The sequence below is a fragment of the Actinomycetospora succinea genome (assembly GCF_004363095.1).
GTDB classification, from domain to species: Bacteria; Actinomycetota; Actinomycetes; order Mycobacteriales; family Pseudonocardiaceae; genus Actinomycetospora; species Actinomycetospora succinea.
Genome location: NZ_SNYO01000011.1, coordinates 1 through 115343 on the forward strand (window position 1 = coordinate 1; position 115343 = coordinate 115343).

At 72.7% G+C, this 115343-nt stretch carries 103 protein-coding genes (1 of these 103 running past the window's edge); 56 read left to right on the forward strand and 47 right to left on the reverse strand.

Annotation, left to right across the window (positions count from 1 at the left end):
• Positions 1 to 106 precede the first annotated feature (106 nt).
• The gene (locus EV188_RS26380; RefSeq protein ID WP_133829320.1) at positions 107 to 355 is read right to left on the reverse strand and encodes a hypothetical protein; all 249 of its coding nucleotides are present in this window, start codon (positions 353 to 355) and stop codon (positions 107 to 109) included.
• A gap of 291 nt (positions 356 to 646) precedes the next feature.
• Here EV188_RS26380 and EV188_RS26385 point away from each other — a divergent pair, with 291 nt between their 5' ends.
• From EV188_RS26385 to EV188_RS26395, 3 genes are all read left to right on the forward strand, one after another.
• Positions 647 to 3409 carry a helix-turn-helix transcriptional regulator gene (locus EV188_RS26385; RefSeq protein WP_133829321.1) on the forward strand — a complete coding sequence of 921 codons (2763 nt, stop codon included), beginning with the start codon at positions 647 to 649 and terminating at the stop codon, positions 3407 to 3409.
• Between the two features lie 70 nt (positions 3410 to 3479).
• The gene (locus EV188_RS26390; RefSeq protein ID WP_133829322.1) at positions 3480 to 3884 is read left to right on the forward strand and encodes a VOC family protein; all 405 of its coding nucleotides are present in this window, start codon (positions 3480 to 3482) and stop codon (positions 3882 to 3884) included.
• A gap of 90 nt (positions 3885 to 3974) precedes the next feature.
• Complete coding sequence (locus tag EV188_RS26395) at positions 3975 to 4535, forward strand: hypothetical protein (RefSeq protein WP_133829323.1); 561 nt, start codon at positions 3975 to 3977, stop codon at positions 4533 to 4535.
• On the opposite strand, the gene EV188_RS26400 is transcribed toward EV188_RS26395, so the two are convergent.
• On the reverse strand, positions 4508 to 5524 hold the full coding sequence (locus EV188_RS26400; protein WP_133829324.1) for a hypothetical protein: 1017 nt from the start codon (positions 5522 to 5524) through the stop codon (positions 4508 to 4510). The genes EV188_RS26395 and EV188_RS26400 overlap by 28 nt on opposite strands.
• 179 nt (positions 5525 to 5703) lie before the next feature.
• Positions 5704 to 5841 (reverse strand): hypothetical protein, encoded by a 138-nt coding sequence (locus EV188_RS31975; RefSeq protein WP_166660091.1) that lies wholly within the window; start codon positions 5839 to 5841, stop codon positions 5704 to 5706.
• A 536-nt stretch (positions 5842 to 6377) separates the two neighbouring features.
• On the opposite strand from EV188_RS31975, the gene EV188_RS26405 reads away from it, so the two are divergent.
• The 3 genes from EV188_RS26405 to EV188_RS26415 all read left to right on the forward strand — a co-directional run bounded on the left by EV188_RS26405 (position 6378) and on the right by EV188_RS26415 (position 9191).
• A complete protein-coding gene (locus EV188_RS26405) occupies positions 6378 to 7442 on the forward strand; it encodes a sugar transferase (RefSeq protein WP_133829325.1) in 1065 nt (354 codons plus the stop codon).
• A gap of 106 nt (positions 7443 to 7548) precedes the next feature.
• Positions 7549 to 8376 (forward strand): chitosanase, encoded by an 828-nt coding sequence (locus tag EV188_RS26410; RefSeq protein WP_166660092.1) that lies wholly within the window; start codon positions 7549 to 7551, stop codon positions 8374 to 8376.
• Between the two features lie 140 nt (positions 8377 to 8516).
• Entirely contained in the window at positions 8517 to 9191 is a 675-nt protein-coding gene (locus tag EV188_RS26415; RefSeq protein WP_133829327.1) for a DUF6308 family protein, read from the forward strand.
• A gap of 31 nt (positions 9192 to 9222) precedes the next feature.
• Here EV188_RS26415 and EV188_RS26420 read toward each other — a convergent pair whose 3' ends face one another.
• Together EV188_RS26420 and EV188_RS26425 are read right to left on the reverse strand one after the other, a co-directional pair.
• Entirely contained in the window at positions 9223 to 11445 is a 2223-nt protein-coding gene (locus EV188_RS26420) for a bifunctional polysaccharide deacetylase/glycosyltransferase family 2 protein (protein WP_341770796.1), read from the reverse strand.
• Positions 11442 to 12053: a hypothetical protein gene (locus EV188_RS26425; protein WP_133829328.1), complete on the reverse strand. Its 612-nt coding sequence runs from the start codon at positions 12051 to 12053 to the stop codon at positions 11442 to 11444. Before EV188_RS26425 ends, EV188_RS26420 begins: the two co-directional genes overlap by 4 nt.
• 262 nt (positions 12054 to 12315) lie before the next feature.
• Between EV188_RS26425 and EV188_RS26430 the strand changes: the two genes are divergently transcribed.
• The 3 genes from EV188_RS26430 to EV188_RS26440 are packed head-to-tail and all read left to right on the forward strand — an operon-like array spanning position 12316 to position 14059.
• Complete coding sequence (locus EV188_RS26430; RefSeq protein ID WP_133829329.1) at positions 12316 to 12696, forward strand: hypothetical protein; 381 nt, start codon at positions 12316 to 12318, stop codon at positions 12694 to 12696.
• A gap of 60 nt (positions 12697 to 12756) precedes the next feature.
• The gene (locus EV188_RS26435) at positions 12757 to 13080 is read left to right on the forward strand and encodes a hypothetical protein (RefSeq protein WP_133829330.1); all 324 of its coding nucleotides are present in this window, start codon (positions 12757 to 12759) and stop codon (positions 13078 to 13080) included.
• Positions 13070 to 14059, forward strand: coding sequence for a hypothetical protein (locus tag EV188_RS26440; RefSeq protein ID WP_133829331.1), 990 nt, complete (start codon positions 13070 to 13072; stop codon positions 14057 to 14059). Before EV188_RS26435 ends, EV188_RS26440 begins: the two co-directional genes overlap by 11 nt.
• A 3-nt stretch (positions 14060 to 14062) precedes the next feature.
• Here the strand turns inward: EV188_RS26440 and EV188_RS26445 are convergent, their stop codons facing one another.
• Positions 14063 to 14653 carry a DUF3558 family protein gene (locus tag EV188_RS26445; RefSeq protein ID WP_166660093.1) on the reverse strand — a complete coding sequence of 197 codons (591 nt, stop codon included), beginning with the start codon at positions 14651 to 14653 and terminating at the stop codon, positions 14063 to 14065.
• A 416-nt stretch (positions 14654 to 15069) separates the two neighbouring features.
• On the opposite strand from EV188_RS26445, the gene EV188_RS26450 reads away from it, so the two are divergent.
• A complete protein-coding gene (locus tag EV188_RS26450) occupies positions 15070 to 15972 on the forward strand; it encodes a WecB/TagA/CpsF family glycosyltransferase (protein WP_166660094.1) in 903 nt (300 codons plus the stop codon).
• Between the two features lie 868 nt (positions 15973 to 16840).
• Here the strand turns inward: EV188_RS26450 and EV188_RS26455 are convergent.
• The 7 genes from EV188_RS26455 to EV188_RS26485 form a co-directional block, all read right to left on the reverse strand.
• A complete protein-coding gene (locus EV188_RS26455; protein ID WP_133829334.1) occupies positions 16841 to 17965 on the reverse strand; it encodes a glycosyltransferase in 1125 nt (374 codons plus the stop codon).
• On the reverse strand, positions 17962 to 19209 hold the full coding sequence (locus tag EV188_RS26460) for an O-antigen ligase family protein (protein ID WP_133829335.1): 1248 nt from the start codon (positions 19207 to 19209) through the stop codon (positions 17962 to 17964). Before EV188_RS26460 ends, EV188_RS26455 begins: the two co-directional genes overlap by 4 nt.
• Positions 19206 to 20459, reverse strand: coding sequence for an MATE family efflux transporter (locus tag EV188_RS26465; protein WP_133829336.1), 1254 nt, complete (start codon positions 20457 to 20459; stop codon positions 19206 to 19208). Before EV188_RS26465 ends, EV188_RS26460 begins: the two co-directional genes overlap by 4 nt.
• On the reverse strand, positions 20456 to 21415 hold the full coding sequence (locus EV188_RS26470; RefSeq protein WP_133829337.1) for a glycosyltransferase family 2 protein: 960 nt from the start codon (positions 21413 to 21415) through the stop codon (positions 20456 to 20458). Before EV188_RS26470 ends, EV188_RS26465 begins: the two co-directional genes overlap by 4 nt.
• Complete coding sequence (locus tag EV188_RS26475) at positions 21403 to 22905, reverse strand: tyrosine-protein kinase domain-containing protein (RefSeq protein WP_133829338.1); 1503 nt, start codon at positions 22903 to 22905, stop codon at positions 21403 to 21405. Before EV188_RS26475 ends, EV188_RS26470 begins: the two co-directional genes overlap by 13 nt.
• Before the next feature lie 98 nt (positions 22906 to 23003).
• Positions 23004 to 24416, reverse strand: coding sequence for a sugar transferase (locus EV188_RS26480; protein ID WP_243742019.1), 1413 nt, complete (start codon positions 24414 to 24416; stop codon positions 23004 to 23006).
• Between the two features lie 907 nt (positions 24417 to 25323).
• Positions 25324 to 28620, reverse strand: coding sequence for an ATP-binding protein (locus tag EV188_RS26485; RefSeq protein ID WP_133829340.1), 3297 nt, complete (start codon positions 28618 to 28620; stop codon positions 25324 to 25326).
• A gap of 133 nt (positions 28621 to 28753) precedes the next feature.
• Here EV188_RS26485 and EV188_RS26490 point away from each other — a divergent pair, with 133 nt between their 5' ends.
• The 21 genes from EV188_RS26490 to EV188_RS26590 all read left to right on the forward strand — a co-directional run bounded on the left by EV188_RS26490 (position 28754) and on the right by EV188_RS26590 (position 55110).
• Positions 28754 to 29605: a hypothetical protein gene (locus tag EV188_RS26490; RefSeq protein WP_133829341.1), complete on the forward strand. Its 852-nt coding sequence runs from the start codon at positions 28754 to 28756 to the stop codon at positions 29603 to 29605.
• 512 nt (positions 29606 to 30117) lie between these two features.
• Positions 30118 to 30981, forward strand: coding sequence for a sugar phosphate nucleotidyltransferase (locus EV188_RS26495; RefSeq protein ID WP_208114382.1), 864 nt, complete (start codon positions 30118 to 30120; stop codon positions 30979 to 30981).
• 329 nt (positions 30982 to 31310) lie between these two features.
• On the forward strand, positions 31311 to 33269 hold the full coding sequence (locus tag EV188_RS26500) for a glycosyltransferase (protein WP_166660095.1): 1959 nt from the start codon (positions 31311 to 31313) through the stop codon (positions 33267 to 33269).
• Between the two features lie 281 nt (positions 33270 to 33550).
• The gene (locus EV188_RS26505) at positions 33551 to 34282 is read left to right on the forward strand and encodes a DUF2334 domain-containing protein (RefSeq protein ID WP_166660096.1); all 732 of its coding nucleotides are present in this window, start codon (positions 33551 to 33553) and stop codon (positions 34280 to 34282) included.
• A 14-nt stretch (positions 34283 to 34296) separates the two neighbouring features.
• A complete protein-coding gene (locus tag EV188_RS26510; protein ID WP_279536774.1) occupies positions 34297 to 35454 on the forward strand; it encodes a glycosyltransferase family 4 protein in 1158 nt (385 codons plus the stop codon).
• A complete protein-coding gene (locus tag EV188_RS26515) occupies positions 35451 to 36428 on the forward strand; it encodes an NAD-dependent epimerase/dehydratase family protein (protein WP_133829345.1) in 978 nt (325 codons plus the stop codon). The genes EV188_RS26510 and EV188_RS26515 overlap by 4 nt, the downstream gene beginning before the upstream one ends.
• Before the next feature lies 1 nt (position 36429).
• Positions 36430 to 37581 (forward strand): DegT/DnrJ/EryC1/StrS family aminotransferase, encoded by a 1152-nt coding sequence (locus tag EV188_RS26520; protein ID WP_133829346.1) that lies wholly within the window; start codon positions 36430 to 36432, stop codon positions 37579 to 37581.
• Complete coding sequence (locus EV188_RS26525; RefSeq protein WP_166660098.1) at positions 37482 to 38714, forward strand: DegT/DnrJ/EryC1/StrS family aminotransferase; 1233 nt, start codon at positions 37482 to 37484, stop codon at positions 38712 to 38714. Before EV188_RS26520 ends, EV188_RS26525 begins: the two co-directional genes overlap by 100 nt.
• A gap of 122 nt (positions 38715 to 38836) precedes the next feature.
• Entirely contained in the window at positions 38837 to 39631 is a 795-nt protein-coding gene (locus tag EV188_RS26530; protein ID WP_166660099.1) for a class I SAM-dependent methyltransferase, read from the forward strand.
• 44 nt (positions 39632 to 39675) lie between these two features.
• A complete protein-coding gene (locus EV188_RS26535; RefSeq protein ID WP_133829349.1) occupies positions 39676 to 40815 on the forward strand; it encodes a glycosyltransferase family 4 protein in 1140 nt (379 codons plus the stop codon).
• Entirely contained in the window at positions 40758 to 42269 is a 1512-nt protein-coding gene (locus EV188_RS26540; RefSeq protein WP_133829350.1) for an oligosaccharide flippase family protein, read from the forward strand. The genes EV188_RS26535 and EV188_RS26540 overlap by 58 nt, the downstream gene beginning before the upstream one ends.
• A gap of 1 nt (position 42270) precedes the next feature.
• Positions 42271 to 43572 (forward strand): glycosyltransferase family 4 protein, encoded by a 1302-nt coding sequence (locus EV188_RS26545; RefSeq protein ID WP_133829351.1) that lies wholly within the window; start codon positions 42271 to 42273, stop codon positions 43570 to 43572.
• A gap of 6 nt (positions 43573 to 43578) precedes the next feature.
• A complete protein-coding gene (locus EV188_RS26550) occupies positions 43579 to 45381 on the forward strand; it encodes an asparagine synthetase B family protein (protein WP_133829352.1) in 1803 nt (600 codons plus the stop codon).
• The gene (locus EV188_RS26555) at positions 45374 to 46816 is read left to right on the forward strand and encodes an O-antigen ligase family protein (protein WP_133829353.1); all 1443 of its coding nucleotides are present in this window, start codon (positions 45374 to 45376) and stop codon (positions 46814 to 46816) included. Before EV188_RS26550 ends, EV188_RS26555 begins: the two co-directional genes overlap by 8 nt.
• Before the next feature lie 14 nt (positions 46817 to 46830).
• Entirely contained in the window at positions 46831 to 47853 is a 1023-nt protein-coding gene (locus EV188_RS26560) for a glycosyl hydrolase (protein WP_133829354.1), read from the forward strand.
• Positions 47850 to 49409 carry a tyrosine-protein kinase domain-containing protein gene (locus tag EV188_RS26565; RefSeq protein ID WP_166660101.1) on the forward strand — a complete coding sequence of 520 codons (1560 nt, stop codon included), beginning with the start codon at positions 47850 to 47852 and terminating at the stop codon, positions 49407 to 49409. Before EV188_RS26560 ends, EV188_RS26565 begins: the two co-directional genes overlap by 4 nt.
• Before the next feature lie 116 nt (positions 49410 to 49525).
• Positions 49526 to 50236 carry an FkbM family methyltransferase gene (locus EV188_RS26570; protein ID WP_166660102.1) on the forward strand — a complete coding sequence of 237 codons (711 nt, stop codon included), beginning with the start codon at positions 49526 to 49528 and terminating at the stop codon, positions 50234 to 50236.
• Positions 50237 to 50353: 117 nt separating this feature from the next.
• Positions 50354 to 51673 carry an exopolysaccharide biosynthesis polyprenyl glycosylphosphotransferase gene (locus EV188_RS26575; protein ID WP_133829357.1) on the forward strand — a complete coding sequence of 440 codons (1320 nt, stop codon included), beginning with the start codon at positions 50354 to 50356 and terminating at the stop codon, positions 51671 to 51673.
• Between the two features lie 20 nt (positions 51674 to 51693).
• The gene (locus EV188_RS26580) at positions 51694 to 52818 is read left to right on the forward strand and encodes a glycosyltransferase (RefSeq protein ID WP_133829358.1); all 1125 of its coding nucleotides are present in this window, start codon (positions 51694 to 51696) and stop codon (positions 52816 to 52818) included.
• The gene (locus tag EV188_RS26585) at positions 52815 to 53918 is read left to right on the forward strand and encodes a DegT/DnrJ/EryC1/StrS family aminotransferase (RefSeq protein WP_133829359.1); all 1104 of its coding nucleotides are present in this window, start codon (positions 52815 to 52817) and stop codon (positions 53916 to 53918) included. The genes EV188_RS26580 and EV188_RS26585 overlap by 4 nt, the downstream gene beginning before the upstream one ends.
• A 22-nt stretch (positions 53919 to 53940) precedes the next feature.
• Positions 53941 to 55110 carry a DUF2235 domain-containing protein gene (locus EV188_RS26590; protein WP_133829360.1) on the forward strand — a complete coding sequence of 390 codons (1170 nt, stop codon included), beginning with the start codon at positions 53941 to 53943 and terminating at the stop codon, positions 55108 to 55110.
• Here the strand turns inward: EV188_RS26590 and EV188_RS26595 are convergent.
• Positions 55079 to 56467, reverse strand: a complete 1389-nt coding sequence (locus tag EV188_RS26595) for a sugar transferase (protein WP_243742020.1) — start codon at positions 56465 to 56467, stop codon at positions 55079 to 55081. The two genes, EV188_RS26590 and EV188_RS26595, sit on opposite strands and share 32 nt — an antisense overlap.
• A gap of 278 nt (positions 56468 to 56745) precedes the next feature.
• The gene (locus EV188_RS26600; RefSeq protein WP_133829361.1) at positions 56746 to 57816 is read right to left on the reverse strand and encodes a glycosyltransferase family 2 protein; all 1071 of its coding nucleotides are present in this window, start codon (positions 57814 to 57816) and stop codon (positions 56746 to 56748) included.
• Positions 57817 to 57866: 50 nt separating this feature from the next.
• On the opposite strand from EV188_RS26600, the gene EV188_RS26605 reads away from it, so the two are divergent.
• From EV188_RS26605 to EV188_RS26625, 5 genes are read left to right on the forward strand one after another with little or no spacing between them, the layout of a single operon-like run.
• A complete protein-coding gene (locus tag EV188_RS26605) occupies positions 57867 to 59087 on the forward strand; it encodes a glycosyltransferase (RefSeq protein ID WP_133829362.1) in 1221 nt (406 codons plus the stop codon).
• Positions 59084 to 60061, forward strand: coding sequence for a GDP-L-fucose synthase family protein (locus EV188_RS26610; protein ID WP_133829363.1), 978 nt, complete (start codon positions 59084 to 59086; stop codon positions 60059 to 60061). The genes EV188_RS26605 and EV188_RS26610 overlap by 4 nt, the downstream gene beginning before the upstream one ends.
• Positions 60058 to 61035 (forward strand): GDP-mannose 4,6-dehydratase, encoded by a 978-nt coding sequence (gene gmd, locus EV188_RS26615; protein WP_133829364.1) that lies wholly within the window; start codon positions 60058 to 60060, stop codon positions 61033 to 61035. The genes EV188_RS26610 and gmd overlap by 4 nt, the downstream gene beginning before the upstream one ends.
• A complete protein-coding gene (locus tag EV188_RS26620) occupies positions 61032 to 62264 on the forward strand; it encodes a lipopolysaccharide biosynthesis protein (protein WP_166660103.1) in 1233 nt (410 codons plus the stop codon). The genes gmd and EV188_RS26620 overlap by 4 nt, the downstream gene beginning before the upstream one ends.
• A gap of 43 nt (positions 62265 to 62307) precedes the next feature.
• Positions 62308 to 63186 (forward strand): alpha/beta fold hydrolase, encoded by an 879-nt coding sequence (locus EV188_RS26625; RefSeq protein ID WP_133829366.1) that lies wholly within the window; start codon positions 62308 to 62310, stop codon positions 63184 to 63186.
• Here EV188_RS26625 and EV188_RS26630 read toward each other — a convergent pair.
• The 4 genes from EV188_RS26630 to EV188_RS26645 form a co-directional block, all read right to left on the reverse strand.
• A complete protein-coding gene (locus tag EV188_RS26630) occupies positions 63143 to 64057 on the reverse strand; it encodes a TIGR03619 family F420-dependent LLM class oxidoreductase (protein WP_133829367.1) in 915 nt (304 codons plus the stop codon). The two genes, EV188_RS26625 and EV188_RS26630, sit on opposite strands and share 44 nt — an antisense overlap.
• 62 nt (positions 64058 to 64119) lie before the next feature.
• Positions 64120 to 65856, reverse strand: coding sequence for a tyrosine-protein kinase domain-containing protein (locus tag EV188_RS26635; protein WP_133829368.1), 1737 nt, complete (start codon positions 65854 to 65856; stop codon positions 64120 to 64122).
• A complete protein-coding gene (locus EV188_RS26640; RefSeq protein ID WP_133829369.1) occupies positions 65853 to 67250 on the reverse strand; it encodes a hypothetical protein in 1398 nt (465 codons plus the stop codon). Before EV188_RS26640 ends, EV188_RS26635 begins: the two co-directional genes overlap by 4 nt.
• Positions 67251 to 67352: 102 nt before the next feature.
• Positions 67353 to 68426, reverse strand: a complete 1074-nt coding sequence (locus tag EV188_RS26645; RefSeq protein WP_133829370.1) for a glycosyltransferase — start codon at positions 68424 to 68426, stop codon at positions 67353 to 67355.
• A gap of 98 nt (positions 68427 to 68524) precedes the next feature.
• On the opposite strand from EV188_RS26645, the gene EV188_RS26650 reads away from it, so the two are divergent.
• Positions 68525 to 69646 (forward strand): glycosyltransferase, encoded by a 1122-nt coding sequence (locus tag EV188_RS26650; RefSeq protein ID WP_133829371.1) that lies wholly within the window; start codon positions 68525 to 68527, stop codon positions 69644 to 69646.
• Between the two features lie 32 nt (positions 69647 to 69678).
• Here the strand turns inward: EV188_RS26650 and EV188_RS26655 are convergent, their stop codons facing one another.
• Positions 69679 to 70989 carry a right-handed parallel beta-helix repeat-containing protein gene (locus tag EV188_RS26655; protein ID WP_166660104.1) on the reverse strand — a complete coding sequence of 437 codons (1311 nt, stop codon included), beginning with the start codon at positions 70987 to 70989 and terminating at the stop codon, positions 69679 to 69681.
• A gap of 133 nt (positions 70990 to 71122) precedes the next feature.
• Here EV188_RS26655 and EV188_RS26660 point away from each other — a divergent pair, with 133 nt between their 5' ends.
• From EV188_RS26660 to EV188_RS31980, 3 genes are all read left to right on the forward strand, one after another.
• A complete protein-coding gene (locus EV188_RS26660) occupies positions 71123 to 72220 on the forward strand; it encodes a GNAT family N-acetyltransferase (RefSeq protein ID WP_133829373.1) in 1098 nt (365 codons plus the stop codon).
• Between the two features lie 91 nt (positions 72221 to 72311).
• Positions 72312 to 72437 (forward strand): hypothetical protein, encoded by a 126-nt coding sequence (locus EV188_RS33055; RefSeq protein ID WP_279536772.1) that lies wholly within the window; start codon positions 72312 to 72314, stop codon positions 72435 to 72437.
• Positions 72438 to 72939: 502 nt separating this feature from the next.
• Positions 72940 to 73092, forward strand: coding sequence for a hypothetical protein (locus EV188_RS31980; protein WP_166660105.1), 153 nt, complete (start codon positions 72940 to 72942; stop codon positions 73090 to 73092).
• A 57-nt stretch (positions 73093 to 73149) separates the two neighbouring features.
• On the opposite strand, the gene EV188_RS26665 is transcribed toward EV188_RS31980, so the two are convergent.
• The 4 genes from EV188_RS26665 to EV188_RS26680 form a co-directional block, all read right to left on the reverse strand.
• A complete protein-coding gene (locus EV188_RS26665; protein ID WP_166660106.1) occupies positions 73150 to 73746 on the reverse strand; it encodes a histidine phosphatase family protein in 597 nt (198 codons plus the stop codon).
• Positions 73695 to 74678, reverse strand: a complete 984-nt coding sequence (locus EV188_RS26670; protein ID WP_208114383.1) for a lysylphosphatidylglycerol synthase transmembrane domain-containing protein — start codon at positions 74676 to 74678, stop codon at positions 73695 to 73697. The genes EV188_RS26665 and EV188_RS26670 overlap by 52 nt, the downstream gene beginning before the upstream one ends.
• A gap of 228 nt (positions 74679 to 74906) precedes the next feature.
• A complete protein-coding gene (locus tag EV188_RS26675; RefSeq protein WP_133829375.1) occupies positions 74907 to 75740 on the reverse strand; it encodes a class I SAM-dependent methyltransferase in 834 nt (277 codons plus the stop codon).
• Positions 75737 to 76732 (reverse strand): glycosyltransferase family 4 protein, encoded by a 996-nt coding sequence (locus EV188_RS26680; RefSeq protein WP_133829376.1) that lies wholly within the window; start codon positions 76730 to 76732, stop codon positions 75737 to 75739. Before EV188_RS26680 ends, EV188_RS26675 begins: the two co-directional genes overlap by 4 nt.
• A gap of 23 nt (positions 76733 to 76755) precedes the next feature.
• Between EV188_RS26680 and EV188_RS26685 the strand changes: the two genes are divergently transcribed.
• From EV188_RS26685 to EV188_RS26695, 3 genes are all read left to right on the forward strand, one after another.
• Entirely contained in the window at positions 76756 to 77511 is a 756-nt protein-coding gene (locus tag EV188_RS26685) for a GntR family transcriptional regulator (RefSeq protein ID WP_133829377.1), read from the forward strand.
• The gene (locus EV188_RS26690; protein WP_133829378.1) at positions 77508 to 78014 is read left to right on the forward strand and encodes a DinB family protein; all 507 of its coding nucleotides are present in this window, start codon (positions 77508 to 77510) and stop codon (positions 78012 to 78014) included. The genes EV188_RS26685 and EV188_RS26690 overlap by 4 nt, the downstream gene beginning before the upstream one ends.
• A gap of 85 nt (positions 78015 to 78099) precedes the next feature.
• Complete coding sequence (locus EV188_RS26695) at positions 78100 to 79239, forward strand: aminotransferase class V-fold PLP-dependent enzyme (RefSeq protein ID WP_133829379.1); 1140 nt, start codon at positions 78100 to 78102, stop codon at positions 79237 to 79239.
• Between the two features lie 32 nt (positions 79240 to 79271).
• Here EV188_RS26695 and EV188_RS26700 read toward each other — a convergent pair whose 3' ends face one another.
• Positions 79272 to 81524 carry a transglycosylase domain-containing protein gene (locus tag EV188_RS26700; protein WP_133829380.1) on the reverse strand — a complete coding sequence of 751 codons (2253 nt, stop codon included), beginning with the start codon at positions 81522 to 81524 and terminating at the stop codon, positions 79272 to 79274.
• A gap of 113 nt (positions 81525 to 81637) precedes the next feature.
• Positions 81638 to 82699 carry a YeiH family protein gene (locus EV188_RS26705; protein ID WP_133829381.1) on the reverse strand — a complete coding sequence of 354 codons (1062 nt, stop codon included), beginning with the start codon at positions 82697 to 82699 and terminating at the stop codon, positions 81638 to 81640.
• Between the two features lie 174 nt (positions 82700 to 82873).
• On the opposite strand from EV188_RS26705, the gene EV188_RS26710 reads away from it, so the two are divergent.
• Positions 82874 to 83392, forward strand: coding sequence for a L,D-transpeptidase (locus EV188_RS26710; RefSeq protein ID WP_133829382.1), 519 nt, complete (start codon positions 82874 to 82876; stop codon positions 83390 to 83392).
• Between the two features lie 46 nt (positions 83393 to 83438).
• Here the strand turns inward: EV188_RS26710 and EV188_RS26715 are convergent, their stop codons facing one another.
• The 5 genes from EV188_RS26715 to EV188_RS26730 all read right to left on the reverse strand — a co-directional run bounded on the left by EV188_RS26715 (position 83439) and on the right by EV188_RS26730 (position 87496).
• Positions 83439 to 83840 carry a 6-pyruvoyl trahydropterin synthase family protein gene (locus EV188_RS26715; protein WP_133829383.1) on the reverse strand — a complete coding sequence of 134 codons (402 nt, stop codon included), beginning with the start codon at positions 83838 to 83840 and terminating at the stop codon, positions 83439 to 83441.
• 22 nt (positions 83841 to 83862) lie between these two features.
• Positions 83863 to 85071, reverse strand: a complete 1209-nt coding sequence (locus EV188_RS26720; protein WP_133829384.1) for an FAD-dependent monooxygenase — start codon at positions 85069 to 85071, stop codon at positions 83863 to 83865.
• The gene (locus tag EV188_RS26725) at positions 85068 to 86339 is read right to left on the reverse strand and encodes a GNAT family N-acetyltransferase (RefSeq protein WP_133829385.1); all 1272 of its coding nucleotides are present in this window, start codon (positions 86337 to 86339) and stop codon (positions 85068 to 85070) included. The genes EV188_RS26720 and EV188_RS26725 overlap by 4 nt, the downstream gene beginning before the upstream one ends.
• A 218-nt stretch (positions 86340 to 86557) precedes the next feature.
• Positions 86558 to 86695: a hypothetical protein gene (locus EV188_RS31985; protein WP_166660107.1), complete on the reverse strand. Its 138-nt coding sequence runs from the start codon at positions 86693 to 86695 to the stop codon at positions 86558 to 86560.
• Between the two features lie 243 nt (positions 86696 to 86938).
• Positions 86939 to 87496: a TetR/AcrR family transcriptional regulator gene (locus tag EV188_RS26730; protein WP_133829386.1), complete on the reverse strand. Its 558-nt coding sequence runs from the start codon at positions 87494 to 87496 to the stop codon at positions 86939 to 86941.
• Positions 87497 to 87591: 95 nt separating this feature from the next.
• Between EV188_RS26730 and EV188_RS26735 the strand changes: the two genes are divergently transcribed.
• The gene (locus tag EV188_RS26735) at positions 87592 to 88476 is read left to right on the forward strand and encodes an aldo/keto reductase (RefSeq protein WP_133829387.1); all 885 of its coding nucleotides are present in this window, start codon (positions 87592 to 87594) and stop codon (positions 88474 to 88476) included.
• Here EV188_RS26735 and EV188_RS26740 read toward each other — a convergent pair.
• Complete coding sequence (locus tag EV188_RS26740) at positions 88473 to 88700, reverse strand: FmdB family zinc ribbon protein (RefSeq protein ID WP_133829388.1); 228 nt, start codon at positions 88698 to 88700, stop codon at positions 88473 to 88475. The two genes, EV188_RS26735 and EV188_RS26740, sit on opposite strands and share 4 nt — an antisense overlap.
• 62 nt (positions 88701 to 88762) lie before the next feature.
• Positions 88763 to 89737, reverse strand: coding sequence for a zinc-dependent alcohol dehydrogenase (locus tag EV188_RS26745; protein ID WP_133829389.1), 975 nt, complete (start codon positions 89735 to 89737; stop codon positions 88763 to 88765).
• Between the two features lie 52 nt (positions 89738 to 89789).
• On the opposite strand from EV188_RS26745, the gene EV188_RS26750 reads away from it, so the two are divergent.
• Positions 89790 to 92117 carry a CDP-alcohol phosphatidyltransferase family protein gene (locus EV188_RS26750; protein ID WP_243742021.1) on the forward strand — a complete coding sequence of 776 codons (2328 nt, stop codon included), beginning with the start codon at positions 89790 to 89792 and terminating at the stop codon, positions 92115 to 92117.
• Here EV188_RS26750 and EV188_RS26755 read toward each other — a convergent pair.
• From EV188_RS26755 to EV188_RS26765, 3 genes are all read right to left on the reverse strand, one after another.
• A complete protein-coding gene (locus EV188_RS26755; RefSeq protein ID WP_133829391.1) occupies positions 92114 to 92386 on the reverse strand; it encodes a hypothetical protein in 273 nt (90 codons plus the stop codon). The two genes, EV188_RS26750 and EV188_RS26755, sit on opposite strands and share 4 nt — an antisense overlap.
• A 32-nt stretch (positions 92387 to 92418) precedes the next feature.
• Entirely contained in the window at positions 92419 to 93087 is a 669-nt protein-coding gene (locus EV188_RS26760; RefSeq protein ID WP_133829392.1) for a Clp protease N-terminal domain-containing protein, read from the reverse strand.
• 252 nt (positions 93088 to 93339) lie between these two features.
• Positions 93340 to 93945, reverse strand: a complete 606-nt coding sequence (locus EV188_RS26765) for a hypothetical protein (RefSeq protein WP_208114384.1) — start codon at positions 93943 to 93945, stop codon at positions 93340 to 93342.
• Positions 93946 to 94212: 267 nt separating this feature from the next.
• Here EV188_RS26765 and EV188_RS26770 point away from each other — a divergent pair, with 267 nt between their 5' ends.
• On the forward strand, positions 94213 to 94524 hold the full coding sequence (locus EV188_RS26770; RefSeq protein WP_133829393.1) for a hypothetical protein: 312 nt from the start codon (positions 94213 to 94215) through the stop codon (positions 94522 to 94524).
• A 7-nt stretch (positions 94525 to 94531) separates the two neighbouring features.
• On the opposite strand, the gene EV188_RS26775 is transcribed toward EV188_RS26770, so the two are convergent.
• A complete protein-coding gene (locus EV188_RS26775; RefSeq protein ID WP_133829394.1) occupies positions 94532 to 94756 on the reverse strand; it encodes a hypothetical protein in 225 nt (74 codons plus the stop codon).
• Between the two features lie 129 nt (positions 94757 to 94885).
• Between EV188_RS26775 and EV188_RS31990 the strand changes: the two genes are divergently transcribed.
• The 4 genes from EV188_RS31990 to EV188_RS26795 all read left to right on the forward strand — a co-directional run bounded on the left by EV188_RS31990 (position 94886) and on the right by EV188_RS26795 (position 99484).
• Positions 94886 to 96049: a hypothetical protein gene (locus EV188_RS31990; protein ID WP_166660108.1), complete on the forward strand. Its 1164-nt coding sequence runs from the start codon at positions 94886 to 94888 to the stop codon at positions 96047 to 96049.
• Positions 96050 to 96109: 60 nt separating this feature from the next.
• A complete protein-coding gene (locus EV188_RS26785; RefSeq protein ID WP_133829396.1) occupies positions 96110 to 97579 on the forward strand; it encodes a class F sortase in 1470 nt (489 codons plus the stop codon).
• A gap of 20 nt (positions 97580 to 97599) precedes the next feature.
• Positions 97600 to 98112: a mycothiol transferase gene (locus EV188_RS26790; RefSeq protein WP_133829397.1), complete on the forward strand. Its 513-nt coding sequence runs from the start codon at positions 97600 to 97602 to the stop codon at positions 98110 to 98112.
• A 94-nt stretch (positions 98113 to 98206) separates the two neighbouring features.
• Complete coding sequence (locus EV188_RS26795) at positions 98207 to 99484, forward strand: GH39 family glycosyl hydrolase (protein WP_133829398.1); 1278 nt, start codon at positions 98207 to 98209, stop codon at positions 99482 to 99484.
• An 18-nt stretch (positions 99485 to 99502) separates the two neighbouring features.
• Here EV188_RS26795 and EV188_RS31995 read toward each other — a convergent pair whose 3' ends face one another.
• From EV188_RS31995 to EV188_RS26830, 7 genes are all read right to left on the reverse strand, one after another.
• On the reverse strand, positions 99503 to 103264 hold the full coding sequence (locus EV188_RS31995) for a polysaccharide biosynthesis protein (protein ID WP_166660109.1): 3762 nt from the start codon (positions 103262 to 103264) through the stop codon (positions 99503 to 99505).
• Positions 103261 to 104067 (reverse strand): polysaccharide deacetylase family protein, encoded by an 807-nt coding sequence (locus EV188_RS26805; protein WP_208114385.1) that lies wholly within the window; start codon positions 104065 to 104067, stop codon positions 103261 to 103263. Before EV188_RS26805 ends, EV188_RS31995 begins: the two co-directional genes overlap by 4 nt.
• The gene (locus tag EV188_RS26810) at positions 104064 to 104993 is read right to left on the reverse strand and encodes a glycosyltransferase family 2 protein (protein WP_133829399.1); all 930 of its coding nucleotides are present in this window, start codon (positions 104991 to 104993) and stop codon (positions 104064 to 104066) included. Before EV188_RS26810 ends, EV188_RS26805 begins: the two co-directional genes overlap by 4 nt.
• Positions 104990 to 106093 (reverse strand): GNAT family N-acetyltransferase, encoded by a 1104-nt coding sequence (locus EV188_RS26815; RefSeq protein ID WP_133829400.1) that lies wholly within the window; start codon positions 106091 to 106093, stop codon positions 104990 to 104992. Before EV188_RS26815 ends, EV188_RS26810 begins: the two co-directional genes overlap by 4 nt.
• Positions 106090 to 106497 (reverse strand): hypothetical protein, encoded by a 408-nt coding sequence (locus EV188_RS26820; RefSeq protein ID WP_133829401.1) that lies wholly within the window; start codon positions 106495 to 106497, stop codon positions 106090 to 106092. Before EV188_RS26820 ends, EV188_RS26815 begins: the two co-directional genes overlap by 4 nt.
• A gap of 1 nt (position 106498) precedes the next feature.
• Entirely contained in the window at positions 106499 to 107302 is an 804-nt protein-coding gene (locus tag EV188_RS26825; RefSeq protein ID WP_243742022.1) for a glycosyltransferase family 2 protein, read from the reverse strand.
• Positions 107303 to 107615: 313 nt separating this feature from the next.
• Positions 107616 to 108341: a response regulator transcription factor gene (locus EV188_RS26830; protein WP_133829403.1), complete on the reverse strand. Its 726-nt coding sequence runs from the start codon at positions 108339 to 108341 to the stop codon at positions 107616 to 107618.
• Positions 108342 to 108581: 240 nt separating this feature from the next.
• Here EV188_RS26830 and EV188_RS26835 point away from each other — a divergent pair, with 240 nt between their 5' ends.
• Both EV188_RS26835 and EV188_RS26840 read left to right on the forward strand, forming a co-directional pair.
• On the forward strand, positions 108582 to 109292 hold the full coding sequence (locus tag EV188_RS26835; RefSeq protein WP_133829404.1) for a response regulator transcription factor: 711 nt from the start codon (positions 108582 to 108584) through the stop codon (positions 109290 to 109292).
• 2 nt (positions 109293 to 109294) lie between these two features.
• On the forward strand, positions 109295 to 110551 hold the full coding sequence (locus tag EV188_RS26840) for a cytochrome P450 (RefSeq protein ID WP_243742023.1): 1257 nt from the start codon (positions 109295 to 109297) through the stop codon (positions 110549 to 110551).
• Positions 110552 to 110570: 19 nt separating this feature from the next.
• Here the strand turns inward: EV188_RS26840 and EV188_RS26845 are convergent, their stop codons facing one another.
• Complete coding sequence (locus EV188_RS26845; RefSeq protein ID WP_208114386.1) at positions 110571 to 111656, reverse strand: GNAT family N-acetyltransferase; 1086 nt, start codon at positions 111654 to 111656, stop codon at positions 110571 to 110573.
• 109 nt (positions 111657 to 111765) lie between these two features.
• Positions 111766 to 112119 (reverse strand): VOC family protein, encoded by a 354-nt coding sequence (locus tag EV188_RS26850; protein ID WP_243742024.1) that lies wholly within the window; start codon positions 112117 to 112119, stop codon positions 111766 to 111768.
• A 204-nt stretch (positions 112120 to 112323) separates the two neighbouring features.
• Here EV188_RS26850 and EV188_RS26855 point away from each other — a divergent pair, with 204 nt between their 5' ends.
• The 3 genes from EV188_RS26855 to EV188_RS26865 all read left to right on the forward strand — a co-directional run bounded on the left by EV188_RS26855 (position 112324) and on the right by EV188_RS26865 (position 114328).
• Positions 112324 to 112953 carry a hypothetical protein gene (locus EV188_RS26855; RefSeq protein WP_133829406.1) on the forward strand — a complete coding sequence of 210 codons (630 nt, stop codon included), beginning with the start codon at positions 112324 to 112326 and terminating at the stop codon, positions 112951 to 112953.
• 71 nt (positions 112954 to 113024) lie between these two features.
• The gene (locus EV188_RS26860) at positions 113025 to 113363 is read left to right on the forward strand and encodes a PadR family transcriptional regulator (protein WP_133829407.1); all 339 of its coding nucleotides are present in this window, start codon (positions 113025 to 113027) and stop codon (positions 113361 to 113363) included.
• Positions 113360 to 114328, forward strand: coding sequence for a hypothetical protein (locus tag EV188_RS26865; protein ID WP_133829408.1), 969 nt, complete (start codon positions 113360 to 113362; stop codon positions 114326 to 114328). Before EV188_RS26860 ends, EV188_RS26865 begins: the two co-directional genes overlap by 4 nt.
• Here the strand turns inward: EV188_RS26865 and EV188_RS26870 are convergent.
• Positions 114312 to 115343: the 3' portion of a C39 family peptidase gene (locus tag EV188_RS26870; protein ID WP_166660110.1), read on the reverse strand. 24 nt of this gene lie beyond the right edge of the window; only the last 1032 of its 1056 coding nucleotides appear in the window; its start codon lies beyond the right edge, outside the window; its stop codon occupies positions 114312 to 114314. The genes EV188_RS26865 and EV188_RS26870 overlap by 17 nt on opposite strands.

Here is a 115343-nt window from a genome sequence, read left to right on the forward strand (position 1 = left end):
CGGGCGGCGTCAGACACCCCCACCTCGCCCGAAGGGCCTTCCTCGTTCAATCAGCCACGCCGACCGTCACCAACGTCCTGGCCGAGTACAGCTAGTCGCGACGGAGCTAATCGAGACGGCGTTCCGACGGCGCCTCGGCACGGTCGTGCGCGCCGTCGCGCGGCGACGGGAGGTCGGTGGCGCACCGCGGGTCGTCCGGCGCCGTCTCCGGCTCGTCGACGATCCCGCGGGCGCGCAGGACGTCGAGCGTGTCCGGGCGGTTCCTGCGCACGAGATGGGCGAGCACCAGCGCGCCCACGACCGCCACGACCAGCCACGCCCCCAGGCCGATCAGCACCCACTGCAGCAACGACACGGCGCCCCCACGCCCGAACCGGGCGGCCCTTTCGGCCGCCCGCCCCCTCGTGACCACCAGCAGTGATCAACCTGTCCAGCGTAGGGCGAGGCCGCGCCCGCGCGGAGCAGCGACCGTCACGATCGGGCCACAGTCGGCGCTCCTCTCCGCGGTCGCTCGATCACGCTCGGCGAGCAGGAGCCGGCTCTTGGTCCAATCGGACCAACACGGGCCCCGACACTCCGCCGTTCGGACCCTCACGATGATCTGTCCCGGCCGGAGAATGGGTGCACCGGAGGAGGTGCCCGTCGCGTGTCCGATCGCCCACCCACCACGCCGCAGGTGATCGGCCGTGCCCGCGAGCGGGAGCAGCTCGCCGCGGCGGTGGACCCGGCGCGTCGCGACGGCACGGTCACCGTCCTGCGCGGCGAGCCGGGCGCCGGCAAGACGACGCTGCTCGACGAGGTCGCCGCGGCATCGCTGCGCCTGGTGCTGCGCACGGCCGGCGTGGAGGGCGAGGCGGTCCTGCCGTTCGCGGCGGTCGCGGACCTGCTGCTGCCGATCCTCAAGCACGCCGAGGAGCTGCCCGACGTCCAGCGCGAGGCGCTCGAGATCGCCCTCGCCCTGCGCGCCGGCGACGTCGGGAGCCCGCTCGCCGTCTCCGCGGCCACCCTCGGGGTGCTCGCGGCCGCCGCCGACGTGCGTCCCCTGCTCCTGATCGTCGACGACTTCCCCTGGATCGATCCCCCCTCCCAGCAGGTGCTGATGTTCGTCGCCCGGCGTCTCGCGTCGGAACGGATCGCGCTGCTCCTCGGGGTGCGCGACGAGGTGCCGGTCGACCCCGCGGTCTGGCGCCTGCCGACGATCGCGCTCGGCCCGCTCTCCGCCGACGAGAGCCGCGAGCTCGTCCGCACGCTGCCGGTCCGCACGTCGCCCGCGGTGCTCGAGACGATCGTCGAGCGCTGCGGCGGCAATCCCCTCGCCGTCGTCGAGACGGCCCGGGTCGCCGGCCCCGACCTCCTCGACGCCGCCGCGACCCTGCCGCCGGGCTCGACGCTCGAGCGCGCCTGGTCCGCGGCCATCGACGGGCTCCCGACGACCACCCGCTCGGCGCTGGCGGTGCTCGCGCTGAGCCACTCGACCCGCCGCGACGAGCTCGAGCCCGTCCTCGCCGACCTCGGCCTCGGCGCCGACGACCTGCTCCCCGCCGAGCGCCGCCGGCTCGTCGCGCGCGACGACGAGCACATGAGCCTGCGCCACGACCTCCTGCGCCCCCTCGTCACCGCGCGCACGGCCCGTGACCTGCGTCGACGGGTCCTCCAGGGACTCGCACACCACGCCCCGCGCGACGTCGCCGTCTGGTATCTCGCCGAGTCCACCGAGGCGCCCGACGACGAGGTCGCCGAGCGTCTCGTCGAGGCCGCCGTCACCGCCCGGCGACGCTCCGCCCTCCAGGCCGCCGCGCGCGCCTGGGCCCGCGCCGCCGACTTCACCGCCGACCCGGCCACCCGCGCCGACCGCCTCCTCACCGCCGCCACCGACGCCGCCATCGCCGGCAGCTCTACCCTCGCCGCGACCTGGTGCGAGGAGGCGCTGGCCCTGCGCCACGACCCGACCTTCGCCGCCGACGTCGAGCTCGTCCGGACCCGCGCGCTCACCTGGCTCGACCCGGCGCGCGCCATCGACGGTGCCGTGCGCGCCGCCGACGCGGTGCTCCCCCTGGACCCCGCGCGCGCCGGTCGGCTCTACGTCGAGGCCGCGGCGCCGCTGACGATGACCGGGCGGCTGCGCGAGACCCAGGACGTCGCCGACCGCGCCCGCGACGCCGACGGGCGGACCCTCCCGGCGCTCGCCGGGCTCGGCCACGCCTACGCGCTGACCGGGCGCGTGGACGAGGCGCAGCCGCTGCTCGACGAGCTCGTCGCCCGCGCCGGCGACGCGAACCCGCTGTGGGATGCCCCGCCGCTGGTCATCGGAGGCCAGGCCGCCTGCTTCCTCGAGCGGTTCGACGACGCCCGCCGTCTCCTCGCCCCGGTGACGGCGAGCGCGCGGCAGGTCGGCGTGCCGCTCGTGCTCGCGTTCGCGCTGGGCGCCCACGCGGAGGTCGACTGGTGGGCCGGGCGGTGGCACGCCGCCTACGCCGACGCGAGCGAGGGCGTCGCGTGGGCCGACGAGCTGGGCCAGGCCGGCAGCCGCGCGTTCGGGGAGACGCTGCTCGCCCGGCTCGAAGGGGTGCGCGGCGACGCGGCGTCGTGCCGGGCCCGCGCGGAGGCGGCGCTGGCGGCGGCCGGGCCGCTGGGCATCGAGAGCATCCGGGTCTACGCGGCCGCGGCGCTCGGCGCGGGCGCGCTCGCCGCCGGCGAGCCGGTGACCGCCGCCGCCCACCTCGAGCGCGCCCGCGCGGCGTCCGAGCAGATGGGCACCGCGTGCATGGGCTCGGTGCCGTTCGCCGGCGACCTCGTCGACGCGACGGTCCGGGCCGGCGACCGGACCGCGGCCGTGTCGGCGGTGGCGTGGGTGGGCCGGCTCGCCGAGCGCACGGGGTCGGCGTACGCGGAGGCGATGGCCGCGCGCGGGAAGGGTCTGCTCGCCGACGACCACGACGACGCCGAGCACTGGTTCGCCGTCGCCCACGCCGCGCACGCGCGATTGGCCGCGCCGTACGAGCGCGCGCGGACCGTCCTCGCCCACGCCGAGGTCCGCCGGCGGTGGCGGCGCCCCGGCACTGCACGGGCGTTGCTGCTCGACGCCGAGGCGACGTTCTCCGGGGTGGGCGCGCGCCCGTGGGTCGAGCGCGCCCGCCACGAGCTCGCCGCGACCGGGCACCGGGCGTCCGGCGAGCCTGCCGACGAGGACCCGGTCTCGCTCGAGGTGCTGACGCCGCAGGAGTTCCAGATCGCCCGGGGCATCGCCGACGGCCAGAGCAACGTCGAGGTCGCGGCCGCGCTGTTCGTCTCACGCAAGACGGTGGAGGCGCACCTGACCCGCATCTACCGCAAGCTCGGCGTCCGTTCGCGCACCGAGCTCGCTACCGAATTCACGCGCCGTCGCCGACTCCCCGAGGGAACTCCCTAGTACCGCCGCGCCGTGTCACCCGACAGGCTGATCGCCGAACACGATCAGTACGCACAGCGCGGGAGGTGGGATGACGGCGACGGCGGTCGAGAGGCCCGGCTTCACGGGGTTCCACCACTTCGCGTCGACGGTCAGCGACATCTCGCGCAGTGCCGCCTGGTATGAGCGCGTGCTGGGGCTGACCCCGGCGTCCACGCTCTGCCCGGACGACGGCACCACCGACGGCGTCCTGCTGAGCGACCCCGAGTCCGGGATCGCCATCCGCCTGCACGGCGCCGGCGGCGCCGAGCCGCGCGGCCACGCGGCGCTGTCGGTGTCCAGCCGCGCGCAGCTCGACACCTGGGCGGGCTGGTTCGACGGGCTCGGCGTGCTCCACAGCGGGGTCGTCGACGTCGGCGGCCCGGAGCCGTACGCGTACCTCGTGTTCCGTGATCCGGACGATCTCCCGCTCGTGCTGGTGCACGTCGTGGAGTGAGTCCAGCCAGGCCGCGGAGCGCGGTGAGCACACGTCGGGCGAGTACAGGGGGCGACGTGTGGGGGGACGGCGCGGGGGGCGTCGTGCACCGTGCTCCGCGACCCGGTCCCGGCGGCGGGGGGCGCCGCCGGGGCCGGGGCCGACTTCTGCGCTTTCGGGTGGCCGGTGGTGACCGGCGCGCCGTGGGTCGGCAAGCTGCGCGCGATGACGCGGACAGTGCGGGCGAGCCCCGTGAACCGCCAGGCCCTGGGCCTCGGCGGCGGTGCTGTCGTGCTCGGCGTCGTCCTCGGCCTCGCGGTGCTCGCGCTCTACCCGACCCTCGACCCCGAGAACGTCGGGCGCGGCTTCGTCCTCGTCGGCGGCCTCGTCACCGCGATCCTCGTGAGCGCCGGCGGCCAGCGCGTCCGCTCGCTGCACCGGCCGTCCGGCGACGTGCGCCGCGTCGTCCGGACGCTCGTCGTCTACGGCGTGATCAGCACGATCGTCGGCGTGGTCGTCGTACCGCTGGCGCACGGCGGCTGGACGCCGGTCCTCGTCCTCACGATCGTCGGGAGCCTCGCCCTCGGCGCGCTGGCCGTCGTCGTCGACCAGTGGGTCACCGCGCCGTCCCGTGGAGCGGCCGATCAGCCGCCGTCGCAGATGTCGTCGTAGCCACCGTTCACGGCCGTCTCGCCCTCCGTCGGGAAGTACCAGCCGACGCTGCGGTAGGCGAGCCGCCCGTGGCAGTCGCCGAGGTTCGACGCGACGACCACGACCGGCTTCTGCACGCCGTCGGCGGTCGCGACCCCGTCGGGGACCCAGAGACCGGTACCGCGCCCCGTGGCCTGCGCACCGCCCCACGACTCCCAGGTCACGTCGGTGACCTGCCCGGTCCCGCTACCGCCGGCGTAGATCTCGTTCGGTCGGACGTCGCCGAACCCGGTCTGGTTCGACGACCAGACGGCGCCGAGGGTCGGTGACGCGCTCGCGGCCGCCCCTCCGCCCCCGGTCCGCAGCGCGGTGTTCTCCGCGTACCCGCCGGTCCGCGAGAGGCGCTTGGCGTAGCAGTCGTCCGACCCGATCCCGGCCTGCGCGCACCAGGCGTTCGCCGCGTCGCCGGTCGGGAACGAGCGGTTCACGACGGTGACCCAGAAGTCCTGCCCCCGGAAGCTCGACCAGTCCCCCGACCACACGAGGACGGCGTCGGGGTACGTCTGCCGGAGCTGCTGGTGGTCGGCGAGGACGGCAGCGTAGTCGTAGGTCCGCCCGTCGACGGTCATGCCGACCTTCTTCGCCGAGAGCTGCGGCACCCAGGTCCCGGCGAGCGCCTCGGTCGCGCCCGCGTCGCTGCGCTGCTGCGCCCGGAGGGCCTCGGAAGGGTCAGTGGGCGGCGAGGTCGGAGCCGGCGCTGCGGCTACCGGCGGGCCCGCCACCGCGGACCACGGCTGTCCCACGACGAGGAAGCCGGCCAGGCCCGCGGCGAGGACGGCAAGCACGCAGACGAGGACGACCAGCCAGCGCGACGACCGCGGCGGTGGCACCGGCTGCACCCACGGTCCGGACAGCGGCTCCGGCCGCCGGGGCAGGGGCACGATCGCGATCGGCGCCGTGTCCGGATCGGACGTCCCCGCGGCGCCGTGGTTGGCGTCGACACTCGTCATGCTCTGTCCCCCCGAGTCGGTCGCCGGTGCGGCGGACCGTCCACCCGAGGTCGCGGATCTCCGAGGCGTCGTTACGACATCCGGCCCAGCATCACCCGATCACGTGTCGATGTGACCCGGTGAGCCGTCACCGACGACCCCGTCGGCAGTGCACGGGCGGTGCGACGAACAGCTCCGCGCTACCGGTGGCGGAGCCAGTGCTCGGCGAGCGTCTCGCCCTCGTCGCCGGTGTCGTCCTCCGAGGCGGCCGGCGGCTGTGCGGTTGCTCGGTCGTCCTCGCCGGACGACTCGTCCTCGAGGGCGTCGGTGTCGATCACTCGCCGGTCACGCAAGACGCGGCCGAATGCGAATCCCAGTGGCAGCGCGACAGCGAGCCAGACGCCGAATCCGACGAGAACCCACTGCCAAGCCGTCACAGCTGCCCCCCAGCGCCCGACCGGAATCCAGGAAACGGGCGATACTCGCACTGCGCACCTTAGAGGGTCGACAGCCTCAGTCATAGGTGCTTCGAGACAGTGGACGAGCCACCTGTTCATCGCGAACGCTTCGACGAGATCCTCAGGCCGTCGACGATCGGGCCGCACTACGCACTTCCGCTGCTCATTGCTTCTCGGTAGCGTGCGATTCACACGATCGGGTGGTGATAGGTACACGGCGCGGGGGGCCACACCCGTTCACGAGACCGACCGCGATACAGCGCGGTCGGGGCATCGGTGTCCGGGGGAAAGCCGTGGCGGATGGATGGATCCGGCGCGGGGTGGGCGAGCGCGCGCTCCGTGTCCGTGGTGTCGGTGGCACGCATTGGAGAGGTCGGTCGCTGTCCGTGGGGGCCGCCGATCCGCACAGACACGTCGTGACCGTCCTCCTCGTCACTGCCGATCTTGTGGCTACGGCGGTGGCGTTCTCCTGGACGGGGCAGCTCCGCTCGGTCGCCTGGGCCTTGGCCGGCGTCCTCGCCGTCCGCGTCGCTTCCGGGCTATACCGGACCCGGCTCCGCTTTTCTTACGCCCACGACCTGGGTCGCGCGTTCGCCTCCGTCGCGGCAGGGTTCGCGGTCGCCGTCGCCGGGGCGACCGTTCTCGGCACGCCGCACACCCGCGAGATCGCCATCGGCATGCTCGTGTTCCTGACCGTCAGCGAGATCGGACGCGGCTTAGTTCTCACCCTGGTCCGGCACGCGAGACGGGACCTGGGGCACGGCCTCCGGACCGTTGTCGTCGGCTCCCGGGACGTCGGCCTCGACGTGTTCTCGACGATGCGGTCACACCCCGAACTCGGACTGCTCCCGGTGGCCGTCGCCGACCCCGCTCGGTCCGGCGAAGGGCGCACGGCCGCAGTGGCGGCCCGAGGACCGCTCGCCGACGTCATCGAGGAGCACCATGCGCAGGCCGTCCTGCTGGCCCAGGACGACGCGTGCTCCGTGCCGCTCGCGACCTCGGCGACGATCGCCGACGGTCTCGGGTGCTCGGTGTTGTACCTGCGGCGCGCCTCCGGGTCCCGTGACGGCTCCGACGTCGAGCGTCTTCGCGCTCTCCCTGTCGGTCGGCACAGGGACGGCGCCGCGCAGTCACCGAGTCGGCGAGCCACGCGCGCGTTCGACCTGATCGTGTCCACCGGGGCCCTCGTGTTCCTCCTGCCGCTCATCGCGATCGTGGCGCTCGCCGTGCGCCTCGAATGCGGGAGCCCCGTCATCGCCCGCCGTTGGCGCGTCGGTCGCGCCGGCGAACCGTTCCGGCTCCTGACGTTCACGAGCACCGTCGACGACGGAACCATCGGGCCGGTCGGGCGCGTGATCCGCGGGACGTGGTTGGACGAGCTACCTCAGCTGTGGAACGTGCTGTGCGGGGACATGAGCCTCCTCGGGCCGCGCCCCGGACGCTCGGCCGATGCGCAGGCATCGTCCGCCGATCGCGGTTGAGGCCGGACTGGTCCGTACGGGTCGACCCGATCGGGTGTACCGGGCGACGGCCGCCGCGAGCATGGTCATATCGTCGTCCGGTGACGCCGACGGCCTGGGAGCGACGATGAACCGGCGCTCCTTCCTCGCTCTCGGCGCCGCGGTGGCCGGATGGACCGCGCTCGGCGCCTGCAGCGCGCCGTCGATCGCCGCAGACCCCCGCGCTCCCGGCCTTCTCGACCCGACCCGCAAGCACACCGCCGAAGCCGTCATCAGCACGTTCGAGAACTCGACGACCGAGCTCCCCTACGCCGCGGCGCAGCGGCTCGGCGACGGCCGCGGGATCACCGCGGGCCGTGCCGGGTTCACCAGCGGCACCCACGACCTCCTGCTCGTCGTCCGCCGCTACGAGCAGATCGCCGGCCCCCAGAACCCTCTGCACCGCTACCTCCAGCCCCTGACCCGGATCGACAGCCAGGTCGCCGACGGCGGTGACGGCGACAGCACCAAGGGCCTCGACGGCTTCGAGGACGCCTGGCGCCGGGCGTCGCAGACCGACCCGCGGCTCAACCAGGCCCAGGACGCCGTCTACGACGACCTCTACTTCCGCCCCGCGATGGACCGCGCCCGAGCTATAGGCATCACGAACGCCCTCGGCCAGCTCGCCCTGCTCGACACCGGCATCCAGCACGGCATCGGCTCGGGCCCCGACGACCTCCCGGCGCTGATTACCGAGACCGGCCCGCCCGCCGGCGACGACCCCGCCTGGTTGCGTCGCTTCCTCGAGGTCCGCCGCGAGCACCTCGAGCACCCGGCCTACGAGGAGACCACGGACGTCTGGCGCGAGTCGCTCCCCCGCGTCGACACCCTCGAGAGCTTCATCGACCAGCGTCAGTTCGACCTCGCGACTCCGCTGTCGTGGACCTTCGCCGGCTCCCGCTTCAACGTCGGCTGAGCGCCCGGAGATCCAAAGTAGCCATCTGGACCGGTACGAACCCTGGCCATCGCGAATGGCGGATCCGTCGCCGACAGGTGGTCACACCATCTGGTGGACCGCTCCTGCGCGCAGCACCATCCGCTCTACCGTCGTGCGCTGTGGGGGCGACGCCGGAATGGCTGATCAAGGTCGCGAAGGGCTCCGAGGAGCATCGTGACTGGTGCACGCGGGCTCTGACGACGTACTTCGACGAGCCGGCTCCCGGCAGACCGAACTTCTCCGGCGCCTCCTTCGACGTCCTCGGCGAAAACCCGCCTGACCGGATCGTCCCTGATGACCTCGTGGCGGTCTCGCTGCTCAGCGTCAGGGTCCCGAAGCATGCGGCGCTCCGGGTCCTCGGTCCCGACGCAGATCGGATCTCCGGCCTACTCGAAGGCATCCCGGCCGATCGAGATCTCCACGACGCCACCCCGGGTGCGATCGCGGACGGGGAATGTGCCGATCAGCTCTGGTGGGTTCTGGCCGAACGCCGTCCGGGCCGCCCGCGCGCCGACGTCGACGGCTTCGGCGACGTGACGATCTCGAAGATCCTCGCCCGCAAGCGGCCCCGCCTGCTGCCGGTGTGGGACAGCGTCGTCGGCAAGCAGCTCGGGTTGCGCCGTCCGCGCGATCACTGGACCTGCGTCCAAGAGCTCCTCCACCGCGACCCTGCCTACGTCGAGGTCCTGCGCGCCGCGCATCAAGCCGCCGGCCTGTCGGACCGCGTCAGCGTCCTGCGAACCCTGGACGTCCTCCTGTGGATGGACGGAACCGGTCACTGCCCCGCCCCGTGACGCAGCTGCGAGGGTCGTCGGCTAACGCTGCTCAGCGTCGGCTGAGCACCACCAGCCGCGTCGAGGCCCGTGACGGCGGCGCCTCGGGCGCGTCGGGCGGCGTCGGGAACACCGCCGGTTCCTGCAAGTGCACCTCCAGCCCACCCACGCGCCGCAGCTTCTGCCACCCCAGCCGGATGCCGCCGACCGCGGTGACCATCGAGCGGATCAGCACCGCGTACATGAGCTGCCGGTAGACGATCTGCTGCAGCGGCAGGAGCCACAGCACCCCGATCGGCTCGCGCTCCAGCCGGAACGCGATCACCGCGGCGACGAGCTGGACCGCCTGCACCGTCGACCACGCCACCAGCGTCGTCACGGGGTCGAGGAACAGCAGTCCGTAGACCAGGAAGATGTCGACCAGCGGCGCCAGCAACGGCAGCAGCACCTGGAACACCGCGAGGTGCGCCAGCCCCAGCCGCCCGAAGCGGCCCGACGCCCCCGACTCGAGCACCGCGCGGCGGTGCTTCCACATCGACTGCATCGTCCCGTAGCTCCAGCGGTACCGCTGGCGCCACAGCTGCGGCAGCGTCGCCGGCGCCTCGGTCCAGGCCCGCGCCGACTCCTCGTAGACCACGCGCCAGCCGCTGCGGCAGATCGCCATGGTGAGGTCGGTGTCCTCGGCCAGGGTGTCGTCGCTGACCCCGCCGACCGCGAGCAGCACCCGCCGCCGGAACGCCCCGATCGCGCCCGGGACCGTCGGCATGCAGCGCAGGACGTCGTACACGCGGCGGTCGACGTTGAAGCCCATGACGTACTCGATGTGCTGCCAGCGCGCGATCAGACCCCGCCGGCTCGCGACCTTGGCGTTGCCCGCGACGGCGCCCACCGACGGGTCCGCGAACGGCTGCACCAGCCGTCCGACGGTCGACGGCTCGAACACCGTGTCCCCGTCGATCATGACGATGAGCTCGTGGCGGGCGTGCGCGATGCCGGTGTTCAGCGCCGCGGGCTTGCCGCCGTTGACCTGCCGCACCACTCGCACGCGCGGCAGCCGCAGCGCCTCGACGATGTCGGCGGTGCCGTCGGTGCTGCCGTCGTCGACGACGATCACCTCGACGGGGTGCTCGCTGGCCACCAGCGAGCGCACGGTGGCCGAGATGTTCTCCTTCTCGTTGTAGGCCGGGACGATCACCGAGACCGGCTCGGTCACCGGCGGGCCCCACGAGAACCCGGGGCGGTGCCGCTGCCGGTGGTGCCGGACGGCGACGACGAGCATCAGCACCAGCCGCAGCACGACGAGCACGCCGACCACCAGCAGCAACCAGGTCAGGACGTCGACGACGACCCCGGCCACCGCGACCAGGCCGATCGCGACGCTGCCGGCGAGGTGGTCGGCCGCCGCGACCGGACGGTTGTCGGCGGGCAGCCCGACCGCGACCTCCGGGGTCGTGAACCGGTACCCCTGCGCCTGCAGCTCGGGGATCAGGCGGTCGAGCGCGGCAACGGTCTGGGACCGGTCGCCCCCGGCGTCGTGCAGCAGGACCACGCCGCCCGACCCGTTCGCCGGCTGGGCGTTGCGGACGATCGCGTCGACGCCCGGGCGCTCCCAGTCGCGGCTGTCGGTGTCGGAGAGGACGGTGACGTACCCGTCGCGGCCGGCGGTGGTGAACGAGCGCAGCGCGTCGCCGGTGACCGCGTCCGCGGTCGACGAGTACGGCGGGCGCAGCAGGTAGCTCGACTCCCCCAGCGCTCCCTCGATCACCAGCTGGGTCTCGGTGAGCTCTCGGTCGATGCGGTAGTCCGACGCCTGCGAGAGGTCGGGGTGGGTGAACGTGTGCAGCCCGACCTCCGAGCCCGCCGCGCGGATCTCGCGCAGCAGCTCGGGGTTGCGGGCGGCGTTCGACCCGACCACGAAGAACGTCGCGGGCACCTGGTGGCGGCGCAGCACCTCGAGGACCTGCGGGGTCCAGGTCGGGTCCGGACCGTCGTCGAAGGTCAGCGCGATCGTCTTCGCCGGCATCCGCGCGCTCGCCGGCGCGGCGCCGCGGGCGTCGATCACGGGACCGCCGTCGGTGATCGCCGGCGGCACCCCGTCGGTGGCGTCGGGCGAGGTGTCCTGCGCGACGGCGTCGACCCCGACCTGCGAGCGCGCGAGCCCGTCCACGACGAGCAGGCAGCTGAACATCGTCAGCGCGACCACGACGAACAGCACCCCGGCGCGCGGCAGCAGACGGCGCCGGCGCCTCGGGGTCCGGTGGCGGGGCGCGGTCACGCCTGGCTCACCGTGTTCAGGACGTCGGCGGTCGCCGCGTCGGTGGTCGTGTGCCCGTGCGCGTGGCTCGACGCCCCGTGCGTGTGGTGGTGGTGCTTCGTCTCCTGGTGGTGGCGCTGCTGGTGGCGCGGGGTTTCGCGGGTGGTGACGGTCGTGGTCGTGGTGTGCGTGACGGCGGTGTGGACGATCGCCTTCGGCTCGCGGACCACCCGCAGCGGCACCAGCCGGGCCGGCTGCTTGCGGGGTGCGGCGACGTGGCGCTGGTGGGTGCGCTCGTGCCGGTCGGCGGTCCGCTCGTGGCGTGCCGACGAGGCGTGGTGCGTCGCCGCCGTGGCGACGGGCGACGCCGCGGGCACGACCTCGGGCTCGTCGTCGTCGGCGTCGTCCCCCTCATCGTCCGGCGTCGCCGGGCTCGGCGTGAGCGTCGCGCCCACCGGCTGCAGCGACACCGTCTGCGTGCCCACCGTCAGCCCGAACGCAGCGAGGTAGGCCGCGGCGGCCGAGGCCCCGAGGTACCCCAGCACCGACACCCCGCGCCGCCGACGCCCGCTGGCGTCGACGAACACCGGCGTGTGGTCGCCCGGTTCCTGTGACTCCGTCGTGCTCATGGCCTGACCCCCCGGTCTCGCCGATCTGTCCCTCACCGGGGGTCCGACGGATCCCCGTTGACTACAGATCGTTGTTCCGGTGCGTGATTGCTACAGCGATCGATTCACCCGTCCGCGTGAACCTGCTCCAACGGAGGACGGCACCCGCGGCAGGTTTCGACGCCTCGTAACAGCTCCGTCCGAGCGAGCGACACGCTCCGTGACGCCGCCCGATCGGCGGCGCGTCGCAGCCTCCGTCCACACCCCGAGCCCGAGGTGACCCATGACCGTCGACGTCCAGGACCGCCCCGCTACCCGCCTCGCCGCCGTCTCCGCACGGCGCCGGCGGCTCGAGGAGCAGGTCGCCACCCTGCGCTCCTTCGAGGGACGGCTCACCGACGAGGTCCGGGCCGCCCGCAAAGCCGCCGGCCGCGCCGACCGGGTGCGCGAGCTCCTCTCCCGCCTCGTCGGCGTCCGGGCTCGGCTCCAGGAGACCGAGGTCGCAGTCGCGGTCGCCACGACCGACGAGGACGGCCTGCGCGACGACGCCCACGCCGACGCGGCCGCGCTCGACGAGGCGCGCCGCGAGGCCGAGGAGCGCGAGGCGTTCCACCGCGCCTGCCTCGAGGCGCCGATGGTCCGGCTGGCCCGTCCGGAGGTCTGAGCCGGCCGGAAATGTTCATTCGGCCCCGCCGGGGACCGTCGTCGTGCGACCGTGCCCTACATGAGCGCACCGGGGGCGGGCCAGGGGTTCGAGGTCAACCTGGCCGATCTCGAGCGCTGCGCGAACCAGTCGGTACAGCAGATGATCGCGGCGCTCGACCAGGTGCTGGCGGCGTGGCCGTCGGACCCGGTCCCGATGATCGAGGCGCCCGGCACGGCGGCGGGGAGCGATCTCGTGATCGCGGTGCAGGGTCTCAACGGTCGGCTGCTCGAACGCCAGCGGCACGGTCGGGAGGCCACCGCCGCCACCCGGCAGGCGCTGCTCGACATCCACGACGTCTACCGCCGCGCCGACCAGCAGACCGGCGCCTCCTATGGCGGGTGACGTCCCGGGCGACGCCGAGGTCATCGGCGCCGTCCACGCGTTCGCCGACGCCTACGCGTTCGTGCTCCAGCGCGTCTACCTGCCGCCCTTCGCCAGTCCGATCGACCTCGTGCGGGGCTTCTCGATGCCCGCCGTCGAGGACGTCCGCCGCGAGATGCTCGACGCCCTCCGAACGGTCATCGAGCTCCGCCCGGAGGGCTTCCACCAGGTCGCCACCGGGATCGTCGACGCCCTCGAGTTCCTCGACGAGGGCTCCCCGCGGTCCGGGCGCTTCTCCGAGAACCAGGCCGCGGCGATCCGGCAGCTGGGCTCGTGGCAGGGCGCGGGCGCCGACGCGTTCCGCACGCAGTTCGACCGCGTCCGGCACTTCGCCGCCGAGCAGGCCGAGGCCATGACCGACCTGGGCGGCTACCTGCTCACCGCCTACAAGGTCGCCGGCCTGGCCCGCCGCGACACCGTCGCGCTCCTGCGCGCCGGCACCGCGGCCTGCCACGCCCTGGTCGAAGCCGACGACACCGCCCAGATGCGCGCCGACATCGCCCTGTCGACCGGCGTCGCGCAGTCGGCGATGACGGCCCTCGCCTCCACCAGCGCGCTCGGTGCCGCCCTGGGCGTGGGGATCATCGCCATCGGCACCACCGCCTCGCTCGCCACCCTCGACCTCACCGCCACCTTCCCCGACACCGTGGTCGACCGTGTGAGGCAGGAGCACGCCGGCCTGGTCGGGCGGATGAACGCTGAGTTCGACGAGGTCGTGCAGCGCAGTCGCCGGACCTTCACCAAGTACGCGGAGATCAACACGTTGCTCCTGCACGAACCGCTGCCACCGTCCACCGACGTCGACGGCCCGTCCTTCCGCTACGACGACTTCGCCTCGCCCTCGCGCACCGCGTCGGACTTCGCGCCCGATGTCGCGGAGGCCGCGAGAGAACCGGCCGACCAGCCCGGGGTGAGCCGCATCCGCAGCGCTCTCGGCTGAGACCTAACCGCTGCGCGGCACGAAGGCGAGCAAGGAGCCGGCGATCCGCAACACGACGTCACACGGCGAACCGGCCTCGGGAGGGGCCGGGTCGTACCGGACGAGATCGACCAGCAGCCCCTGGTCCGGGGCGGTGCGGACGTAGACGGAGCAGTCGTCGCCCGAGCTCCGCACCCCGGCCGGGAGCCCAACCACCGGCGGAGCGGCCGTCAGCCCGGTGCGCCTCGCCTCCTCCTCGGCCACGACGTCCCGCTCGTACGGGGCGATGGTGACGTCGTCCTCGGCAGCTGCCGGGTCGACGCGCGCGATCTGGACCTTGCAATGCGCGACGTCGCCGGGGGACGCGGGGTCTGGCGGCGCCGGCCGAATTTCCCGCAGGCTGAAGTCGTCGACGACCGCCGGGGGGAGGAGGTTGCAGGGGAACGTCAGGAACGGCCGCACGTCCCGCTGCTCGGACGGTGCCGGCTGCCCGACGACGGTCGGACGGGTGGGCTGCGACGCAGGCGGATCGATCGGCGCGCACGACGCAGCAGCCAACACCCCGAGCATCGCGATCTGTCGGCTCCACGCGCGCCGAGACTGCCCGACGATCACATGAGCACGATCCCACATCTACCTGGCCTGGCGGACGCAAGACGAAGTAGGCCTCTACGTCCGCAGCATCGTTGGGACGCCGAGTTCCGAAAGATCTCTTTGTTAGTTCATTCGGACTAGTCTATAGGATCTTCAGAGGCACGGAGCGTGATAAGTAGTTCTGCAACTGGCTATCTCATGCGCTTGGTGGCCCATTGAAAAGCGCGGTACGGCCATTCGTGTCTGCGTGCTCGTGTGGCAACCGACGAATGAAGATCTGCTTCTGACCACGGTGAGTTGGTTCACAGCTCAAGCTCACCCATTTAGCCTAGCAACTTCCGGGATACGCGGTAACGCTTCGCTCCCTCCGACCGACGGACAGCCCGAAGGTCTTGATGGTTCTGCGACTAGCTACGACTTCCCCCGGGAGACTTGCCGTGACGTCAGCGATGGAGAACCCCCGCCTTTCTCAGCCGGCGAAGGAATCCGTCTTCTGGTCGTCCGCCCGCGACGAGAAGAGCGTCGACTTAGAGCGTCCGACCGACTCTGACGTTTCCACCGAGGCGCTTGTAGCTGGAGGGATTCGCCTCACCCCCATGACGGCCGGGCAGATCGTCAACGAGATCGTCCTTCGCGCCATGACGGGGAACCGTTTACTGCTCGCCAACCACAACCTCCACAGCCTCTACCTCTGGCAGCGCAACGCCGACGTGAGGAAGTTCTACGAACTTGCCGAGTCGGTCGTCATTGATGGAGCGCCGATCCTCTGGTTGGCGCAGAACCGGCGAGACAACCTCGGAAGCCAGCACCGTGTCGGGAGCACCGACTGGCTGGTCCGACTTCTCCCGGTCGCTGAGGAGGCCGGCCTGAAGATCGCATTCCTTGGAGGCGCTCCGGGCGTCGGTGAGCGGGCGGCGATCGAGATCATGGCGCGTCATCCGCGTCTTGAGATCAGCGTACGGGATGGGTACTTCGATACCGCTAGCGGATCGGTCGAGAATGAGGCCGTTCTTTCGTGGCTCGACGAGGTCAAGCCGGATATTCTCCTCGTCGGCATGGGCATGCCGCTTCAGGAGGCGTGGATTGCCCAGAACTACTCCCGGCTCTCTGCGACGGTGGTCTGCACCGTCGGCGGCTGCATGGACTACGTGGCCGGTAAGCAGGAGCTCGCCCCGCGGTGGATGGGGAGGCTCGGGGTCGAATGGGCGTTCCGACTGACTTGCGACCCTGCACGCCTGTGGCGCCGGTACATGCTAGAGCCACCGGTCGTCGCCGCCGCCCTCGCGCGACGTCGCGCTCGGCGGACGCGGGCTTCTTGGTCGACTGCAATCGCTGGCTGAGTCACTGATCTGTCGGTCAACGATTCGTCGTCGCGCCGAGTATGATCAAGAATCTCGCGCGGCAGGTCAGCCACCGGCCATCGTCGCGTGGGTGTCGTAACCCTGGCACCGGGCGTCGGCAGATCCGAGATACCACCCGTCCGAAGGACGAATCCTCCGGGCACGCGCTGCAGGAACGAATGATCACCGAGCAGCTTCTAGCTACTGGGACTCGGCGATGCTCGCGCAACGTCTGCTCCCTCGTCACTTAGTCAGCGATGTCCTCGCCGAATACGCCCGAGAAGTGCTCCTCGAAAACGAGGTTCGATCCAACGCCTGTCAACGTCGATCGCCTGGTGCATGTGGCTTGCCGATGAGCGCGCTCTCGCTGGCGCACAGCGAATCGGTCATCCCCGAGCCTAGCCGGCAGGTCGATCTCATCGACAAGCCTCGACCAGTCGACCTTCTCAGACTCGAAGCTCACGAACACAGGCCGTTCGGCGAACGGAAGTGGCGACTCCCGCCAGCCAGGGTCGGTCGGCACCTTCGGTATCGATTTCATGTGGCATCGGGGCACTCTGTCCCGCGGGTGGCGCTGAGCTCTACCCATCGCTCGTCAGTAGTCCCCCACACCGACTTAGTCGGATTGCGGTTAACGACAACCCCCTGGACCGGGTTCTCGGTGATAGCACCCCAGACAAGGGTGAGGAGGCCTGAGCCAACGGCAGACCTGAACCGGTTGGACAGACCCTCCATGAAGTCGCAGTTGACCTCGAACGCAACGACCCGGTAACCCTTCCTCAGGTAGTACGCGGTGTCCTCACTAAGATGGCACCCCACGTCGAAACGAGATCGCGCGCCTGACGCATGCCCCGGACCAGATCAGCGATCATCGATTACCCTCCCCCACTTCCAGCCGCTTACCCCTGAGGGCGATCTCGTACTGGTCGACGACCCGCTGGGTCATGATTTCCAAGCTGCAATTCTCGACGAAGTACTTCCTCGCCGCTGGACCTAGCGCTGCGAGGTCGCCGGTCGCATAAACGGCCGCAACCTTTGCAGCGATCTCGCTGGCGGACAGACTCGGGTCGTACAACACTCCCGTCTCGCCATCGATTATCACGTCGCGGCAGCTGCCCACGTCGGGCGTGACCACAGCCCGTCCGACGCCCATGCCCTCGAGGATGGTGAGAGGAAGCCCCTCGCGCTTACTGGTTAGCAGGACCACATCCGCAGCGGCGATCTCCGACGCGACCTTGGTCGACACACCAGGGAAAGACACGTGGTGCTCGGGTCCTGCTGATCGCACGAACTCTTCGACGTCGGCCCGCAGAGGGCCGTCACCGAACCACCGAGCCGAGCAGGCAATGCCCAACCGCCGAAGCGCGGCCACGACATCGACGAAGCGGAACGGATCTTTCTCCTCTGACAGCCGGCCGATGCCCACGATCCGAAGTTCTGGTTCGCCGACTCCGGAGCGTGCACGCTCACGTTCGCCAGGATCGACGACAGCGTTCGTGACCACACTGATGCGGTCGGGCCGCCGTCCGAACCCTTCCTCCAGCATCGCGCGCACTTGCGAGCCGCAAGCGATGAGCCGATCTCCACGAAACGACGCCATGCGAGCGACCGGCGTCGGCTCGAAAAGACTGTGAACGTGCTCAACGACAGGCACTCCCGAACCCACCAAAGCGAGCCGGGCGAGTATCGACAGCGCACGTTGGTGCACGTGCACCACTTGCCACGAGCCGTCTCGAACTGCTCGCCTGATCGCGCTGACCCACCGAAGGTTGCCCACCAATCCGCCGCGAGGCTCTAGCTCGAACCGGCGCACGCCATCCGGGACGTCCCCCCACAGGGCTCCACCGAGTTCGGCCATGACGCCTACCCGATGGCCCCTGCTGTGGAGGTCGACAGCAAGGTTGACGACGACGCGTTCCACACCGCCGACCACCAGATCGTCGTTGATCTGCAGCACGCCCGAACGCGGCGCCGAACCGGAAGCTGAGCTCATGAGGCGGTCCCCACGAGCCGTCGAGACGGCCGCACGCTGCCCAGGTCCGACACCAACTGGCGCTCAGTCGCGAAGAGGAGCGCCGCCCCAAGCACAAAGAATCCAAAGAAGTTGGTTGACGGCGACTCCGTGAGATTCACGAGCACCAACGCCATCGCCACTGCGACACTCCATGCCGAGAGCTGGATGCGATCTCGAACGAAGGCCCGGACGGCCAGGACGATCGCGCCGAGCAACGCAATCACCAGCAACACGAGTCCAACCAACCCAAGCTGCAGCATCATGTCGAGATACCCGTCATGCGAGTGGTACATCTTGAATCCTGCTGCACGCCACATGCGTTGCGTATCAGGCAAGCCCTCTCTCCACGCAGCATTCCAGCCGAGCCCCAGCAGTGGGCTTCGCTCGATTTGTTCGAGAACCGCCGGCCAGACGTCCGTCCGACCCGTGAGCGTCGAATCGCGGCCGAGGCCGCTGACGATCTCAGCGAACGAGAAGATTGCCATGTAGACGAGTGTCAAGATCGACGCCAACGAAAGAGTTCCGATGATGACGCGTGAGAACCCTGTGAACCGACGGACCCACCGAAGAACAACGATGACGAGAGCCGTTCCCAACGCCGCCACTAACACCGTTTGCGATTGAGCAGCGAGAAGACACGCCACGCTGAGGACCGTGTCCATCACGGTCACCCGCCGAGAGCGAATCTTCCGCAACGCTACGAAGGTCGCCAACGCGATCAACGCCATGAATGCCAGCAAGTTTCGATGGACAAACAAGCCTTTGAGCGCCCCGGTCTGATAGTTCTCATCGACCAGACCGACAGACGGAACTACGATCGCAGTGAGAATGGACACCAAGAGGACGACCCTGAAAGCGACGGCAACAACTTCAAGAAACTCTTGCTGAGACATCACCCGGCGCACCAAAGTCGTCGCAGTAATGAGTAGCACGATCGCTGTAGCAGCTGGTAATGTCGAGAAAGGTGCGACCGACCATATTGTGCTCAAGATACAGGTCCCACCGAGAGTGGCCAGAACGGCTGCCCGGAGACCGGCCTCGTAACGTGGGGCAGACATAAGCGCGAGTAACGAAACGGTCGCTGCGGCGAAGATGATGGCGATGTCCGCCCCCTCGTAGGGCGCGACACTGGCCAGACACACCATTACGATGATGAGAAGATGAAGAAATCTGCGACTCGGTATCGAGCCTGCCGTATCCTTTGCACTGGCGAGAGGCTTCATGAAGCCAGCCTTGACGACTCACGCGCGAGCGACTGACGGGCCCGAACCGCGAGCGGTATCGAAAAGAACGCCGCCCCGAACGCAAGGCCTGCAGCACCGCCAGGAGCACCCCAGACGGCCGCGCCCAGCAGCACTGCGGCGAGGCTAATAGGACTTGCGATCAGTTTCCATCGTACCTCGAACCCTAGCATTCCTGCAGCCCGGAGGTACGGGCCGAATGACGCTCCGATCAGTGACCCGAGCATCGCGGCGCCGGATATAGGCACCAAAGCCCACGCAGCGGGCCATGAATCACCGATCACGCCCGACATGAACTCGACGGGGACAGCCAGGACGAGCGCGGTGAGAACGAGAGTTGCGAGAGCGAGAATCGCGCAGACCTTGATGCCGAGGGCATACGCAGAGCGCTGCTGCCCATCTCGAACCCGAACCACCATAGCGGGCTGAACAAGCGCGATACTCCCCATGACCAGGACTTGGACCGGGGCGAGCGGCAACTGCGCAAGACGGACTAAGCCGAAGGCCGCGGGTCCCGCGACGGCCGCGACCACGAGTCCACCACCCATGCTCACCGATTGCGTCAGCGCGAAATCGATCGAGCTCTTCGAACCGATGGCTCGGGCGTCTTTCCACCACGCCGTAGCCCCGCGGACGTGCGGCCACGCGTGACTTCGCCACATCGCTGTGAGCGCGCCGAGACCGGCGAAGAACGCCCATACCACGATGAGGGACAGCAGCGAAACAGCGTCGAAAGCGACGAGAAATGCGCACCCGGCCCACACTCCGCCGGTCCAGATCGCCGTGCTGATGAGCGCAAGGCTCTCGTCAGCGTTGGCGTAACACAGCCAACGAAGCGCGTCCTGCACCAAGATGGGAATCAGGAGCAGTCCGAGCGCGGCGAGACCTCTGGGGAGATCGAGGAACACCGACGATGCCATGCCGGCCAAGGCAAGTAGCACCGAACCCGCTACGGCGAGGACCAGGACTGCACCGAGAGCCTGCCGGGTGGCCGGGCTGTGTCGGCGCATGTCCGATGTCGAGTGCTGCAGCGTATAACCATCGATGAGGGCGGCCTTGGAGAGGCCAGCGGCGATCAGGCCGATGAACATGGCCGTAGAAAGAACGCCGAACTGCGGGAGGTCGAGGGTGCGGGCGCCGATCCAGGACAACGAGAGATTGCCGAGACTCGACAATCCTGCGTCCGCGATCCCGATCGTCGCTCGGCGGGACCCTCGCCTGCCGATCGTCATCCCCTTCTCACTGCAGCCGACCGCACGCCGTTCAAGAATCGCCTGACTCGGTCGGGGACCAGCCACGTCGCGAGGAACTGAGTCACGTCGATCGCCCGCGGCTTGCCAGACAGTCCATTACGGGCGATTTTCGCGAAGGCCCGCAGCGACGGTCGGCGGCGCGCGATACGCGACACCTCGGTCAAGCAGAACGCACTAAAGGCCCGCTCGCCGAGCACCGTTCGACGATCACATGCCCACGCCAAGGAATCTGGCCAACGTGCGGAATTGCTCAACGAGATACCCTCGGCGACATGGACGACCGCAAGAGTTTCGGGAACGACGACAAATCGCGCTCCGCGCGCCTCGAGCCTCAACATCCAGTCGAGGTCCTCGTGCTGGCGAAGGCTCGTGTCAAAGGGCGTGTCGATGGCGATGGCTCGGGGCACCATGAGGGTCGGCGTTGGCAGCCAGCCCTCTCCGGGTGAGCTCCTCAGAAAGAGGTAGTCGGCAACCCGCTCATCGGGACGTATGGGTCGAGTCGGCCAGATCGTCGATGTCCGCGCCGACCGCCGCTCAACCATGCTACTGACGACGATCGCCTGGTGTTCACCAATGGCGCCGGCTTCAGCAAGCTGACGTTCGAGCTTGTTCGGCAACCATTCATCGTCATCGTCGAGCAGGGCGACCCAGTGTCCGCCCGCTTCGCGGATGCCGAGATTCCGCGCAGTCGCGCCCGCGTCGTTCGACCCGCCGCCCGTACTCAGGATGTGCACACGGGCGTCCTCGAGCTTCCTGACCTCAGCCACGTCGGCCTCGTCCGTACCGTCGAGAACAACGAGCACCTCGTATGGCGCACTGGTCTGCCGCAAGGCGCTCTGCACAGCGCGAACCACCAACTGAGGCCGGTTGACCGTCGGGATCACGACGCTGACCTCCGCCGATGGCGGGTGCTCCTGACGGGTCAGCTCGGCCATGTACGCGTGACCTCTGTGTCGTCCTCGGTGGGGTTCGTAGGCCGTCGGTGCGCCGGTACCGCAGCAGAACCGCGGGGTCGCGGCGAGGGATGGCCAGCGATCACCGCTTCGCGGTGCTGGTCGGGCGGCACCTGGAGCCCAGCCGCCGCTGGGGCGGAGTAGCCGCCGTACTCGCCACCCCCTGACTCGGGCGCCATAGTCAAGATCGTTCCCAGAGGTTCGACCGACACAGCACGGAGCGCTCCTGCCGACCGCGCGACCTGCCAGGTCTTCGTCGTCTTGAAGCGGCAGACGAGGAGCGCCCCGTCGGTCGACGGAGCGATAGCCGCAGCGTCTGTGACAGGAAGGAGCGGGGGCGAGTCGACGACGACGAAGTCGTACCGTGCGCGCGCTTCATCGAGAAGCTGCCTCATCTGGCGACTCGCCAGGAGCTCGCTCGGGTTGGGGGGCTGCGGACCACTCGGGAGGATGTCGAACGAGCGCTGCCATGTCTGAACAGCTGCTTCCATCCTCATTCGCCCAGCAAGGACGGAGGTGAGACCCACTGCACTCTCTAACCCGGTCGCGTCGGCGAGATGAGGCCGACGGAGGTCCGCGTCGATCGCCAGCACGGAGTGACCGGCGGCCGAGAGCGCTAGAGCAAGATCGATCACCGTCGTGGTCTTGCCTTCACTCTGGACCGAACTAGTCACCAGGAGTACTCGCCGCGGTCTGTCGACGTCGACGAACTGAAGGTTGGTTCTCAGCTGCCGAAAACTCTCTGCCCTCGCGCTGAAACGCTGGCCGCTCTGGTCGAACTGTCCGGCAGCAGCGCGAGCGTCGTACGGGATGTCCCCCAGGTTCGGTGCTTCCGACGCGAGCCTCAGCGCCTCACGCGACGAGACGGACGTGTCCAACGAGTGCCTCGCGACAGCTGCGCCAAGGCCGATGACGAGCCCTGCGGCGAGCCCGAGAAAAATCGTGATCGGGAGGCCCGGCGAAGACGGCGAGTCTGGGAGCGGAGCCGGTTGGACGAGCCGGACACTCACCGGAGCAGGACTGCCAGGCCCACCCTGTCTCTCGAGGTCGTACACGGCCTCTGCGGTCACGATTCCGACCGTGTCCGCGATCCGGGCTGCCTGCGCCGGCGAGGGATCCGTCGCCGAGACGTTGATGATGATCGAGTTGAGAGCAGACGTCGCCGTGAGCTTCTGTGCGAGCTGCTCCGGTCGGTACGGGAGCCCCAGGCGTTCGATCGTCTCCATAGTGACTCGGGGACTCGTCGCGAGCTCTGTGTATGAGGAGACACGCTGCTCGGAGAGCTGAGCAGCCTGGAACGCCTCCTGCGTTCCGCCGGTGGCCTGCGCAGACACGTAGAGGGAGGTCTCGGCGGTGTACTGCACGGGACGGACGAAGAACACGGCAACGGCCGCAGCCACGCCCAAGACGACCGCCAGGGTCACGAGGACCCAGCGTTCCTTGATCGCGCGCAGGTAGCTCTGCAGAGTCATGGTGGCCCCCCGACCGTGCTACGTCCGTTATCTGGTCGTCACCGCAGGGACGGTACCGCACCCACTCGGGCGACCGACTGGCCGTCACTCGTCGGTGGTCAGTAGGCCCCTCGGCCGCGCATCACGGCGCCGACGGTCTTCAAGAGGATCGAGGCGTCGAGGGCCGGCGACCAGTTCTCGACGTAGCGCAGGTCCAGCCGGACCGACTCCTCCCAGGTGAGGTCCGAGCGGCCGCTGACCTGCCAGAGGCCGGTGAGCCCGGGCCGGACGAGGAACTTGCGGCGGGCGTCGTCGGCGTAGGTGGCGACCTCGCGCTCGAGCGGCGGGCGCGGCCCGACCAGCGACATCGAGCCGCCGATGACGTTGAACAGCTGCGGGAGCTCGTCGAGCGAGAGCCGGCGCAGGAAGCCGCCGATTCGGGTGATGCGCGGGTCGCGCTTCATCTTGAACAGCGGGCCCGAGCCCTCGTTGGTCGCGGCGAGCTGGTCGACCAGCTTGTCGGCGTTGACGACCATTGAGCGGAACTTGATCATCTGGAAGCGCTGGCCGGCGCGGCCGACGCGCTCCTGGCGGTAGAACACCGGGCCGCCGTCCTGGCGGATCGCGAACGCGAGGAAGAGGAAGACCGGCGCGAGCAGAACCACCAGCGCGATCGCGGCGGTGCGGTCAATGATGTTCTTGGCGATGCGGGCCGGGCCGCCCCAGCGGGGCTCGGTGAGGCGCAGCAGCGGGAGGCCGTCGACCGGCGCGACGTGCAGGCGGGGCCCGGTGATCTCCATGAGGCCCGGGTCGACCACCAGCTCGACGCCCTCGCCCTCGAGGTCCCACGCGAGGCGGTGCAGGCGCTTCGGGCCCCAGCCCGGCGCCGGCGCGACCGCGACGACCTCGATGCCGAGCTCGCGGACGTGGCGGGCGACGTCGTCGAGGTCGCCGATCACCGGGACGCCGGCGATCTCGGTGGAGCCGGCGGTGCCGGTGGAGGTGCAGGCGGCGACGACGGTCCAGCCGTGGTGCGGGACGCGGCGGGTGCGGGCGACGAGGTCGGCGATCGAAGCCTCGGACCCGACAACGAGCACCGAGGACATGCAGCGGGCGTCGCGGCGGGCGCGGTGCAGGAGGCGGCGGACCGTGTAGCGGCCGAGCAGCAGTGCCGCGCCGGTGGCGGGGATGACCCCGAAAATCCAGGGTCGGACCGCGTCGACCTTCAGTGCCATCCCGGCGAGCGCGAGGACGATCGCGGCAACCGCGGTGCCGCGCAGGACCCGGTTGAACTCCTCGGAGCCCTGGCCGAGCACTCCGCGGTCCCAGGCACGGAAGACCAGGAGGCCGGTGAGGACGAGCGCGGCGGCGACGAGGTTGAACTGGGCGGAGGGCCCGAGGCCCCAGTCGCCGACCATCGTGGCGATGCCGGCGACCAGGGCGATGACCGCGAGGTCGGTCGCGACGACGACCCGCGCGAGGCGCTGCTGCCAACGGCGCGAGCTCGTGCGGACGGTGACGCTCGGTGACATCGTCTCTAGGCCGCGAGGAGCAGGGAGCGCTACCTCGACCGATTCCATCATGTCGCGTCCACCAGCCACTTCGACGTCCCCCCGAATGGTGACGGATGGCGTGGAGCCACCCGACCGACTGTCTATGCCGGGGAGGCTCTTCGTTGAACTTCGAACCCGGCGTTCTTGTCCCGCTATCGCCTGATCTCTGTTGTGTCGTTACACAGCCCGTGTCCAGTCCCGGTGGCGTGTCTTCGCGACACGCCGTTGCATGTGACGCCCCTTCACCCGTTCAGCCCTGTGTGGTCTACATCGCATTGCCGCTCGGTAACGCTCGGACGATGACGATCCGACCTACGACGACCTTGGAACTATCCCTCGAACGAGGTACTAGTCCGTGTCGCGCCGATGGGTGCACGAGGGCGCGAGAACGTCGCGACACGCTCGTCCCTTGGGCCGTAAGGGGCGTTGCCATCTGCACGCTCGGCCCATCGGAAGAAGTCAGTGAACACCAACCAGCTCTTGCAGAGCGTGACCGGCGCGGCCGACCGAACTCTCGCTCCGGAGGACGGGCACGTCCTCGGAACGCAGACCGTCGAGGCGCTGCGAGGCCACGCGTGACGGCGAGTTGGGCGCGTACCGCCGTGCAGGGGCTCCGTCTGGTTCGCGCGCAGGTCGATCGACCGAACCATCGGCCCACGGTCCCGTCCCGTCACTAGCCCGTTCGGACTACGCGCAGGACGGAGTCGTCGGAGCGCCGCGAAAGGTGGCTGAAAGCGCGACGGGTTCTGCTTCCGTCACGGGCCCTGGCCCGACGGTCGGAGGGAGCGAGCCGATGCGCATCGCCTCGCGGGCCCGTCAGGGCAGCCGTCAGTCAGGGTCCGGGGCCACGGGTGAGATCCCGGTCAGGCCTGGCGAGGGGGGTACGTCAGGGCGGCGGGAGCAACCCGAGCGGACGGGCGTCCGGCGGCAGGGTGGGGACTCCCGCCGGACGCCCCACCGAACCTCCCGTGGGGAGCCCGCGCACGACGCGGGCGAAGGCCCGCGCGGCGTCGGCCCAGGGCGCCCAGCCGAGACCGTCGGCAAGGGCCGCGGCCTGGGCGAGGAGCTTGCGGGCCTCGGTGCGCTCGCCGAGCACGGCGGCCACGAGGCCCTGGTAGAGCGTGATGGGCCCGAAGGTCGCCGAGCCGATCCCGACCACCACCACGGCGTCCGCATCGGGCGGCAGGTCGCGGCGGACGACCTCGGCGGTCGGGACGTCGCCGAGCGCGAAGGCCGCACAGGCGGCGAGGCAGAGACCGGGGCGGTCGAAGAGCGCGCCCTCGCGTCCCTCGCGCTTGCGGTGCCAGTCGGCGAGGTGGTCGCCGGCCGTGTCGAGGTCCTCGGCGACGGCCGCGTCGACGGCCGCGGCAGCCGACCAAGCGGCGACCAGCGGGTACATGGCGGCCGCGCCGGCGGGCAGGCCCTGCAGCGAGGGCAGGGTGCCGCTCAGCAGGTGCCGGACGAGCAGGTGCACGCCGTAGGCGCCGACGGCGTCGGGCAGGCCGAGCTCCTGACCCCGGTGCAGCGCGGCGAGGGCGGCCTCGTCGGCCTCGGCGGTGTCGCCGCGGGCGAGGGTGAGCCCGGCGTCGAGCAGGGAGACCATCCACATCGTCCGGGGACGGTGGCGGTCGACGGCGAGCGGCTCGAGGTCGCGGCGCGCGGCGAGGGCCTCGTCCTGGCGCCCGGTGGCGAGCAGGGCGGCGATGCGCAGCTCCTCGGCCTCGAACCACACGGCGTCGTCGCCGGCCTCGGCGGCGAGCCGACAGGCCTGGTCGCAGACCGCGAGCCGCTGGGTGGCGGGGACGGGCGCGTCGACGAGGTGGTTGGCCTCGAGGACGCGGACGCCGGCGAGCAGGCGCCGGTCGCCGAGGCCCTGGGCGGCGAGGGCGAGCAGCTCGGGCAGGGCGGTCGGGTCGCCCACGTCGCCGTGGAGCTGCTCCTCCTCCAGGATGAGACTGCGCAGCACCTCGGCGCGCTGCCGGTCGGAGAGCGGCAGTGCCCGAGCGCGCCGGAGTCGCCGGGCGCGTCGGGGGCGCCCGGCGACGCTGATCCCCATGGCGTCGTGCCCGACGGCGGCGACGACGGCGTCGTCGATCTCGCGGACGTTCGGCGTGGCCTCGCTCTGCTCCGTGGCGAGCGCCTGATCGACGACCTCGTCGAGCACGTCGTCGGCGTCGTCGTGGCGTCCCAGCGCCTCCAGCACCAGCCCCCGGTACAGCGCGAGGGTGCTCGGCCACGACGTCTCGAGCACCGCGTCCAGCTGAGCGAGGGCTTCCTCGAGCGCGCCCTGGCGGTACGCGGCCGTGCCCGCCGCGAGCCGGGCGTCGCCGAGCTCGCGGGTCGGGACCAGCGGCCCGGCCCCGGCGGCGTGGCGCAGCAACGTGAACGGCTCGGCGCGGCCGGCCTCGACGAGGACGCGGTACCGGGCGTCGTGCAGCGTCTGCGCGCTCGCCGGCGGGACGGCGTCGAGCACGGCGTCACGGGTCAGGGCGTGGCGGAAGGCGAACCCGTCGGCGGTGGCGGCGAGCAGGCCGCGGTCGGCGGCGACGCGCAGCTGCGTCGACAAGGTCCGCGGCGTCGCCTCGAGGACGACCCCGAGCGCGGGCAGCGAGAGCGGCGCGAGCACCGCCAGCGCCTCGAGGGCCTCCCGGGCGGCGGGGCCGAGCCCGGCGAGCTGGTGGTCGAGCAGGGGACGCAGGCGCCCGGGGATGGCGGTGGCGAGCTCGTCGCAGGCCTTCTCCCCGTCGGGCTCGTCGAGGCCGGAGAGCGACTCGATGAGGGCGGCGACGTGCAGGGCGTGCCCGTGGGTGCGTTCCCACAGGGCGGTCGCGACCCGCTCGGCGCCGTCGGGGGCGAGGCCGGAGAGGTCCCGGACGACGAGGCCGCGCACGGCGGCGCGGGCGAGCTCGGGCAGACGCAGGTCGGTGACGGCGTCGAGCAGCGAGAGCTCGGCGTGGGTCGCGCTCCAGGCCGGGTGGGCCTGACTGTCGGGCTCGCGGGCGGCGACGAGCACGACGACGCCGGCGGGCAGCCCGAGGCGGGCGAGGCCGCGCAGGGCCGCGAGCGTCACGGAGTCGGCGTGGTGGGCGTCGTCGATCGTGACGAGGACGGGGCTCGACAGGCCGGCGAGCCGCTCACGCAGGGCACGGCCGGGCGCGGGCTCGGCGGAGTCGACGGGGTCGACGCCGAGGTCGGCGAGCGCCTCCGCCCACGCCGTCCACGGCGGCGAGCCGGCGTCGCACGTGCCGCCGCCGACGACCGCCCCGTCGGCCTGCGCCTCGTCACGGGCGGCGCGCAGGAGAGCGGTCTTGCCGATGCCGGCCTCGCCGGTGACGAGCAGGACGGCGCCGTGGCCGGGGGTGTCGACGAGGGCGCGGACAGCGCCGAGCTCGTCCTCGCGACCGAGGAGTGTGGCTCTCGGTTGGCGGCTCGGCGCGGGCGCCTGCAGGCGCAGGGCGAGGTCCTCGATCTCCACGCCGGGCGCGACGGCGTACTCGTCGTGGAGGAAGCGCCGCGTCGCGGCGAGGACGTCGAGGGCCTCGCCGGTGAGGCCCTGGCGGTGCAGCCCAGAGGCGGCGACGACGGCGAGGCGCTCGCGGGAGCGGTCGGCGGCGAGGTCGCCCAGGACCAGGTCGACGGCCTCGGCGGGCCGGTCGAGGTCGAGCAGCGTGGCGCCCATGCGCTCGAGCAGGCGCAGGCGGCGGTCGAGGGCGCGGGTGCGCTCGGCGTCGAGGCGCGGGCCGACGGGCGTGCCGGCGAACGGCTCGCCGCGCCAGGTGGCGAGGGCGGCGGTGCCCTTCTCGAGCACGGTGTCGCGGGTGGCGTCGGCGGCCAGGGCGGCCGCGGCGTCGTCGTGGAAGCGGTGGAGGTCGACGGCCTCGCGCGGGAGGTCGAGGCGGTAGGTCTCGCCGATCGGCGGGATCGGGAGCCGCGTGCCCTCGTCGGGAGCCTCGCGGCGCAGCCGGCTGACGAGCACCTGCAGCGCGCCGTCCGGGCGTTCGGGAAGATCCTCGCCCCAGATCTCGTCGATCAGGGCGGGCACCGCGACGGTGCCCCGGCACGCGGAGGCGATCAGCGCAAGGAGGGTGCGCAGCCGGCGTCCCGGCCGCGCTACCTCACCGGACGCGCCCTCGATGGCGACCTCGCCCAGCACGCGGATGCGGATGCCGTCCGACGATGACAACGAGCCTCCAGGGACACACACCGTGACCGGAACTGCAGAGCGTACGGCCTTCCGGGGTATCGATCCAGGCGAGGTACGGCCGGGGGACCTACTCCTGGTCACTCAGATTCCGGGCGAGCCGTTGGGTCAGATGATGGAGGCTCTCGACGGCACGCGCTTCTCGCACTCGGGGATCGCGACGCGTATCGACGACGGAACCGGTCCGGCCACCCACCTCGCGAGCGCCCTGGCGACCGAGCTCCCCGACACGGGCTTCGACATCGGCGGCGTGCGATGGGACGAGTTCGCGACGTTCTGGGGCAAGCACCGCGACCTCTACTGCATCCCGATGACCGACGAGCTGCGCGCGCGGGCGCTGGCGTACCTGACGCAGTTCGAGCCGGAGCCCGACAAGGAAGGCAGCTTCTCGTTCCTCAAGCTCGTCACCGTGGCCGCCGGGCTGCGGTCGGTGGAGCTGGAGCCGCGGTGGCCCGACCTGGCCGAGCGTCTCTTCGGCGCCGCCCGGGACGTGGCGCAGGCCTGGGAGGCGACGAAGGACGACCCGAGCTACTACTGCGCCGAGCTCGCCGCGCACGCCTACGGCCGGCCCTTCACCCGCGCCGAGATGGTCCCTGCCGCGACAGGTCTCGGGAACGGGCTGCAGGAGTGGTCGTGGATCGGACGGCTCGTCCGCGCGTGGGGCGAGCGGGTCGACGACGGCGGCGATCCGACGCGGGCCGAGACCTGGGCTGCTCTGTTCTCGCTCGTCTTCAGTGAGGACTGGGACTTCGTGTCGCGGGCCGTCGGCGCGTCGACGCGGTCGAGCTTCTACCTGCTCGGCGGGGTGCGGGGCTCGGTGGTGACGCCGCTGCCGCTCGCCGACCCGCCGGCGGACCACCCGGGACTGGCGCACACGGGCGTCGAGATCCCCGCCGCGCTCGTGACGCCGCGGATGCTGTGGGCGGCGTTCGGACGGGACGCGATCCGACGGGTCGAGAAGTCGTAGTCCGCCGCTCACCGGGCTCGCCGATCTTCGATGAGGCCCGCGATTCGATCTCTCCGTGTTCGTTCGTACGCTACTGGACTATCCAGGCGAATGAGTAGTCATTCACTGCGCTTGAAAGCTCTGCGTAAGCAGTGACCATCCTCGTTTCGATCAAGACCTCGAGTCACGACAAGACGGGATCGTCGACAACCGGTCACCTGGAGCGTACGGAGCGTCGTTCGAACAACCCTTTCGTCGAATCGCCGCAACGAAACGTAGCGATAGGACAGCGATACGTGACCTCCCGACGACCTCGCTTTAGGGGCTACCTTGCGTAGTCCGCGACTGCTACCTTCCACATCGGCATCACCCTAACGGGGGCATTCCAAGGAAAGTGTTACCCCTCGTTGCGGGTAAGGCTGTGTGACGTGATCAATCGTGTCTGTTCGGATGACGTCACGCGGGCGGCAAGGGGGGCCGCGCCACGCGTGTATTCGCTGTGGGTCGGGAGCCGATGCGGGAGGGATGAATTCGTGACGCTTGCCAAGGACTGCCGTGAGGACTTTGCGTCCTCCGTCGTCACGGCGACGGACACCGACGACGACTCGACATCTCGAGCCACGCGATCGAGTCGTGATCGTTCGCGAGATGCCACACCGAAGCGCGCTGTCGTGCTCGCCGGCGGTGTGGGCGCACGGCTCCGGCCGTACACCGCGGTCATTCCCAAACCGCTGATGCCGGTGGGTGACCGCCCCATCCTCGACATCGTCATGCGCCAGCTCCGTCGGCACGGGTTCGAACAGGTGACCGTGGCGACGGGACACCTCGCGCAGTTGATCGAGACCTTCTTCGGCGACGGCTCGAACTACGGAATGAAGATCGATTACTACCGCGAGGACGAAGCGCTGGGCACGGTGGGCGCCTTGGCGTTGATCGACGAGCTCGACGTCCCGTTCCTCGTGATGAACGGCGACATCCTCACCGATCTCGACTACGACGAGATCCTGACGAAACACCTCGACGGTGGTGCGGCGGCCACGATCGCGGTGACGACGAAGACGATCCAGGTCTCGCTCGGCGTCATGCACTTCGGTGACGAGAGGGATGCTGATCGCGTCACCGACTACGTCGAGAAGCCGACGCTCGACTACGAGGCATCGATGGGCGTCTACTGCTTCAGCCCTCGGGCCATCCGCTACATCAGGCCGGGAGAACGCCTCGACTTCCCCGACCTCGTGCTCCGGTTGTTGCGCGCGGGTGAGGTCGTCAACGCATGGCGCCCCGACGCCTACTGGCTCGACATCGGTCGTCACGACGACTACGAGCAGGCGATGGAGGAGTTCGAACGGATGCGGCCGCGCCTCCTCCCTGACGACACGGAGGCGCTCCGGCGATGAGCCCGTCTCCCGCACCCGTCGTCTGCGTCGGATTCGCGGAATGGGACGCGGAGCTCTGGACCAACCAGCAGCACCTCATGAGCCGGCTGGCGCGAGACCGGCAGGTCCTCTTCGTCGAGTCGCTGGGGCTGCGGCGACCCCAGATGGCCACGCGAGATCTCGGTCGTCTCGTCCGTCGTCTCGTCCGTGGGCTCCGAGGGCCACAGTGCAGAGACGGTGTCTGGGTCCTGTCTCCGTTGGTCCTGCCGTTCCACGGCCACCCCGCCGTTCGCGCACTCAATACCGTGCTCCTCCGGACCGCGGTCCGGCGAGCGGCACGTCGACGGGGTATGACCCGACCGATCCTGTGGACCTACGTGCCCCAGGCCGAGGTCCTCACCACGGTCCTGCGCCCGCGTGCCGTCATCTATCACTGTGTGGACGACATCGCCGAACAGAAGGGGGTGGACGGCGACGCGTTCCGGCGGGCCGAGGACCGCTTCGTGCCGATCGCCGACGTCGTGCTGGCGAGCGCCCCGAACCTCGCCGAGAGACTGCGGGAGCACCACGACCGGGTCGTCCACGTCCCCAACGTCGCTGACACGGCACTGTTCGCGACCGCTCGCTCGGCAGGCCCCACAGACGAGGCGCTCGCCGAGCTCCCGCATCCCCGGGTCGTGTTCGTCGGCGCGGTCGTGGCGACGAAGCTCGACGTGGAGCTGATCGTCGCGATGGCTCGGGCCCGTCGTGAGTGGACGATCGTGCTGGTCGGGCCGGTCGGCCTCGGCGACCCGTCGACCGATGTGGGTGCGTTACGCGCGGAACCGAACGTTCGACTCGTCGGCGCGCGACCCCATCAGGTGTTGCCCGAGGTGCTGCGCGGAGCCGACATCGGTGTCATCCCGTACGCACTCAACCCTCTGACGGCGTCCATCTCGCCGATGAAGGTCTACGAGTACCTCGCCGCCGGACTCCCGGTGGTGGCCACGCCTCTGCCGAGCCTGGCCGGCCTCGAGGACGTGACCGTGGCTCACGGTGACGAAGGGTTCGTCGCGGCCGTCGAGCGGGAACTGCGCCAGGACGACGAGAGTGCTCGGTCCGCCCGCTCTGTGCGAGCGGCCGATCACTCGTGGACCCGGCGGATGACCGAGCTCGAGGAAATCCTCGAGGAGATCGAGGGCGCCGGGGCACGGCGGACGGTGCTGGCCACGCCGACGACTCCGAACGTCTCGTCCGGCGCCGGACGTCGGACGACCGGCATCATCCGCGCGCTCGCCGCCCAGGGGATCGTCGACGTCGTCTACCAGGACACCCGAGGTGGCGAGCCCGTTCTTTTCCGAGACCTTCCCACGGTCCGGCTCCACCCGGTCCGGCCGAGCCGAGGTCCTCGACGTGTGGCCGCCTATCTCGCGGCCCGCGGACAGGGCGTGCCGAAGGGCTTCGCACGCGGCGTCTGGCCGGGTCTTGCGGCTCGAGTCGACGCGTTGGACGACGGGCGCTGCCGGGTCGTCGCCGACGGCCCGGTGGCGATGGCCGCGCTGGCGCGTACCGCGCGCCGTCGGGACACGGTCTACAACGCCCACAACGTCGAGTCGTCGTTCCGCCACCTGATCGGCGACCCCGACGTGGGGTCACGGCGTGCTCTCGAGGCATTCGAACGCGCGGCCCTGGTCCGGAGCGCCCAGAGCTGGCTCGTCTCCGAGGCGGACATGAAGAGCGCATGGTCGCTCGCCCCGGGGGCGCGGCTCCTCCGAGTGCCGAACGTCGTGGAGGCCGGACATACCACGAGCCACCCGACGTCGGTGTCCCCCACCGTCGTGTTCGTCGGTGACGCCACCTACGAGCCCAACCGCCGTGCGGTTCACCTCCTGCTCGGGGAGATCGCCCCCGCGTTGGAGCGCCTGGTGCCCGCGGCCACCGTGATCGTGGTCGGACGCGGCACCTGCGACGTCGACCTCGCACCTCCGCCGAACGTCGAGCTGCGCGGGTTCGTCGAGGATCTCGACCAGCTGTACGCGAACGCGTCGTGCGCGGTGGTCCCGCTGACCGAGGGTGGTGGCTCGCCGCTGAAGTTCCTCGAGGCGCTCGCTCATGGCGTGCCGGTGGTCGCCACCTCACGAGCGGCTGTCGGACTGGATGGCCTCGTGCCCGGCGAGCACTTTCTCGAGGCCGAGCCGAAAGGCGATGCCTTCGCCGAGGCGGTACGCGAGGCACTGGAGCCGGCGATCGCGCTGAGGCTCGCCCGGGCCGGCCGGGAGATCGTCGACCGTGAATACTCCGTGCAAGCGCTGAGCCGGGTGCTCGCATGACGGGCACCTTGTCGCTCGACGAGCGACGGACCGCACGTCTCATGTTCGGCGCGGAGCTGGCTGCGGGCGACGTCGACGAGCGGACCCTGCTCGAGTCGGAACCCGTACGCGCCGCCGTCCGCGACAGAGGCGTCCCGTTCCTCCCGTCACGACTCGCCCATGCCGCCCTGCGCCGCAGCGGCCGACGGGACTTCGAGCGCGACGCCACCGCCGCGGCAGCGGGAGCCCGTCGTGCGGTGCTCGGGAGCAGCGGAGCACGACCCCCGCGGGTGCTGGTGCGCATGGACGAGTACCCGCACTGGCTCGCCGAGCGGGAGGGGCCTCGCTTCGACGATGCAGCCTTCGCCCCCTGGCACGAAATCCTCGCCGGTGCCGGGTGCCCCCACCTGATCGCGGTCGTTCCCCGCGTCGCAGACGACCCGGAGACCCGCGACGGGGCAGCCCGAGACCTCTCCGACGTCGAGGTCCGACGCCTCGCGGCGCTCGCCGACGACGGGGTCGAGTTCGGCCTGCACGGCTACGAGCACCGCACACGATTCCGGAATCCCAGGCTCCACACCGAGTTGGGACATCGCCCGCGGCGAGAGGTGGGTGATCTCCTCGATCGAGCCCTGGAGACGCTGCGTGAGCGAACCGGCCTGCAGCCTCGCGTCCTCGTCCCACCCTTCAACACCTTCGGCGCCCGCCAGTTCCCGGAGTTCGCCACCAGGTTCCGGGTCGTGACCGGTGGTCCGGAGTCGGTCCTCCGGCTGGGCTTCCACGCCGGGCCGACGTGGCGGGGCGACGCCGTGTACCTACCCGCCTATCCGCCGCTGTACGGCACCGCGGCCGACGTGCTGCCCGAGGTCGAGCGACGGATCGAGGACGAGACGGGCTTGTGGACACCCGTGGTCCTGCACTGGGGATGGGAGGCCGAGCGCGGATGGAAGGACCTCATCCGCCTCGTCGATGCCGTTGCCCCGTACGCGACTCGCTGGAGCGAGTTCCTCGACGCCGTGGAGATGAGCCGATGAAGGTCGTATCCGTCATGACGACCCACGCCGCCGGCGGGGCCGAGTTCGCGTCGATCGAGATGCTCGACGCCCTCGCCGAGGACGGCCACGAGACCGTCGTGCTGACCAATCGTCCTGATTTGGGCCGGGGCACGCGGGTCACCGTCCGCTCCGTCGACCTCGGACCGAAGCTGTCGGTCCGATCATGGCGTGCCCTGGTGCTCAAGGCGCCGAAGATCGTGCTGGAGTTGCGCGAGGCCCTCCGCCGCGAGGCTCCGTTCGACGTCCTCCTCGTGCACTACAAGAAGGAGCAACTCCTCGCGGCGCTGCTGCCGCGCCGTGTGGCACCGCGGATCGTGTGGGCCGAGTGGGGTCCGGTGCCCTACCCCCTGCGTCGCGGACTCCCCCGGCTCCTCTATCTCGCCGCCGCGCGGCGAGCCGCAGCCGTGCTGGCCATCTCCGAGGGCACGCGCCAGTCGGTCACCGACGTCGGGGTCCCGGCCGAGAAGGTGACCGTCGTCCCGAACGTCATGCGGACCGACGAGCTGGGGTTCACGGCCGCGGGGCGCGCGCGGGTCCGACTGGGGTTGGGCATACCTGACGACGCCTTCGTCGTCGGGTGCGTTTCGAGGTTCCACCCGAAGAAGCGCAACGACGTCGTCGTCGACGCCGTCGCGGCGCTCGACGACCCGCGCGTGCACCTCCTCCTGGCCGGGGACGGCGAGACGGAATTCGATCTGCGTGCCCGTGGCCGGGTGTTGGGCGAGCGCCTCCACATCGTGCCGACTCCGGGGGACGACGTGGCGGACGTGCTGTCGGCGACGGACGTCTCGGTCTTCTGCCCGTCACCGACCGAGGGCGCACCCCGCGCCGTGATCCTGGCGATGCTGGCCGGTCGGGCTTGCGTCTCCACCGGGCGCGAGGGCGTGCACGACCTCATCCCGCAGGACGGTGGGCGGATCTGCTCGCCCGAGAACGACGTAGAGGCCCTCCGGGGGGTCCTCGCCGAATACCGCGACGACCTGGACCTGCGCGAGCGCCACGGGGCGAGGGTGGCCGCGATCGCGCACGAGACCTACGAGCGACGCGCGGTCGCGCGTCGCGCCGCGGCCCTGCTGGGCCAGGACCGCGGGCCGCTTGTCACCACCCGGGCGACCGGATCGAACAACACGGAAGAGGTGCACGGGGGATGAGTCGGACGGCGCTGGTGACCGGGGGCGCGGGCTACATCGGGATGGAGGCATGCGCGGAGCTCGCCGCGTCGGGGCGCCGGGTCCGCGCACTCGATGTGCTGCTGCACGACCAGCAGGAGCGTGCCGAGGAGCTCCGGGCGCGCGGGGTCGACCTCGTGGTGGGCGACATCCGTGACGTCGATGCGCGTGCCACGGCGCTCGACGGGGTCGACGAGGTGGTGCACCTCGCGGCGATCGTGGGCGATCCCGCGTGTGCGGTCGACCCCGATCTCTCGCGCGAGGTGAACGTCGAGGGCGCGAGGCAGCTCGTGCGTGACGCCCGCGACCGGGGCGTGGAGCGTCTGGTGTTCGCGTCCACCTGCTCGAACTACGGTCGGATGGCCGACCCATCGGTGCCGATCACCGAGGACGGCGAGCTCGCGCCGGTCTCGCTCTACGCCGAGCAGAAGGTCGGGATCGAGCAGGCGCTGCTGTCCGAGGACTGGAGTCCGCTCGAGCCGACCTGTCTGCGCTTCGCGACCGTGTACGGGGTGGCGCCGCGGATGCGCTTCGACCTCACCGTCAACGAGTTCGCCCGCGATCTGTGGGCCGGACGGCACCTCGAGGTGTTCGGCGAGCAGTTCTGGCGCCCCTACGTCCACGTCCGCGACGCCGCTCGCGCTGTCCGCCACGTCCTCGACCAGCCTCTCGACAAGGTCAGCCGGCGTGTGTTCAACGTGGGTCGCTCGGGTGAGAACTACCGGAAGCTCGACCTCGTCGAGGAGATCACGAAGCAGACCGGGCACGGGACCGTCGGGTACGTGGCACGTGCGGAAGACCCGCGCGACTACAAGGTCTCGTTCGACCGCATCGCGGCCGAGCTCGGCTACGCGACCACGATGACCGTCCCCGACGGGATCACGGAGGTCATCGCGGGACTCGAGGCCGGCCGCTTCGGGGACCCTTTCGCCCGCGCGCACCGGAACACGGACTGACATGGCCTCCGGTAACGACCCCGCCATCCCGCTGTTCGACCTCCGGCTCAGCGCGGCCGACCTCGCGGCCGTCGAGGCGACGCTGCGATCGGGCTGGCTCACCATGGGTCCCCGGGTCGACGCCTTCGAGAGCGCCTTCGCCGCGGCGCTCGGCGCACGCCACGCCGTCTGCGTCTCCTCGTGTACCGCCGCGCTGCACCTCGCCTACCTCGGCGCCGGCGTCGGTCCCGGCGACGAGGTCATCGTCCCGTCCGTCACCTTCGCGGCCACCGCGAACGCAGCTCTGTACTGCGGAGCCACGCCGGTCTTCGCCGACATCCGCGGGCCGCACGACCCCGGGATCGACCCGGTGCAGGTGGCCTCGCTGATCGGTCCCCGCACTCGAGCGGTCTGCGCCGTGCACTTCGCCGGCTACCCGGCGGCGGTGGACGTGCTCCGCGAGCTCTGCCGGCAGCACGGCATCGCGCTGATCGAGGACGTCGCACACGCCCCCATGGCGACGCTGGGCGGCCGGTCACTGGGCACCATCGGCCTGGCCGGGGCCTTCTCGTTCTTCTCGAACAAGATTCTCTCGTGCGGAGAGGGCGGGCTCCTCCTCACCGACGATGACGACGTCGCTGCCCTCGCCCGACGGCTGCGCTCCCAGGGCATGACCAGCGGGACCTGGAGCCGCCACACGGGAGCGACCGACACGTACGACGCCTCCGGTCTGGGATACAACTACCGCCTCGACGAGCCACGGGCGGCCCTGCTGCACTCCCGACTCGAACGCCTCCCCGAGGACATCGACCGACGACGCGAGCTGGTGCGGCGATACCGGTCGCTCCTCTGCGGGCTCGACGGCCTGATCGTGCCCTTCCGCGACGAGGACGTGGCGACGAGCGCCTGCTACGTGATGCCCGTCCTCGTCGCCGACCAGGAGCGTCAGGGGCCCCTGCGCCGCCACCTCCGCGAGAACCGCTCGGTCCAGACATCCCTGTTCTATCCGGCGGTCCACGAGTTCTCCGCCTACGAGAAGCGGTTCGGGGAGCAGTCGCTGCCCGAGTCGGAACGGTGGGCCCGCTCGGAACTGACCATTCCGCTCTACCCGCACATGACCGTCGACCAACAGGACCGCGTGGTCGAGGCGATCGCGGAGGGACTGCACCGATGACCTGGACGGTTCCCCTCACCGACGTCGTGGTGACGGACGACGACGTGGCGGCCGTGATGGACTGCTACGCCTCCGGCTGGCTGACGATGGGCCCACGGACCCGGGCGTTCGAGGACGCCGTCGCGCAGTTCACGGGTTCCACCCACGCCGTGGCCGTGTCCAGCGGCACCGCGGCGCTCCACCTGGCCTGCAGGGCTGCCGGGATCGGTCCGGGCGACGAGGTCATCGTGCCGACGATGACCTTCCTCGCGACGGCACACGCCCCGCGGTACTGCGGGGCGACACCGGTGCTGTGCGATTCGGCGTCGCCGACGGACATGAACCTCTCCGTGGAGGACGTCTCCCGGCGCATCACACCGCGGACGAAGGCCGTCATCGCGGTGCACTTCTGCGGTTACACCGCGGACCTCGCGCCGTTGCGGACCCTGTGCGACGAGAACGGCCTGGTGCTCATCGAGGACATGGCTCAGGCCATCGGCGCGCGGTATGCCGACGGCCGACCGTGCGGGACGGGCGGCGACCTCGCGTGCGTGTCGTTCTTCTCCAAGAAGCAGCTCAGCGTCGGCGAGGGCGGAGCGGTGCTGACCGGATCGAGCGGCGCGGCCGACATCGTCCGGTCCCTGCGATCGCACGCGATGACGTCCGGGACCTGGGACCGGCACCGCGGTCACGAGGACTCCTACGACATCGTCGATCTCGGCTACAACTACCGCCTCGACGAGCCTCGCGCCGCGCTCGGCCTCGCGCGGATCCCGCGTCTCGCCGCCGAGATCGATGCACGCCGGGCGGCGGTCCTGCGGTATCGCGAACGCCTCGGCTTCAGTGAGCGGCTCACGCTGCTGTGGGACGACGAGGCCGTGTCCCGGTCGTCGCACTTCGCGTTTCCCGTGCTGACCGATACGCACGAGCTGCGGGTCCACCTGCGCCGCAGCCTCGCAGAAGCCGGCATCCAGACCACCCGGTACCCGGCTCTCCATGTCCTCGAGGAGTACGCGGGTCAAACGGACGCGAGCCTCTCCGTGGCCGAGGCGACCGCGGACCGGCACCTGTGCCTGCCGCTGTGGGCCGGCATCGACGACGACACGGTGGACCGCGTCTGCGAACGCGTCCTCCACGACGTGCGAGAGGCGTGAGCGACATGTCCGTGACGGAGAAGGTCCCTCGCACGGCGACCCGCCTCTCGTTCAAGGATTCACTGAAGAGCGCACTCCCCGTGCAGTGGCATGCACGGATGAGGTCGCTGGGACGTCTGCGGATGATCACGAAGCTTCGGGTGCTGGCGTACTCGGACGTGACGCTCCGGGACGTCCGGTGGGAGCACGTGCGATACGTGCTCTGGGACCCCGAGGTCGAGAGTCACACGTACGACGTCGCCAATGTCGACGAGCTCGCGGAGTTCCTTGCCGACCTGCTGGGTTGCGACGTCGGTACGGCGCGACGGTATCTCGACGAAGGTGTGCGTGACGTCGAGTTCGACGAGCGCTGGCGGTCCCGTCTGGGCCGGCGCCTCGATCTGAAGTCCCGCGCGATGCTCGGCAACCGCCTCCTCTGGTGGGGCCTGGTGCGCATCCTCAAGCCGGCCCTCTGCGTGGAGTGCGGCGTCTACAACGGCCTCGGGTCTCTCGTGCTCCTGCGGGCCCTCGAGCTCAACACCGAGGAGGGCCATCCCGGCGAGCTGATGTCGGTCGACGCCGATCCGGCGTCCGGATGGGTCGTGCCTCCTCGCCTGGCCGACCGGTGGGAGCTCATCGAGGGAACGACGGCGGACGTCCTCGGTCCCACGCTGCTCGGTCGGCGGGTCGACCTCCTCGTCCACGACACACCTCACACGGCTGAGAACGCCGAGCACGAGTTCGGGCTCGCGCTCTCCCATCGGGCGGCGCGCACGGTGCTGCTCGACTCGTCCGGCGGGCGCACAGGTGTGCTCCAACGTCTGTGCGAGGAGCAGGGCGGCCGATACGCGCGATTCGTCGACGTCCCGTCGAACCACTTCCGCCGTGGGAGCGGCACCGGTGTCGGCCTGTTCACCGAGCCGGAGGCGCCGTGCTGACGCGACCTCGGCGCCCGGTCGCGACCTCAGCCGGCGTGCGGGTGATGATGATCGAACAGGGCGGCCGTGGCGGAGTGGCGGACTACACGGCCGATCTCGTCGCGGCTCTGGCCGAGCGCGGAGTCGGGGTCGAGGTGGCCACGGCCCGCGATCACGAGGTCGACTACCCGGCCTCCACGGCGGTGCACCCCGTGTTCACCTACGTCCGACGGCGGTCCTGGGCGCTGACCGTCGCTCGCCGTATGCAGCTGATACGCGCGGTGAACGGGCTCGCTTACCTGGCCGGTGTCGCTCGGCTCCTACCGGCTGCCCGCCGCACCCGGCTCGTCCACCTCCAGAGCGGTGAGTTCCCACCGCTGCTCGCGGTCGCGTCCGTCCTGGTCAGGCTCGCGGGAGCACGGATCGTGCTGACCCCGCACAACACCTTCGACCGTGGCCAGAGCTGGGCCCGCTCCCACGCCGTGTGTCAGCGCCTCGCTGCCCGGGTGGTGGTCCACACGTCCGCCGACATTCCGCGACTGACACGCGCCGGTCGAGAGCGCGCCGTCGTCATTCCGCACGGTGACTACGGGTCCCTCGCCGCGCGAGCCACACCCGGAGATCGGGCGACCGTCCGGCACGAGCTGGGCATCCCGAGAGACGCCACCGTCGCTCTCGTCTTCGGGCAGCTGCGGCTCGACAAGGGCATCGAGGACATCCTGGCCGCGCTCCCGCTCCTCCCGGAGCTCCACGTGATCGTGGCGGGAGCCGACGCCGGCGCCGGCGGCATGGTGCGGTGTGCGCAGGCCGAGGTCGGATCAGGCGATCGACTGCACCTCATCGAGGGTCACCAGTCGTGGGACGCCGCCGCCGGGTGGTTCGCGGCCGCCGACGTGTCGCTCTTCGCCTACCGCATCGCGAGTCAAAGCGGCGTCCTGCTGTTGTCCTACGCCTTCGAGACCCCTGTGATCGTCTATCCCACGGGAGGCCTGCCCGACGCCGTCGACGACGGCGTGACCGGTTGGGTGACCGCTCGACCCGAAGTCCCCGCACTCGTCGACGCTCTCCTGTCCGCGGTCGAGATCGGCGCCGACGGCTGCGCCGCTCGCGGTCGTGCGGGCGCCGAGATGGCACGCGCGCGCTTCGGGTGGTCGACCATCGCCGAAGCCACTGCCGGCACGTACCGGGAGGCGGCGTGTCACTGAGCCTTGTCCGGGCCGCTCGCTCTCGCCGCGATCTCTCGACGGCCCTCGTCATCCAGCTCGCCGTGCGAGTGGTGGGGATCGCGGGCGGGATCGCGGTCGCAGCGGGGCTCGCCCGCGGGCTCGGCCACGAGCAGTTCGGCCAGTTTTCTCTGATGCTCCTGCTGCTCTCCATCGCGATCAACGTCGGCGATCTCGGTCTCACCACGACCGTCGTCCGCCAGCTGACCGTCCGGCCCGACGCGGAGGCCTCGATCGTCGGCGCGCTGGTGGTGGCCAGGTCGATGACGGGCCTGCTCGGAGCCGCGTTCGTGGCGATCGGGTTCGCTGTCCTCGAACCTGCACCCGACGCGCGGCTGGTCGCCGTCCTCGGTGCCGCGACCCTGTTGCTGATGCCGCTCTCGTCACTGCAGACCGTGGGTCAGGCCAAGCTGCACGTGCAGGCGCAGAACGCGCTGCTCCTGATGCAGAGCATCCTGTGGACGACGGCCGTGATCGTCCTCGCGGCGACCCACGCTTCCCTCCTGGCCTTCGGCATCGCGTTCTGTGCCGTCAACGTGGTCCAGTCGGTGGTCACGTGGGCGATGTTCCGCCGCCTCGCTCCCCCGAGCTTCGCCGCCGTGTGGTCGACGTTGCGCCCCATCCTCATGATCGCCGCGCCCGTCGCGCTCGGCGGCCTGTTCGTCGCGTCCTACTACCGCGCGGGTGGTGTCGTCCTCTACGCCTTCCGCGGCGCCGGCGAGGCCGCCGACTACTCGGCCGGCGCTCGGGTCCTCGATATCCTCCAGGTCGTCCCGGCGACCCTCCTGAGTGTCGTTCTGCCCCTCCTGTCGAGTACGTGGCGAGACGACTCACCCGCCGCGAGGGAGCGGCGGTCCCGCCTCTTCGCCCTCGCGCTCAAGAGCGTCATGCTCGCGGCGGTGCCGATCGCCGTCGGCGGAGCCCTGCTGTCGTCCTCGCTGTCGGTCCTCGTCTACGGGAATGAGTTCGCGTCGTCCGGGCCGGTTCTCGCCGTACTGCTGCTGAGCTTCCCCGCCATCTGTGCCGGATACGTCGCCACCGGACTCGCCCTGGCCTGCGGTCGAACGGGCTTGTTCTGCGCGATCGCGGCCTGCGTGGCCGCGGTGACCATCCCTGTGAACCTGCTGGTGGTGCCTGTCGGCGGTGCTTCGGCGACGGCGTGGGTGACCGTGATCGCGGAGTACGCCGTCGCGATCGTGACCTTCGCCGCGCTCCGCCGCGGCACCGGCGTCTCCTTCCCCTTCGCCGCGTGGGCTCGCACGCTCGTCGCGGCGGGTGTCATGGCGCTCGCCGTGTTGCCCCTCCGAGATGCGCCGGTCGTGCTCTCCGTCCTGGTCGGCGCCATCGTCTTCGCCATCGCCGGGCTCGCGGTCCGCGCCGTGACCCTCGAGGACCTCCGTCTGCTCGCGGACCGACGCGAGAGGGAGTGGGCCTGACATGGCTCTGAGCGATCTGTCCTCCATGCCCCGCCGGCCCCGCCTCCTCGTGGTCACCAACCTGTACCCGCCGGTGGTGGTCGGCGGCTATGAGGTCGAGTGCCGGGACGTCGTCGAGCACCTCCGCTCCACCTACGAGATCGACGTGTTGACGTCGCGAGACGGCCGACGCCGAGCTGCCCCCCGGCCAGACGTCCACCGCATCCTGCCGCGCGCGTCCGAGAACCGCTTCGGAGTCCTTCTCGCTCCATTCCACACATGGACCGGGGTGCGTCGCGTCGAGCGGTTTCTCGAGGGTCGCGACTACGACCTCGTCTTCGTGTGGAACGCCGTAGGCCTGCCCCATCTGGCGATCTCGCGGCTCGCGGAGCACATCCCTCGACTGGCGTTCAGGGTCTGCGAGCAATGGTTCAGTGGCCTCTACGAGCGTGATCTCTTCCTCCGCTATCTCCGTCCGCAGGACACGCGTGCGGGCCAGTGGTGGTCCGTCCTCGTTCGTCGGGCTCACCGTCTCTGGGGCTTCCGGGCCGTGGGACCTCGCAGCCAACCCGCCGCCGTCTGCTGGAACAGCGAGTTCCTGCGCGGCACGGTGGCGCCGCCGCCTGCTGTCGAGATCGTCCACGAAGTGGTCGTCCACCCCGTCAACGCCGCTGCCGATGCGCTGACGACGCTCCGTCGGGAGCCTCCGGCCGGCGACCCGATCGTGGTGTTCGTCGGCCGCGTGGTCGAGGACAAGGGGATCGACACCGCCATCGAGGCTCTCTCGGAGCTCCTTCGTCGTCATGGCGTACGAGCACGCCTCAGGGTGATCGGCAACGGTCCCCGCACCTACCTGGCTGCTCTCAGACGCCGGGCCGAGGCCGTCGGAGTTGCTGACTTGGTCGACCTCGTCGGGCCTCGGCGGGGTGACACGTTGCGGGACGAGCTCGCGGCCGCGTCCGCCTGGGTCGTCCCCTCCCGCTGGGAGGAGCCCGCTCCGATGGTGGCGATCGAGGCTTCTCTTGCTCGCATCCCGCTCGTGGCGACCCGTGTCGGGGGAATCCCGGAACTCGTCCGTGACGGCGAGGAGGCAGTCCTCTTCGAACGCGACGACGCGCTCGGGTGCGCCGCAGCGCTGGCAGAAGTGCTCCAAGGCGGTCGATCTGTGGCCGATCGGAGCACGCGGGCGTTCCGTCGAGCGCAGGGACTGTCCTTCGGCCCCTACCTCCGACGGGTCGAGGGCTTCATCGAGACGGCGCTTGCGTCTCCCCCCGCGGAAGAGCGAACCGATCGGCCATCGCGGGCCGCCACGGCGGAGGGGTGATCGGCTGTGCTCCTCTTTCTCGCCCTCGTGGCCTCGGCGCCGACCTCGCCGGACCCCGTGACGCGCGCGTGCACCCTCGCCGCCCATTCCTACCCCCAGCTCGCGGCGGCTCGACCCACGACGGCGATCTCGAGGTCCGGTCGGACCGTCGTTGCCAGTGTCGGGCACACCGAGGACCAGATCGCCCCGCGTCGCTCTGTCGCGCGGGGCGACGACGTCGTGGTCTGCCTCGACGGTGTACCGGTCAGCACCAGGACGGGCCCGCGCGCTTGGGATGCCGTCGATCTCCTGTCGCACTGGTACGGGCACGAGGACCTCGAAGGCCAGTTCGCAGCGATTCGTGTCGACCTCGAGACCGACGAGATCGCCTGTCGCAACGACCCGCTCGGACTCGGACCGCTGTACTGCGCGCCCGTCGAGGGCGGCTGGGCCGTGGGGAACAGCGTGCGCGCCATCCGCACCCTCGTCCGGGCGAACGACCCGGATCCACTCGGCGTGGCCGGCTTCCTCACGCTCGGGTGGTACGTAGGCGGACGGACCACGGTCGAGTCGGTCGTGGCCACTCCTCGGGGACACCGGTGCGCCTATCGCGCCGGCGGCGTCGAGGAGATCGCTGACTTCTCCCCTGCCATCGCGCTCGCGCGTGCGCGTGGCGCGGCCGGTGATCGCTACGCCACGGATCGGCTGAGGAGCGAGTTGATCGAGCTGACCCGAGCTGCGCTGACGCAGCCCGGGCTCCCGGCCTCGTGCGGGATCACGGCAGGCCGTGACAGCCGGCTGCTCCTCGCCCTCGCGCTCGCGGCGGGCGCCCACCCCCGAACCCTCACCATCGGCGACGAGGGCGACACGGACGTCGAGATCGGCCGTCTGCTCGCGGACGCCGCGGATCTCGATCACTCGCGGATCCCTCAGGTGGACCCCACCGAGGAGAGCCGCGCCGACGTCGAGGTCGCGCAGTCCTTCGTCGAGTTGACGGACGGCTCGTCGAGTCTGCTCCAGCTCCACGACGTCCAGCGACTTCCGAGGGTCGTGGACCGGGTCGGCATCCAGGCATGGGGTGTCGGTGGCGAGATCGCCCGCGGCGGCACGGGCACCCTCAGTGCCCTGGCCACCTGTGGCCCCCTGGTGCGCCGCTCCACCGCGGTCCAGGACCTGCTGCTGCAACTCAAGGCTCGCGACCCCGCGAACCTGCTCCGTCGCGAAGCACGCCAGCAGATCGCCGACTACCTCAGTAGGTTCATCCGGGAGCGCCTCGATGAGGGCTGGCGGCCCTACGAGGTCTCAGAGGCCTTCTACACGTTCGAGCGTGTGGCGTGCTGGGGATCGACAGGGATCCGGCGGTCCTCGCCGGCCGACGATCTGTTCTCTCCCTTCACGTCCCGCTCCTTCATCACACACGCCCTCTCCCTGCATCCGTCAGAGCGCTACGCGGAGCTCGTTCACCGCCGCCTCCTGCACGCGACGGCGCCCCAGCTCGACCGCATACCCTTCGACGGCCCGTGGCGCGTGCGACATCGCCGCTTGGCGACCGCCCACGCGACGATGCGAGGCGCAGCCCTGGCAGCAGGTCGCGTGCGCAGATCGGGCCGGACGGAGGACGACTCCTCGGCACCGTGGTCGATCACCTGGTTCGTCCGTCACCGGGAGAAGCTCCGTCCGCTCGTCCTCGACGGACCGCTCTCTCTGTGGTCGATCCTCGACCGATCAGCGATCGAGACAGCCCTTGGCGAGGACCGCGAACCGACGCAAGAAGTAGCCGAGGGCCTCCTCCGAGCGATCACCGTCGCCATCTCCCTGGGAGGTGAGTGACCTGACCTCGTCGAATTTCCGCGCGCTGAACCTCCCCAGGACCGTGTCGTCCCGCGACAGGGAACGTTGGCTCAGCGTCCTGGTGACCGCGTTGTGGCTCGTCGCGGCGTCGGCTGTGGCCGTCGTGCTGGTCGGGGGATTGATCACGGTCGGCGGCGGCCCACGAATGGTGAAGTTGGCACTCCTGGCGGCCGCGGGCGTCCTCGCGCTGCTCGCCCTCGGTCGACCACAGGTGGGGTTGTACGCAACGGTCGTCCTGGCGGTCGTCGATCGGACGATCGCCGTCGGGAGCGGGGTCGTCGAGCTGTCGGTGATCGCACTCGCACTCTTCGCGCCGGCGTTCGTCCTCGCCTGGGCCGGCCGAACAGCACCCGGCGCAGTACGCGGCGGACTGGGTCTGCTCTTGGTCGGTAGCGCGCTCGCGACGCTCCTCGCCACCGACTCCGCCGGGGCCGCCGTCGGGACGGCGCGCTGGTTCCTCGTGGCCAACGCAGTCCTCGGCGGGGTCGCCATCGCGTCCCGTGACCGCGCTTTCCTGCACCGCCTCGTGATGGTCCTGCTCGCCATGGGCGTCGTCGCCGCCGGTTTCGCCTATCTCCAGAGCGTCGGCGTCTACGCCTTCGTCGGAGAGCCCTACGACGAGGTCGTCGACTCGACGTTCGGCTACTACAGCAACTTCGCGAACTTCGAGGCCGTCGTCGTGGTCCTCGCACTCGGTCTGCTGGGGAACTCCGTGCGCTCCCGGCGTCCCCTCGCGGCACTCCTGCCGGCGGCCGCGCTGGTGGGAGGGGCGTACTCGCTGGCGGTGACACAGTCGCGAGGAGCCTTGATCCTCGTCGTCGTCGGGGCGACCGCTCTCGTCATCCTCCGGACGCGCAGCCTCGGCTCCCTGATCACAGGCTTGTCGACGGTGGTCGGCCTCGCCTGGCTCGCCCTCGCGCTGCTGCCCGCCAAGGACGTCGCGGACTACCAGCTCCGGTTCGCCACCGTCCAGGGTGGCGACACGGTCCGGTTCCAACTCCAACGAGGCGGGTGGGAGCTGCTGAGCTCCCATCCTGCGGGGATCGGCTTCGACAACTTCCGACTGGCAGCGCGCCAAGGCACGGTCGTCGCGGACGAGGCCTTAGCGCACTGCCACAACCTGTACGCGCAGCTCGGTCTCGATCTTGGCTGGATCGGCTTGACAGGTTTCGTCGTCCTCGTGGTCGGTGCGCTCGTCTCCGCATTCGCAGGTCGCGCCGGTCCCTCGCCGCTCCCGGCCGCCTTCGGCGCGACCCTGCTCGGCCTCCTCGCCCAAGGCTGGAACGACTACTTCTTCTTCGAACCAGGCTCCTTGATCGTCTTCGCTGTGGTCGTCCTGGGCGCGAGCGTGCCGTCTGCGTCGCGTCCGACGTCGAGCCGGCCCACGCCGGAACACACGAAGGTGCCGTCGTGATGCGCCATCGAACCGTGCGGACCGCGCTCACCGTGCTGAGCGTCCTCATCCTCGCCGTGACCGTCTCGGCCTGTGACCCACTCACCAAGGCTGCAGCCGACGAGCTCTCGAGATCCGGCTCCCCGATGACGCTGGGGCTCGTGGCCGACCTGCGCGGACACGGCTTGGAAGCAGGGCGTGTGGACCAGGTCGCGTCCAGCGGCGTCGGGCTCGTGCGGGAGGAATGGGGGCTCGGCGATCTCGACGGCGCGGTCTTCGACGTCGCCGCGAGCCGAGGCCTCTCCGTCCTCCCCGTGCTCGCGCCCGCTGGCGGACAGAACACATCGGACTGGTCCGCTGCTCGATCTTGGATGACGGAGTTCGCACGACAGTTCGGTCCGGGAGGTACGTTCTGGGCGGGTCGCTCCGATTCCCGGTTCGCGCCGACCGCCCTGGAACTGCTCAACGAGCCCTATCTCGCTCAGTTCTCCGGCGGTCGCCCCGCCGCCGACACATACGCAGAGTTCGTCAAGTACGTCGTGCCGTCGATCCGCGAGGCGAACCCGAACGTCCGGGTTCTCCTGTCCGCCGATGTCAGTACCGGGGTGGATGATCGCGAGGACTGGATCGGCGCTCTCTACCGTGCTGCTCCTGACCTGAACGGCTACTTCGACGCGATCGCGATCCACCCTTACGGCAACGACCCCGTGGAGGAGTGCGATCCGATGTACCGGTGGAGCTTCTGCCGGATGTCCACCATCAGGTCGCGCTTCGACGAGCACGGGGCACGGGGAAAGCCGTTCTGGATCACTGAGGTCGGCAACCCGACCAGCGGTGGAGCAGCAGCTCGGTCCGAGGACGAACAGGCCAAGTTCCTCGCCGAGTACATCGGGATCGCGCGCCGTTCGGGCTACGTGTCAGCGTTCGTCGTCTACCACCTCCGCGATTCGGGATGTACGGACGACCGCGAGTGTTTCTTCGGTATCACCCACGTCGACGGCAGTCCCAAGCCGGCCTGGCGAACATTGCTCCTCGCCACAGGAAAGGAAGAGTCGTGACCGTACAAAGTCTCCTGACCGTCGTTCGGGAGCGGTGGCTGCTGGTCGTCGTCCCCTTGGTCGTCGCTGTTCTCGCGGCCGGCCTCCTGTGGGCGCTGCGCCCGCCCGAGTACACCGCGACGACCCGGCTGTTCGTCTCGGCAGCCAACGACTCGACCAGTGCGGCGTACGAGGGCGCTCAGCTCGCCCGCGAGCGGGTTCCCTCCTATCTCGAGCTCGTCACGAGCACGAAGGTCACGGGCGACGTCGTCCGGACGCTCGGCCTGCAGGAGTCGCCCGCGGACCTCGCCACCCAGATCACGCCGACCAACGCCGCGGAGTCGGTCCTCATCGACATCGCCGTGACCGACGGCGACCCGGCGCGGGCAGCAGCGATCGCGAATGCGGTGGGAGCAGCATTCCAGGCCGAGGTCGTGCAGATCGAGAAGCGCGCGGCAGCACAGGGCATTCCGCCGGTTTCCGTGTCCGTCGTCCAGCCGGCCGACGTTCCGACAGCACCCTCGTCGACGGGGCTTCCGCTGACGCTCGTGCTCGGCCTCCTCGCCGGGACGGCGGTCGGCATCGGAGCCGCCTTCACACGACACTCCCTGGACCGGACCGTCCGTTCCACCGACGCCCTTCGGGCCCTGGTCCATGCGCCGTTGCTCGGTCCTATTCCCTATGACCGCGCCTACGCAGCGCGGCCCCTGCTGACGGATGAGCTCCCCAACTCCCCGCGTACCGAGGCCTTCCGCCAGCTACGGACCAACCTCCACTTCGTCGATACCGGGCGACCGTCCAAGGTCTTGCTCGTCACCAGCGCGGCTCCTCTCGAAGGCAAGACCTCGGTGGTGTGCAACCTGGCCATCTCCCTGGCGGCCGCGGAGTACCGGGTCCTCGTGGTCGAGGCCGACCTGCGTCGTCCGCAGATCGGGACGTTCCTCGGCCTGGAGGACACGATCGGGCTCAGCGGGGTGCTCTCTCAGGACATCCCTCCGTCTCGAGCCATCGAGCGCTGGTGGGCCGGGGGGTTCGACGTCCTGGCCGGCGGGTCCGCCGCGGCGACACCCGGCGAGGTCCTCGCCATGAAGCGTCTGCCCGAGGTCGTGGCCACCCTCCGACCGCTCTACGACGTGATCCTCCTCGACTCCCCTGCGGTCCTCGCGGTGTCCGACGCCACCATCGTGTCGCGGGTGGCCGATGGCGCCCTGCTGGTGTGCGCTCGAGGACGCACCCGCCGGGACCAGATCGCCGAAGCCGAGGAGGCGCTCGCCGCGGTGTCCGCTCCGGTCGTGGGGACCGTGCTGACGATGGACGCGCCCCGCCGTCGCGACGCGGTGGGGCAGTACGCCACGTACTACACCGCGGAGCCCGTCGGTCACCGGAGTTCCCCGTCGGCGCCCTCGCCGACCATCCCCGAGTCGCTCGCCTCGCCGCGCCGATTCGTTCCGTCTCCGCGACCCCGGAAGAGGCCCGAGACGAGCGAAGCGGTCACCGGTCCGGCTGACGGCGCTGTCGCCGAGCCGATGGTGGGGCCGGCATCCCGGAACGGCTTCGGACATGGGACGGACACATGAAGACGCGCAACGGCTCGCAGGTGGGCGGCCGGTCCCTGCCTCTCGTCCTGGGGGCACCGCTGCATTGGGGTCACTACCGCACATTGCTCACGATGTGCGGTGTATTTCCCCAACCCGTGGATTTCCTGCGCCGGTATCTGACGTCCGCCGGCGATTACCCGTACCACTGTGCGATCTCGACACCGATCGGCACGATCGCACCCACGACCTACTCGAGCCACGACGTCCGTACCGTCAACGAGGTGTTCGCGAGGCGGACGTATGCGGCCCGTCGCGACGTCCGCGTCGTGGTCGATGTCGGCGCGAACATCGGCGTGAGCGCCCTCTACTTCCTCACTCGCAATCACCACGTCCGTGTCCACGCCTTCGAACCCGTTCCTGTGAACCTCGAACGGCTCGCCGGAAACACGGCGCCGTTCCGAGAGCGCTGCACGATCCACCCGTTCGCCGTGGCCCTCGAGAACGGGCAGGTCAGTTTCGGGACGGAGCCGACCGGCCGTTACGGAGGGATCGGCGTCGAGGGAGAGCTGATCGAGGTCACTTGCAGATCCATCAACGAGGTACTCGACGAGATCCTGAGGACCGAGGACCGCATCGACATCCTGAAGGTCGATATCGAAGGGCTCGAGGAAGCAGTGGTCGCCGGTATCGCGCCGTCGCTCCTCGACCGGGTGGAGGTCATCTACTACGAGACGACCGGCCCCCGCCCGTTCCACGCCGATCGTTTCGCGCATCGGTACGAGCTGCAGTCGAACAGGCTCACACGCCGTCGCCGGTCGTTCGAGCGGGACGAGCACGACGACCAAGCGACCACGTCTCATCGATGATCTGGGGGGAACATCGTGACGGGAACCAGATGGGACCCGACCACCGTGGTGAGCGGGATCCCTGCTCCGCGAGCTCCGGTGGCACCACCTGCGAGACCTCGGCCACGGTGGCGTGGGATGCGCTCGATCCGCGCATGGATGATCGTGCCGCCCGTCGACGCGGTCATGATCGGGCTGCCGATGCTCTGGGCACCCGAGAACGCTCGCGCCCTGGCTGCGCTGTCCGCGCTGACGGTGCTGCTCCTGACGAACGGACGGTGCTACCGAGCTCGCCTGCACCTGAGCGTCCTCGACGAGCTGCCGTGGTTGCTCGCACGCTTCGCCACCGCGGACGCCGTCGTCGGGACCATCAAGGCGCTGCGCTTCGACACACCTGAGACGGCCTCGTTCCTCGCCGTATCGCTGTGGTCGGCGACCCTGCTCGTCGTCGGACGGGTCATCACGACACAGATCATCCTGCGCGCCCGTCGCCGGGGTCGGGTCGCACACCGCACCGTGGTCGTCGGGTCCGGTCCACTCGCAGCCGAGATCATCACGGTTCTCGAGAGGTATCCCCAATACGGGTTGCTCGTGACGGGCTACGTGGACGAGACCTCGGCCGGTGACGTGGCCGGCGTCCCGTTCCTCGGGCGCGCGGAGGACCTCCGGGGTGTCATCGAGGAACACCGCATCGTGGCGGTCCTCGTTGCGGACGGTCCCGGCGAGACAGCAATCCTGGACCTCGTCCAGGTACCCACCCGGCGCCGATGGGAACTGCTGGTCGTCCCCCGCCTGCACCAGCTGCACACCCAGGTCGGTCTCCCCGACCACGTCGGATCGATCCCCGTGATGCGGATCAACAATCCGGCTCTTCACGGGCCGGCGTGGGCACTCAAGCGGGGCTTCGACATCGCCGTGAGCGTCGCCTTGCTCGTCCTCCTGCTGCCGCTACTCGCCGTCCTCGCGGTGCTCGTCCGTCTCGAGGGCGGGCCGGGAGTCCTGTTCCGCCAAGAGCGGGTCGGACGCGACGGGAGGGTCTTCACGTGCCTCAAGTTCCGCACGCTGAGGCCGACGACCGACGAGGAGGCATCAACACGCTGGTCGGTGGCGAGCGATCGTCGGGTTGGACCTGTCGGGAGGGTGATCCGTCGCCTCTCCCTCGACGAACTCCCGCAACTGTGGAACATCGTCCGCGGGGACATGACCCTGGTCGGGCCGCGCCCGGAGCGTCCCCACTTCGTGGACAAGTTCTCCGTCGAGGTGCCCCTCTACGGCTCTCGGCACCGGGTGCGTGCCGGCTTGACCGGGTTCGCCCAGGTCAGCGGCCTACGCGGTGACACACCGATCGTCGATCGAGCACGCTTCGACAACTACTACATCGAGAACTGGTCGCTCTGGATGGACACCAAGGTGCTCCTGCGGACCGTGGCCGAAGTCCTGCTGGCTCGAGGTCGCTGAAGGACTCGGAGGGGGCCGACATGAGGATCACCGTCGCGCACGAGTGGCTGACGAACTGGGCGGGTTCTGAGTGTGTCGCGGAGCAGTTGGTGCAGGTTTCGGGCGCGCGCCGTCTCGTGGCCGCCATCGTGGACCGGACGCTGGCCTCGGACCGATTTCCACGGACGTCCGTCGAAGCTCTCTGGCCGTCGAGCCTGCCGCACGCGCAGACGAACTGGTCCCGGTACGCGCTCCCGATGATGGCAGCGTGGGCGACCACGCGGATCGAGGCGGACGCGCTCCTGATCAGTTCCCACTTCGCTGCCCATGCTGCGGCCAGACGGTTCGACGGGCCGTCGATCGTTTATCACCACACGCCGTCCCGGCTCTTGTGGCGACCCGACATCGAGCTGTCGCGGCTACCCGCGATGACGCGGAGGGCGGTCCGGCACGGGGTGCTGCCGCCGCTGCGCGCATGGGATCGCTACGTGGCGCAACAGGCCACCGTCCTGCTCGCGAACTCCTCGGCGGTCGCACGTCGCATCGAGATCGCCCATCGCCGGACCGCGCGCGTCGTGCACCCGCCTGTGGAGGTCGAGCGCTGGCAGACCGTCGAACACCTCGAGGGTTCCCACGTGCTCTGGTTCGGGAGGCTCGTCGGTTACAAGCGCCCCGAGATCGCCGTCGAGGCAGCGAGGATGTCCGGTCTACCCCTCGTGATCGCCGGAGACGGTCCGGAGCGCGAACGACTCGAGGACACCGCCCCGCCCGGCACGCGGTTCATCGGTCGAGCGCCTTGGCCGGTCGTCCGCGAGGCGATGATGCGAGCCCGCGTCCTGGTCTTCCCCGGCGAGGAGGATTTCGGGATCGCGCCGGTCGAGGCACTGGCAGCGGGGGTCCCCGTCGTGGCGGCCGCGGTCGGGGGTGCGCTCGACTACGTCCACCACGGCGAGAACGGGCTGCTCGTCGAGGTCGCGGAACGTTCAGAGGACCAGGTGGTCGCGATGGCTGCGGCGCTGCGTCAGGCGTGGGACACGCGTTGGGACCACGCCCAGATCCGTCGCACCGCCGAATCGTTCAGCGTCGAGCGGTTTCGGGAGAACATCGCGGAGGTTCTGGACGACACACTCGGCACGGCGTGGCGCCGCGAGAGGGTCGCGACATGATCGAAATCTCGGATGTCCTCCTCGGCCCGGACGTCGAGGAGTCGGTGCTGTCGGTACTGAGATCCGGCCGACTGACCCAGGGCCCGAAGGTCAGTGAGCTCGAGGCCGCCTTCGCGAGCATGTGCGGAGTGCGGCACGCCGTCGCGGTGAACAACGGCACGACCGCCCTCGTGGCTGCGTTCCGCGTCCTCGACATCGGGCCTGGTGACGAGGTCATCGTCCCGGCGTTCACCTTCGTCGCCACCGCCAACGCCGCCCTCGAGACCGGGGCCACCGTCCGTCTCGTCGACATCGACTCGTCGGACTTCTGCATCGACACGGGCGCGATGTCTGAGGCGGTGACTTCCCGGACCGCTGCCGTCGTGCCGGTCCATCTCTTCGGTCACCCCGCTGATCTCGGCAAGATCGCGCCGTTCGCGGAGGAGCAGGGGCTGCGGATCGTCGAGGACGCGGCGCAGGCACACGGCGCGTCTTTCGCGGGCCGACCGGTGGGTGGTTTCGGGACCGGCTGCTTCTCCTTCTACGCCACCAAGAATCTCGCGGCCGGCGAAGGCGGCATCGTGACCACCGATGACGACGAGGTCGCTGAGCGCCTCCGTGTCCTGCGCAATCAAGGAATGCGCGTGCGCTATGAGTACGAGGTCGTCGGCAACAACTACCGCATGACGGACCTCGCTGCTGCCGTCGTCCTCCCCCAGCTCGCACGCTACTGCCAGCAGGTGGAGCGCCGGCGGGCGAACGCACGCGTTCTGGCCGAACTCCTCCACGACCTTCCCGAGCTGGCGCTCCCGACCGTTGCGGCCGAGCGGACACACGTCTGGCACCAGTACACGGTCCGCGTCCTCGCGTCCCTGTCCCGAGACGAGCTGGCCGATCGCCTGCGGGAGCAGGGAGTGGCGTCCGGCGTCTACTACCCGAAGCCGCTGCAGCAGTACGACTGCTATCGCGAACATCCTCGGGTGATCGCTGATCCGACGCCGACAGCCGACGCCGTGGCGTCGACGTGCTTGTCGTTGCCCGTGCACGCAGGCCTCACCAGCACCGATCTCACCGAGATCGCTGCTGCAGTCCGTCGCGCGCTCAGACCTCCTCGTACGTGACCGCAGCCGGATAGGGGCCGATATGAAGCGTTTGGTCGTGTGCTGTGACGGCACGTGGAACTCGCCGGACGAGATGGACGCCGACGGGCTGCCGGTCCCGACCAACGTCTCGATGATCGCCCGCGCTGTCGCGGAGACCGACGCCGAGGGCCACGGCCAGCGGGTCTTCTACGACAAGGGCGTCGGCACGGCCGGCCGGCTCGACCGGATCACCGGCGGTGCCTTCGGCGCCGGGGTCTCCCGCAACGTCCTCGCCGCGTACCGCTTCCTCATCGACACCTACGAGCCCGGCGATGAGATCTTCTTCTTCGGCTTCAGTCGGGGGGCGTTCACGGCGCGCAGCACCGCGGGCTTCGTCCACAACTGCGGCATCCTGCGCCGCGAGTACGAGCACCACCTCGACGACGCCTTCGCGCTCTACCGCTCACGCGCCAAGGTGTCCGAGCCTCGCCGACTGGAGTCGGAGCTCTTCCGGCGCTCGTTCTCCCACGAGCCGCGCATCCGCTTCATTGGCGTGTTCGACACCGTCGGCGCGCTCGGCATCCCGGTCACCGGAGTTGCCTTCGCCCGGCTGGTGAACCGGCGCTTCCGCTTCCACGACACCGACCTCAGCAGCCGCGTCGACGGGGCTTTCCACGCGCTCGCGATGCACGAGCGGCGCGGGTCGTTCCCGCCGACCCTCTGGACCCTGCCGAGCAACGCCCCGGCCGATGCCGAGCGCCACCGCCAGGAGCTCGAGCAGGTGTGGTTCACAGGCGTCCACTCCGACGTCGGCGGCGGCTACGGCGACCGGGAGCTCGCCGACATCACCCTGCTGTGGATGATCAGCCGCGCCCGCCGCTTCGGCCTGGCCCTGACCGAGGGCAGCGTCGACGACACCGGCCCGGACGCGCTCGGGCCACGCCACAACTCGCTGCGCGGCATCTACCGGCTCCTGCCCCGCGACGACCGCACGCCCGCCGACGGCCAGCGCGTCGCGTCCAGCGCTGTGGACCGCCAGACCCTGGAGCACGACGCGCCGTCCGCCTTCGCGGCGATCCTCGACGACCCGACCCGGGTGACCGAGGTCGAGCACATCGTCAGCGCACCGGCGTCTCTAGCAGCTCCTGCAGGTGACGGTCGATCTGTTCTCGGGACGACGGGTAGATGCGCGGACGTCGTCAGCGTCCGCGCGCGAACAGGACCTCGCTGATCGTGCGGAGAAGAACCTTGGCGTCGAGCCAGAGCGACCAGTTCTCGATGTAGAAGTTGTCGAACCGCGCCCGGTCGGAGATCGGGGTGTCGGCGCCGCGCAGGCCGCTGACCTGCGCAAGACCCGTGAGCCCCGACGGGACGCGGTGCCGCTGGCCGTAGCGCGGGTGCTCCGAGGAGAACTTCTCGACGAAGTGCGGGCGCTCCGGGCGTGGGCCGACCAGCGTCATGTCGCCGCGCAGGATGTTCCACAGCTGCGGCAGTTCGTCGAGCGACGTCCTTCGCAGGAGCCGCCCGACCGGGCCGACCCGGTCGTCGTCCACGATCGACCACTGCGTGGCCGACTCCTGCTCGTTCGCGGGGCGCATCGAGCGGAACTTCAGGCACTCGAACTCGCGCCCGTCGCGCCCGACCCGCGCCTGCCGGAAGATCACGCCGGGACCACCTTCGAGCCGCACCGCCAGCGCGATGAACCCGAGCGCCGGAGCTAGCACCAGGAGGGACGTTGCACTCACCGCGACGTCGAAGGCCCGCTTGAGTGCCCAGCTGACGCCGTTCAGCGGGGGTGTGCGGATGCGCGTGATCGGCACGGAGCCGATGTGGTCGCCGGTGCCGGTCTGGGTGACGAACGCGGGCAGCCGCGGCACGATCAGCAGGTCGCAGCCGGCGCACTCGGGGCTGCGGACACGGTCGAGCAGCTCGGCTTCGTCGAACTCGCCGCCGGCCACGAGCACGACGTCGATGCCGTTGTCCGCGACCACGCGCTCGAGGTCGGACAGGGCGCCGACGTGCGGCGCGAACGCCGAGGCCGCGGGGTCGCGGCCGTCGTCGAGGAACCCGGCGACCGCGAGGCCGTAACGGGGATGGCGCTGCAGGAGCTCGATGACGTCGGCGGCCAGCGACCCGCCGCCGACGACGAGGGTGCGGTGCGCGACCACGCCGCGCCGGCGGGCGGCGAGGATGAACCGGGTCGTGGCGATACGACCGAGCACCACGAGTCCGAGGCCGGGCAGGACGATCAGCAGGAAGGTCTCGACGCCCTCGCCGTCGTGGCGCAGCGCGAAGACCGAGGCGACGAGCGCGGCCGCGACGAGCAGGCGCCCGATGACCATCGGGAGCTCGTCGAGCACGGAGAGGTGCAGCCGTGCTCGGTACCGCCCGCCTCCGGAGAGCAGGGCAAGCGCGATGAGCGTCATCGCGAGGACGGCCTTGGCGTACTGCGGCAGCCAGAACACCGGCGCCGCAAGCAGCACGGCGTCCACCGGCAGGACGAGCATCCAGGCCTGCCAGTGCACGGCCGACCGGAAGCCGAGCAGCGGGCGCGCCGGCGCCGGGGCCATCGGGGCCGCGTATCTCACGGTCGGTTGTCCGGGGAGCCGGGTCACCTCGGCCCGCGGTGTGTCGGTCGATCCGGTCGCCACCGGTCCCAACGCCTTCGCCCCTCTCGCGGCACACGGGGCGCGTGGCAAATGGGGTATCGCCGAACGTCACCCGATCGAGCGAACGGCAACCTACGTTGCGATGGGCGTCGAGGTGAAGATCGGTGTCATTTGGGCGACAGCTGTTCGGTCCAAGTCTGTGTGTTCATCCGGACGCGGTACGTAATGCCCGCAGCTCGTGACGCCGTTGCCCGAGATCAGGCGTGACGATCATCTCGGCACCCTCCGGGAGCCAGGACCCGCGCCGCGAGTCGATGAGCCCGACCGTCCGGGTCCGACGCCGCCGACATGAGCACGTGGTGCCGCAGCCAGGTCAGCGGCCACCGCGCGAGGCCGCGTGCCGTGTCCTGGCAACGGACCACGTCTGCGTGGTCGCGACGGAGCCCGCGCACGAACGCCCGCTGGGCCCGCAGGTGGTGCCGACGGTCGGACCCGCTCTCCGAGCCCGACGCCAGCCGGAACCGCGAGAGCGTCTGGGGCAGCCCGTAGAAGTCCCCGGTGGTCGTGAGGCGCACCGCCAGCGCGACGTCGAGCACGAACGAGTCGTCGTCGGTCGGGAAGCCGCCTACCTGATCGAACGCCGAGCGCCTGAACAGCATGTTTCCGGGGACGCCGAGCGGATTGCCGCCGTGGCGGACCACGCGGCGCACCACGGTCGCCCTGTCCTGGCGCCCGATGAGGTCGGGGGTGCGCAGGGTGCGGTCGCGGGCCACGATCCGGTCCCGGTCGTCGACGAGGTGGTGGCGGCTGGAGACCACCGCGACGTCCGGCTCGGCGTCCATCACCTCGACCTGACGCTCGAGGGCCTCCGGCTCGACGAGGTCATCGGCGTTGAGAACCTTGACGAGAGGAGCGCGCGTCGCGGCGACCGCGGCGTTGAAGTTCGCGATCATCGGGACCGTCTCGGTGTGCCGGACGACACGGACCCGCGGGTCGTCGTAGCCGTCGACGATCTCGCTCGAGCCGTCGGTACTGGCGTTGTCGAGGACGACCAGCTCGAAGTCGGTGAAGGTCTGCTCCAGCACCGAGTCGATGGTCCGTGCGATGTAGTCCCGCTTCTGAAAGAGGGGGATGCATACCGACGCGGACGGCGGTGTGATCTCAGCCGAACGCGGTGTCACGCATACGTCATCGCTCTTGACACCGGCCTTGTGATCCACACAAGTATGGTGCCGACGGTGGTGACAGGGGGTCAAATTTCTCCGCCGTCCGTGTGGACAGAGTAACTCGGGGGGAGTAACCGGAGTGCCGCAGAGTGCTGACGCCATCAGGGTCCCGACTCGATCCCGCTGCCCGGCTGGACGTGCTGGTCCTCGGCATGCACTACCCGCCGGAGCACACCGGGAACGCCCCCTACACCGCCGGGATGGTGTCGGCGCTCGCTGAGGCCGGACATCGCGTCCGGGTGGTCACCGGCTACCCCCACTACCCCCAGTGGTCGGTCCATGAGGGCTACTTCGGGCTGCGTTACCAGGACGCCGACGGCGGAGTGCCCGTCACGCGGGTGCGGCACCCGGTCCCGCGCGACCCGTCGGCGCTCCGTCGGGTGGTCATGGACGCGACGTTCGCCGCGCACGCCGCAGCGGTCGGTCGACAGGGCGCGCGGCGCCCGGACGTCGTCATCGCTGTGAGTCCTGTCCTGCTGACCGTCCTCGCCGGCCTGCGATGGCGGAAGCCCGGGCTGACGGCGCTCGGCGTCGTCACCCAGGACCTCTACAGCAGGGCGGTCTCCGAGACCGGCATCGCGTCGGCGGGTGCGGGGCGGGCGGCCGCCAAGCTCGAGGGCTGGTTGCTGAAGCAGGCCGACGGTGTGGCCGTGGTGCACGACCAGTTCGCCGACGGCGTCGCGCGGCTCGGCGTCGACCGCGACCGCGTCACCGTGATCCGCAACTGGTCGCACGTGGCCTCCGGGGCCGGCGATCGCTCCGCCACACGTCGCGCCCTCGGCTGGCGGGACGACGAGGTCATCGTGCTGCACGCCGGCAACATGGGGCTCAAGCAAGGACTGGAGAACGTCGTCGACACCGCCCGCCTCGCCGACGAGCGCGGTGCCGACGTGCGCTTCGTCCTGCTCGGCGACGGCAACCAGCGGTCGGCCCTGGAGGAGCGCGGCGAGGGCGTCGGGCGCCTGCAGTTCCGTGATCCGCTTCCCGGCGACCACTTCTCCGACGCCCTCGCGGCCGCGGACGTCCTGCTGGTCAACGAGGCGCCGACGGTCGCCGAGATGTCGGTGCCGAGCAAGCTCACGTCGTACTTCACCGCCGGTCGGCCCGTCGTCGCGGCAACCTGGGAGCGGAGCGCGGCCTCGGCGGAAATCCGTCGATCGGGGGGTGGCGTGCGCGTCGACCCGGGCAGCCCCCAGGATCTGCTCGACGCCGTGCGCGGGCTCGCCGGGGACCCCGCCCGCATCGACGCGCTCGCGACCGCCGGGCGCGCCTATGCGGAGGAACACCTCGGCGCCGCCGCCGCACACCGTGACTACCAGCGCTGGGTGGAAGACCTCGCCGCCTCCCGCGCATCCGAGGGGGGAACTCCGTGACTGCACCACTCTCGAGCTGGGAGCCGGGCCGACCGCTGCCGCGGGACGCGCGGGTCTTCGTCGCCGGTTCGTCGGGTCTCGTCGGCTCTGCCGTCGTGCGCCACCTGCGCGCCGCCGGCTTCACCGACGTCGTCGGCGTGCGCTCGAGCCAGGTCGACCTGCGCGACGTCGCCGCCACGACGCGGTTCCTCGACGAGACCGCGCCGGCGATCGTCGTCGACGCCGCTGCGCGGGTCGGCGGGATCGCGGCCAACGCGGCCGAGCCCGTCGAGTTCCTGCACGACAACCTGCGCATCCAGGCGAACCTGCTCGACGCCGCCCACCGCGCCGACGTTCCGCGCCTGCTGCTGCTCGGCTCGTCGTGCATCTACCCGAAGTTCGCCGAGCAGCCCATCCGCGAGGACTCCCTGCTCACCGGAGCGCTCGAGCCCACCAACGACGCCTACGCGATCGCGAAGATCGCCGGGATCATGGGCGTGCAGTCCTACCGCCGCGAGTACGGGCGCTCGTGGATCTCCGCGATGCCGACCAACCTCTACGGGCCCGGCGACAACTTCGACCTCGAGAAGTCGCACGTCCTGCCGGCGCTGATCCGGAAGTTCCACGAGGCGCGCGTTTCCGGAGCGCCGACCGTGACGGTCTGGGGCACCGGGACGCCGCGGCGCGAGTTCCTGCACGTCGACGACCTCGCGGCCGCCTGCCTGCACCTGCTCGAGACCTACGACGACCCGGCGCCGATCAACGTCGGCGTCGGCGAGGACGTCCCGATCGCGGACCTCGCCTCGCTCGTCGCCGACACCGTCGGCTTCACCGGCGAGATCGTCTACGACACCTCCCGGCCCGACGGCACGCCGCGCAAGCTGCTCGACGTCTCACGTCTCCAGGCGCTGGGCTGGAAGCCGACCATCGGGCTCGCCGAGGGTCTGGCCTCGACCTATCAGTGGTTCCTCGAGCAGCAGGGAGCGCAGCGGTGAAGCGGGCGTTGATCACGGGGATCACGGGGCAGGACGGGTCGTATCTGACCGAGTTGCTGCTGGGCAAGGGCTATGAGGTGCACGGGATCATCCGGCGCTCCTCGACGTTCAACACCGGCCGGATCGATCACCTGTACCAGGATCCGCACGAGCGTGATCAGCGCCTGGTGCTGCACTACGGCGACCTCACCGACTCCAGCCGTCTGGTGACGTTGATCGAGAAGGTGCGCCCGGACGAGGTGTATCACCTGGCCGCCCAGTCGCATGTGCGCGTGTCGTTCGACGAGCCGGAGTACACCGGCAACACCACCGGCGTGGGCACCGCCCGGCTGCTGGAGGCGATCCGGATGGTCGGGGTCGACACCCGCTACTACCAGGCGTCGAGCTCGGAGATGTTCGGGGCGACCCCGCCGCCGCAGAACGAGGACACCCCGTTCTACCCGCGCTCCCCGTACGGGGCGGCGAAGGTCTACGGGTACTGGATGGCCCGGAACTACCGCGAGGCCCACGACCTGTTCGCGGTCAACGGGATCCTGTTCAACCACGAATCCCCCCGCCGCGGGGAGACGTTCGTGACCCGCAAGATCGCCCGCGCCGCGGCGCGGATCAAGGCGGGCCTCGAGCAGCACGTCTACCTGGGCAATCTGGACGCGGTGCGGGACTGGGGCTACGCGCAGGAGTACGTCGAGGGCATGTGGCGGATGCTCCAAGCTCCCGAGCCCGCCGACTATGTGCTGGCGACCGGGACCGCGACCACCGTGCGGGAGTTCACCCAGTACTGCTTCGAGCGCGTGGGGCTGGACTGGGAGGAGCACGTGCGGTTCGACGAGACCTACCTGCGGCCCACCGAGGTCGACGCCCTGATCGGCGACGCGTCCAAAGCCCAGCGCGACCTGGGCTGGAAGGCCCAGACCATGCCCGAACAACTCGCCCACCTCATGGTCGACGCCGACCTGGCGGCACTCCAGAAGTGAGAGCACCCGGCGGCGCCCTCGGGCTCCTCCTCGGCCGCATCGGCGGCGTCGCCGGCACGCTGGTCGCCGGCCAGCTGGTCCTGGGCCTGACCTACGTGGTCGGCGCCCGCTCCATCGACCCGGCCACGCTGGGTCTCATCGCCACCGTCGCCGCGGTGGGACAGATCGCGGCGACGGTGTTCGATGCCGGCTTCATCAACTACTCGGTGCGCGAGACCGCGGCGGGGCGCCTGCCGGTGGCCACGGCGCGAGCGCTCGTGCGGGCGAAGCGACGCTGGTCGCTGCTGCTGCTCGCGGTGGGACTGGCGGTGGCGCTGTGGTTGGCGCCCTCGCTCGCGGCGGCGCTGCTGCTGTCGCTGACCGGTCCGGCGATGTGGGAGGCGCAGACCGCGCACGGGCTGCTGCGCGTCGCCGAGAAGTTCTCTCAGGCCTCGATCGGCCAGCTCGTCGGACGGGTCGTCGGGCTGGGCGTGGCGCTCGCGCTCGTGCCGTTCGGGTGGGGCGAGGTGGCGCTGGCGGCGGCGATCCCCGCGAGCTTCGTGGCCGAGGCGCTGCTCGACCGCTGGTTCCTCGGCGCGCCGCCGGAGCGGGCGCGGGCGTCGCGGGAGCTGGTCTCCCACTCCCGCGAGAGTCTGGGGTTCGGCTTGTCCAACCTCGCCGCCCAGGCCCAGCAGCTCGACACGCCACTCGTGACGCTCGGCGCCGGCGCGTTCCAGGGCGGCCTCTACGCCGCGGCCGGGCGGCTGATCGGCCCGCTGACGTTCCTCGCGACGTCGCTGCAGCTCGTCGCCGCGCCCTGGCTCGCGCGCGCCGGCACCGACCCCGACGCCCTGCACGCCGAGGAGCGGCGCGTCATCAAGGTCGGCGCGGCGCTGGCCGTCGCTCCCCTGCTCGTCGCGCTCGCCGGGCCGCCGCTGATCCCGCTGCTGCTCGGCGAGGAGTACGCACGCTCGGGCACGGTGTTCGCGATCCTCGCGGTCGGGGCCGCGATCGTGACCCTGAACCAGCCGCCGGCGATCATCGCGCAGACCCGCGGGCACCAGCGCGGCGTCGCCACCGCGATCGCCGTCGGGCTGGCGTTCGGCCTCGCCGCGACCCTGGTGCTGTCGTCCTTCGGGGGCGCCGTCTGGGCCGCCGCGGGCTACCTCGTCAGCCAGGTCATCATCTTCGTCCTGCTCTGCGTCGTGGCCCGCCGCGCCCGCCGAGCACCCCTCCCGGCGTCTATGTGAGCGCTTTCTGCCCCTATAGGGCCGGAAAGTGCTCACATAGGTCGTGGCTCTCTTCCCGGGTTTCGACGTCGTCGACGTGACCGTCGGCGGCACCACGATCCACGGCCGCGTCGGCGGCTCCGGTCCGCCGCTGCTGCTCCTGCACGGCATCCCGGAGACCCACCTCATGTGGCGCCACGTCGCCCCGGCCCTCGCCGAGCGGTTCACCGTCGTCGCGACCGACCTGCGCGGGTACGGCCGCAGCGGCGTCGGGACGAGCGACGACCACTCCATGCGCGCGCTGGCCGCCGAGCAGCTCGCCGTGATGCGCGCGCTCGGCCACGACCGGTTCGCCGTCGCCGGCCACGACCGCGGCGCCCGGTGCGCCTACCGGATGGCGCTCGACCACCCCGACCACGTCGATGCCCTCGCCGTGCTCGACGTCGTGCCGACCGCCGAGGCGTTCGCCCGCGCCGGCCAGGAGTTCGCGCTGGGCTACTGGGTCTGGTCGTTCCTCGCCGCGGCGGCACCGGTGCCCGAGCAGCTGGTGCTCGGCGCACCGGGCACGCTCGTCGACCACATGCTCGACTCCTGGTCCGACGACCCCGCCGCCTTCCCGCCGTGGGTCCGCGACCGCTACACCGCGACCTTCCGCGACCCGGCCCGCGTGCACGCGGTCTGCGAGCAGTACCGCGCGGCCGCCGAGGTCGACGTCGCCCACGACGAAGCCGACCGCGGCGCCCACCGGATGCGCTGCCCGGTGCTCGCTCTCTGGAGCGCCACCGGCGCGGTGAACAGCTGGTACGAGCCGCTCGCCGTCTGGCGGGAATGGGCCGACGACGTGCGCGGCGGCGCGCTCGACGCCGGACACTTCCTGGCGGAGGAGGCGCCCGACGAGATCACGAAGGCGCTGCGCGAGTTCCTGAGCTCAGCGGGGTCATGACGGCGAGGGTCTCGTCGACGGACGTGCCCGGCGGGAACTGCAGCAGCACGTGGTCGACGCCGAGCGCCTCGAGGGCGACGAGGTCTGCCGGCCAGCGCTCGGGCGGTCCGGTGAACACCTCGCCGGGGGCGTCGGCGGCCGTCGGGTCAGCGGCCACGCGCAGGACGACGGGCATCATCGCGGGATCCCGGCCGGCCTCCTGCGCGTCGGCCCGCCATTGTTCGAGATCACGAGCCAGGTGGGCGAGGCCGTTGCGGTGGGGGTGCAGGCCGTCCCCGATCCGCGCCGCGCGTCGCAGGCCGGCCGCGGTGTTGTAGCCGACGAGCAGCGGGATCGCGCCGACCGGCTTCGGCCCGATGTCGGAGCGCGGGATCGGGAAGCGCGTGCCGTCGCGTTCGACGGGGTCGGGCGCCCACACCGCCCGCATCGCCGCGAGGTGCTCGTCGAACCCCTCTCCCATGACGCTCGGCGGGACATCGGCGACCGCGAACTCCTCCGCCATCCACCCCGACGTCACGCCCGCCCGCGCCCGTCCGCTGCTGAGGCGGTCGAGCGTCGCGAGACGCCGGGCCAGCAGGACGGGCGGGTGGTAGAGGACGTTGATCGCGCTCGTCCCGAGCCCGATCCGGTCGGTGCGGGCGGCGAGGTGGCAGAGCAGGTCGATCGGGTCGTAGACCGACGCGTAGTACTCGGCGGGCATCGTCACGAGCACCGGCACGCCGGGCATCGCGACCGGTGCGTGGGGCCGCAGCCACCGGTCGACGACCCAGACCGCGTCGAGCCCGATCCGCTCGGCGCCGACCGCCAGCCGCACCAGCTCGCCGGGGTCGACGTCCGCTCCCCCGTTGGGCAGCCCGAGACCGACCTCCATGGCGCCCCCTTCATCGTGACGAAAGGGACGAATACCACCAGTCGGGCGCCTCGCGGAAGCGGCTACTCCGGGCGATGCCCGTTGGGGCTCGGCACGGTGATCGTGCCGCGGGTGGCGCGACGGCGGGGCCGCGTCGTTCCGGGCTGGCTCTCGGCGGGCGTGGGCGCGGGCGTGCGCTCGGCTGTGGTCCGCTTCGGCGTCGCGCTCTCCTCGGGCGCGGCACCGCGGGCGCGCACCCGGGCGGTCGGGTGGTCGCCGTCCGCCTCGTCAGCTGGCATCGGCTCCGGGCGCGTTCGCACGGTGCGCGACGGGGACCAGGCAGCCGGCTCGGGCTCGCGCGGGGCCGGAGCCGGAGTCGGGGCCGGTGCGGGAGCAGGCGCGGGTGTCGGTTCCTCGGACTGGGACGACGAGCCCGACGGCAGGGCGAGCATCGTCCGGCGGGCGCCGCCCGGGGCATCCCGGACGTCGGTCGCCCAGGTCAGGAGCGCGCCGAGCACGGGCACGCCGGCCAGCCCGAGGGCCGAGGCGGCGGCGTCGATGTCGTCGGGGCGTGTGCTGCCGCGGCGGCACACGAGCACGACGCCGTCGGCGTGGCGGGCGACGTCGACGGCGTCGGCGGCGTCGGTGACGGCGGGCGTGTCGACGATGACGTGGTCGTAGCGCTCCCGCAGCGTCGCAAGCACGGAGTCGAGCCGGCCGCCGATCAGCACCTCGCTCGGCCGCGCGCCGGTCGCGCCAGCGGTCAGCACGTCGATGCTGCCGCGCGACCAGCGCTGGATCGCGGCCTCGAGCGCGACGCCCTGCTCGAGGACCTCGCGCAGGCCCACGTGGGTGTCGAGCGCGAGGGTGTCGGCGAGGGTCGGGCTGCGCAGGTCGGCGTCGACGAGCAAGACGGACGCGCCGGACGCGGCGAAGGCGACGGCCAGGTCGACGGCGGCGGTCGAGGTGCCCTGATCCGGCCCGGTGCCCGTCAGCACGAGGCAGCGCCGGTCCTCGGCCACCGAGCGCAGCGCGGCGCGGGCGCGGCGGTAGGACTCGGCGCGGGCCCGCATCCGGCGGGCGTTGCGGCCGCGGGCGCCGGTCGGCGGCTCGGCGAGCAGGGCCGGGTACTTCGGGGCACGGCGCAGCGCCGGCACCACGCCGAGCACCGGGGCGCCGAGACGCTCGGCCAGCGTGTCGGGGCTGTCGACGGCGTCGCGCAGCGCACGGCGGGCCAGCGCGACACCGACGCCGAGCACGAGCCCCACGAGCAGCGCGACCGCGAACAGGATCGTCGTCCGCGGGCCCGACGGCTCGTCGGGCGTGGTCGGCGGGAGGATCACCTCGGCGGTCGCGATCGGCCGGTTGACCACCCCGCCGGTCGACTCGATGGCGCCGACGAGCCGCGTGAACGCCGTCGACACCGCGCCGGCGACGAGCCGCGCGTCGTCGGGCGAGCGCTCGGTGACCTCGAGGGTCAGCACCACGGTCTCGGTCACCGAGCTGGCGGTGATCGCGCCCTGGATCTCGTCCGCGGTCGGGGTGCCGCCGAGCAGCAGCGACGCGTCCCGGGCGACCCGCGGGCCCTGGAGCAGCTCGGTGTAGGACTTCACCCGCTCTGTGGAGAGCTGCGCGCCCGAGTAGGCGTCGGTCGACGACGACTCGGGCTGCGCCGACGCGACGTAGAAGACCGCCGACGACGTGTACGTCCGCGGCAGGAGGACGTCGAGCAGCACCGCGCCCAGCAGGCACAGCACCAGGACGCCGGCGATGAGCTTGCGGTCCTCGCGCAGGACGGTCCAGTACTCGCGCGCGCTCATGAACGATCTCCTCCGAGGGCCGCGGGGGGTCGGGCCGGGGACGGGACGGGGACGGGCGGGGGCGTCGGCGATGACGCGGTGGCCGGATCGGGCACCGAGGAGCGGCCCGCCCACCAGCGGTGCCAGCGGGCCAACGCCGGCGCACCGGGCTCGGCCCGTTCCTCGGCGGTGAGCCCCTCCGCGGCGCAGGCGACGGCGACGAGCGCGAACGCCCAGGTCGACGCGGCCGCGGGCTGCGAGAGGAGCAGGGTCAGGAAGACGACGAGCGCGATCGGGACCGCCCGGCCGACGCGGACCGCGCCGCGGCCCGGGGCCACGAACGCGGGCACGAGGATCGCCAGCGAGACGAGCACGACGAACGGGAGCCCGTTGACGGCGACGTCGGAGACCAGGTTGATGCCCGCCTGCTTCTCGGAGCCGAGCCCGCCGAGCGGCGACTCCGTCAACGCGCGGATGCCGGCGTCGGTGGCGTCCTGGCGCTCGGCGAGGGAGGCCTCGTTGGAGGTCTGCTTGGCCGACAGCCCGAGCACCGGGGCGTAGAGCGCCGCCCACCCGGCACCGGCGATCGCCGCGATCCCGCCGATCTGGCGCAGGAACCCGCCGAGCCCGATGCCGCCGCGCGGGCGCAGGAAGAGGTCGAGCGCGAGCACGACGACGAAGACGCCGAACCCGGCCGTCGACAGCGTGCCGGCGAGCCCCGCGAGGATCAGCACCTTCACCCAGCGCGCGCGATAGCCCACGGCGTCGGAGAGGAACCACGCCACGGCGCAGGACATGGCCATCCAGCCCGACTCGCGGCCGAACCCGGTCAGTCGCGGCACCTCGAGCCCGAAGACCTCGGAGGTCGAGTAGCTGATCGTGAACGGGAAGTACACGGGCTGCGGCTCGACGGTGCCCACCGGGACGGTCGCGATCTGGCCCGCGCCCAGGCCGGCGACGCCCCAGAACAGCGCGGTCACCACCCACGACGCGCTCACGAGCACGACGGCGATCACGAAGCCGCGGGCGACCGCCCGTCGGGCGCGCGGGTCGGCCAGCACGATCGCGAACGCGACGAGCGAGCCGATCGTGAGGACGAAGTCCTGGAAGAGGTCGCGGATGCGGTCGGGCGCGAACACGGCGGCGCCGTGGCCGACCATCCAGAGGTAGGCGACCGCCACGAGGCCGACGAGCAGCGGCACCGCCGGCACGGCGCGCGCCGGCACCCGCTCGCGGCGCAGGAGGGCGGCGACGGCGGCGAGCACGGCGAGGGCGCAGCCGGCGAGCGCCGTGCTCTCGCCGAAGACGCCGGGGCGCAGCAGCGGGAGCGTCGCGAGCATCGCGGCGGCGGCCACGAACGCGGGCAGGGTGGGGGCGGTCAGCGAGCCCCACAGGGTCCGCATCGGCCGCGCCATGTCACCCCCAGCTCGTCTCGTGCCGGAGAGGGCACGGCCGTTCGGACCAACGCGAGGCTACCCGATCGGGTCAACGTCGTCCGGGGTGTCCGTGCCGGAATCTCACGCTCGGTCGTCGAGGAGACCCGTCACGAAGTCGTCGACCCCCAGGACACCCGCCGCCTTCTGCGCCGAGACTACGTAGCGTTCGCGGTCGGCGAGCAGGCGGGTGATCGCCTTCACGACGTCCTCCGGGTCGTCGACGCGGGCGCCGACCCCGCACCCCGTGGCGTCGAGCACCGTCGCGATCCAGCCGCGATCCGGGCCGAGCACCGGTACCCCGCGGGCGCACGCCTCGGCGACGATGCCGCTCGGTGCGTCGTTGTCGTGGAGCACCGCGGCGACGTCGACCGACCGGAGCGCGGCGTCGAACTCGTCCTCGTCGAGGAGGCGGTCGTCGACGTGCAGACGGTGCTCCGTGCGCAGCCTCTCGGCGTCGGGGTCGGTGTCGAGGAAGGCGCGGACGTCGGGCTCGCAGCGGCCGGCGAGGACCACGTCGACGTCGTCCCGGCGGGCCGCGGCGCGCACCAGGACGGGCACGTTCTTGCGCGCGCTGATCACGCCGAGGGCGCCGATGCGGGTGCGTCCGCTCCGGTGTCCCCCGGGCAGCTCGGCCACCGGCGTCACCGGATCGCGGACAGGCCTGACGCCGGGGAAGCCGGGCCGGCGGGTGACGACGCCGAAGGCGTCGGTGAGGAAGAGGACCCGGATCGCCGGCAGCCGTCTCAGAGCCGCGACGAGCGCAGGCTTGAGCGCCATGCCGACCGTGGCGGCCTCGGGTCCACCGGGCGTCGCCGTGCGCATGAGCAGGAGCGTGATCCGCGGCCGGCGCGGTCGAGCCAGCGAGAGCGAGCCGCGTAGGAGCGTCCGCAGCAGGGGACGCACGGCCTTGTCGCCGTCGGGGATCACGAGGTGGCCGGCGCCGTGCTCGGTCGCGGTGACCAGCGCCTCGGGGATCGCGGTGTCGTGGTCGTCGCTGCCGAGTTCGATCACCTCGGCGTCGGCGAGGTGCTCGCGGAACTCGGGTGAGGCGGCGACCTGCGGCGACACGAGGAGGAGACGCTCCGTAGGCGGGAGCCCCTCGAGGAGCAACCGGACGTAGCGCAAACGGTGCCCCAGCGGCTCCAGTTCGACCACGGCAGTAGTCCGAGAGTGATGCACCTTGCTCCATCCTGACGAAAGACGGCCGAGGTCGTTAGGTTACGCAGGCTGACTGAGCATGGGGTGAGGTGTCGATGGAGATCGCGTGGATGACCGACGCGCAGGCTCCCTACCGTGAACCGCTGTTCTGCGAGCTCGCGCGGCGCGGCGACCTGACGGTCCACTTCCTCTTCACCGAGGAGCCGGAGCGCCACTTCCGCTACCGTCCCCACCCGGGGTACGCCTCCGCACTGGTCCCGTGCTGGCAGATCCCGCGCCGGGGCCCGCTGGCGAGCCTCGACTCGTACCAGGCGGTCCTGAAGCCCGGCGCCACGCGACCGGTGCTCGACGCCGACGTGATCGTCATCCCGACCTGGGCGCAGCTGGCGAGCGCGTGGACGATGCTGCGCGCGGTCCGCCGCGGCGTCCCGTACGTGATCTTCTCCGAGAGCACCCTGACCAGCCGGCGCTTCGCGAGCGGGCCGGTCGACCGGCTGCGGCGCTGGCTGTTCACCCACGCCGGGGCGGTCGTCGTCCCCGGTCCCGCCGCCCGTGACGCGTCGATCGCCTCGGGTGTCGCGCCCGAGCGGATCGTCGAGTCGGTCAACAGCATCGACCTCGGGCTCTTCGGCGATCGCCCGCGCGAGATCCGCGCCGGCCTGGGCGAGGGCACCGGTCCCGACGCCGCCGGCCACCGCTACGTCTACGTCGGCCAGCTGATCGCCCGCAAGAACGTGGGCGCGCTGATCGAGGCCTTCGCGCGCCTCGACGGGTCGCCCGAGCTCGACGTCGTCGGCGACGGGGTGGAACTGCCGGCGCTGCGGCAGCAGGCGGCTCGGCTGGGCGTCGCCGACCGCGTGCGCTTCCGCGGGTTCCTCGACGAGGACGGCGTGGTGGAGGTGCTCGCGAGCACCCAGACCCTCGTGCTGCCCTCGCTGGAGGAGGTCTACGGGTTCACGCCGCTGGAGGCGCGCGTCGCGGGACTGCACGTGGTGGTGTCCGACAAGGCCGGGATCGCCGAGAACCTCCGCGACGTCGACGGCGCGTGGATCGTGCCGCCGGACGCGGACGGGCTGTTCGGCGGGCTGGAGGCCTCGCGGCAGGCGTGGACGGGCTGGGCGCAGGACGTGCCGACCGACTCCGCGTCACCGGAGCGGTCCGCCGACGACGTCCTCGCCGCGGCGAAGATCGCGCTGGGAGGCGCTACGCGCACGTGAGTGTTCTGGGTCGCGGGAGCGACCCAGAACACTCACGTGGCAGAGCCATTGAGCACGTTCCCCACCACGCGGACCGCACCGGTGCGCCGCAGCGCGAAGGCACCCTCGAGCGTCCCGACGCCCGGACCGTCGACGCGATTGCCCGTGATCGCGCCGGCCGGGACGTCGTCGAACGCCACCGCGCGCACCCTGGGCCCGCAGTGCATCTCGTTGCCCTCGACGACGATCTCCGTCGGCGGGTCCTGCGGCCGCCCACCCGCGGTGAGCGCGTCGCCGCCGGCGAGCGCACCGACGAGCGGGATGTCGTTGGTGTTCATCGTCGCGTCGTGGCGGTTGCCGCGGACGGTGACGCGGCGCGCGCCGCTGATGATCTGCACGTGCGCGAACTCGCGCAGCCCGCATGCAGTGAACGCGTTGCCCTCGACGAGCACGTCGGTGGAGAAGTCCTCGACGTGCACGGCCTCCATCCGGTAGCGCTCCATCGTGCAGCCGCGCACGACGACGTCGGCGCAGTAGGCGATCCCGACGGCGAAGCCCGGGGAATCGTTGTCGCGGAAGGTGCAGCCCTCGACGAGGACGTCCCGGAAGGAACCGTAGGGACTGTTGAACTCGAGATCGGTGTTGGCGTTCCGCACGAAGGTCGCGCCCCGGACGACCATCTGCTGGGTGACCGCCCGCGATTCGTTGGCCTGGTAGAGCCCGTAGGTCGTGGTGGCGACGCTGGTGTCGGTGATCGAGAGGTCGGTGCTCGTGTCGTTCACCGTGCCGACCTGGATGCCGTGCGCGAACGTCGCGAGCGCGTCGGTGTGCCCGAGCAGCACCGAGCGGGAGAGCCGGAACCCGTCGGCACGGCCCAGCCGCACGAGCACGGTGTCGACGTCGGTGAGGCGCTCGACGACCAGCCCGTCCAGGGTGACGCCCGGCGCGTCGACGAGGAGCCCCACGAGGACGGCCCCGCTCCCTTCCGGTCGCAGGAACGACCGCCCGGGCTCGCCCGCGACGGTGACGCCGGCCGGCACGGACAGCGGTTCACTCAGCACGAGCCGGTACTCCCCGGCGGGGACGGCGACGGTGCGCGGCCCGCCGGGATCACCCGCGGCCGCGAGCGCGGCGCGGAAGGCGGGGGCGTCGTCGGCCCGCCCATCACCCCGCGCGCCGAGGTCGCGGACGTCGACGACGGGGCCGTCGCGGAGCGGCGCACCGCTCGGCGTCGGCACGTCGGCCGGGATGCCGGGCACCGGCGGCGCGGCCGCCCCGGCACACGCGGCCGGTGCGGCGACGGCGACGAGGCCCGCCGCGAGTCCGAGCCGCAGCGCCCCACGGCGCGACCACGAGTCGATCACGACAGCAGTATGCCGCCGGGAGGACGAGCGGACGTTCTCCTCCATCGGGCGTACCGGCACTCGCACACTCGCGCGATCCGGAGCGCGCCGCCTTTCCCTAGCGTTCACGCTCCCGTTACGAGGAGCGCCGCCGATGGACGTCGACGTGGTCGAGCCCGCGGAGGTCGGTCCGGCCGAGCGCGAGCGGTGGGCCACGTTCCAGGACGGGGACAACCGCCTGCAGAGCCCCTTCCTCTCGCTCGAGTTCACCGAGGCCGCCGCGCGCCACCGGCCGGAGGTCCGCGTCGCCGTCGTCTCCGAGGACGGCGAGGTCGTCGGCTTCCTGCCCTTCGAGCGGGGTCCGTTCGGCGAGGCGACGGGCCCGGCCGCCCTGGTCAACGAGGCCCACGGCGTGGTCCACCGCCCGGGATGGACGTGGGACACCCGCCGGCTGCTCGACCTCTGCGGCATCGGTGTCTTCGACTACGACCAGATGCCCGGCCGGCCGGCGCCGTTCAGCCAGCACACGACCTGCCGCGGCGAGTCACCGATCATGGACCTGCGCGACGGGTTCGACGCCTACCTCGCCCGGGCGCGGCAGCGCTCGTCGCGGATCAAGGACCTCCCCCGGCGGCGGCGACGCCTCGAGCGCGAGGTCGGGCCGGTGCGCTTCGAGCTCGCCGCCGACGACCCGGACGCGGTCCGCACGCTCATCGCCTGGAAGTCCGAGCAGTACCGGAGGACGGCCCGCCGGGACCGGTTCGCGACGCCGTGGGTCCGCGCGCTCGCCGAGGACGTCGCGACGCTGCGGACGCGCGGCTGCTCCGGGACCGTGTCCCTGCTGTGGGCCGGGGACACCCTGGTCGCCGGGCACCTCGGTCTCCGGTCCGCGCAGGTCCTCCCGACGTGGTTCCCGACCTACGACCCGGGGTTCTCCCGGTACTCGCCGGGCCTGCTCCTGCACCTCGCGATGGCCGAGCACGCGGCAGCCGAGGGCGTCGACTACATCGACCTGGGCCGTGGGCCCAGCGACTACAAGGACTGGCTCGCCGACCGCAGCCACGAGGTGTGGGAGGGCCGAGCCGTCGTCCGGACCGGCGCGGGCGTCGTCCACTGGGCCCGTCACGTCCCGATGCGCGAGCTCCGCAACGCCGTCGTCGCCCATCCGCGCGTCTGGGGGGCCATGGACCGCACCCTGCGGACGTTCGCCTCGTTCCGGGCGGCCGTACGCCCCGGGGCCGACCCCGAATGACCAGCGACGTTCCCTCGTTCGCCACGTAACGACGGGGGCCCGGCCACCGAAGCAGCGGATGACGGTGTCGGGGTGGCCGGAGGGGCTCGAGATGACCATCTTTCTGACGGCGGTGGCGGGTGCGACGGCCGGAGCCGCGGCGTGGATCGCCGCGCCGTGGGCGAGCATGGCCGTGCACGGGACGATCGACCAGCAGCGCTGCGCCGTCCGCCGCTGACGACCCCTCCGGGACCGGGCGCGTCCCGGGATTCGTGCGCCGGGGTCGACTCCTTCCCCCGTCCGCTCACGTTTCGGTCTCGGTACCCCCACGGACCCCACCCGTCCCTCAGGATTTCCCTCTGCGGACTCCAGGGGGGAAATGCCGCACCGGGGGTGGCACGTGGGGAGAACATCAGCGGTCGCGATCGTCGGCGGGATCGTCGTGCTCGGATGGGTGCTGGCGCCGGTCGTCGACATGATCCGGCACGGCACCTGCGACCAGCGCACGGTGCGGGGCTGGCGCTCCGAATCGGAGCGTGACGAACGGACTACGGAGGATTCCGACGTCGCCATTCCGCGACAGCGCGGAATGTCGGCGGAGTCCGTCGCGCCCGATCACGGGGCAGGAATTCTCCCCGGTCGGGTGAGATCACGCAGAGATCGCTAACGACCGGGGCCGCCCACGCGAGAAGCAGTCGACAGCCGGCACCGAGGCCGGCCGCCACCGGTGGGGGGTTCTCATGGCCAAGCACTCGGCTCCGCAGACCGTCGTGGTCGTCCCGAGCAGCACCACGATCATCCGGCCGATCGCCGTCAGCGCTGAGGCTTACCTCGGCAAGCTCCGGGCCATGACCTCGGGCGCGCCGACCCCACCCGGGCGGCACTCGCGCTGACGTCTCGTTCCCCGGACCCCGTCGGCCGGCGCGGTGCCGACGACTCCGGGAACGACGTCACGCCGGGAGCGCCGTGCCGACGTGCAGCGGGCCCTCGTCGTTGACGGCCAGGAGCAGCGGGACGCTGCCGCTGGTGTCGATGCGGCAGACCGCGGCGTCGACGAGGTACATGCGCCAGGCGATCTCGATGCCGACACCGAGCGCCCAGCTGATCGCCGCCTTGATCGGCGAGACGTGGCTGACCACGACCACCTCCCCCGTGGCCGCCTCGGCCGCGAGCTCGGTGCAGGCGGCGGCGACGCGGGCGCGCACGGCGACGAGCGACTCGCCGCCGGCGGGCACGTGCTCGGGGTCGGACTGCCAGGCGCGCCAGCCGTCGCCGTCGAGGGCGTCCATCGGCTGGCCGTCGAGGTCGCCGTAGTCCATCTCGGTCCAGCGGGCGTCGCACTCGACCTCGAGGTCGGCGCCGAACAGCGCGGCGGTCTCGCGGGCCCGTGCGAGCGGGCTGGACACGAGCCGGGTGGGCCGAGGGAGGCCCGCGGCGAGCGCGCGGGCCTGGCGTCGTCCCGCGTCGGTGAGCGGCGGGTCGGACCGGCCGCACATCACCCCGCGGGCGTTGGCCTCACTCTGACCGTGGCGGACGAGGGTGAGCACGTACGCCACGGTAATGCCGCCCAGCCGGGCCACCGGCGCGCATTCGGGCGACCGACCGCGTCCGCGAGCAGGACGACCGCGCCCGGGAGGCACGAGATCAGGGCCAGCACGCCGTAGACGACGGACGTCGCGAGCCCCTGTCCCGGGTCGAGCCCGACGGCGGCGAACGCGACCGCGGCCGCGGCCTCCCGCGGGCCCCAGCCGCCGACCGTCAACGGCACCGACATGGCGAGCAGGGCCACCGTGACCAGCGGCAACAGCTGCCCGAGCGGTGCGCTCACCCCGGCCGTGCGGGCCGCGAGGACGAACAGCGCGAGCAGCCCGGCGAGGGCGATGAGCGAGAACAGGAGCACCGCCGGCGCCGTGCGCACCCGGCCCAGCCCCTCGCGCACATCGCGCAGCGCGGCCAGCAGGGCGACCCGGACGCGAGTGGCCCGGCGGGCAGTGGCGATCCACACACCCGCGGCCAGCAGAGCGACGCCGAGCGCCCCCGCCAGCACCCCGAGCCCGGGGCCGACCAGCGAGTGCAGCAGCGCCGGGCTGGCGACGAGCACGGTGACGCCGACGGCGACCACCACGACCTGCCCGGCCACCCGCTCGATCACGACCGCGCGCGCGCCGCGGGCGTCGCCGGGGCGGTGGTGGCGCACGGCGCGGTGCACGTCGCCGAGCACGCCCGCGGGCAGCAGGGAGTTCAGCAGCGTCGCGCGGTAGGCGTCGGCGGTGGCGTCGCGCAGGGACAGCGTCAGCCCCACGCCGCGGGCGACGACGCACCAACGGGCGGCGCCGGCGACGGTGGTCATCGCGCCGAGGGCCAGGGCGGCGACGACGGCGGGCCAGGTGATGGCACCCAGGGCGTCGACGACACCGCCCGCGCCGAGGCGGACGACGAGGAGCACCGGGACACCGAGGCCGACGATCAGGCGGAGCACGGAGGCGAGGGTGCACCGCGCCGGCCTGGAAGATCCGACGTTCTGAGAAATCGGCGGCGGGTTCTCATCGGCGGTGGCGTTCTCGGGGCTGGTGCGGGGCGTGGGGAGCGCGGTGGCACCGGGCAGTTCTGTCGCGGGGAGCGGCACGGGGGAGATCCAGACGGGGAGCTGGGGAGCGGTCTGTTCTGGTGCGGGGAGGCGGGGCGTGCGGGTCAGGTCGGTGTCATGTCAGGGCAGGGCCAGGAGGTCGAGGTGGCCGACGGTCACGCGCAGGCGGCCCTGCTCGGCGGCCTCGAGGCGTCGCTCGAGGTAGGCGTCGGCGTGCCGCGCGAGGTCGGGGTCCTGCGCGACGGCCGCCGCCACCCAGCCGTGGAGCCAGGCCTGGACGAGGTCGACGTCGTCGAGCCCGAGGTGCCACGGGCTCGCCCGGGAGCGGACGACGGCGCCGTGGCGGGCGAAGGCCTCCTCGGCGAGGGCCGCGGCGTGCGGACCGAGCAGCGCCCGCCCGTCGACGGTGCGCTGCTGGTGGGCGTCGAAGGCGGTCGCCATGGCGACGTCGCGGGGCTCACCGGGGTCGATGCGCACCGAGCCGACCACCGACAGCGTCAGCAGCGCCGCGCAGCCGGCCCCGACGCACGCCGCCGCGATCGCGTCGATCTCCGCGGCGGTGAGCACGTCGAGCAGCGCCGACGCGGTGACGAGGCCGACGCCGGCGAGGTCGCCGGCGGTCAGCGTGGTGACGTCGAGCTCGCGGGTCTCGGCCGTGACGGGCGAGCCGTCGCGGGCGACGTTCGGGAGCGTGTCGGCGACGTGGCCGAGCAGCGCGGCGTCGCGGTCGGCGAGCACCCAGTGCTGCGGCCCGCCCAGCTTCGGGGCGAGCCAGCGGGCCATCGACCCGGTGCCGGCGCCGAGGTCGAGGATGCGCCCGGGGGCGGGGTGCCCCGCGCGCAGCTCCTCGACCAGGTCCACCGCGCGCGCCTCGGCGTCGGCGCCCTCGCGCAGCGCGAGCCAGTCCGCGGCCGCGGGGGCGCCCGGGGCGGCGTGATCGGGCCGGTCGCTCACGCGAGGGGACGGAACTCCAGCAGCTCGGCGAGCGCCCGGTCCACCCGTCGCGATGTCTGTGTCCACGGGTGCAGACTGCATCGTTGGGACGACGCTGAGATCCGTAACCCGTCCCGGTGCGCACGATCCGCGAACCAGCGGTACAGCGTTGCGACGAGTGCGGGTACGTCCTCAGGAGGCGTTAAGACTCCGCCGTTCGCCGCAGTGTCGGGGAGGCCGCCGACGGCGCTCGCCACCACCGGGATACCGCGTGCGAGGGCTTCTGTCACCACCATGCCGTACGTCTCGACGCGCGAGGGGGCGACGAGCAGGTCGGTGGCGTCCCAGATCGCGTCCAGCTCGGCGCCCGTGCGCGGGCCGGGGATGCGGACGCGGTCGGCGAGGCCGTGGTGGTCGATCGCCGCGCGGAGGTCGGCGACGAACCCCGGAGCGCGGCCGGTGGGCCCGACGAGGTCGAGGGTCCACGGGTGCTCGCGCAGCGCCGCGAGGGCCTCGACGAGCAGGTCCTGGCCCTTGGTCGGCGTGACGGCGCCGAGGCAGAGCAGGTGGTGGGCACCGTCGCTACCGGTCGCGAGGGGCGCGGGGTCGACGCCGGGGGTGGCCACCACCGACGCCCCGACCCGCCGCGCGGTCCACGGGCTCGTCGCGATCACGACCCACGCGGCCCGCAGCACCGCGCGCTCCCCCGCGTCGAGGTCGGGCTGCTCCACGCCGAGGGGCAGGTGCACGAGGACGGCGAGCGGGCGCCGCGCGGCGTGCGGGACCACGACGTCCGGGACCCCGCAGGCCACGAGGCCGTCGAGCAGGACCGGGCCGTCGCCGCCGGCGAGCTCGGCGTCCAGTTCGTCCCGTGCCGAAGGACCCGGACGTGGCCACGCCCCGGGCAGCTGGACGTCGTCGACCGACCAGCCGAGCTCGCGCAGACCGGCGATCACCCGGGCGTCGTAGAGGTCACCGCCGCTGACCAGCACCTCCTCGGCGACGGGCCGCACCGTCGTGAGCGACCATTGGTCCCGTGCGCGCGGCTCCGGTCGACCGGCAGAGCCCGGTCCCTCTCTGGTCACAGGTCCAGGATGACCTGCGCGCCCGCCTGTCCCGCGGCGAGTTCGACGCCGTGTTCCCCGGCGAGAACGCGCTGGTCACCGAGTACGAGGTCAGCCGCAACACCGTCCGGCAGGCCCTGCGCGGGCTGCGCACGGAGGGGCTGGTCACCGCCGAGCGGGGGCGCGCGCCGCGGGTCCGGCGCGCCGAGATCGAGCAGCCCGTGGGCACGCTGTACAGCCTGTTCGCGTCCGTCGAGGCGGCCGGGATGACGCAGCGCAGCGAGGTGCGGGTGCTCGACGTGCGCGCCGACGGGGTGGTCGCCGCGCGCCTGGGCCTCGAGGAGTCGACGCCGCTGCTGCACCTCGAGCGCCTGCGCCGCGCCGACGAGGCCCCGCTCGCCCTCGACCGCGTGTGGCTGCCGGCGTCCGTGGCGGCGCCGCTGCTCGACGCCGACTTCACCCACACCTCGCTCTACGGCGAGCTCGCCGACCGCACCGGCACCCGCCTCGAGTCCGGGCACGAGCGCATCGCGGCCCAGGTGCCCTCGGGCGGCGAGTGCCGGCTGCTGGAGTGCCCGCCGCGCACCGCGGTGTTCGTCATCGAGCGCACCGGGTTCGCCGGCGGGCGGCCGCTGGAGTGGCGCCAGACGGTGGTGCGCGGGGACCGCTTCGCCCTCGACGCGAGCTTCTCCGCGCGCGGGTTCCAGCTCGGGGTGGCGTCCTCGTGACGCTCCCGCCGCTCGCCGCCGAGGACCACGAGTGCTGCGGGCTCCGCTACGCCGAGCTGTCGGTCGCCGAGGCGTGCGAGATCCTCGCCGCGGTGCCGGCGCGGGCGCGGGCCGCGGTGGCCGCGGTCGAGCACCGGCACGGGCGCCCGGCCGACGGCGTCTGGTCGGTCGCGGAGTACGTCTGCCACCTGCGCGACGTCGCGATGACGTTCACGATCCGCCTGCACCGCGCCCGCACCGAGGACCGCCCGGCCCTCGAGCCGATGTTCAACGACCTGCGGGCGCGCCGCTTCCGGTACGACGACCACGACGTCGACGCCGTCCTCGACCAGCTCGACGTCGTGACGCCCGGGCTGCTCGACGAGGTGGCGCGGTTCGGCGACGCCGACTGGGACCGGACCGTCACCCGGCTCCCGCACGAGGAGCGCACCGCCCGCTGGCTCCTGCGCCAGGCCGCCCACGAGGGCGTCCACCACGTGCGGGACATCGCCGGTCCTATGTGAGCACTTTCCGGCACTATGGGGCCGGAAAGTGCGCACGGACCCGAGGGCATACCGCCGAGCCGCGGACTGGTCCACGCTGCACCGGGTGACCACCGACTCGCTCGCGCCGACCGGACGGGCCGCGTTCGCCGTGCCCGAGGACGTCGCGTACTTCAACACCGCCAACCTGTCGCCGCAGCTCCACACCGTCCGGGCCGCCGGGGTCGCCGCGCTCGACCGCCGCGGGCAGCCGTGGACGATCGGCGCCGCCGACTGGTTCACCGACGTCGAGCGCCTCCGCGCGCTGGCGGGCGCCCTCGTCGGCGCCGACGCGGAGGGGATCGCCCTCGTGCCGTCGACGAGCTACGGCTTCGCGGTGACGGCCCGGGTGCTCGACGTCCGGCCCGGCGACCGCGTGCTCGTGCTGGCCGAGGAGTACCCGTCGGGCATCTACACCTGGCGCGCCGCCGGGGCCGACCTCCTGACCGTGGGGCGCAACCCCGGCGGCACCTGGACCGACGCCGTGCTGGCCGCGCTCGACGAGCGTGTGGACGTGGTGTCCGTGCCCCCGGTGCACTGGACCGACGGCGCCCGCGTCGACCTCGAGGCCGTCGCCGCCCGCACCCGCGAGGTCGGCGCCCGCCTGGTGATCGACGGCAGCCAGGCCATCGGCGCGATGCCGTTCGACGTCGGCGCCCTGCACCCCGACGCCGTGGTCACCGTCGGCTACAAGTGGCTCCTCGGACCCTTCGGGCTGGGCTACCTGTACCTCGCCCCCGAGCATCGCGACGGCGCGCCCATCGAGCAGAACTGGATCCTGCGCGAGGGCTCCGAGGACTTCGCCCGGCTCGTCGACTACCGCGACACCTACCAGCCCGGCACCCGCCGCTTCGACGTCGGCGAGCGCAGCCAGTTCGAGCTGGTGCCGATGGCGATCGCGGCGCTCGAGCAGATCACGGCCTGGGGCGTCGAGCGGATCGCGGCCTCCCTCGCGACGACGACCGGCGCGGTCCGCCGCCGGACCGCCGACCTCGGTCTCGACGCGGGACGCCCCGAGGACGTCGGCCCGCACGTGCTGGGCCTGCGCCTGCCGGAGTCGGCGCGGGGCGGGGTCCTGGGGGCGCTCGCCGCGGCCGGCGTCTACGCGTCGGTGCGCGGCGACGCCCTGCGCGTCGCGCCGCACCTGCACGTCACCGACGACGACATTGACCGCCTCGTCGACGCCCTCGCGACCTGCTCCTCGTGAGCACTTTCCGGCTCTATAGGGCCGGAGAGCACTCACGTACCGGGGGCGCGCGGGGGTGGGCCCAGGCGGCCGGTGGAGGTCGTCACCGTGATCGTCTGACCCTCGACGCCGCCGCCGAGCGGGTTCTCGCCGATCACCGTGCCCGCCGGCGCGCGGCTGTCGGCCGTCGCCGTGGCCACCACGAACCCGGCGTCCCGGAGCTCGCTCGTCGCCTGGTCGACGGGGTCGCCGATCACCGCCGGGATCGTCGTGAGGCGCCCACCGGTGAGGAACCGCGGGTCGGGGGCGGGCAGCGGCTGCACCGGGGTCGACCCGAGGATCGGCGTCATGGCGCGGTACCAGGTCTGCGCCGGCGTGGTCCCGCCGAAGAGGTTCCCGGTGCCGCAGGTCGTGGGTGGGCTCCCGGTGCAGATCGGGCGGGGGGTCGACGAGTCGTCGAACGTGATCGCCGCGGCCGCGAGCGACGGCGTCGCCGCGACGAAGGCGCCGGACTCGGAAGTCTGGGTGGTGCCGGTCTTGGCGGCGGTGGGGCGGTTCCAGCCGGCGGCGGTCGCGGCGGCGACCGAGGTGCCGCCGGGCTGGTCGTCCTTCGACAGCCCGGTCATCTCGGTGTCCGCCAGGGGGCCGGGCACGACCTGCTCGCAGGCCGCGTTGTTCACCGGCACCGTCTGCCCGGCCGGGTCGGTCACCGACTGGACCGGGTTCGGCGGGCACCACATCCCGTGACTCGCCAGCGTGGCGCCGACGTTGGCGAGCTCGAGCGAGCTCGTCGGCGTCGGGCCGAGCGTGAACGACGCCTGGTGCTGGTTCTTCACCTCGTCGGCGATCGACTGCTGCCCCGGACCGGGCGCCTCGGCCAGCGACCGCAGGCCCAGCTTGACCGCCATGTCGACCACGGGCGCGATGCCGGTGGTCTCCTCGAGCTTGACGAACGCGGTGTTCGGCGACTGCGCCAGCGCGTCCTGCAGGGTCATCTGTGGCGGGTAGTCGCCGTCGTTGGAGACGACGAAGCCCGGGGTCAGCGGGGACGCGTAGCCGTTGCCGGGCACCGGGATGACGTTGTCGACCCCGCCGCCCTGCGCGAGGTACGCGGACGACGTGAAGATCTTGTAGACCGACCCGGCGCCGAGGTTCTCGGGCGTCCCGGGCAGGTCGTAGGTGGTCTGGCGCTGGGCGGCGTCCAGCCCGTAGCCGCGATTGGCGGCCATCGCGGTGACCCGGTGGCTGTCCGCACCCGGCGCCACGACCGACAGGACGTCGGCGACGTGCGGCTGGGTCGGCGGGACCTCGGCGTCGACGGCGGCCTTGGCCTGGTCCATCGCGGCGCGGTTCATCGTCGTGCGCACGGTGTAGCCGCCGCGGCGCAGCTCGTCGGCGTCGATCCCGGCCCGCCCGAGGTAGTCGAGCACGTAGGAGCAGAAGAACCCGGCGTCGCCCGCGCCGATGCAGCCCTCGGTGAGCCCGTGCAGGGGCTGGTCGAGGCCGAGCGGGGCGGCGGTGGCCTCCGCGGCCTGGGCCGGGGTGATGTCGCCCTGCTGGGCCATCTGATCGATCACCACGTTGCGCCGGCCCGTCGCGGCGCCCGGGTGGCGGACCGGGTCGTACGCGGCCGGGCTCTGCACCATGCCCGCGAGCAGGGCGGCCTGGGGCACGGTGAGCCGGTCGGCCGTCGTGTCGAAGTAGGTCCGCGCGGCAGCCTGCACGCCGAACGCCTGGTTCCCGAACGAGACCACGTTGAGGTACCAGGTGAGGATCTGGTCCTTCGGCACGGTGTGGTCGAGCTGCTCGGCCACCTCGGCCTCGCGGACCTTGCGCCCCAGGTTCGGCGCGGTGGCCCGGAGCTGCTCGGCGGGGGTCTGCGCGGCCACGTACTCGTCGTAGTTCTTCACGTACTGCTCGGTGAGGGTCGAGGCGCCCTGGGTCGCGCCGCCGGTCGAGTTGTTGACGAGCGCCCGCACCACGCCGCGCGCGTCGAGACCGGACTCGACGAAGAACCGCCGGTCCTCGATCGCCACGATGGCCGCCTTCATGGCCGTCGAGATCTGGTTCGAGGCGACCGACTGGCGGTTCTGGTCGTAGAGGTACGCCAGGGGCGCGCCGGCGTCGTCGGTGATCGTCGTGACCGAGGGCATCTCCCCGTCGAGCACGCCGGGCGTCGTCGCCTCGACGCCGTTGACGGCCTGCCCCGCGAGCTGACCGAGCCCCCCGACCACGGGGTAGAGCAGGCCCGCGAGGAGCACCCCGCCGACCACCCCGATCGCCAGGAGGCGGGCCCCGAGCGTCATCGATCTCCGCACGAGGATCCATCCTGCGCCTCGTCACCGGTGGGCTGTGTGAGCGGGTGACCTGCGGAAATGGGCAGACGGGACGCGGCGGTCGGAGTCCGGCGAGATCCTCGTTACAGCGTCCCCGTCAGCCCCTGCAGCCCGAGGCTCGACGCCGCGACGAGCACCCAGAGCACCGCGCCGAGCAGCAGCGGGCGCACGCCGGCGCGGCGCAGGTCGCCCGGGCGCAGCGCGAGGCCGATGCCCGCGAGCGCGGTCGTGATGAGGAATGTGCCGGCCGTCGTGATCCCGCCGTGCCAGGTGGCGGGCACCGCGCCGAGCGTGTCGAGCGCGGAGGCGGCGACGAACGCGACGAGGAACCAGGGCACGACCTTGGCCCAGGGCAGGGCTGTCCTCTCGCCCTGCTCGCCCCCGGACCGCCGCGCCGACCACACCGCGAGGACCAGCACGATCGGCACCAGCGTCAGCGTGCGGGTCAGCTTCACGACCGTCGCGTACGGCCCGGCGTCGGCGCCGAAGGAGAACGCCGCGGCCAGGACCGACGACGTGTCGTTGACCGCCGTGCCCGCCCAGAGCCCGAAGGACTGCGCGTCCATGCCGAGCGCGTGCCCGAGCGGCGGGAACGCGAGCACCGCGACGACGTTGAAGACGAAGATCGTGCCGAGGGCGTAGGCGACCTCGTGGTCGCGCGGGCGGAGCACCGCCGTGGTGGCCGCGATCGCCGAGGCACCGCAGATGCCGGTGCCGACGCCGATGAGCACCTGGGTGTGCCCGCGCACGCCCAGCGCCCGGCCGAGCACCCACGCCCCGCCCAGCGCGACCGCGAGCGTCCCGAGCATGACCGGCAGCGAGCCGAGCCCGACCGTCGCGACCTGCTGCAGCGACAGCGTCGCCCCGAGCAGCACGATCGCGACCTGCAGGAGGGGCCGCGACGCCACCGCGAGCCCGGGCCGCAGGCGCGCGCCCGGCCGCACGACCGCGCCGACCCCCACGCCGAGCACGATCGCGAGCACCGGCCCGCCCACCACCGGCACGAGGTGGCCCAGGGGTGTCGCCACGGCCGCGACGGCGAGCGCGAGCAGCAGGCCCGGCCCCGCGTCACGCCCGCGGTCGAGCAGGTGGTGCAGGGGCGCAGCGATCACCGCGCGGCGCGGGAGTGCGGTCGGCAGAGCCATGGGGGCTCCTCGGGACGGCGTCAGATGTACCTACATTAACGGAATGTAGGTACATCTCGCGGTAGGGCTTCCCCCCGTTCCGGCGACACGACGTGTGCGTGCGACCGTGCGGGGGAACGCCGTCCGTGCTCCCCACCCGACCTTCGTCGACCCCGACGACGAGGAGGCTGTGCCATGGCGGGACGACACCGCCGCTCCCCTGCCACATCCCGGGCCCTCACCCGGACCGCGCTCGTCCCCCTCGGCGTCGCCTCCGCGGCCGCCGTCGTGGCCGCTCCCCTCGCGAGCGCGGCACCTGCCCAGCCGGAGCCCGCGGCACCGTCCGCGCCGGGCCTGGGCGCGCCGCCGTGCGACGACACCGCCGACGTGTGCGTCGACCTGAGCCGCAAGAAGCTCTGGCTCACCGACGACGGCCGCGCCACCGGCGACCCGATGCCGATCACGTCCGGCTCCCCCGACGACCCCACGCCGACCGGGACGTTCGCGGTGCAGCGCAAGGAGCGCTACCACGTGAGCAAGGAGTTCAACGACGCCTCGATGCCCTACTCGATCTTCTTCGACGACGAGGGCCGGGCGTTCCACTCCGGGAGCCGTGCCAGCAACTCCCACGGCTGCGTGCGCCTCGACACCCAGGACGCCAAGGCCGTGTTCGCCGCCCTCGAGCCGGGCGACGAGGTCCAGATCGTCGACTGATGCTTCGCACGTGAGTGATCTGGGTCGCCAGGGCGACCCAGATCACTCACGTGAGCGTCAGCTCATAGCTCGCCGACGCCACGTGGGACTCGTGCAGCGTGACGGTGATGCCCGCGAGCCCGTCGGCGTGCGGTCCGAGGCGCCCGTCGCCCGCCCGCTCCGCGAGGCGACGGGCCACGACCTGCGCGAGGTACTCCGTCGTCGTGTTCACCCCGGCGAACTCCGGGTGGTCGTCGAGGTTCGTGTAGGTCAGGTCGGCGAGCGCGTCGTGCAGCTGCTCGGTCGCGAGGCCGATGTCGACGACGATGTTGTCCGCGTCGAGCTCGGCGCGCCGGAACGTCGCGTCGACGACGAACGTCGCGCCGTGCAGCGCCTGCGCCGGTCCGAAGACGGCGCCCCGGAAGCTGTGGGCGATCATGATGTGGTCGCGGACCGTCACGGCGAACATGCCCGCCATCCTGCCCGGGCGGTCAGCCCCCGCGGCGCACCAGGGCCGACCGCCGCAGCGCCGACGCGTGCGACCACACGCGCCGCGCGGCCCCGCTGCGCTCGGCCACCTCGCGCGCCTTGACGTAGACCGTCGGCGGCAGGTGCGCCAGCAGCGAGGAGCACCGGCGGTGCAGCAGCGTCGCGAAGCTCTCGACGTCGGTGTCGATGTAGCGCTCGAGGTCCTCGAGCCAGCGGGCGCTGTTGCGGGCGTCGCGCTGGCTCGGGACCAGCGCCGCCTGCCGGTCGGCCTGGTAGCGCTTCAGGGCGGCCTCGAGGTCCGGTTCCTCCCCGACGGCCCGGCCCAGCGCGATCGCGTCGGCGAGGGCCAGCGTGGTGCCCGAGCCGATCGCGAAGTGGGTGGTGTGCGCGGCGTCGCCGGCGAGCACCGTGCGCCCCGACCACCACTGCTCACAGCGCAGCGTGCGGAACTCCAGCCACGGCAGCGGCTCGTCGGGATTCCCGGGCAGGCCGATCAGCGGGTGCCCGTCGAGGTGCCGGGCGAAGAGGCGCTCGAGCACCTCCCGGCTCTCCTCGGCACCGAGGCGGTCGAGGCCCAGGCCGCGCCACGTCTCCGGGGAGCACTCGACGATGAAGGTGCTGTGGTCGTCGTCGTAGCCGTACGCGTGGCACCACAGCCAGCCCGCCGACGAGCGGACGAAGGCGAACAGGAACGAGCGGTAGACCTTGGTCGTCGCCAGCCAGACGTACTTGTTGGTGCCGACGTCGACGGTCGGCGCGAACTCGTCGGCGTGGGCGCGGCGGTGGGCGCTGCCCACACCGTCGGCGGCGATCACCAGGTCGGCCGTGAGATCTCCGGGGCCCTCGTCCCCCGGCGCGATCTCCCGCTCGAACTCCGTGCGCACGCCGAGCTCCTGCGCCCGGGCGGTGAGGATGTCGAGCAGCCGCTGGCGCGAGATGCTGTAGCCGCCGCTGGGCCGGGCGATCCGCCCGCGCCCCTCGACGTCGACGTCCTGGCCGTCCCAGACGAAGGCGGCGTCGGCGATCTGCTGCGCACTGGTCGGGTCGCTCTCGCGCAGTGACGCGAGCAGCGGGTCCCAGAACACGACGCCCCAGCCGTGGGTGGTGCCGGCGGGGTTGCGCTCGGCGACCGTCACCTCGTGGCCCTGCTGCGCGAGCAGGACCGCGGAGTACAGGCCGGCGGGGCCGCCACCGATACACGTGATCTTCACTGCGCACTCCTCGCGCGTCGCGCGCGCACCAGGTCGATCCGACGGCGGACGGCCGGACGGTGCCGGCGCAGACGCTCGCGGGCCGCGTCGACGGCCGCGAACAGGGCCGGGACGTGCCGTGCGGTGCGGCCGAGGCCGACCACCGTCGTCGCCAGCTCCATGTGGTCACCGTAGATGTCGGTGTCCGCGCGGCTCGGGTCGGACGACGTGTCGATCCACTGCAGGTCCGGCTGCCCGTGGAACCAGTCGAGGAGGTCGACGTCGAGCAGCGTGCCGGGCGAGCTGCGCGCGAACTCCTCGTCGAACGCGCGCTTGAACCCGAACACGCCGCCGCCCGCGGTGATCGCGATGCTGCGCGCGAGGACCCGCGGGCCGGCCTCGAGCGCGAAGCCCAGCAGGCGGCCGTCGGCGGCGAAGCCGTCCGCCATCTCCTGCAGGAAGCGGCCGTGCCCCGGCCGGACGGCCATGGCGGTGCCGGCGCGCCCCTTCCAGCCGGCGGCCTCGAGCTCGAGGAACCGGGCCACCGCTCCCGCGGGGTCCTCCCGGCCCTGCTCCACGGTGGCGACGTCGGCGCCGAGCCCGCGCTGCAGGACACGCCGCTTGCGGTTGAGCTCGGAGCGGCCCTTGCTGCTCATCCACTCGGCGAGGTAGGTCGGCTGCGGCCGCCGGCGGGCGAACGAGCGGTCGCCGAGCGACGTGCACCGCGTCGGCCGCGTGGCGACGGCCCGCCGCAGCGACCGCCCGACGGGCCCGTCGGCGGGGATCTTCGGCAGATCCAGCCACGGCGTCGGCCGCAGTGCGGGCAGCGCCCCGAGGACGGTGTCCCACAGGCGGTCGACGTCGACGTCGGGGTCGACCAGGGGGGTGCCGAGGAAGCAGTAGGGGTGCAGCCAGGTCCGCAGCCCGACGCACCCGACGACGCCGGCCCGGCGCAGCGGGACGGGGCGGGGCACCGGGGCCATCGCGTGCGGCGTCGCGTCGGCGACGGGCAGCAGGAAGACCGTGCGGCCGTCCTGCTCGGCGGTGACCAGGCGCAGCGACGGCGGCGCGCCGAGGTGGCGCGCGGCCGGGAGCAGCATCTGCGGGGCGAGGAACGGGTTGGGCTCGAGCGCCCGGCGCTCCAGGTCGCGCCAGCGCGCGACGAAGCCGGGGTCGCGCTCGGCCGACGGCACGGTGGTGACGGCGGTGGTCGCCGTGACGACCGGCCGCGGCGTGCGCCGGCGCGGGTGACGTTCGAGGGGCCGCTCGGCGAGCCGGAGCAGGTTCATCGACGCCCCCCGATCACATCATCCCGTCCCTGTCCGGACGAATTGATCAGGACCCCCGGGAAAGCACACGGCGAATCGCATCCCTCGATCGCCGCATCCGTGACGCGCACCGCGAGAGGCTAACAACAGCGTGCGGCGACCATTCTCCAGGGGCTGCCCCGAATGGGGCATCGACTGTCCCGATGGCGAGAATTCCGGACAATTCCGGGATGTGCTCGTCAGAGGAGCGCCGCGAGCACCCCGAGGAGCAGCCCGATGGCCAGCACGACGAGGAACATCTCGAGATCGGTGATCAGCCGGCGGCGCCACGACACGTCGGGCTCCGGTCGGGACGTGGGTGCAGGGGCGACGGACATGGGGTCTCCCGAAGAGACGTGACGATGTGTGACGACGAGGGGACGTGGCGCGTCCTACGGTCGGGGCGCCTTGCCGGAAAGCTCGCCGCGATCGTGACGGTACGCAACGGAGTTGCCGGAGAACAGGGACCTGGGTCGCCTTTCAGGGCGGGCGCGAGTCGGATTGGTGACACCACGTGATGCTGACCTCGTGATCGTGAGCCTGCCATGGTTACTCCGTGGTGTCCGACCGCGCGCCCGTCGTCAGGCGCGCAGGCCGGCCACCACGAGGTCGAGCAGGCGCCCGACGCGCGCGCGGTCGTCGGTGCCGTCGGTGGCCAGGAAGGCGCCGACGAGCAGGGTGACGACGTCGTCGGCGTCGGCGCCCGCGCGCAGGGTGCCGTCGGCGACCCCGGCGTCGAGCAGGGCCGCGACCGCGCCGGTGATCGTCTCGCGGGTGTTCGCCGACGCGAGCGCACCCTCGGCGATCATCGCCTTGAGGGTGCCCGCCATGCCGCGCTTGGTGGTGACGAAGTCCGCGTAGCGGTCGGTCCAGGCGCGCAGTGCCCCGGCCGCGTCGTCGTGCTCGGCGAGCAGGACGTCGACGCCCGCACCGACCGCGGCGAGCTCGTGGCGGTAGACGGCCTCGACGAGCGCCTCGCGGGTCGGGAAGTGCCGGTAGAGGGTGCCGATGCCGACCCCGGCGTCGCGCGCGATCTTCTCCAGGGCCGGGTCGGCGCCCGCCGCGAACGCGGCGCCGGCCACCTCGAGCAGGCGGGTGCGGTTGCGCTGGGCGTCGGCGCGCAGGCGGGGTCCCGACATGAAGCGGAGGAACCTCCGTTTCCGTGGTAGCGTCGACCGAGAGCGGAGGTGCCTCCGCTTCCGTCACCAGTCTGCCACCCCGAACGGGAGCCGTCATGACCAGCACCGACACCCGGCCGCACCCGGGCGGCCTCACCACGCTCGCCGGCCGGTCGGTGGCCCGCGTCGGCTACGGCGCCATGCAGCTGCACGCGGTCGAGTCCGACGACGACGCCGTCGCCGTACTGCGCCGGGCGGTCGAGCTCGGCGTCGACCACGTCGACACCGCCGGCTTCTACGGCTTCGGCGCGGTCGACCGCCGCATCCGGGCCGCTCTCGCGCCCTACCCCGAGCACCTCGTGATCGTCAGCAAGGTCGGCGCCACCGCGAACCCCGGCGGCGAACTGCCCCTGCGCATCGCGCAGCGGCCCGAGGAGCTGCGCGCCGAGGTCGAGGAGAGCCTGCGGACCCTCGGCACCGAGTGCATCGACGTCGTCAACCTGCGCCGCACCGACATGCGGCCCGGGCTGGTGGCCGAGGGCGACCAGCTCGTCGACCTCGACGACCAGCTCGCGACGATGACCGCGCTGCGCGACGAGGGCAAGATCGGCGCGCTCGGGCTCTCGCACGTCACGGCCGACCAGCTGCGCCACGCCCTGCCGGCCGGGATCGTGTGCGTCCAGAACGCGTACTCGCTGCTCGACCGCACGAGCGAGCCGGTGCTCGACCTGTGCCGTGAGCAGGGCGTCGCGTGGGTGCCGTACTTCCCGCTCGGCGGGGGCTGGCCGGGGACGCCGAAGGTCACCGACCTGCCCGCGGTCGTGTCGGTGGCCGAGCGGCTGGGCGCGACGCCGTCGCAGGTCGGGCTGGCGTGGGTGCTGGCGCGCGGCGGGCAGACGCTGCTGATCCCCGGGACGCGCAGCGTCGCCCACCTCGCGGAGAACCTCGCCGCCGGCGACCTCGTGCTCGACGCCGAGGCGCTCGCCGCGCTCGAGGACTAGCCGCAGCACCCTCCGCCGCAGCAGCCGCCCCCGCCGCCGCCCGCGGGCGCCATCGCCGGGGGCTGCGCCGTGCGGGCCTTGCCGCCGAGCCCGACCGTCGTGAGCAGCTTGACGGTGTCGTCGTGGCCGGACGGGCAGTCGGCGGGGTCGCTCGCGGCCGCCATCGGCCGGTCGACCTCGAACGTCGACGCGCAGGTCCGGCAGCGGAACTCGTAGCGCGGCATGGTCACGAGCTTACGAACGGGGAGTCCGCGCGCCTAGGAGCAGCGAGCCGCCCGTTCGCTGCTCACGCGCCGGCGTAGTCCACGCGCACCCCCAGGCCCGGGCGGTCGCCGGCGGCGAGGGCGGGCATGACGGCCGGGAGCTCGTCGAACGCGCAGGTGTCGGTGATCAGGGCGTCGAAGCGCGGGTCGGCGAGCAGGCGCAGGGCCAGGCGCAGGCGGTCCGAGGTCGACCAGCGGGCGCGGCGGGCCGGGGCGACGCGGCCGACCTGGGTGCCGCGGATCGTCAGGCGCCGCGAGTGGAACGCCTCGCCCAGCGGCACGCGCGGGGCGTGGTCGCCGAACCACGACATCTCGACCACCTCGCCCTCGTCGCCGAGCAGCTCCAGCGAGCGCGCGAGGCCGGCCTCGGTGGTGCTGGCGTGCAGGACGAGGTCGCACCCGCCGGCCGCGGCGTCGGGCGTCGCGAAGCCCACGCCGAGCGCGTCGGCGACCGCACGACGACCCGGGTCGACGTCCACCAGCTCCACCCGCACCCCCGGGAACGTCGCCAGCACGCCGGCGACCGACGCGCCGACCATGCCCGCGCCGACCACCGCGACCCGGTCGCCGACCCGCGGCGCCGCGTCCCAGAGCGCGTTGACCGCCGTCTCGACGGTCCCGGCGAGCACCGCGCGCTCCGGCGGCACGTCGGCGGGCACCTCGACGACGGAGTCGGCGGGCACCACCGCGCGGTCCTGGTGCGGGTAGAGCGCGAACACCGTCCGGCCGGCGCCCGGCCCGGACTCGACGACCCCGACCGCGAGGTAGCCGTAGACCACGGGCCCCGGGAAGTCGCCGGTCTGGAACGGCGCGCGCATCAGGCCGTACTGGCTCGCGGGCACCTCCCCGCGGAACACCAGCGTCTCGGTCCCGCGGCTGACGCCCGAGTGCACCGTGCGCACGACGACGTCGTCGGGACCCGGCTCGGCCAGCGGGATCTCGACGATTTCCGCCCGCCCGGGTGATTCCACCCGGAACGCCCGCGCCGTGTGCGCCATGGATCCACCCTCCTCACTTCCCGACGATCAGTGGACGGCCATGCTGGCACGCGTGCGCCGTGTGTCCCCGACCCTGACCGCCGAGCTCCTCGGCGGCGCGCTCGCGAGCGCGGGCCTGCTCGGGGTGCTGACCCACGGCGTGGGGCTCGGGCCGTTCGGGCTCGTGGTCGGCGCGACGGCCGCCGCGGCCCTCGTGGCGCTGCTCGCCGGCGCGCCCGTCGACGCGCTCGGTCCCGCGGGGCGCGTGACGCTGGTCCGCGCGGTCCTCGTCGTCGGCGTCACCGCGCTCGTCGCCGACCCGGTCTCCCAGCACCCGATGTCGGGGCCAGCGCTCGTCGTCCTCGCGGCGGTGGCGCTCGTGCTCGACGGCGTCGACGGGGCCGTGGCGCGCCGCTGGAACGTGGCGTCGTCGTTCGGGGCGCGCTTCGACATGGAGCTCGACGCGTTCCTGCTGCTCGTCCTGTCCTGGCACGTCTCGTGGGCGCTGGGGAACTGGGTCCTGCTGATCGGCCTGGCGCGCTACCTCTTCGTCGCCGCGGGCGTGGTGCTGCCCTGGCTGACGGGCGAGCTGACGCCCAAGCGCTCGGGCAAGGTCGTCGCCGCGGCGCAGGGTGTCGTGCTGGTGATCGCCGCGTCGACGCTGCTGCCCGCGCTCGCCGCGACCGTGCTGGTGGGCGCCGCGCTCGCCGCGCTGCTGTGGTCGTTCGGGCGGGACGTGGTGCGGCTCTGGCGGTCCGCGGACACCCACCCGGTGCGGGTCCGCCCGGGCCTCGCCGGCGTGCTGACGCTGCTCGCCGGCGTCCTGGTGCTCGTCGCGCTGCTCCTGCCCGGCGACATCGCCCGGCTCGTCCCGCCGTCGGCGCTGCGCATCCCGTTCGAGGTGCTGGTGGCGCTCGTCGTGGCGGCCCTGCTGCCGGGCTGGGCGCGGCGGATCCTCGCCTGGGTCGCCGGGGCGGTGCTCGGCGTGATGCTGGTCCTCACGCTGTTCGACCTCGGCTTCTCGGTCGCGATCGCCCGCTCGTTCGACCCGGCCCGCGACGCGGTGCTGCTGGGCAACGCCTACGACTTCGTCGCCGAGACCTCGGGGCCCGTGGTCGGGGTGGTCGTGGCGGTGCTCGTCGCGCTGCTGGGGATCGCGCTGGTGGTGGGCACGGGCGGCGCGGTCGCGCGGCTCGCGCGCATCGCCGCCGCGCACCGTTCCGGGGCGCTGCGCCTCGCGGGCGTGCTGGCGGTCGGCTGGTTCGTGGCGTGGACGCTGTCGGTGCAGGTCGTGCCCGGGGTGCCGGTCGCCTCGCGCGACACCTCGATCCGCGCCGTGGACCGGGCCGTCGAGATCGACGCCGGCGTCCGCGACCAGCAGGCCTTCGAGCGCGAGGCCTCCGTCGACGCCTTCCGCGACGTGCCGGACGACCGGCTGCTCACCGCACTGCGCGGGCGCGACGTCGTCGTCGCGGTCGTCGAGAGCTACGGCATGTCCGCGCTCGACGACCCCGGGCTGGCCGGCCCGGTCCGCGCGGTCGTCGACGACGGCGAGCGCCGCCTCGGCGCCGTCGGGTACAGCGCGCGCACGGGGATGCTGACCTCACCGGTCGCGGGCGGCGGCAGCTGGCTCGCCCACGCCACCCTGCTCTCGGGGCTCTGGATCGACGGCGAGCAGCGGCACACCGACCTCGTCTCGTCGGACCGCCTCACGCTCACCCGCGCCTTCCACCAGGCCGGCTGGCGCACCGTCACCGTCCAGCCCGGCACGACGGGCCCGTGGCCGGAGGCGGCGTTCTTCGGGCTCGACCGCGCCTACACCCACGACGACCTCGGCTACCGCGGTCCGCGCTTCAGCTGGTCGCCGATGCCCGACCAGTACCTGTTCAGCGCCTTCGACCGCCTCGAGCGCGGCCCCGGCGCGCCGCCGACCATGGCCGAGCTCGTGCTGACCTCCAGCCACGGCCCATGGGCGCCGCTGCCCCGCACCGTGCCGCCCGACCAGGTCGGCGACGGCAGCGTGTTCGGTCCGGAGGAGCCGCAGCACTCGTTCCAGTCGATCCTCACGACGCCGACGCCCCAGGTCCGCGACGACTACCGCCGCAGCATCGAGTACTCGCTGAAGACGCTCTACGACTGGACCGAGCGCCAGGCCGTGCAGGACCCCGCCCGCGCGCCCGTGCTCGTCGTCTTCGGCGACCACCAGGCCTCGCCCGTCGTCACCGGGCCGACGCCGGACCGGAGAATCCCGATCTCCATCGTCAGCCGCGACCCCGCCGTCCTCGACGCCGTGAGCGGCTGGGGCTGGGCGGACGGGCTCACGCCGGACCCGACGACGCCGGTCTGGCGGATGGACGCGTTCCGCGACCGGTTCCTCGACGCCTACGGACCCCGTCCCTAGGCGACCGCGTCCGCAGAGAAGGCGCCGGACGAGAACGTGATGACCGCGCCCTCCTCGACCTTCGAGAGCAGGCCGGCGACGGAGTCCCGGGAGCGCGAGGCGTCCTCGACGTGGTCGAGGCGGCCGGTGACGTCGATGTTGTCGTGGCGGTGGGTCTCGACGGTGACCATGAAGCCGCCGTCGGGGTGCGGCAGGGTCTTCACCGCGACCACCTCGGAGACGCGGTACCAGTCGCCGTCCTCGGCACGGATCCAGCTCGGCTTCGCCATGGACCGGATTCTGTCCGGAGCGACGGCCCCCGTCACGCCTCGGTGAGCTGCTCCTCGTCGATCTCCTCGTCGATCTCCTCGTCGATCTCCTCGTCGGCCATCCGCTCGTCGGCCGGACGCCACGCCGAGGAGAGCAGCCCGCTGGGGTCGCGGGGCGCCGGGCGGGCGGTCGCCTCCGGCGCCTCGGCGAGGGTCACGACGGCCGCGGCGAGCTCGGCGGCGTCGACACCGAGGGCCGCGAGCATCTCCGCCGCCTGCCCCCACGGGCGCGCGCCGAGGGCCGTGAGCAGGTCGGCCGCGGTCACCTCGCCCTCGGAGCCGGCGAGCTCCGACGCGGCGCGCAGCACCGCCGCCACCTCGTCCCCCGGCAGCGGCCGGGCGCCTGCGGCGGCGCGGACCACCGGCTCGGACACCGACGACAGCACGACGAGCGCCATCGCGGCGTCGGCCATCTCCGGGGTCACGCCGGCGACCGCGAGCACCCCGGCCTCCGTGTCGTCGGCGCGCACGAGGCCGAGCAGCAGGTGCCCGGTGCCGAAGTACGCATGGCCGCGCTCGTCGGCCTCCTGCCAGGCGAGCGCGACGACCCGCTCGGCGTCCTCGGCGACCGAGGGCACCGCTCGCGGGCACGGTGTGGGCCGGACCGGGACCGCGAGCGGAACACCGGCCAGCGCGTCGTGGATGGGCGTGGTCGTCCCCATGGACGTTCCCTAGCGGGTCGTGAGGGCCCGGACGAGCAGCCCCGCGAGCTCCCGGGCGCGTCCGGGGCCGGGGCGGCACCGCTGGTCATCGCCCGCGGTCCCGGCCGGGGTGCCGCGGCCGCGCGCGGGACGAGCGTGGGGGACGGCGACGGCCGGGTCGTCACGCTCCGACGACGGTCGCGGTCCGCGAGGCCCGTCCGGCGGAACCGGGGTCGACACGCCGACCGGGACGGCGACGCTTCGTTCCGCGGATCACTCCGCCGAGTGGACGGCGTGGTCGTAGTAGCGCAGCACGCCGCGAGCCCCGTGGGCGGCGAATCCCGCCGATGGATCGGCCGGCTCCTCGGGGACACCGGCGAGGAGCTCCCGCAGCCGGACGTCCACGAGCACGTCGAGGGCCCGCCACCGGGCGACGGCGGCGTCGAGGTCGGCGGGCTCGCCGGCGAAGTCGCGCTCGGTGGCGGCGACCGCCGCGGCGAGAGCCTCGCGGGTGGCGGGGTCGGCGCCCTCGAGGTCGGCGTCGAGGACGAGGTGGACCGCCCAGAGGAGGTCGTCGACGTGGTTGCCGAGCCAGTGCCGCCGCCGGTGCACCGCGCCGAGGTGGGGCCAGCGCTTGCGGGCCGCCTGGCGCGACCGGCCGGTGACGCCGCCGAGGTCGGCGAGGCTCGCCCCCAGCCACACCGCGACCTCGGCGCGCCCGGCCGTCACCCCGGCCGTCAGGGTGCGGGCCTCCGCCTCGACGGCGAGCGCCGCCCCCAGCCCGGTCAGCGCCCGGTGCCGCGCGGCGCGCTCGCCGGCGCGGTCGTCGAGCTTCGCGCCGGGATCGGCGACGACCGCCCGCTCCGTCGCCTCGGCCACGGCGCGGTCCACTGACAACTCAAGGTTCACACCAGGCATCCTCGCACACGACGTCAACCCGCGGTTCACACGACGAAGATCAGCCGAGAGTCACCGTTCCGGCGATCCGGGCGGGGCGATAGCCTGACCGAGTGAGCACCAGGGGCGGGTCGCTCACGTACAGCGATTCTGGGGGCTGACATGGGGATCTCCGCGACCACCGCACGGCCGACAGGGCACCGACGCGGCGGCCTCGCCGGTCTCGCCGGGCTCCCGTCGCTGCGAGGGATGACCCCCGCCGAGGCGCGGGCCGCGCAGGTGCTGGGCATGGCGTGGGACCCCGCGGACGTCGTGGAGCTGGCCATCGAGTGGGTGGGCACCGGGCTCGACAGCCCCACGCTCCTCGACCTCGCCGGCTCCGACTGGGACGACGCGCTCCTGCCCGCGCTGTGGGACCTCGCCCTCGACGACCTCGCCCCCGCGCACCCGGCGCCGAGCACGGCCCGCCGCCGGGTCGCCGGGTACCTCGCGCGGCGCCGCGGGATCACGGTGCGCGCCACGCTCGTCCCGCCTCCGCGGGGTCCGGGCGCCGGGTCCTGAGCGAGCGTCAGCCCACGAAGCCGGTGCGCGGCCCCTCGTCGTGCACGCGCGCCATCACGACGGCGTCGGTGCGCAGCGTGGTGCCGTCACCGAGGTCGAGCGTTGGGTGGGACTCGCGGGCCTCGAGGTGGGCCACGATGCGCGCGCGCAGCGAGGTGGCCGTGTCGTCGTCGAGACCGGTGACGGTGTGCTCGTGGCCGCTGCGCAGGGCCACGTACAGGCTGGAGCTCATGGGCCCAGCCTGATCCACCGCCCGGCCCTGTGGTGCCGTGTTCGCGGAGAGCAGGACCGCGCGAGAAACCCGGCACCGACCGTCCCGCGTAAGACTCCGAACGGTCCAATGACCCGTTAGGGTGACCGCGTGCCGCGGGGTGATCGGATCAGCGCGCTCCGTGTGCGGTGGTGGTGGCTCGTCGCGCTCGCCCTCGTGGTCGCGGCCCTCGTCGTCCTGCTGCGCTCGCCGACGTCCCGGGCGACCGCGACGGCGGTCGGCACGCCGGTCGAGGCGGCGCGGACCGCGGTCGGGCTCGCCGGCACGACGCCGGTGCAGACCGCGGTTGCGGTCGCCGGCGGGATCGCTCCGGACGACGTCGCCGACGCCGTCGAGGTCGCCGCGTCGGACGCCGGCATCGTCACCGTCGTCGCGCACGGCGCCTCGCCGGAGCAGGCGCGGGCCCTCGCGGAGGCCATGACGCGGGCGCTCGCCGAGGCCCTGATCCGGGTCGACGCCGCGGGCCTGCGCGCGGCGACCGACCCGCTCGACGACCAGCTCCGCGAGACCGGCACGACGCTGCTCGCCACCCCGCTCGGCGACCCCGCGCGGGCGCTGCTCGAGCAGCGCTACGCCGCCCTCACCACCGAGATCGCCGAGCGCACCGCCGCCCCGGCGCCGCGCCTGCTGCCCGACGGCGACCCCGTGGTCACCGCCGAGCGCTCGCCGCTCGCCGAGGCCCTGCTCGCCGCGCTCGCGGTGCTCGTGCTCGCGGTCGTCGCGACCCTCGCCGCCCGCGGCCTCGGCGGGGAGCGCGCCGCCCGGGCCCGGCGCGACCGCACCCTCGCGCTCGCCCGCGTCGACGGCCCGCACGCGGTGGTGCACCCGGGCGACGACGTGCCGGCGGTGCTCACCCGGCTCTACGCCGACGTCGTGCGCGGGCGGGGCCCGGTGCTCGTGCTCCAGCTCGCCGGCCCCCGCGTCCGCGACCTCGGGCGCGACCTCGTCGAGGCGGCCCGGATCACCGGCGACGTCCTCCCGCTGCGCGACCTCACCCCCGAGGTGCGCCTGCCCCCGCCCGACGACCGCGACGCGCCCGCCGTCCACTCGCTGCGCCGGCCGCGCGCCGACGAGGACGCGCTGGCCCGCATCCGCGAGGTCGGGGTGCGCGCCGCGCTCGTCGCCGTCGACACCCGGCGCGGACCGCCGACCCGCCTCGCCGACGCCGTGTCGGTGCTCGAAGGACGCGCCGTCGAGGTCCGCGGCGTCGTCGTCTGGCGCGGCCGCTTCCCGCGGCCCACCACCCCCTCCTGATCCCCACCTCCTGACCCCGCCCGCACCCCGTCACTCCCCCACCCCCGAGGAGCTCCCCCCGTGTCCGAGCCGGACCAGCCCGTCGAGACGCCCACCGAGACACCACGGCGGCGGTGGTCCCGCCGGCCGCTGGTCTGGATCGCGCTGGCCGTGGCGGTGCTCGCGGTCGTCGGGGTGACGGTCGGGCTCGGGGTCCGGACGGCGACCGCCGACGCGGCGACCGGGATGCTGCGCATCGCCCACCTGTCGCCGGTGACCCCGTCGGTCGACATGTACGTCGCGGGCCCCGACCTGCCCGAGACCCTCGTCGCGCCCGGCGTCGGCTACCGCGGCACCTCGCCGTACCTCACCGAGCCCGCCGGGACCTACACGCTGACCGCCCGCCCCGCCGGCGCGGCGCCGGAGAGCCCGCCCGCCGTCCGGGTGTCGCTCGAGGTGCCCGCCGGCACCGCGCAGACCGCCGCGTTCGTCGACTCGACGACGACGGGCGCCCCGGAGCTCCAGGTGCTCGACGACCAGACCGCGCCGGCGCCGGCGGGGTCGGCGCAGGTCCGGGTGGTGCAGGGCGCCAACGGGGTCGGCGCGCTGGACGTCGGACTCCTCGGCGGCCCGCCGCTCGCGGGCGACCTCTTCTACGGCTCGACCACCCCGTACGTGACCGTGCCGGCGCGCGAGTGGCGCGTCGACATCCGCTCGCGGCTCGGGTCGACCAACCGGACGACCGTGACCCTGCCGGACTCCGGGGTGACCACGCTGTTCGTCGGCCGCGAGCCCGACGGCCAGCTGATCGTCGAGGCGGTGCCGGACGCGGCGACGGTCGCCGGCGTGCCCGCCCCCGGCACGGAGCCGACCACCCCGCAGGCGACGCCCACCCCGCGCCCGACGCCCGACCCGGAGACGCCGCTGCCCGCGGCGCCGCGCGTGCCGCCGGTGCCGCGCGGCGGGACCGAGGCCGGGCTCGGGGGTCTGGCCACGCCGACGCTGCTGAGCGCCGTCGGCGACTGGTTCTCCGGCCTGTTCACCGACGAGACCGACGTCCCGCCCGCCCCGCGGATGCCGCTCGCCGCGGCCCTCGCCGCGCCGGAGGGCCTGCGCCCGACCGGGATGCAGATCCCGTCGATCGGGCTCGCCGCGCTGCAGCTCACCGACCTGCGCATCGACTACCGCGGCGCCCTGCAGGTGCCCACCGACTTCGGGCAGGTCGGCTGGTACACCTCGAGCGCGGTGCCCGGCGACCCCGGCCCGGCCGTGTTCGCGGGCCACGTCGACACCCGCCGCGGGCCCGCGGTGTTCGCCCAGCTCGACCGGCTGCGCCCCGGCGACATGATCGAGGTGCCCCGCTCCGACGGGGAGACCGCGCGCTTCTCCGTCGACAGCGTCGAGTACTTCCCGAAGGACACCCTGCCCTCGGACCGCATCTACGGACCCGCGACCTCGCAGGAGTTGCGCCTCCTGACGTGCGGCGGCCCGTTCGACGAGAGGACGCTGTCGTACCGGGACAACGTCGTCGTCTTCGCCTCGGTGCGCTGAGGGGTCAGGAGAAACCAGAGATGGACGCCATCGACGTACTCGTCGACGCCTTCGGCCGCGCGCAGAGCGACGCCGCGCGGGCCGTCGACGGGCTGACCGCCGACGAGCTGAGCTGGCGCGCGGACGCCGAGGCCAACCCGATCGCGTGGCTCGTCTGGCACCTGACACGCGTGCAGGACGACCACGTCGCCGACCTGGCCGGCACCGAGCAGGTGTACACCGCCGACGGGTGGGCGCGGCGCTTCGACCTGCCCCTCGACGACGCCTCGATCGGCTACGGGCACACCACCGAGCAGGTCGCGTCGGTGCGCGTCGACGACCCGGCGCTGCTCACCGGCTACCTCGACGCCGTGCACGAGCGGACCGTGGCCTACCTGCGGACGCTGACGGGCGAGGATCTCGACGAGGTCATCGACGACGCGTGGGACCCGCCGGTGACGCGCGGGGTGCGCCTGGTCAGCGTGGTCGACGACGACATCCAGCACGCCGGTCAGGCCGCCTACCTCGCGGGGCTCGTGCGCCGCCGACGCTGATCTCCATTGATCATGTGTTCCTCACCACTCCCCTACCCGATCGAGGGCTAGACTCCACGCGCGTCGATCACGCGCGCGTGGGGGTGGGGGGCAGATGCGGAGCGAGGGCTTCCGGTGGCCGCGGGTCCTGGCCGCCCTGGCGGCGGCGTCGGCGCTGCTGGTCGCGGCGGGGTGCGACGGCGGCACGGCGCGCGCGTCGGCGGCCCCGTCGAACGTCCTCGGGCCGGGTCTCACCCACACCCAGTTCAGCGCCGTCGACGGCGACCCGGCGGCCACCGGGCAGGTCGCCGCGGCGCTCGGGGCCCAGCCGATGCCGCAGGCGCAGCACATCATGGGCTTCGGCGCGAGCAACCCGGAGCCGTCGCCCGGCGAGTACGACTTCGCGAGCCTCGACGCCCGCATGGACTTCATCCGCCGCAGCGGCGGCACGCCGGTGATCACGCTGTGCTGCGCCCCGGACTGGATGAAGGGCGGCGCGGAGGGCACCACCGACTGGAGCCGGCTCGAGGTCGCGCCCACCCCGGAGCACTACCAGGACTTCGCGGACCTGGCCGCCGAGATCTCCCGCCGTTACCCCGACGTCCACCACTTCCAGGTCTGGAACGAGTTCAAGGGCTTCTTCAACGAGGAGACCAAGACCTGGGACGGCCCGGCGTACACCGACCTCTACAACCGCGTGTACGACGCGCTCAAGGAGGTCGACCCGGGCAACCAGGTCGGCGGCCCCTACATCGAGATGACCGCGCCCCCGCCGGGCGTCGACACCGGGCCCTCCGAGCTCACCGGGCCCTGGGGCAAGGTCGACCAGCGCATCCTCGACGCGTTCGACTTCTGGAACCAGAACAAGAACGGCGCCGACTTCGTCGTCGTCGACGGGCACGCCACCACCGAGGAGGGCGCGCCCGACGACGCCACCGCCCTCACCAAGATCGCGGACGTCAACCGCTGGATCCAGGGCCGCACGACGCTGCCGCTGTGGTGGGCCGAGTGGTACGTCGAGCCCGACGCGGCGCGCTGGCCGCAGGAGAAGCGGCTGGCGCAGCGGGCGGCGGGGCTCGTCGAGTTCGCCCGCTCCGGCGTCGCGACGTCGTTCTACTGGAACGCCGCGCGCAACGCGTCCTCGCCGACCGGGCTCTGGGCGCCCACCGGGGCGCCCGAGCCGTTCCTCGGGATGCTGCAGCAGTTCGCCCGCGAGTTCCCGCCGGGTGCCCCGGTGCAGGACGCCGGCGTCGCGCCGCCGGTGTTCGGCGCCCGCGGGCCGAACTCCACGGTCGTCGTCAACACCAGCGACGCCCCGGTCACCGCCACGGTCGGCGGCACGGACGTCGAGCTGGCGCCGTACGAGGTCCGGTGGGTCCCCGAAGGGGCATGACGGCAGGGGCGCAGCGGGTCAGGTGAGCGCGAACAGGCGCTCGACCACCACGGCGGCGAAGGCCAGGAGCAGCGGCCCCCACACGAACACCGTGGTGCGCAGGGCGGCCCGGCCCGGCCGGCGCAGCGCCCAGATCTGCTGGACGAGCAGCACCCCGACCAGCCCGATCAGCACCGTCACCCCGACCGGGGTCCACGGCGTCGGCCCGATGCGCACCCCGAGCAGCTCCGGGACCCGGCCGGTGATCGGGTCGAAGGCCTGGTCGTTGCGCGGGACCCAGATCTGGGCGTCGCCGGTGTCGAGGACCTTCTGCAGGCGCGGGTCGGCGGCCAGCGCCGCGCGCAGCTGCGTGCCCCAGCCCTTCGGGAAGCCGGCGCTGACCTCGAGGTACTGCTCCTCGGCCTGCGAGGTGACGAAGTACGTGCTGCCGCCCCAGTAGGCGAGCTGCTCGACCACGACCGAGGGGTTGTCGGCGGCGTTCGGGGACGCGAGCGTCGCGCGGACGCCGACGCCGATCGTGTCGGTGTAGCCGATCGGCATCATCGGCGTCGCCCCGGAGTCGAGGGAGTCGGTGAGGAAGAGGACCTGGGCGTCGCCGGGCCGGTCGTAGACCCACTGCACCGCGGCCATCTCTCCCTGCGTGACCCGCTCGAACGCCTCGTTGCCGTAGGCCGCGATCCCGTAGGCCGCGCCGAGCACCAGCACCACGACGCCCGCGGCCACGTAGCGCCAGATCGACCCGAACGACGCGCGGAACCCGCTGCCGCGCGCGGTCTCGGGGAAGAAGGCCATCGCGATGAGCACGCACGCCCCGGGCAGCGCGAACATGTACACGCGCAGCCCGATCTCGCCGCCGTAGTTCTGCACGAGGACGGCGAGGAAGGGCACGGCGAGCAGGAGCAGGACGACCCGGTCGTCGATCCCGCGGTGCCGGCGGCGCAGCAGCCCCGCGAGCGACCCGATGGCCAGCACGCCGAACAGGGCCACGCGGACCATGAGGACGACGCCGTGCGCCGGGTCGCCGCCGGCGCGGGCGGCGATGCTGGTGGAGACGTTGCCCGTGAGGTCGCCGACGCCGCCGAGGACGTCGGTGAGGTGGCCGGTCCAGAACGCCGCGGTCATCAGGCTCACCCAGGCGATCAGCAGGACGCCGAGCAGCACGGGCAGCCCGCGCAGCGTGGAGCGCCGCCCCAGCGCCAGCGCGCCGGCCGCGATGACCATGACGAACGGTGTCAGCTGGTGGCTCACGGTCGCCGCCGCGAAGATCGTGAGCAGCAGCCCGAGCAGCGCGACGCGCGTCGCCGGCGACGACGGCCGCGCGGCGCGCTCGCCGGCCTGGGTCGGCGTCCCGATCACCCGGCCGACGCCGCGCCGGACCGCGCTCCCGGCGCGCCGCAGCCACGACGGCGTCCGGCGCAGCGCGCCGTCCACCCACGCCGGGCGCCCGGCCGCGCCGACGGCCTCGCGGCCCACCGGACGGAACCAGGTCAGCAGGATGCCGATGAAGATCATGTAGAGCAGGAACGTGTAGCCCTGCGGCGAGAAGTAGTCCTGCCCGATCCACTGCAGGACGGTGAACAGCAGGGCCGCGAACCATTTACCGCGCCAGCTGATCCGCACGTTGCGCAGGATCAGCCACAGCGCGAGCAGGTAGAACAGGTTCGACAGCAGCGGCGTGACCCGCACCAGGGGCAGCAGCTGCTCGGGCGTGGCCCCGTCGGACACGAACGACACCAGGGCGAAGAAGCCGGGCCAGCTGAAGCGCGCGTCGACGTCGGGGGCCACCGTGCCGAACCGCGAGATGAAGTCGGCGAACCCCAGGTGCACGTAGGACGTGGGGAACCGGGGCAGCGGCTCGATCAGCGCGGTCAGCCCGTGCAGGGCGCAGCACACGGCCACCAGCTGGGCGGTCAGCAGGACCTTGCGCTCGCGGGCGAGGGCGATGGCCGCGACGACGCTGACCAGCAGCAGCGCCACCCCGGCCAGCGTCACCACGGGCAGGACCGACACCAGGCCCCAGCCGCTCAGGGCGCCGAGGTCCACCCACGCCAGCGGCTCGAAGATCATGACGAGCGCGAGCAGGCTGGCCACGGCGACGATCACCGCGGGGCCGCCGCGGTCGACCGCGACCAGCAGGCGCCGCCACCGCGAGCGGGCGGGCGTCTCCCGGGGAGGCTCGGGGGGTGGCTCGGGGGGTGGCTCGGGGGACGTCTCCGGCGACGTCTCCTGCGACGTCCGTGGCGCGGGGACCGGCCGCCGCGGCGCCTGGGGCGCCGTCTCGGTCTGCGCCTCGTCGGGCGGGGTCGTCGCGCGCTGCCGCACGACGACCTGCAGCGGGACGAGGCGCTGGGCGACGGCGGAGTCAGGGGCGGGGTCGGGGGCGGGGTCGGGGGCGGGGGCCGGCGGCGTCCACGGGTCGAACGGGGCCTCGCGCCTCCCGGCGATGACCGGGAGCAGGCGCGGCAGCACGAGGAGCGCGACGGCCACGTTGCTGACGAGCACCAGCACGCCCACCCCGGTGACCGGGTCGATGGGCATCCCGAGCGTGCCGCCGCCGAGGAACAGGCCCGCCACCACGGAGCCGACGACGACCGTGCCCGAGAGCACCTGCCAGCGCACGATCGAGCGGGCGCGCCCCTGCGCGCGCAGCACCCCGAGCCAGACCTCGAGGACCGCGCGGCCCAGCGACGCCAGCGCGAGCAGCTGCAGCAGCGGCGCGGCGGCCGCGTAGTCGGGGCCGAGGAAGGCCAGGAGGGGACGGGCGAGCAGGAGCAGCAGCACCGCGGCCGCCCCGAGCAGCGCGACCGAGCGCACCAGCGCGGAGCGCGCGTACCGGGCGAGCCGGCCGGCGTCGAAGACCCCCTCGACCGTGAGCGTCTGCGCGAGGTTGTTCGGGACCAGGTTGAGGACCCCGGCCATCATCCAGGCGATGTAGAACACCGCGAACGTCGACGGCGCCAGCGCGGCGGCCACGACGACGGGCACGAGGTAGATCGCGCCGAACCCGAACAGGGCGCCCACGAAGTCGCCGGCCATGAACCCGCGGATCTCGCTGCCGGTGGTCGCGGTGCCGCCGTCGGTCTCGCGGGCGTGGCGCGGCACCCGCCGGGCGAACACGAGGAGGTTCACCGGCAGGCAGAGCAGGATCATCGGCACGATCCACGCGACGTACACCCCGGAGGCGGGCAGCGTGCTGGCGAGCAGGACGAGCAGGGCCGCCTTGACCGCGCCGAAGACGGTGTTCTCGAGCGCCACCCACCCGGCGCCGCGCAGGCCGACGAGCACGCCGTCCTGCACGGTGAAGATGTTCGCGGCGATCGCGACGCCGACGAACCCGATCGCCGCCCACGGGCTCGCGAGCAGCCCGAACGACGGCCCCCACCAGCCGAGGGTGAGGACGAAGCCCGTGGCCAGCGCCGCGACCACGAGCGAGCTGAGCCCGTAGCTGACCAGCACCAGGCGCGCCGTGCGCCGTCCGCTCTGAGGCAGGAACCGGCTCAGCGTGCCGGTGATGTTGATGCCGACGATCGCCGAGAGCAGGGTCATCGCCGAGATGAGCGCGGAGGCGCGCCCGACGTCCTCGGGGGTGTAGAAGCGCGCGGCCAGGAACCAGAAGACGAGCCCCAGCAGCCCGGTCATGCCGGTGTTGACGATCAGCGCGTACGAGTTCCGCGAGAACGGGTCGGTGAGGTGCTCGCGCAGGCGGGCGCGGCGCGACGTCGAGGGCGCCGCGCCCACCCGCAGCGCCGCCGTGCGGGCGTCGACGGACCCGGCGGTCACGAGAGCACCCGTCCGGCGAGGGCGGAGCGCGACACGACGGACCGGCTGCGGCGCACGACCAGGTACCCGGCGGTCAGGGTGCGCTCCTTCCAGTAGATGCGGGCGTGGTGCTCACCGCGCACCACGCGCCCGAACGTGGCCAGGTCGGTGGTCCGCGCGACGGTCAGCCGCGGCACGGCGAAGCCGTCGGCGCCCCGGGCGGCCGCGAAGTTGCCGACGCTCGCGGCGAGCCGGTAGCCGGCGTCGGCGACCGCGCGGCGCACCCGCGCGCTCGAGTAGCCGTAGGGGTAGGCGAGGTGCGGCACCTCGTGCCCGAGACGCTCGGCGAGCAGGCGCTTCGGACGGGCGAGCTCGTCGCGCAGGGCGCCGTCGGCCAGCTGGTCGAGCTGGGCGTGGCTGTGGCTGTGCGCACCGATCTCCACGCCGGCGGCGTCGCACTCGGCGACCTGCGACCACGACAGCATCCGGTCCAGCGGCTGCCCGGCGGCCTCGGTGCCGGCGTCGTCGAGCCAGCCGGTGGTGACGAAGAGCGTGGCGGTCGCGCCCGCGCGGGTCAGGCGCGGGAGGGCCTCGCGGTGGAAGTCGGCGTACCCGTCGTCGAAGGTCAGCGCGATCGGGCGCTCGGGTGCGGTCGCCTCGCCGCGGCGGATGGCGGCGAGCTCGCCGACCGTGATCGTCGTGAAGCCCTCGGCGGCCAGGAGGTCGAGCTGCTCGGCGAACCGGTCGGGGTGCACCGACAGCCCGTACGTGGCGTCGGAGGGCCGCTCGGCGACCGCGTGGTACATGAGCACGGGGACGGTCACGACGCGGTCCTCGCGAGGGAGCCGACGGCGTAGCCGGCGGTGGTGGTGAGCAGCCCGGCGGTGATCGCGCCGGCGCGGGCGAGCCCGTGGCGGTCGCCGCGCCAGGCCTGGACGACCCCGCGGGTGACCCCGCGGCGCAGGGTCACCGCGGCGTAGCTCCGCTCGGCGGCGAGGCCGGCCGCGGCGCCGACGCTGCGCGTGACCAGCGCCTTCGACAGGCCCTCGGCGTAGCAGCGCGCGCGGAAGTAGCGGAACGCCTCGCGCGCGGGCGGGACCCGGTGCCAGATCACCGCGCGCGGGTCGTGGACGAAGCGCGCGCCGGGGCGGTGGGCCGCGACGCGGATGCAGAACTCGGTCTCCTCGCACCCCAGCGGGCGCGCCCGCGCGGCGGTGCGGCCGATGTGGGTGGGGAACCCGCCGGCGATCTCGAACGCGTCCCGGCGGAACGAGGCGTTCCCGCCCAGCAGGTTGCGCACCGGGCCCGGGTCGCGGCCGACGAACGTGCAGCCGACGACCCAGTCGAACTCCTCGGGGAACCAGGTCGGCCGGTCGGTGGCCCACCACGGCAGCGTGAGCCCGCCGACGCCGAGGACGTCGGGGTCGTCGTAGCCCTCGGCGAAGGTCCGCACCCAGTCCGGCCCGGCGACGGCGTCGTCGTCGAGGAACGCCACGACCTCGCCGGTGGAGGCCGCGACGCCGGTGTTCTTGCCGCCGGACAGCCCGCGGGTCTGGGCGTTGGCGACGACGAGCGCGTCCGGGAGGGCCCGGGCGAGGCGGTCGCGCAGGCCGGGGTTGTGGTCCACGACGACGATCAGCTCGTGCGGCGCGACGCTCTGCCCCTCGGCGACCGACGACGCCGCGGCGAGGACGTCGTCCCATCGCTCGTCGGTGTAGGCGCAGATGACCACCGAGACCGTGCGTGTCATGCCGACACCCCGTTCGCCGTGCCGGGACGCCAGCGGCCGCGAGCGCGCAGCACGCGGTCGGCGACGTCGTAGAGCCGCGGGTTGCGGTCGACGGCCCGCCGCGCCGAGCGGACGGGGGCGGTGCGCGCCCACGCCAGCGCCGCGGTGGGCACGAGCCGGGCGACCCGGCCCTCGGCGACCGTGGTGTCCCCCGACTTCAGCTCCTCCTTGTAGGTCTTCGCGCCCCGCCCCATGTCGATGAGCTGCACGCCGTCGGCCGCCGCGGCGTGGGCCATGGCGAGGTGCAGCAGCAGGCCCGGCGAGTACCGGCCCATGCTCGGGGCGTACGCCGGGAACCACGTCGGCACGACCCCGTGGTCGCGCAGGCCGAAGTGCCCGGCGACCAGCTCGTCGCCGGCGTAGAGCAGCGACAGGCAGCCCCGGAAGCCGCCGGCGTGCTCGTCGAGGAGCTGGTGCACCAGCCCGCGGATCCACGGCTGGGCGAAGCGGTCCGAGCGCCCGGTGCGCTGGTACTGCGCGGACTTCCACTCGAGCACCGTGTCGAGCGCGCCCGCGGCCGTGTCGTCGGTGGCCTCGAGCACGAACCGCACCGGGCCGTGCTCGCGCTCGAGGCGCCGCCACCGCCGGGGCAGGTCGCGGACGCGGGAGGAGCGGGCGCGGATCGTGCGGTACCAGCTGTCGAAGCCGTCGCGCAGGTCGATGACCGGCGACGCGGCCGCGGTCGTCACGTGCTCGTCGAAGACGCGCTGGTCGGCGACGAGGTGGTCGAACTCCCAGACCGACAGCCCGCAGGCCCGCACCATGGCCCGCGCGTCCCACGCGACGTCGTCCGCGTGCACGAGACCCTGCGCGTCGCTCAGGCCGGGCGCGACGGGCAGCCCGCGGCCGAGCGGTGCGTGCTCGAAGGGGAAGAAGCCGACGATGTCGTCGCGCTCGTGGATCACCGAGACCCGCGTGCGGGGGCGGAACCGCGCGACGGTGCGCGTGAACTCCGGGGACAGGAACGGGGTGTGCAGCGTCGGTGTGAGCCTCTGCAGCGCGCGCCACCGGCCGATCTCGCCCGCCGTCAGCTCGGCCGGGTGGACGACGTCGAACCTCACGGGCCCACCTCGGCCGCTCTCTCCGCCGCCGCTCTCCGGGACAGGGTGGTCCCCAGCTCGACGCCGACCCAGACCGCGACGCTCACACCGGTCACGACCAGCACGCCGAGGCGCACGTCCCAGGCCCCGAGCGACAGCATCGCCTGCGCGACCACCGTGTCCAGCGCGAGCGTCCAGCCGAGGGCGATCACCGCGCGGGCGACCGGCTCCAGGCGGTGGGTGGGCACGGCAGCCGAGAGCGCGGGCACGAGCAGCAGGACCGCGGTGACCGGCAGCGCGTCGCGGCCGTCGAGGACGACGGCCACCCAGAACCCGGCCACGAGCGAGAGCGCGGCGCCGGCGAGGCTCGCGACGAGACGGGCGGAGCGGACCGGGACACGCCGCAGGAGGGCGGCGGGGGCCACCTCAGGTCCCCACGGGGTCCGGCGCGGTCGGGCCGCTCGTCACGGCCGGGGGCCGGTCGCGGTGATGGACGAAGCGGCGCAGCTGCTGGACCGCGCGGCCGCTCGGCCCGCGGTCGTGCTCGCGCAGCAGGGTGCGCAGCACGCGGGTGCCGTCGCGGACGACGTGGAGGTTGGAGTGCCCGTGGCGGCGCGGCATCTCCAGGCTCGGCACCTCGGCGATCCGGAAGCCGGCCCGCAGCGCCGAGACCGTCAGCGACGTCTCGACCTCGAACCCGGGGCGGGTGAGGTCCAGGTAGGGCAGGCAGCGGCGGTGGAAGGCGACGTAGCCGTAGCAGAGGTCGGTCAGCACCGTGTCGTGCATCCGGTTGACCATCCCGACGAGCACGCGGTTGCCGCTGCGGCGCAGGCGCGTGATGTCCCGGGAGCCGCCCCCGCCCATGAAGCGCGAGCCCTTGACGAAGTCGTAGCCGTTGTCGAGGAAGTGCAGGTAGTGCGGGATCTCGTCGGGGGCCATGCTGCCGTCGGCGTCGATCATGACGATGTGGTCGCCGGTGGCCGCCAGGAAGCCCTCCCGCAGCGCGTCGCCCTTCCCGGTGCCGCTCTGCTCCACGACGTGGATGTCCGGCCGGACCGTCTGCGCGATCATCACCGTCGCGTCCCGCGAGTGGCCGTCGACCAGCACCACCTCGTCGACACAGCTCGGCAGCTGACCGAGCACCCAGGCGATGTTGGTCGCCTCGTTCATCGCCGGGATGACCAGGGAGACCTTGTCCAGGCGCGGTTCCTCCGCCGGGCGGGGACCCACCCGCGGCAGGGCGAGCTCGGGGAATGCGGCGAGGGGAGGTGGGACGAGGGGGCCGCCGTGGCGTGGATGCCCCTCCCCCGCCTCTCCGTTGCGCTGGACGGTCACCATTCCTCCATCAGGACGTTGGGGACCCCCGGGTGCGACGTTGGTGGGTCGAGGCCGTTCGCCCCGTGCGGCCGATCTGGTGTCTCGGGAGGCACGGGAGGAGGACCGGGGTCCCTCAGGGGGGCGACGCTACGACGCGGCCCGCGTCACCGGATCGCGTCGGAGGAGCAGGCGCGGTAGTCCTAATTCACCAGGGATCCCGGCGCCGTCAGAGATCCGGGTCCTCGCGCTCGCGCACCAGCCGGACGGGCCGTGACGGCACGGCCGCCGACACCGACGAGACGTCGGCCAGCGGCGCGAGCCCCTCGGCGCGCGCGATGCGGACGGCCTCGAGGCGCCCGTGCACGCCGAGCTTGCGGAAGATCCGGTGGGTGTGCGTCCGGACGGTGTTGACCGCGACGTCCAGGTGGTCGGCGACGTCGCGGGCGGACAGCCCGTCGACGAGGGCGCGCAGCACCTCGACCTCCCGCTCGGTGAGCGCCGACAGGCGCCCGGTGGGCCGGCGGGCCTCGGCGATGTCGTGGCGCAGCCCGTCGAGCACGGCCGCCAGGAGCCGCGACGGGTAGACGCCGTGGCCCGCGTGCACGAGACGGACCGCGTCGGTCAGCTCGTCGACCGACGACCCGTAGAGCAGCCACCCCGCGGCGCCGGCGCGGGCGGCGTCGTGCGCGCTCTCCTCGTCGCCCGGCTCGGCGAGGACCACCACGCGGGCGCCGCTGCCCTGCTCGCGCAGGGTCTCGACGGCGCGCTCCCACCGCGGCGGGCGCAGGGCGAGGTCGAGCACGACGACGTCGGCGCGGCGGGCCGCCAGGTCCTCCCAGGCCTCGTCGGCGCGCCCAACGACGACGGCCAGCCACGACTCGCGGGACCAGCGCGCGACGAGCAGATCGCGCAGCAGCTGGTCCGCGACGACGAGGACCTGGACGGGACGCACGGTCCGTGGACACTAGGCACGCCACGCGCGCCGGTCGTCCCCAAGATGCAGGAGAAACGCTCCGCAATCAGTATCGGTACCGTTTCGTGACACACCGTCAGGCAACCTCGGCGGCCGTACGGCCACACGGCCCCCCGCTCTCCCCCTGACGGGTGCGCTTCCTCCTGAGGAACCTGAGAGCCGCTGACAATTCGGTCACTCTTCGTGCTTGACGAGCCCTCGATCGGGTGGTCACGCTTGATGAGTCGCGAGGCGTACCAGGACGCCGAACGGCAGGAGTTCCTGGGGGGAACCATGGAACTGATCATCGGGGGCCGCGGGACGCTGCTCACGGATCTGCTCGAGTCGACGCTGTGCGCCCAGGGGCACCGCGTCGCGCTCGGGCCTGCGGGTCGGGAGGGGCTGGCCGCCGTCGTGGCGACGGTCCGGCCCGCCGTGGTCATCGCCGACCACCTCGGCGACGCCGACCGCGACGTCGCCGGCTTCGTGCGCGCGCTGCACGCGGCGGGCGGCGGGCGCACCGCGGTCGTCGTGCTCACCTCCGACGCGCACCGCGCCTCGGTCGAGGGCGCGATCAACGCCGGCGCGCGGGGCTACCTGCACCGCAGCCACGGCGTCGACTCGCTCCTGCGGGCGCTGCGCCGGGTGGCCGCCGGCGAGACCGTCGTCAGCGCGCCGCGCGCCCCGCTCGACCAGGACCCGGCCGGCGCGCAGGCGCGGCGGCTCGTGTCGCTGCTGACCGACCGCGAGCTCGAGTGCCTGGCGCTGCTCGTCGAGGGCGTGAGCACCCGGGAGATGGAGCGCCGCCTCGGCATCGCCACCCTTACCGTGCGCAGCCACGTGCAGTCGATGCTCTCGAAGCTCGGGGTCCACTCGCGGCTCGAGGCCGCCTCGCTCGCCGTGCGCCACGACCTGCTCGGCGCACGGGCGCTGCCGTCCCGGGCGGGCTGACCGTGGGGATCGCCGAGCCGCTCGCGCCGCCCGATCTCACCGACCTCGCGTTCTGGGCCCGCCCCGAGGCCGAGCGGCTCGCCGCGTTCGCCCGGCTCCGCGCGCTCGACCGCCCCGTGTTCTTCCCGGAGCCCCGGGTGCCGCTGCTGCGCCCCGGCGGCGGGTTCCACGCCCTGGTCCGGCACGCCGACGTGCTCGAGGCCAGCCGGAACAGCGCCGTGTTCTCCAGCGAGCCCGCCGCCGTGAGCCCGGAGCCGCCGCCGTGGCTGCCGCTGGTGTTCGGGCGCCCGCTGGTCAACATGGACGACCCGCGCCACGCGCGGCTGCGCCGCATCGTGTCCCGCGCGTTCGCCCCGCGGCGCCTCGACGCCCTCGACGGCGAGATCGCGGACACCGTCGACGAGATCGTCACGCGGCTCGCCCGCCACGGTTCGGGCGACTTCGTCGCCGACGCGGCCCGCGAACTGCCGATCCACGTGATCTGCTCGATGCTCGGCATCGACCGCGAGCGCCGCGACCATGTGCTGTCGCGCATCGACGTGATGACCGAGTACTCCGGTGTGCGCGGCGAGATGCACCGCCTGGCCACCGCGCGGCTGCTGGTCGGGAACCTCAAGGCGATCGTCGACCTGCGCCGCTTCGTCGTCGGCCTCGGGCGGGCGCGGCGGCGCGACCCGGGCGACGACATCCTGTCCGCGCTGGTCACGGCCGACGTCGACGGCGAGCGGCTCTCGCTGCGCGAGCTCGGGTCGTTCTTCGACCTGCTGCTCGTCGCCGGCAACGAGACCGTGCGCAACGCCGCGTCGCACGGGCTGGTGCTGCTCTCGGAGCACCCCGACCAGCGCGAGCGGCTCGCCGCCGACCCGGACGCGCTGATGGGCACCGCGATCGAGGAGATCGTGCGGATGTGCTCGCCGATCGTGCAGTTCCGCCGCACGCTGACACAGGACCACGAGCTGCGCGGCCATCCGCTGCCCGCCGGCTCGAAGGTGGTGCTGTTCTACGGCTCGGCCAACCGGGATGAAGCCGTGTTCGACGCGCCCGACACCTTCGACGTCGGGCGCCGGCCGAACCCGCACGTCGGCTTCGGCGGGCCCGGGGCGCACCTGTGCCTGGGGGCGCACCTCGCCCGCCGGGAGCTCGGGGCGCTGTTCCGGGCGGCGCTCGAGCGGGTGCCGGACCTGCGCACGGCCGGGCCGGCGGTGCCGCTGCGGTCGGCGTTCGACAACGGGATCGTGGCCCTGCCCTACACGGTGTGAGCCCTACACGGTGTGAGCCCTACGCGGTCTGACCGCGCATCCGCATCCGCGTCCGCACCGTGGCCGCCCGCTTCAGCATCGTGTCCGCGGCGCGGTAGAGGCGGGGGTCGTCGAGCACGTGGTTGCGCAGGCGTCGCACGGGCTCGCGCCGCGCCCAGTGCACCGCCGCCGTCGGGCTGCGGCGCACGATCCGGCCCTCGGCGACGATGAGGTCCCGGCTGCGGAAGCAGTCCTTGTAGCCCTTGGCCCCGCGGCCCATGTCGATCTCGACGATGCCGTCGGCGGCCGCGTGCTCGGCGAGCATCAGGTGGTGCAGCAGGCCCGGGGAGTAGCGCCGGAACGCGCTGTCGAACGCCGGGAACCAGCCGGCGAGGGCGCCGCCGTTGCGGAGGCCGAAGTGCCCGGCGACGGGGACGTCGCCGGCCCGCAGCACCGAGAGCGTGCCCGCGAAGGTCTCGGTCCGCGTGGCCAGCAGGGACTCGAGCAGCTCGCGGATCCAGGGGACGCGGAAGCGGTCGCTGCGGTAGGTGCGCTGGTACTGCTCGGACTTCCACGCCATGATCCGGCGCAGGTCGTCGGCGTCCGCGGCGCCGAGGGTGAACGTGACGGCGCCGTGGTCGCGGCCCAGCGCCCGCCCCTTGCGCTCGAGCTCGGAGAGGAACGACTTCGACCGCGCGCGCACCTCCGCCCGGAACGCCGCGTAGCCGCCGCCCAGGTCCATGACCGGCGACGGGACCCGCAGGGACTGGTAGCGCTCGAACGGCTTCTGGCCGTCGACGAGGTGGTCGAACTCCCACACCGACAGTCCGCAGGCGCGCAGGAGCTGCTGGGGATCCCACTCCGCGTCGGCGGCGTGGACCAGCCCGTGCGCGTCGGTGAGGCCGGGCGCGGGCGGGGTGCCGTAGCCCCACCGCCCGCGCTCGAACGGGAAGAAGCCGACCGTGCGGGCGCCGTCCTCCAGCACGGCGACGCGCACGGACCGGCGCAGGCGGCCCACGGCCAGCACGAACTCGGGGGCCAGGAAGGGGTGGGCCATCGGGCCGGTCTGCTGGAAGGACCGCCATCGATCGAGGTCGGACGCGCCCAGCTCGTCCGGCCTGATCACGCTGATGTGCACGTTCGCCGCCCCCGATGTCGCCCCACGACGCAGGCTAGGGACCGGACGGCCGCGTCGCGTCGTCAGAGAGGACGAGTCCGTGTAATGCCCGTGTAGGTCATCGCGGGCACAGGCAGAAGGGGTGGCCGACCGGGTCGATCAGCACGCGCCACTTCTCGCCCGGCTGGTGCTCGGACAGCGTCGCCCCCAGGTCGCGGGCCTGCGCGATCGCGGCGTCGAGGTCGTCGACGGCGAGGTCGAGGTGGTAGCGCTTGGTGCCCTCGGGGTCCGGCCAGGGCGGCGCCGACCAGCCCGGCACCCGGCCGAACCCGATCGGCGCGCCCTCTCCCGAGATCATCGCGTACTCGTCCTCGGCGTGGACGGTCTGCCAGCCCAGGAGGGCGCCGTAGAAGGCGGCCTGCGCGCGGGGGTCGGGGCCGTCGAGGTTGATCATGGCGAGGGTCGTGGTCACGACGATGACGCTAGGAGCCGTTCCTGTCAGGTCGCGTCAGGTTCATCGCGGCGATCGCGTACTCGCTCGGCGTACCTCGTTCACCCGACCCGGTGGACCCGGCCTCGACGGCGCCCGCGGGGCTAACGGACGTCCGGGCCGGTGCGACACCGCTCACACAGCGTCCGACCGGGCGCTCGCTGACTAGGCCGTTCGGGGGTCGACATGGGGCAGCACCACCGCCGGGAGGACGGGACCGTCACGCACGCGACGGTGCCGGTGCTCGCCCCGGCAGGTCGCTTCGTCGCGCCGGACGCCCCGCCCGCCGGCCTCGGATACCCGCCGCCGACCGCGTACCGCCGCGACCCGGTCACCGGCGTGCCGACCCCGCCGCGGGCGATGCCGAACGTGGCCCCGGCTCCCCGGCGCCGCCGGACCGCCTCCCGAGCCCCGATGGCCGTGGCGGTCGCGGGCGCCGCGATGGCGCTGGTCGGGATGGGCTCGCAGATCCCGGGCCTCGTCACCGCGGTGAGCGCGTCCGCCGCCACCGCCCCGGCGCCCGCCCAGGGCACCCCGGCCGTCGCCGGCCAGTGCGCCACGGTGGTCGCCGACGCCATCGACGAGACCGTGGTGACCCTCGGCCGCACGCCCAGCGGGCAGTGGGCCGGCGTCGTCGCCGCGCGCGAGGGCACGCTCGCCGCGACCTACGGCGACTCCTCGCCCGAGCAGCGCGCCTACACCGCCGGCGTCGACGACGTCATGGACTGGCTGCAGACCGACCCGGTCGCCGCCGAGAGCTGGGACCTCGTCACGACCCGCGTCGCCACCACCGTCGCCACCACCTGCGCCGGCTGACCCCCATCGGCCGGACCGGTCGACAGCACGTATCGGTCTGCGATATATATCGACACGTGGCACGACGATCGATGTCCGAGCAGACGTTCCTGGTGCTGACCGCACTCGCGGACCAACCGATGCACGGCTACGGGATCGTCAGCGCGGCCGAGGAGCTCTCGGGGGGCCGGGTCCGGCTGCGGGTGGGGACGCTCTACGGCGCGCTCGACCGGCTGACCGCCGACGGCCTCGTCGAGCCCGACCGCGACGAGGTCCACCAGGGGCGCCTGCGTCGCTACTACCGGATCACCGATGCCGGCCTGTCCGAGCTGGTCGCCGAGGGCTCGCGCCGCGAGGCCACGGCCCGCGTCGCCCTGGACCGCGTCCGCGCGCGACGACCCCGCCCGGATCCCGGAGGGAGCACCGCATGACGACCCGCCTCGAGCAGCGCTACCGCCGCCTGCTGCGCGTCCTGCCCGCCTGGTACCGCGCCGACCGCGAGCGCGAGATGGTCGACGTCTTCCTGGAGGGGCGCGCGGAGCGCGACGACGCCGACCTCGACGCCGAGCACGGCTGGCCGGGGTGGGGCGAGACCGCGTCGGTCGCCGCGCTCGCGGTCCGCACCCGGGTCGGCGGCGAGGGCGCGCCGCCGGGGCCGCGCGCGGTCGGGAACGCCGTCCGGGCCGCGGCCGGCGTCGGCGTGCTGCTCAATGCCGCCGCCGCGGCCGCTGGGGTGCTCGGGCGGGTCGTCGCGACGGTCGCCGGCCCGCCGGCGGCAGAGGTCGTCACCGGGACGCTGCTGCACCCCGTCGGCGCGGGTGCCTGGTGGAGCACCGTCGCCCTCGTCCTCGGGCTGTGCTGGCTGCCGGCCTGGACCGCACTCACGTCCGGACGGGCGGGCGCCGCGGTCCTCCTCGCGCTCGCCGCCTGCCTCCCGACGCTGGTCGGCCTGGTCGTGGGCGACGGGCCCGTGCTCTGGCACCTGGCGGGCTCGCTGGTCGCGATCGCCACGGTCGTGCTCCTCCTGCTCGGCCACCACCGCGACGCGGCGCCGCCCGACGTGGCCCGCCCGTGGGCGCTGCTCGCGGTCGCCACCGTCGCCCTCGCGGCGATCGCGCCCCTCGTCCTCGTCGTCCGTCAGGTGCTCGCGCTGGAGGCGGTCGTCCTGCTCGTCGCCGCGGTCGTCGTCGCCGTCACCGGGCGGCGCAGCGCCCTCGCCGCCGGGATCGCCGTGGTGTCCGCCGTCGTGGTCGTCGGAGGGCTCCTCGAACTGGCCGCGCTCGATGTGGATCGCACGGGCTCGGCGATCACCGTGGGCGTCGGCCTCGTCGCGACGCTCGTCGCGGTCGTCGCGGCCCGGCGGGACGTCCCGTCGCACCTCAGCGTGATCCTCTGACCGCACGGGAGCGCACGACGCCGGCCGCCACGAGCAGGGCGGACACGCCCGCGCTCGCGACGGCGACGTCGCGCAGCACGATCGGCAGCAGCACCACGCCCGTCGACCCCGTCGAGATGAGCATCGCGCCCGGCTTCCCGGCGGAGGCGTCGGCCGGGGGCGCCCCGGCGGCCTGGGCACCGCCGTCGGGCGGGATCGCGTGGGTCGGCGCGTTCGACGCCGGCTCCGAGTGTGGCGGGGCGGTGTCGGTCACGAGCATCTCGTGGCCCGAGTCCTCCCAGGCGTCCTCGAACGTCGCCCGCGGGACCACGGAGATCGCGCCGTTCGGGTCGCCCGGGTCGGCGAGGTAGACGTTCTCGTCGTCGATCCCGGTGACCACGACCGCGTGGTTGGCGTCGCTGCCCCCGTCGGACCCGTCGTCGTCGGCGCCGTACCAGACCTCGTCGGAGTCGACGTAGGCGATGATGTCGCGATCGGCGTCGAGCAGGGACTCGAGGTCCTTGAGGCTGCCGTGCGTGGTGGTCGCCGGGATGCCGTAGCTCTCGAGCAGCGCCTCGGCGTCCTGCGACGTCATGCCCGAGGCGTCGTCGGGCACGCCGTCGCCGTCCGTGTCGGTGGTGGTCAGCCAACCGTGCGCGACGGCGCGCGACACGACCTCCGGCTCGCCGACGTTCTGGCCCTGCCACTCCCCGACGATCTGGGCGACGGCGGCGGGGACGCAGTAGCCGTTGACCGACTGCGCGTACCAGTACGACGACGCCTGCTCCGGGTCGCCGTGGATGTCGTCGTCACGCGCCGCCGAGGCCTCCGAGGGCAGCGCGCCGTCCCGGAGCTCCTCGTGGCGGAACCAGTCGGTCGACCATCCGCCGTCGGTGACCGGGTGGACCTCGTCGTCGGTGACCGCCCCGTCGCCGTTCGCGTCGGTCCAGGCGAGGTCGATCAGCCCGTCGCCGTCGGTGTCCACCGCGGTGACGTCGACCGTGCCGTCACCGTCGAGATCGGTGAACAGGTCGAG

Coding starts and splice junctions, on each gene's coding strand:
- EV188_RS26390 (WP_133829322.1), top strand. CDS start 3,480: ATGACGGCGACGGCGGTCGAGAGGCCCGGCTTCACGGGGTTCCACCAC.
- EV188_RS26400 (WP_133829324.1), bottom strand. CDS start 5,524: ATGACGAGTGTCGACGCCAACCACGGCGCCGCGGGGACGTCCGATCCG.
- EV188_RS26410 (WP_166660092.1), top strand. CDS start 7,549: ATGAACCGGCGCTCCTTCCTCGCTCTCGGCGCCGCGGTGGCCGGATGG.
- EV188_RS26425 (WP_133829328.1), bottom strand. CDS start 12,053: ATGAGCACGACGGAGTCACAGGAACCGGGCGACCACACGCCGGTGTTC.
- EV188_RS26430 (WP_133829329.1), top strand. CDS start 12,316: ATGACCGTCGACGTCCAGGACCGCCCCGCTACCCGCCTCGCCGCCGTC.
- EV188_RS26435 (WP_133829330.1), top strand. CDS start 12,757: ATGAGCGCACCGGGGGCGGGCCAGGGGTTCGAGGTCAACCTGGCCGAT.
- EV188_RS26440 (WP_133829331.1), top strand. CDS start 13,070: ATGGCGGGTGACGTCCCGGGCGACGCCGAGGTCATCGGCGCCGTCCAC.
- EV188_RS26455 (WP_133829334.1), bottom strand. CDS start 17,965: ATGAGCTCAGCTTCCGGTTCGGCGCCGCGTTCGGGCGTGCTGCAGATC.
- EV188_RS26460 (WP_133829335.1), bottom strand. CDS start 19,209: ATGAAGCCTCTCGCCAGTGCAAAGGATACGGCAGGCTCGATACCGAGT.
- EV188_RS26465 (WP_133829336.1), bottom strand. CDS start 20,459: ATGACGATCGGCAGGCGAGGGTCCCGCCGAGCGACGATCGGGATCGCG.
- EV188_RS26470 (WP_133829337.1), bottom strand. CDS start 21,415: ATGGCCGAGCTGACCCGTCAGGAGCACCCGCCATCGGCGGAGGTCAGC.
- EV188_RS26475 (WP_133829338.1), bottom strand. CDS start 22,905: ATGACTCTGCAGAGCTACCTGCGCGCGATCAAGGAACGCTGGGTCCTC.
- EV188_RS26480 (WP_243742019.1), bottom strand. CDS start 24,416: ATGTCACCGAGCGTCACCGTCCGCACGAGCTCGCGCCGTTGGCAGCAG.
- EV188_RS26490 (WP_133829341.1), top strand. CDS start 28,754: ATGGAGGCTCTCGACGGCACGCGCTTCTCGCACTCGGGGATCGCGACG.
- EV188_RS26500 (WP_166660095.1), top strand. CDS start 31,311: ATGACCCGACCGATCCTGTGGACCTACGTGCCCCAGGCCGAGGTCCTC.
- EV188_RS26505 (WP_166660096.1), top strand. CDS start 33,551: ATGGACGAGTACCCGCACTGGCTCGCCGAGCGGGAGGGGCCTCGCTTC.
- EV188_RS26510 (WP_279536774.1), top strand. CDS start 34,297: ATGACGACCCACGCCGCCGGCGGGGCCGAGTTCGCGTCGATCGAGATG.
- EV188_RS26515 (WP_133829345.1), top strand. CDS start 35,451: ATGAGTCGGACGGCGCTGGTGACCGGGGGCGCGGGCTACATCGGGATG.
- EV188_RS26520 (WP_133829346.1), top strand. CDS start 36,430: ATGGCCTCCGGTAACGACCCCGCCATCCCGCTGTTCGACCTCCGGCTC.
- EV188_RS26530 (WP_166660099.1), top strand. CDS start 38,837: ATGATCACGAAGCTTCGGGTGCTGGCGTACTCGGACGTGACGCTCCGG.
- EV188_RS26535 (WP_133829349.1), top strand. CDS start 39,676: ATGATGATCGAACAGGGCGGCCGTGGCGGAGTGGCGGACTACACGGCC.
- EV188_RS26545 (WP_133829351.1), top strand. CDS start 42,271: ATGGCTCTGAGCGATCTGTCCTCCATGCCCCGCCGGCCCCGCCTCCTC.
- EV188_RS26575 (WP_133829357.1), top strand. CDS start 50,354: ATGCGCTCGATCCGCGCATGGATGATCGTGCCGCCCGTCGACGCGGTC.
- EV188_RS26580 (WP_133829358.1), top strand. CDS start 51,694: ATGAGGATCACCGTCGCGCACGAGTGGCTGACGAACTGGGCGGGTTCT.
- EV188_RS26585 (WP_133829359.1), top strand. CDS start 52,815: ATGATCGAAATCTCGGATGTCCTCCTCGGCCCGGACGTCGAGGAGTCG.
- EV188_RS26590 (WP_133829360.1), top strand. CDS start 53,941: ATGAAGCGTTTGGTCGTGTGCTGTGACGGCACGTGGAACTCGCCGGAC.
- EV188_RS26600 (WP_133829361.1), bottom strand. CDS start 57,816: ATGGCGTCAGCACTCTGCGGCACTCCGGTTACTCCCCCCGAGTTACTC.
- EV188_RS26605 (WP_133829362.1), top strand. CDS start 57,867: ATGCACTACCCGCCGGAGCACACCGGGAACGCCCCCTACACCGCCGGG.
- EV188_RS26630 (WP_133829367.1), bottom strand. CDS start 64,057: ATGGAGGTCGGTCTCGGGCTGCCCAACGGGGGAGCGGACGTCGACCCC.
- EV188_RS26635 (WP_133829368.1), bottom strand. CDS start 65,856: ATGAGCGCGCGCGAGTACTGGACCGTCCTGCGCGAGGACCGCAAGCTC.
- EV188_RS26640 (WP_133829369.1), bottom strand. CDS start 67,250: ATGGCGCGGCCGATGCGGACCCTGTGGGGCTCGCTGACCGCCCCCACC.
- EV188_RS26650 (WP_133829371.1), top strand. CDS start 68,525: ATGGAGATCGCGTGGATGACCGACGCGCAGGCTCCCTACCGTGAACCG.
- EV188_RS26660 (WP_133829373.1), top strand. CDS start 71,123: ATGGACGTCGACGTGGTCGAGCCCGCGGAGGTCGGTCCGGCCGAGCGC.
- EV188_RS33055 (WP_279536772.1), top strand. CDS start 72,312: ATGACCATCTTTCTGACGGCGGTGGCGGGTGCGACGGCCGGAGCCGCG.
- EV188_RS31980 (WP_166660105.1), top strand. CDS start 72,940: ATGGCCAAGCACTCGGCTCCGCAGACCGTCGTGGTCGTCCCGAGCAGC.
- EV188_RS26700 (WP_133829380.1), bottom strand. CDS start 81,524: ATGACGCTCGGGGCCCGCCTCCTGGCGATCGGGGTGGTCGGCGGGGTG.
- EV188_RS26705 (WP_133829381.1), bottom strand. CDS start 82,699: ATGGCTCTGCCGACCGCACTCCCGCGCCGCGCGGTGATCGCTGCGCCC.
- EV188_RS26710 (WP_133829382.1), top strand. CDS start 82,874: ATGGCGGGACGACACCGCCGCTCCCCTGCCACATCCCGGGCCCTCACC.
- EV188_RS26715 (WP_133829383.1), bottom strand. CDS start 83,840: ATGTTCGCCGTGACGGTCCGCGACCACATCATGATCGCCCACAGCTTC.
- EV188_RS26725 (WP_133829385.1), bottom strand. CDS start 86,339: ATGAACCTGCTCCGGCTCGCCGAGCGGCCCCTCGAACGTCACCCGCGC.
- EV188_RS31985 (WP_166660107.1), bottom strand. CDS start 86,695: ATGTCCGTCGCCCCTGCACCCACGTCCCGACCGGAGCCCGACGTGTCG.
- EV188_RS26730 (WP_133829386.1), bottom strand. CDS start 87,496: ATGTCGGGACCCCGCCTGCGCGCCGACGCCCAGCGCAACCGCACCCGC.
- EV188_RS26735 (WP_133829387.1), top strand. CDS start 87,592: ATGACCAGCACCGACACCCGGCCGCACCCGGGCGGCCTCACCACGCTC.
- EV188_RS26740 (WP_133829388.1), bottom strand. CDS start 88,700: ATGCCGCGCTACGAGTTCCGCTGCCGGACCTGCGCGTCGACGTTCGAG.
- EV188_RS26745 (WP_133829389.1), bottom strand. CDS start 89,737: ATGGCGCACACGGCGCGGGCGTTCCGGGTGGAATCACCCGGGCGGGCG.
- EV188_RS26755 (WP_133829391.1), bottom strand. CDS start 92,386: ATGGCGAAGCCGAGCTGGATCCGTGCCGAGGACGGCGACTGGTACCGC.
- EV188_RS26760 (WP_133829392.1), bottom strand. CDS start 93,087: ATGGGGACGACCACGCCCATCCACGACGCGCTGGCCGGTGTTCCGCTC.
- EV188_RS26770 (WP_133829393.1), top strand. CDS start 94,213: ATGACCCCCGCCGAGGCGCGGGCCGCGCAGGTGCTGGGCATGGCGTGG.
- EV188_RS26775 (WP_133829394.1), bottom strand. CDS start 94,756: ATGAGCTCCAGCCTGTACGTGGCCCTGCGCAGCGGCCACGAGCACACC.
- EV188_RS26790 (WP_133829397.1), top strand. CDS start 97,600: ATGGACGCCATCGACGTACTCGTCGACGCCTTCGGCCGCGCGCAGAGC.
- EV188_RS26795 (WP_133829398.1), top strand. CDS start 98,207: ATGCGGAGCGAGGGCTTCCGGTGGCCGCGGGTCCTGGCCGCCCTGGCG.
- EV188_RS26810 (WP_133829399.1), bottom strand. CDS start 104,993: ATGACACGCACGGTCTCGGTGGTCATCTGCGCCTACACCGACGAGCGA.
- EV188_RS26835 (WP_133829404.1), top strand. CDS start 108,582: ATGAGTCGCGAGGCGTACCAGGACGCCGAACGGCAGGAGTTCCTGGGG.
- EV188_RS26855 (WP_133829406.1), top strand. CDS start 112,324: ATGGGGCAGCACCACCGCCGGGAGGACGGGACCGTCACGCACGCGACG.
- EV188_RS26860 (WP_133829407.1), top strand. CDS start 113,025: ATGTCCGAGCAGACGTTCCTGGTGCTGACCGCACTCGCGGACCAACCG.
- EV188_RS26865 (WP_133829408.1), top strand. CDS start 113,360: ATGACGACCCGCCTCGAGCAGCGCTACCGCCGCCTGCTGCGCGTCCTG.